The sequence below is a fragment of the Saccharopolyspora sp. NPDC049357 genome, assembly GCF_040677225.1.
Classification (GTDB): Bacteria; Actinomycetota; Actinomycetes; order Mycobacteriales; family Pseudonocardiaceae; genus Saccharopolyspora.
Genome location: NZ_JBFAQJ010000008.1, coordinates 1 through 114,017, shown reverse-complemented (window position 1 = coordinate 114,017; position 114,017 = coordinate 1). Strand labels below are relative to the sequence as shown.

The window sequence follows — 114,017 nt, the reverse complement described above, 5'->3', positions numbered from 1 at the left end:
GTTCATCCCCGGGAATGCGCATCCGGTGGATGTGCTTGATTCCGAAAAGGATGTTGTCGGTCGTAGCGGTGATCGTGCGTGGGGCGTAGTGTTCGCGAAGTGGCGGGGCGGGCCCCGGACCCTGGTATGTCGCTGTTAGGCGCCGCAAAGACGTTGTGCTGCCTGGAAGGATGACATGCCATGGCTGTTCCCGGCTCGGACACGGTTCCGGCGCCGTTGTCCGACATGATCTTGTCGACGGACACTCTGGAAGATTTCCTCGACGAGGTCCTCTCGCGCGTCGCCGGTGTGGGTTCCGGGGCCTTGTCCTGCGGGCTGACCGTTCCCGGTGCTGAGGGGCGGGCGCCGTTCACGTCCCGAGCCAGTGATGCTTTCGCCGCAGGTCTCGACGAGGTGCAGCAGGTCGTGGGTGACGGGCCGTGCCTGCAGGCGTTGCGCACCGGCGAGATCGTCACGAGCGACAGCCTGGGACACGAGTCACGCTGGTGGGAGTTCGTCCAGCACGCCGCCGACGTCGGCGCTCGCTCGGTGATGTCGGTGCCGCTGCTGGTCAGGGGCTCGGTGATCGCATCGCTGACCGTGTACGACCGCAGCGAAGGCGGTACCGCGTCGGTCCTCCCGCGGGTGGCCATGTTCGCCGAGGAAGCGGCGGGCGCGGTGGCGATCGCCGCGAAGCTCGATCAGCATCTGCGGACCAGCGCCGACCTTCGCGTCGCTCGAACTCGCGAAGTCAACGAGTGGCACCAGCAGGCCACGCACGACGAGTTGACCGGGTTGCCGAACCGGCGCGGTATCCGAGAACTCCTCGATGGCCTGCTCGCCAACGGGATTCGCGCGCAGGTAGCGGTGCTGTACTGCGACCTCGACAACTTCAAGCGCGTCAACGACGGGCTCGGCCACGAGGCGGGTGACGAACTGCTGCTCGCGTTGGCGCATCGGTTGAGCACCGGCTTGCCTGCCGGATGCACACCTGCGCACATCTCGGGGGACGAGTTCGTCATCGTCTGCTCCGATGTGGACGCCGTCGGCGGACTCGACGCGCTCACCGAGGAGGTCTCGGATCTCCTGCGCGCCGCGATCCCGCTCCGCGGCCACGTGGTGCTGGTGTCCGCCGCGGTCGGCGCGGCAGTGGTCAACGAACCGGGCACCACTGGCGACGACCTGCTGCGGTTCGCCGACGCGGCGATGTTCGAGGCGAAGGACGCGGGGCCGGGGCAGGTGTCGCACGCCCATCCAGCCCTGATGACGACCATCAACCGGCAGCTGCACCTCGAAACCGACCTCCGGGACGCGATCGCTCATTCCGACGTCGAACTGCACTACCAGCCCATCGTTGACGGCGCCGGCACCATCGTCATGGCCGAGGCGTTGCTGCGCTGGCGCCATCTTGAACACGGCGTGCTGGCTCCGGACCTGGTCCTCGAAGTCGCGGAAGGAGGCGACCTCGTGCGCGACCTGGACCGCTACGTGCTGCGCCGCGCACTGAGTGAAGCCGCGACCTGGCCGTCACCGCGTCCTGCCGGAATCGCGATCAACCTCAGCGGTCTGCTCCCGGACACCGAACACTTCGCCGACGAACTCACCGACGTGATCAACGACAGCGGCCTGGCCTGGCCACGCGTCGTCCTGGAGATCACGGAAACGCCCCTCGCGGGCCTGACCGATCGCGCCTGCGACTCGATGGGACAGCTCGCCGAGAAGGGGCTGCGGTTCGCCGTGGACGACTTCGGCACGGGCTATTCGTCCCTGAGCCGCCTGAAGGACATACCGACCCAGCTCATCAAGATCGACCGCCACTTCATCGCCGGAATGGCCACCGATCACACCGATCGGGCGCTCGTCGAGGCGGTGATCGGCATGGCTCGGGCCACGGGCCACACCTGCATCGCGGAGGGGGTCGAGACCGCGGCCCAGTTCGACCAACTCGATCGGCTGGGTTGCCAGGCGTACCAGGGCTGGTACTTCTCCCCGCCGCTGCCCGCCGCCGATTTCCGCACCCTGCTGTCGCGGGGCACCCTGGCCACCCTGCCGCAGTAGGCGCGGAAGTTCAGGGCACTTCTCGTCGGGGCACCGGGATTACCGGGGGTGGGTCCCACTTCGTGGTCGTCGGTCGGTAGAGCCTGAGCATCAGCCTGAACGGGCCCGCCGGCACCGGGAGCCAGTTCGCCGCCGCATCAGGTCGCGCGGCGCTGATCTGGATCGTCAGCGATCCGTCCGGGTCGTAGGTGAGCCGGGGAGTGCGATCACCGATGGCGTACCGACCGATCTCGTTGGCCACGAGCAGACCCTTCGCGTGGTAGGCGGTCAGGGACCAGAACGCGCCGACCGGGGGCAGCGATCCGCTCTCGAACGTCAGCCGGTAGTCGTGCGCGCCCCCGTCGAGGAGGTCTCCGCTGGAGTCGACCTCGCAGAGCGGGTACAGCGCTTCGGAGACGGGGTTGATGAAGATCTGCGAGTGGGCCACGGCCGCCCGCAGCAGGTGGTCGGCGCCGAAATCGGTTCCGATGTCGTTGATCGCCCACCCGTTGATCTGCCTCCCGAGTCCGCGCACGTGGTCGGCGATGTCTTGCAGCCCGCGCCGCAGGCCGTCGGCGGCCGCCGGTTGAGCGGGGTTGTCCAGCAGCCGGGTCAACGCCAGTCGGAGCGAGTCGTCGACGAGTGCGGGGTCGGCGTCGGCCACGACCTGTCGGAGCGCGAGGGCGAAGGTGTCCGGATCGGTGGTTTCGGCCTCGCGGGACACGTGGGCGAGGTCCAGGTCGTAGGTGGGTGGCGGCGGAGCAGCGACGGGAAGGCGCTGCAGGTCGATCGAGTCCTGCAGCCGATGGACGTCGGCGAGAGCCTCGTCTGATGCCTCCGGCTCGACCAAGATCCGCCCGACGACCATGACGTAGCGCCACGGGGTGTGCAGCCGGACCTCGCCGTCGGTGACTTCGAGCTGTTCCGGTCCGGCTGCGATCGAGACCGCGGGCAGGCGTTCGCCCGGGGCCGGTGCGCTGATCGTGATCGGGGTGCTGGTGTCGGGCAGGGCGAGTTGGAAGCTCGCGTATCGGGTGCCGAAGTCCGGGAACTTCAGGGTGAAGTCGTTGTGCCGGACGTCCAGCCAGGCGACCGAGTAGAGGGTGTCGACGTTGGGGGCGACGCCAACGGTCAGCGTCGGATCGGAGAGCCGGCGCTGGTGTCCGAAGGTGTTCAGCGGGGCACCCGCGGAGTTGAGCGGTCGCTCCGCGGTCGGGTCCAGCGGCTGGGTGAAGTTGAGGCGCACCCGCTGGGCGAAGACGAGGGGGTAGGCCCACACCTGGACCGCCCGCGCGGCCTCGTCCAGGTCCATCGTTCGATCGTCGGCCACGCCGCCTCCCTACTGATCTGAACTCGGTTCAATTAGCATAGCCGAACCGCGCGCCCTCGGGGCGCGATATCCACAACATGACGCGCACGTGAGGATGGGTGGGAGACATGGGTCCGCTCGGCTACGACACGAACGATCTGCCCCAGGTCGGGAAATCCGCGAGTGACGACGTATTCCCGGCCGAGCAGGGGAGCCGCGCGTCCTGGATCGAGGCGCTGGGCGTGCAGGCCACGATCTACGCCACGCCCGCCGTGCTGCAGTACGCGCAGATGTCGGAGCAGGTGCTGCGCCCCGGCGCGCCGGGACCGATGGCCTCGTTCCTCCACGAGCGCAGCCCGGCCGGCCCCGAGTTCCGAGCCTTCCGGGCGCCCAATGTGGACACCCTCTACTCCAACGCCTGGGTGCACGTGGGTGCGGAACCGGTCGAGCTTCGGCTCCCGGACTTCGGAACGCGCTACTTCACCGTCCAGGTGGTCGACGCCTACAGCAACTCCATCAACATCAGCGCCCGGACCTTCGGCGCGGCCGCGGCCCGCTACTGGCTGGTCCCGCCCGACTGGACGGGAGAAGCGCCCGATGACGTCACCGTCGTGCGGGTGGCGACCGCCATCATCTGGCTGCTGCTGCGAATCCAGGTGCTGGACGGTGACCTCGACGTGGTCCACGAGCTCCAGGACCAGGTCACCTTGGCGGGTGGGGCACCCGGCGGCGACCTCGGTCCCGTCGTGGGCGCCGATGAGGTCGAGGAGGACTGGCGCGCGTTCTACCGGGCGTTCGACGCGGTGCTGCGCCTCAACGCCTTCCCCCGTGACGAATGGGTCCACGTGCGGCAGTTCCGGGCCCTGGGGTTGCTCGGGCCGACGCCCTGGGATCCGGCGGCGCTCGACCCGGCAACGGCGGGCGCGCTGGAGCGCTCCTTCGCCACCGCGCAGACCCTGCTGCGCTCCTCGCGCCCCCAGCTGGGCGTTGCCACCGGGACCGGCTGGACGCGCGTCCTCGACAAGGGGGCGCACGGGCACAACTTCCTCGCTCGGGCGGTGATGAACCACGTCGGTCTCGGCGCGAACGTCGCAGAGGAGAACACGTCGTTCAACACGCACGTGGACTCCACCGGGCAGAGGCTGGCCGGGCGCGATGGTCCGTACGTCCTCGAATTCGCCGCGCAGCCACCGCACACCGCGTTCTGGAGCGTGACCCTCTACCACGTCGAGACGGGTCGGCTCCACGCCAACCCCGTGCACCGCCACGCCCTGGGCAGTGCCGCGCTCGTCGGTGACGGGGGACCGGCGCGGTTGGTGCTCAGCCACGCCGATCCCGGTGCCGCGAACTGGCTTCCGTGCCCGGAGGGCGAGTTCTACCTGATCCTGCGCATCTACTCGCCCGGGCAGGAAGTCGTCGCGGGGTCCTGGCTGCCCGCTCCGGTGCGTCGCGGAGCGGGCGCCGCGGACGACCTATGACCGAACCGGCGGGGAGTCCGGCTCGTCGGCAGCCGGGCTCTCCTCCTCGGACATGTCCTCCCGCGAGGTCTCGCGCATCGTCGCGACGACGATGAGACCGGTCAGCGCGGCGAACACCGCGTAGAAAGCCGGAGCGATCGTGAGGCCGGTGACCTGGACCAGCCCGGTGGCGATCAGGGACACGAGTCCCGTCCCGATGACGCCGCCCACGTTGAAGCCGAGCGAGATCCCGGTGTAGCGAACCCTGGTCGGGAACAACTCGCTGTACTGGGTGTAGACCACGCCCTGCTGGATGCTGAAGGGGATGTTGAGCACCAGCGCGGCAACGATGGCCAGGACGAGCGAACCCTGCTGCATCACCCAGAAGCACGGGACCGCGAGCAGGACGAACCCCAGCATCGCGCCTGCGAGGACGCGGCGTCGACCGAGACGGTCGCTCAGGGCGCCTGCCCACGGGATGACCGCCAGCGGCATGAGCACGATCAGCACGATCAGCCACAGCGACCCGGTCAGCGGGTAGTCCAGCACCGCCGAGAGGTGGACGAGCAGGTAGACCGAGGCGATCCCGCCGGTGGTCATGGTCGAGTAGGCGATGCCGATGACCCGCAGGACGGAGGCCTTGTGCGTCCGAAGCACCTCGGTCACGGGCGCCTTGGGCGGCGCCGATCTCTTTGCCATCTGCACGAACAGCGGGGAGTCCTCGACCCGCATCCGGTAAGCGACCGCCCCCACCAGCAGGGGCGCGGCGATGAGGAACGGCACACGCCAGCCCCAGCTGCTCATCTGCTGCGTGGACGTGAGGGCGCTCAGGACCGCGACGGTCCCGGCGGCGCCGGCGATGCCGAGCGAAATCCCGATCGAGGTCGCGGACCCGAACAGGCCGCGCCGCCGGGACGGGGCCGATTCGGTGGACAGCGAGGCTGCCCCGCCGATCTCCCCTCCCGCCGCAAGGCCCTGAACGATGCGCAGGAGGGTCAGGAGGATGGGTGCCCCGATGCCGATGGAGGCGTAGGTGGGCAGCAGCCCGGTCAGCATCGTGGCCGTCCCCATCACCGCGACGGTGGCCATGAGCACGGCCTTGCGGCCGCGCCGGTCGCCGATGCGACCGAAGATCAAGCCGCCGAGGGGTCTCGCCAGAGATCCGGTGGCGACCACCCCCAGCGTCCCGAGCAGACCGACGAGACTGTCGCCCGCGGGGAAGAAGAGCGGTGCCAGAACGACGGCGAGGTAACCGTAGATGGCGAAGTCGTAGTACTCGATGGCGGTTCCGGCTGATGCTGCCACGCTGGCACGGCGGGCCAAGCGTTCGCGATCACGCATTGCTTGTGTCGACATCGGCGCTCCTTTGCGCTCGGCAACGACCGTCGCAGTCCTTCGGCCGCAGTGTCGACACCGTAGATATGAATTGACATCAGTTCAACTACTTCTTCGGGCGGAGGGTGGTGCCGAAAGTCGAAGGGGGCGCGCGTGCGAGCTCTCACGCACTCAGATCCGGACGAGGGTCTTGCCCGTTGTGCGCCCGGCCATCATGTCGGCCAGCGCGGTGGGTGCGGACTCGAGTCCTTCGTAGACGGTCTCCCGGTGGACGAGGCGCCCCTCGGCGAGCCAGCCGCCGAGCCGTCGCTGCATCTCGTCGAGCAGCGGAACGTGGGCGCTGCCGCGGAATCCGCACAGCGTGAGGTTCTTCGAGGTGGCGAGGAACAGGTTGCGCGGCCCGGCTGCCGCACCGTCGTACTCGGAGATCGACCCGCACAGCGCGATCCGGCCGCGGTCGTTCAACGCGTCGAGCGCGGCTTCGAGGTGAGCGCCGCCGACGGAGTCGAAGCAGAGGTCCAGACCCTCGGGCGCGGCCTGCTGCAGCGACTCCGTCAACGGTCGCGACCGCCAGTTGAAGGCGGTGTCCACGCCGATCTCGTCGAGCAGCCAGGCCACCTTCTCGTCGCTTCCGGCGCTGGCCACGACCCGGAGGCCGCTGAGCTTCGCGATCTGGCAGACCAGGTTCCCGACGGCGCCGGCAGCGGCCGACACCCAGATCGTGCCGGTGTCGGCCAGCGCGTCGATCACGTGCAGGCCCGCGTAGGCGGTCAGGCCCATCGCGCCGAGCGGGCCCAGGTACGCCTGGGCCGGAATCCCGTCGACGTCGAGCCGGCGCAGGTTCGCGATGCCGTTCATCGCGACCTCGCCGGAATCGACCACCGCACGGCTGCGCCAGCCGTAGGAGTGCCACACCGTGCTGCCGACGGGGAAGCCTTCGGCCTGCGACTCCTCGACGACGCCGACGGCGAAGACGCCGTCCATCGCCTCGCCGGGAGGGAAGGCGGGGAAGTAGCCCTGCGGTGCGTCGGCGCGCAGCCGCAGCCGCAGCCCGGGATCCACCGATGTCCACGTGTTGCGCACCAGCACCTGCCCCGGGCCGGGGTCAGGCAGGTCGACGGTCGTGAGCTCGAAGTGGTGCCGGCCGACCTCGCCGGCCGGCAGCTCGAGCACCTGCACTTGAACGCTTTCCACGAGGTCTCCTGGAGGTTGTGGGTTTTCAGGGCTTCGGGCTGCGCTGGGGGAGGACCACGGCGCGGCCGAGGACCCGGCCGTGCCGGAGGTCGTCGAGCGCCCGGTCCGCGTCGTCGAGCGGGTAGGTCGTGGTCTCGGCGCGGAGGCCGTGCTCGCGCGCGAGCGCGACGACCTCGACGAGTTCGTCGAGGGCTCCCCAGAACGGGAGGTGCACCCGCGCTCCCGGGGGCAGCGCGGCGCCCTTCGCGACGGGCAGCGTGCCGCCTGCGCTGCCGATGACGACGATCTCGCCGCTCCGCCGCAGCGATCGCGCGGCCAGCGCCATCGTCGCGTCGCTGCCGACGAAGTCCAGCACGACGTCCGCGCGCCGCCCGTGCAGCGCGCCGTGCACCTCGTCCGGTGCGCAGGCGGTGGCTGCGCCGCAGGTGAGCGCGAGTTCGCGGGCGTCGGCGCGGACGTCCACGGCGATGACGTGGGCGTTCGAGGTGGCGGTGAGAACGCTGATCGCGAGGTGGCCCAGGCCGCCGACGCCGATCACGAGCGCGATCGCGTCCGGTTCGGCGAGCGCGTCCCGGCAGCCGCTGATCGCGTGGTACGACGTGAGCCCCGCGTCGGCCAGCGTCGCCGCGAGGGCCGGATCGAGACCGTCGGCGGGAACGAGGCGCCCGGCCTCGACGACCACCTCATCGGCGAGCCCGCCGTTGACGCCCAGACCGATGCCCGCCGCGTTCGGATCGGGGCGGTCGCAGTAGTTCGGCCTTCCCGCCGCGCACCGCGGGCACTGCCCGCACCCCCACGGGCTGTGGACGATCACCTGGTCGCCGACGTGGACACCGGTCGTGCCCGGCCCGAGTTCGGCGACCCGCCCGCAGATCTCGTGGCCGAGCGTGTACGGCGTCGGCCAGGCCGTGGCAGGTCCGGTGCCGGCCGCGTCGATGACGTGCAGGTCCGACTGGCAGATGCCGGCGGCCAGGACCTCCAGCCGAACCTGGCCGGCCGTCGGCACGGGCGAGGCGATCTCGGTCAGCCCGCTGCTGCCGTCGGCGAACATCCGGTACGCGCGCATGCTGCTCCTCATCGGTTCAGGCCTGGACTCTGAATTGAAGTGAGTTCAGTATGGTGAATCCAAGTCTCTGTCACAACGTGTGAATTGGGGATGTTGTGAACAGCTCCGTGAACCACCCCGCCAACAGGCCCTTCCGGATCGGCTCGCTCGAACTCCGCAACCGGCTGGTCGTTTCCGCCCACGGACTCGCGACCGTCACCGAAGGCGTTCCCGACGAGCAGGACGCGCGCTACTGGTCCCGTCTGTCCCGCGGTGGGGCCGGGTTGATCATCACCGGCGGCACCCAGGTGTCGCCCGACTCCATCCTGCGCAACCGGATCCTCACCGAGGCCTACGCCGGGCGGGCCCTGCCGGGCCTGAGACTGCGCGCCGAGAGCATCCGCTCCGGTGGTGCGGTGGCCGGGATCCAGCTCGGTCACCTCGGCAGGGAGACGCTGGGTGCGGGGACGTTCCTGCCGTTCGTCGCCCCGAGCCCGATCCGGGGCCCGCGCGAACCCGCCGCCGCTCGCGCGCTCGGCACCGAGGAGTTCGCTCGGATCGCCGACGATTTCCGGCTCAGCGCACGGCACTGCGCCGAGGCGGGGTTCCAGGTCATCGAGATCCACGCGGCGCACGGCTACCTGCTCGCGCAGTTCCTGTCGCCGGCCGCGAACACCCGCTCTGACCGGTACGGCGGCGGTGCGGCCGGGCGGGCGCGTGCGCTCGCCGAGGTCGTGCAGGCGGTGCGCGAAGGGGCGGGTGACGATGCGGTCATCGGAGTCCGGGTGTCCACGGAAGGCAGCGGCCCCGCGCACCTGACCACTGATCACCTCGTCGAGTCGTTGCCGTGCGTCGCGGCCGAGGCGCCGTTCGACTACCTCAACTTCACCTGGGGTGATCGCGGGCGGTACGTGCCGGACATGGCCACGGACCGGCCTCCGCTGCTGGGCCGGTCGGCCGAGCTGCGCGCGGCCCTGGACGTCCCGCTCGTGCTGTGCTCGGCGTTCCGCGATGCGGAGGGCATCGCTGAGGCGCTGACCAGTGGCGCCGCCGACCTGGTGGGGTCAGCGCGGGCGCACATCGCCGACCCGGACTTCGCCCGCAAGGTGCTCGGGGGCCGCGCCGAGGAGATCCGGCCGTGCACGGCCTGCCTGCAGGACTGCCGCACCTACGAACCCACGGGCCTGTGCGTCGTCAATCCCGACCTCGCACCCGCGGGCGAGGCGCGCAGGCCGGCGCGGCCACTGGTGCTGGCCCCACCGCGAAGGCGGCGGGAGGGCGGCCTGCTCGTCGTCGGTGCCGGACCCGCGGGGCTGGAGTGCGCTGTCACCGCCGCCGAGCGCGGCGTGCGCGTGACGCTGGTGGAGGAGGAACGCGACATCGGTGGTCAGCTGCGTCTGGCTGCGGCGGTGCCGAACCGGTCCGGCTGGGCCGATCTGATCACCTACTTCCGGCGGCGGATCGACGCGCTGGACATCGACCTGCGCCTGGGAGCTCCGGTGTCCGACGCGGACGTCGCGGCGGCCGGTGAGGTCGTGTGGGCGATCGGTGCGAACGAGGCCGCATCTCCGATTCCGGGTGCGGTGCGTTCCTGGGACGTCACGCGCGAGCTGTTCGACGGCGCGGAAACGGTGGTCATCGCCGATGACGGGTTCGGTTGGTGGCAGGGGATCGGTGCCATCGAGACCGCGCTGGCATCCGATGTGGCTCGGGTGGTCTACGTGACTCCGGGGGCGGGGTTCGCCGCGACGATCCCCGCGGAGTCGCGCACCCAGTTCCTCGAACGCCATCAGGGGGCGCCGTTGCGGGTTCGCGTCCTGCATCGGCTGGTGGCTGCGAAACCGGTGGCGCAGCTGGAGAACGTCTTCGACGGGAGCCGGGAGGCCGTGGACGCCGATGTCGTGGTGCAGGTCGGTGAACGTCTGGCCCGGCCGTTGACGGGGGCGAACGGCGCGTGCGCGAGCGCGATCGGGGACTGCGTCGCGCCCCGCCAGGTCGGCCATGCCATCGCCGAGGGACGGGCCGCAGGCCTCGCTGTCGAGCTCGACGTGTCCTCCTGAGCGACACCGGGAGCGCTCGAAGTATTGACAGGGGCCAGTCCGCGACCCAGTATTGAATTGAAGTCAGTTCAAGGAGGAAAACATGGCAGTCGAGGACGACATCCAGTTCGAGAAGGACGGCAACGTCGCGCGCGTCTGGCTGAACCGCCCGCACAAGCGCAACTGCATCACGGTGCCGATGCTCAACCGGCTCGACGAGATCATCACCGAGATCGACAACGACCCCGAGCTGCGCGTCCTGGTCTTCCGCGGGCGTGAGAACACCTTCTCGTCCGGCTTCGACCTGGACAGCCTGCAGTCCGACTTCATCGGTTCGAGCACCGCGATGGACGTCGCCGTGGTGTCGGCCAAGGTCTGCGACCGGCTCTACAACATGTCGACTCCGTCGGTGGCCGTCATCGAGGGCTACGCCACCGCCGGCGGGTTCGAGGTCATGATCTCCTGCGACTTCGCGATCGCCGACGAGGACGCGAAGATCGGCGACTTCCACATCCGCCGAGCCCTGTTCGGCGGCGCCGGTCCGATCTACCGCCTGCCGCGCATGCTGGGCATCCGCAAGACCAAGGAACTCATGCTCACCGGCAAGCTGCTCAGCGGCAAGGAGGCCGACGACTTCGACCTCGTCAACACCAGCGCCCCGGCCGACGAGCTCGACGAGACCGTCGAGGAGTTCATCAGCCACCTCACGGACAAGAGCCCGTTCCAGATGAAGCTCACCAAGATGGCGGTGGACCGGGGTCTGGACGCCGACATCGCCTCGCTGATGGTGCTGGAGCACCTCGCGGTGGGCGTCACGCTCAACTCCCAGGACGCGGCCGAAGGTGTCTCCGCGTTCCTGGAGAAGCGCGATCCGAAGTGGACCGGTCGCTGAGCCGGTGGTCCGTTGCGTGGTGATCGAGCAGTGGTGGCCTTGCTGGCGAAGGAGCTTGCGATGACGAAGTCGGCCGTCGTGGACGCCGATCCCGAGCTCGGTGCGCGGGTGCGTGCCAAGCTCGGCGGGTCAGGCCCGTTGCGGACGCTGGACGGTGGCCGCAGCGGACTGACCTACGTGGTCACCGACCCCGTCGGGAACGACCACGTCGTCAAGGCGGTGCCGCCGGGGCGGCGCGCGGTGGGACGCAACGACGTCCTGCGGCAGTCGCACGTGCTGTCGGCGCTGGCCGGGGCCGGCATCGGGTCCGGGCTGCCGCTGCCGGCCGTCACCGCCCGGAGCGAGGTGGAACCGGCTTGGTTCGCCATGGAGCGCGCTCGGGGAACGGCGGAGGAACCGGTGCTCGAAGACCATCCGCTCCCACCGGGGATCGCCCGGGAGCGGATGGTCGCGGCGGCACGCATCCTCGGCGAGCTCCACGCCGTTCCTCTCGCGGAGATCGAAGCCGGCTTGCGCTCGGCGGGCGGCGATGTCCCGGAACCGCTCCGCCCCGCGGACGAGCTCGCGCGCTGGACCAGGACGATGCACGCCGTTCCCGAGGAGCTCCGCTCCGGTTCGGACGCGCTGCTGTCCGCGCTGGAGGCCGCGGTGCCCGAGGCGGTGGCCCCGGTGCTGGTGCACGGCGACTTCCGGCTCGGAAACCTGCTCTGCGCGGGTGCCGAGCCGACCGCGCTGGTCGACTGGGAGATCTGGAGCATCGGTGATCCGCGGGTCGACCTCGGCTGGTTCGGCGTGTTCACCGACGGCGCGTTGTTCCCCGGTGTCGGCCGCGTCGTGCCGGAGCTGCCGTCCGAAGCGGAGCTGCTCGCGGCCTGCGGGAACCCGGAGCCACCGGACTACGCGTGGTTCCGCGCGCTCGGGCGGATGAAGATGGCCGCGATCATGGGGCACAACCTGAAGCGGCATCGCGAGGGCGTGCACCACGACCCCGTTCAGGAGCAGCTGCCGGCCACCATCGACGCGCTGATCGTTTCCGGGCGTTCGATCCTCGAGGAGTGGTCGCGATGACGGTGCCGACTCCCGGGGAGCTGTTCGGGATGCAGGGCAGGACCGCGCTGGTCACCGGCGCGTCGTCGGGCCTGGGTGCGCGGTTCGCGACCGTGCTGGCCGCAGCGGGCGCGACCGTGTGGATCACGGCCCGGCGCAAGGAGAAGCTCGACGCGCTGGCGGCGACGAATCCGGCGCTGCGCGTCCTGCCGGCCGACCTCTCGGACGAGGAGGCCAGGGAGGCGCTGATCGCCGCGATCACCGCCGAGAGCGGAGCGGTCGATGTGCTGGTGAACAACGCCGGCACGGAAAGCGGCGCGAAGCCGTCGGACGAGACGCCGTCCGGATTCGCGGGCGTGCTCGGCACCAACCTGGTCGCGCCTTTCCACCTGGCGCAGCTCGCGGCTCGCGCGGCCGACGCCGGGTCGCTGTCGGTGATCAACGTCAGCTCGATCCTCGGGCTGGTCTCCGCGGCACCGCTGGGCGGCGCGAGCTACGCCTCGGCCAAAGCCGGGCTGATCGGCCTCACCCGGGAACTCGCCGGGCACTGGGGTGAGCGCGGCGTGCGCGTCAACGCGCTGGCGCCGGGGTGGTTCCACACGGAGATGAACGACGAACTGTTCGCCGACGACCGGTCGGTGCGCTGGATCGAGCGCAACACCATGCTCCGCCGGGCCGGAGAGGGCTCCGAGCTGGACGGCGCGCTGCTCTTCCTCGCATCAGCGGCGTCGAGCTACTGCACCGGTCAGGTGCTGGCGGTCGATGGAGGGTGGACGGCCCGATGACGAGCATCGATGATTTCGTCGCCGAGGCGCGGAAATGGCTTGCGCAGAACGCGACTCCGCGGCAGGACACCGATGCGTCCCGCGCGTCGGTGTCGGTGTTCCACAACCTGCCGGCTGATGAGGAACGCGCGCTGCTCGACCGCGTCTGCGCATGGCAGCGCCGCAAGTTCGACTCCGGATACGGCGCGCTGACCTGGCCCGAATCCGACGGAGGCGGCGGGCTGACACCCGCGCACGAGGAGGCGTTCGCGGAGCTGGAGCGTGCGTTCGACACGCCGGGCCAGCACGAGCTGGCGTCGGTCAGCGCGCATCTGATCGCACCGACGATCGACCTGTTCGGCACCCCCGAGCAGCGCCGGCGCCTCGTCCGGCCGCTGCTGCGCGGCGACGAGCTCGCCTGCCAGCTGTTCTCCGAACCGTCCGCGGGATCCGACCTCGCCGGGCTGGCCACCCGGGCCGAGCGGCGAGGAGCGGAGTGGGTGGTCAACGGGCAGAAGGTCTGGAGCTCCGGTGCCCAGTTCGCCGGGTGGGGCGAGCTCATCGCTCGCACCGACCCGGACGTCCCGAAGCACCGCGGCCTCACGGCGTTCCTGCTGCCGATGGACACCCCCGGCGTCGAGGTGCGGCCGCTGCGTCAGATGTCGGGAGGATCGTCGTTCTGCGAGGTCTTCCTCGACGACGTCCGCATCCCGGACGAGTGGCGTCTCGGTGAGGTCGGTGCGGGCTGGAAGGTCACCCTCGCCACCCTGGGGTTCGAGCGCAGCCACTCCGGTGCGAACACCGAACTCGGCGGCGGTTATCGGCACCTGGTGGCGACCGCGCGCAGGCTGGGCAGGCTCGGCGACCCCGACGTGCGGCGCGGCCTGGCCGACGTGTGGGTGCAGGAGAAGCTCGGTGAACTGGCGGCCACCCGGGACCGCGAGGCGCGGCTGGACGGTGGCGAACCGTCGGCCATCGGCTCGCTGCGCAAGCTCGCGTGGGCGCAGAAGCTCAAGCAGGTCAGCGAAGTCGCGGCCACCGTGCTCGGAAACCGGCTGATCGCCGACACCGGTGACGACGCGTACCAGTGGACCGAGCACGTGCTCGGCGCACCCGGGTACCGGATCGCGGGCGGGTCGGACGAGATCCAGCGCAACATCATCGCCGAACGCATTCTCGGCCTGCCCACCGAACCGCGCGGGGACAAGAACGTCCCGTGGCGCGACATCCCGCGGTAGCGGCAGGACGGACACGAGACGGGAGTGGCCATGCAGCCAGACAGCTCAGGATCGGCGCGCACCGTGGCGGAGGCGGTCGCCGCGGCGCGGCCGCAGCAGAACCCGCTCCGAGGGCGCACCGCGCTGGTGACCGGTGGTTCGCGCGGGCTCGGCCGGGAGATCTCGATCGCCTTCGCCGCCGCCGGTGCGGATGTGGCGGTGGTGTCCCGGAAGAAGGACGCCTGCGAGCAGCTCGCGGGCGAACTCGCCGAGGCCACGGGACGCCGGGTGACCGCGCACGGAGCTCACGTCGGTGATTGGGAACGACTCCCCGCCTTGCTCGACGAGGTGGAGGAGTCCCTCGGGCCGGTCGACATCGTCGTGAACAACGCGGGCATCGCTCCGGTCTACCCGAGCCTGGCCGAGGTGTCGGAGCAGCTGTTCGACAAGGTGATCGGAGTCAACCTCAAGGGGCCGTTCCGCCTGATGGCCCTCGCGGGCGAGCGGATGGCCTCCCGCGACGGCGGCGCCATCCTCAACATCTCCTCGATGGCCTCGGTTCGACCGACTCGCGGCGATCTGCCGTACGCGGCGGCGAAGTCGGCGTTGAACACGCTCACCGCGGGCTTCGCGCAGGAGTACGGGCCGCTGGTGCGGGTGAACACGATCCTCGCGGGGCCGTTCTTCACCGACATCAGTTCGGCGTGGGACATGGACGCGTTCGAGGAGATGGCCGAGACCTGGCCCTCGAAGCGCGGAGGTGATCCCGCGGAGATCGTCGGAGCGGCGCTGCACCTGTGCGGACCGACGTCCAGCTACACGACCGGGTCGCTGCTGGCCGTAGACGGGGGGAGGCTGGCCGCGCCATGACAGGAGTCGCCATGAGGTTGGTGGACGACGCGCTCGTCACCGACACGCCTGACGGACCCGCGTTGCTGGGCAGCCGGTGCGCCGACTGCGCCGCGTGCACGTTCCCCCGGCAGGCGGGCTGCCCGCGCTGCACCGGAGATTCCATGGTGGACACTCCGCTGGCGCGCAACGGCACGCTCTGGACGTTCACGGTCCAGGGCTTCCGCCCGAAGGAGCCGTACGCGGGACCGGAGGAGTTCGAGCCGTTCGGGTTGGGCTACGTCGAGCTGCCGGGACAGCTCCTGGTGGAAACCCGGTTGACGGAATCGGATCCGGAGGCGCTGGAAATCGGGATGCCGATGCACCTGGAGCTGGTGCCGTTCCGGACCGCCGACGACGGCGCGACGGTGCACACCTTCGCGTTCGCCCCGGACCGGGAGGTGCGGACATGACGGACGGAGTGGCGATCGTCGGGATCGGGATTCACCGGTTCGGACGGACCGAGGGCGTCTCCGGCCGCGCTCAGGCGGTGCACGCCGCGCGGGAGGCGTTGCGGGACGCGGGCTTGTCCTTCTCGGACATGCAGTTCGGGTTCGGCGGCTCGCACTCGGCCGGGGACGCCGACACGCTGGTCTCGGAGTTGGGGCTGACCGGGTTGCCGTTCATCAACGTGGCCAACGGTTGTGCCACCGGTGGTTCGGCGCTGATCTCGGCCGACGCCGCGATCCGCTCCGGGCAGCACGACCTCGGCATCGTGATCGGCTTCGACAAGCATCCCAGGGGCGCGTTCAACGTCGACCCGGCCGAGCACGGCATCGGCTCGTGGTACGGCGAGACCGGGATGATGGTCACCACCCAGTTCTTCGGCATGAAGATCCAGCGGTACCTGCACGACCACGACATCAGCCCCGACGTCCTCGCGTTGATCGCGGAGAAGTCGTTCCGCAACGGAGCGCTGAACCCGAACGCGTGGCGGCGAGCCGAGCTCACCGCGGCGGACATCGCCGCAGCGCCGATGATCTCGCATCCGCTGACCCAGTACATGTACTGCTCACCGGGTGAGGGCGCGGCCGCCCTGGTGCTGTGCCGCGCGGAGGAGGCGAGCCGGTACACCGACAAGCCGATCTTCCTGCGGGGTGCGGCGTTCCGCAGCCGGCGCTACGGATCGTTCGAGGTGTACGCGCCCTGGATCGCCGTGGAGCGCGCGGAGTCGCCGACGGTGGAGGCGTCGCAGGCGGCGTTCGAGGCCGCCGGGATCGGTCCGTCCGAAGTGGACGTTGCGCAGATCCAGGACACCGAGTCCGGTGCGGAGCTGATGCACATGGCCGAGACCGGGCTGTGCGAGCACGGTGAGCAGGAGCGGCTGATCAAGGCCGGGGACAACGCGATCCACGGGCGGCTGCCGATCAACACCGACGGCGGGTGCATCGCCAACGGTGAGCCGGTCGGCGCCTCCGGGCTGCGCCAGATCTACGAGAACGCGCTCCAGCTGCGCGGTGACGCCGGCGCCCACCAGGTGCCGTCTCGACCGCGGGTGGGGTTCACGCATGTCTACGGTGCGCCGGGGATCAGCGCGTGCACGGTTCTGACCCGTTGAGAGGACGATGGGCATGGCTTGGGATTTCGAGACCGACCCCGATGTGCAGCGGGAGCTGGACTGGGTCGAGGAGTTCGTCCGCGACGAGGTCGAACCGGTGGACCAGGTGGTCGAGCACGCCTGGAACACCCGCGACCCGCGGCGCAACGCGCTGATCAGGCCGCTGCAGGAGCGGGTGCGGGAGCGCGAGCTGTGGGCCTGCCACCTGGGGCCGGAGCTGGGTGGTAAGGGGTACGGGCAGCTGCGGTTGGCGCTGCTGAACGAGAAGCTGGGTCGCACGCACTCCGGGCCGGTCGTGTTCGGTTGCCAGGCACCGGATTCGGGGAACGCGGAGATCCTCGCCCATTACGGCAGCGACTTCCTGAAGAAGACCTACCTGGATCCCTTGATCGAGGGTTCCATCGTGTCCTCGTTCTCGATGACGGAGCCGCACGGTGGGTCCGACCCGACGGGCTTCCGCACCACCGCGGTGCTCGACGGTGACAGCTGGGTCATCAACGGGGAGAAGTGGTTCTCCTCGCACGCGTTGTTCGCCGAGTTCCTGATCGTTCTGGCGGTGACCGAGCCGGACGCCCCGCCGCACGATCGGATGTCGATGTTCGTGGTGCCCGCGGACGCACCGGGGGTCGAGCGGGTGCGTGACGTGTCGGTGTGGGGTCACGAGGAGGCCGTGGGGACCCACCAGTACCTGCGCTACACCGATGTTCGGGTGCCGGCGGAGAACCTGCTGGGGCGGCGCGGCGAAGGTTTCACCGTCGCGCAGACCCGGCTCGGGGGTGGCCGCATCCACCACGCGATGCGCACCGTCGGGTTGGTCCAGCGCGCGTTCGAGCTGATGAAGCGCCGCGCGGTGTCGCGCACCACGAAGGGCGCGCGGTTGGCGGACAAGCAACTGGTGCAGGAGATGATCGCCGACTCCTGGATCCAGATCGAGCAGTTCCGCCTGCTGGTGCTGCGGACGGCGTGGAAGATCGACAAGCACAACGACTACCGCGCGGTGCGCGCCGACATCGCCGCGGTGAAGGCGGCGATGCCGAAGGTGCTGATGGACGTCTCGTCTCGAGCCATCCAGATCCACGGCTCGCTGGGCATCTCCAAGGAGCTGCCGTTCGGCAAGTGGGTGATGGAGTCGTTCCACATGGGGCTCGCCGACGGTGCCACCGAGGTCCACAAGACCAACCTCGCCAAGGCGCTGCTGCGCAGCACGACGCCGGATGACGGGCTCTTCCCGCCCTACACCGGGCCCGAACTCACCCGGGAGGCGCTCGGTCGGTACGCGGAGCTGCTCGCGGACGCGGACGAGGCCGAACCGGCGGCGGGTGGTGCGGCGTGACCACCCGAAGGCTGACTCACGACGCGGACGTCGAGGAGTTCCGCGGTGCCGTCCGGGACTTCCTGCGCGAGCACGCGGACTTCACGGCGGTGTTCGGCGCGATGCGCGAGGAACGTGCCTGGGATCCCGCGGTGTGGAGCCGGCTCGCCGGCGAGCTCGGCGTGGTCGGGCTGGACGTGCCCGAGACCTGCGGCGGCGCGGGCGCCGGGTTCCGCCCGGTCGCGGTCGTGGCCGAGGAGCTGGGCCGATCCCTGGTCCGGCTGCCGTGGTTCGCCACCGCCGTGCTCGGCGTCGGCGTGCTCCTGCGCGCCGAGGGGGCGGAGGCGGAGGACCGCAGGAAGCAGCTGCTGCCTGCGCTGGCCGGTGGTGAGCGCACTGCCACGCTGGCCTGGGCCGAAACCCCGGACCGCTGGGACGAGAACAGCATCCAGGCGCGCGCCGCGCACGACGGCGACACCTGGCGCCTCACCGGCCGCAAGCTCCTGGTCGTCGAAGGCGCCACGACGGATCTGCTGTTCGTCGCGGCCCGGGCGGAAGACGGGCTGGCGCTGTTCGTCGTCGAAGGGGACGCGCCGGGTGTGGTCCGCACCGCCGACCGCGCGATGGACCCGAACCGCCAACTGGCCACCGTCAGCTTCGACGGAGCACCGGCACGGCTGGTCAGCGATCCGGGCACGGGCGAGCGGGTGCTCGCGCGGGTGCGCGACCGCGCGGTGACGGCGCTGGCCTGCGAGCAGACCGGCGGCGCGGCGGCGTCGCTCGACATGGCCGTCGAGCACGTCAGAAACCGCGTCCAGTTCGGACGTCCGATCGGGATGCTGCAGGCGATCAAGCACCGCTGCGCCGACATGGCCGTGGAGCTGGAGTCCGCGCGGTCGGCGTCGCTGTGGGCCGCCTGCGCGATCGCGGAGGACTCGTCGGAGGCCGGCATCGCCGCCGCCACCGCCGCGCTGGCCTGCAGCCGGTCCTACGAGTACGTCGCCGCCGAGACCATCCAGGTGCACGGCGGCATCGGGTTCACCTGGGAGCACCCGGCGCACCTGCACTTCCGCCGGGCGGCCACGAGCGCGGTGCTCTTCGGTGACCGTCACACCCACCAGGAGAGCCTGCTGACCGGTCTGCGCGTCGACGCCGAGTGACCGGTGACCGGTGGAACCCGGTGACCGGCGGAATGCGGGAGGACCGCGTGCCTGCCGCCGATATGGAGGATCAACGGTGACCTCAACCATCAGCGAAACCACATCCCGGGAACAGCTGCTCGTCGGCAAGCGCGCCAGCATCGCGGCCGCTGCAGGCACGGCGGTGGAGTACTACGACTTCGCGATCTACGGCTACCTCGCGGTGGTCATCGCGCCGGTCTTCTTCCCGTCCACCAGCGGGGCCGCGAGCCTGCTGTCCACGTTGGCGCTCATCGGAGGCGGGTTCTTCGCCCGCCCGATCGGCGGTTTCGTCTTCAGCCGCCTCGGTGACCGGCTCGGCCGAAGACGCGTCCTCCTCATCACCGTGACGATCATGGGAGTGGCGACCTTCGGCGCGGGTCTGCTTCCCCCGTTCGCGAGCATCGGTGTCGCCGCGCCGCTGCTGCTGGCCGTGCTGCGCGTGGCGCAGGGCATCTCGGCCGGTGGTGAGGTCGGCGGGGCGACCGCGCTGGCCAACGAATCGGCACCGCCGAAGCGGCGCGGGTTCTTCGGGTCGGCGACGTCGATCGGTTGCGCGGTCGGGATGTCGACGGCGTCGATCGTCGTCGGTGTCCTGAGCGTGCTGCTGACCGATGCGCAGATGTCGGCGTGGGGCTGGCGGGTCCCGTTCCTGCTCGCCGGGCCGCTGCTGATCGGGTGCCTGCTCTACCGGATCCGGGTGGAGGATTCCCCGCTGTTCAAGGAGATGCTGGCGACCTCCGAGCCCGTGAAGGCACCGGTCATGGAGGTCATGAAGAACCACCGCCGCGCCCTGCTGCTGACGATCGGCATCGGCTTCGCCCAGCTGACGGCCGGCAGCCTCGCCTCGATCTACATCGTGGTGCACCTGACGAAGGTGCTCGATTACGAGCTCTCCGGGTCGATGTGGGTCACCGCGATCGTGTCGCTGATGCCGCTGCTGCTCATCCCGCTGGCCGGACGTCTCAGCGACCGGTACGGCAGGCGCGCGGTGCTGCTGTCCGGTTTCGGCGGGTTCGTCGTCCTCGCCGTGCCGTGCTTCGCGCTGATGGAGCTGGGCAGCTACCCGCTCGCGCTCGCCGCGGGCCTGGTCCTCAACATCCCGTTCGCGGCCGTGCAGGGGGTCGTGTACACGCAGTTCTCCGAGTGGTTCCCGACCCGGGTTCGGCACAGCGGTGTGTCGCTCGGGTTCAACATCGCGGGCGTGATCGGTTCGGGCCCGGTGTCGTTCGTCGCGACGTGGCTGGTGGTCTCCACCCACATGACGATGAGCCCGGCGTTCTACATGGTCGGCAGTGCTGCGGTGGGTCTGGTGATCGCCTGGTTCATCCGGGAGACCTCGCATGACGATCTTCGCGGAGGTGTGGTGAGCGATGTTTGATCTGCTGGTGCTCGGCGGTGGTATCGCCGGGATGACGGCCGCGGCCGCGACGGTCCGCGGCGGCGGTTCGGCGATGGTGGTGGAGAAGGGGCCCTCGCTCGGCGGATCGGGCCAGTACGCGGGATACATCTGGACCGCGCCCGACCACGAGGTGATGGACCGGGTGAACCCCGGTGGTGACCTCGGGCTGAAACGGGCGCTGGTGGACGATTTCGCCGACGCCGTGGAGTGGATCGGTTCGCTGGGCGTCCGCTGCGGCGAGCGGGTGCCGGTGATCGGTTACGGGCGCGGGCACCGGTTCGACACGGCGCAGTACGTCGACGGTTGCAGGCACGTGGTGGCGGAGAACGGCGAGATCGTCACCGGGGCGTCGGCCCGGCGGTTGCTCCTCGACGACGGCGCGGTGCGCGGCGCGGAGATAGGTCTGGCCGATGGCGCGGTGCGAACGGTGGAGGCGAAGGCGACGCTGCTGGCCACCGGCGGATTCCAAGCGGACCCCGAGCTGCGCGCACGCTACCTGCACGAGCAGGCGCGAGACGTCGAGCTGCGGTCGAACCCGTTCAGCGGTGGGGACGGACTGCGGCTGGCCGCCGAGGCCGGTGCGGCCATCGGACCGGAGGGCGCCGGGTTCTACGGGCACCTGATCCCGTCCGGTGTCTCGTTGGAACCGGAGCTGTTCGTGGACATCACGCTCTACTACAGCGAGCACGCCGCCCTGTTCAACCTGGCGGGGGAGCGGTTCGTGGACGAGACGGCGGCTGACCACCTCACGGCGATGGCGCTGCTCGAACAACCCGAGGCGCGGGGCCTGCTGGTCACCGACGCCCGCGGCTACCGGGAGCGGATCACCGGTGCGTACGTCGAGGGAGCCGACAGCCTCGACAGGTTCGCGCTCGCGCGGTCCCGGGGCGCGCGGTGCGTGGTCGCCGACAGCGTCTCCGACTTCGCCGAGATGCCCGCCGAGTGGGGCTACGACGGCCCCAAGATCGCCGAGGAGCTGGGTCGCCTCGCCAAGGGTGACTCAGCGCTGCCCGCGCGGGAGTCCGACCCGCGGCCGCTGGACGAACCGCCGTACTACGTCGTGGAGGCGCGGCCGGCGGTGACGTTCCCGTTCACCGGTGTCCGGATCGACCCGCAGGCGCGGGTGCTGGCGGAGGACGGTGCGCCGATCCCGGGCCTGCTCGCGGCGGGAGCCGACGTCGGCGGCCTGTACGAGCGCGCCTACGCCGGGGGCCTGGCGCCGGCGATCGTGTTCGGGCGGCGCGCCGCGGCCGGAGCCCTCGTGAACTGATATCGGTTGGCATCTATGCTGGGTCCCCACCGACGGAGGGAAAGGTGTGGGCGTCGATACGTTGCGGGAGGCCGACGACGGCCCCAGGTCGAAGCGGGCGGCGATTCTGGGCGCTGCCGTGGAACATTTCGGTGAGGTCGGTTTCGAGGCCACCAAGTGGTCGGAGATCGCCAAGCACGTCGGCATCGGCCAGACCGCCCTGTACCACTACTTCGAGTCGAAGGCGCATTGCCTGCTGACGGTGATGCGCATCGGTCTGCACAACTCGGACGAGGCGTTCCGCACGGCGACTGCCGACGCGCCGAGCGCGCACGAGGCGCTGCGCCGGGCGGTGCGCAGCGCCTACGACATCTCGGATCTGGAAGTGCGGCAGAACCGGATCCTGCAGGCCAACATCGCGTTGCTGGTCAGCGAGCGCAGCTCGGAGCGGGAGGAGGCCGAACGGCTGGCCTGCCGGGAACTGGTCGCCACGATCGAGCGGAACTGGACGGAGCTGCTCCGCCGGGGGATGGACTCCGGTGAGTTCGCCCGCCGTGATCCGCAGCTGCTGGCGCGCACGCTGCTGGGCACGATCGTCGCCGTGTGGCGCTGGTACCGACCGGGCGGTGAGACCAGCCTCGACGAGATCTGCGAGCTGGTGACCCACTGCTGCGTGCGCATCGTGACGCCGTGACCACGTGCCGCGTGCCGCGTGCGCGGCGCGGTCGGGTGCGCCCGGGTGGCGAGCGAGCCCGCGGCGTTCCCCGCTGATTCCTGATCGCTCGTCCCGGCAACCCTGAACGGTCGCTGCGCCGATTTCCTTTGATCCGATACCGCTGCGAGCAGCGGCCATCCGTTGCGCTCCCCGCGCGTCGACTCCGACGTCCGCGCGGGGAGCGTCGTCCTGCTTCCGCATCTTCTGCGCGGCTGGGCGATTTTGAGTCTTGCGGCGAGTTTTGGGGCGCGCTAGCGTCAGTTTTAGCAAACTGAATTCAGCTTAGTTGTCGGACGGGCTGGGTGCCCCACCCAGCGGCCGATCTCGTTCCGGCTGGTGTACCACCTCGTCAACGGCGACAGGGAGGAGCCGCACGTGCTCATCGCAGACTACTTCGCACGGCTGGACGGCCCGGATCCGTTGACCGGGCTGGAGCTGGTGGAGCCCGATATCGAGTTCCTCCTCGCGCTGCCGGGCAGCGAGATCTCCGGCCGCGGTCTGGACGATCTCGGCTCCTACATCTCGGGCCGCCCGGCGGTCGGGCGCAAGCACCGCGTTCTCAGGTCCTGCCGCGACCACGAGCTGGAGATGGTCTACGGCGTGGTCGTCGAAGGACCGGAGGAGAAGCCCACCGGTTCGTTCGCCTCTGTCGGTGTGGTCTCGCCCCACGACAGGCTGGCGCGCTACCAGGCGTTCTTCCACCCGACGTTCTCCATGTTCCCCGAGGAGGCGGCATGACGACCACGGCAGGTGCACCCACGCTGAGCCGGTGGTTCGCGCTCATCGACTCCGACCGCCCCGAAGACATCCTCGACCTGATCGCGCCGGATTTCAGGTTCTCGATCGTGTTCGGCACGGGTGCGGGTCAGGCGACGGACTTCGCGGGCGGACGTGAGGCGCTCGAGGGGTATCTGCGGCAGCGTGAGAAGGGTGTGCTCACGCACCACGTGCTGTCGGCGAGCGTCGACGGCCACGACGAATTCGTGCTCGGTGAGACCAGGCGCGGCGACGCGTTCGAGTCGACCTTCGTCGCGGCCGCCCGGCTCGGAACCGACGGCGACGTGAGGAATTTGATGATCGGTCGCTCGCCCGTGCTGGAGCTGCACGAGCCCAGCTGAGCGAGCGCCGGACGTGGAAGGACGAACGCTGACATGTTCAATCTGGCTTTGCTGGCCTCCCGCCCCCCGGAGTGGACCCACGAGCAGTTCATCGAGTGGTGGCGCGGCGAACACGCTGAGGTGACGTATCCGCTGCCGGGCCTGCGGGCGTGGCGGCACACCGCGATCACCAGCGCGATGGAGCCGCGCTCCGAGGGCTGGGACGGGTTGTCGGTGCTGAGCTTCGATTCCGAAGAAGCGGCGCGCGCGGCGCTGGCCAGCGCTGAGTGGGACGCGGCGGTCCGCCACGTCGGGCGCATGCGGGGCAAGCGCCTCGCAGTGCTCGGCGAAGAGCGGGAAATGTTCTTGGGCTGAGTCCCTGAGCCAACGGAGGCGAAATCCAATGCGGGAACTGGTGGCCGAACTCGAGTCCAGAGCAGCCACATCGGCCGCCGACGGCGACGCGGTCATCGCCGCCGACGCCGACGGCGAGCATTCGCTGCGCGAGTTGCTGCGCGCCGCCGACGAACTGTCGACCGCGGTGCGCGACGTCGCCGGACCGCAGGCGACGATCTTGGTGCAGGCGGACAACTCCTGGCGAACCGTGGTCGCCGCCCTCGCCGCGGGCAAGCTGGACGGCACGCTCGGTCTGCTCAGCCACCACGCGACTCGCGCCGAGTACGACGCGGCGTGCGAGGACATCGACCCGGCCGTGGTGATCGCCTCGCCGGAATGCTTCGGCGAGTGGTCACCGGATTCCGATGGCCCGCAGGTGCTCGACGGGTGGGCCAGCCGAACGCGGACGGCGAGGCCGGGCCCGCGTTGGAACGGCGGCGTGGTGATCGGCCTGACCTCCGGATCGACCGGCCGCCCCAAGGGCGTGGTGCAATCCGAAGCGGCGCTGCGCTACGCCGGGCGGAGCACCATCGACGTGGTCGGCCTCGCTCCCGGTGACTCCGTCGCGGCGCTGGTCCCGCTGTCGTCGGCAGCGGCGTTCTGCTTCGGCCTGTACCTGCCGCTCATGCTCGGCGGCCGCATCGTGTTCCTGGACCGGTGGCACCCGCCGACCGCGTTGCGGCTGATGGCCGAGCACGACGTCCGCTGGACGATGTGCGTGCCGACGATGGTCCTGCAGCTGGCGAGCGCCGTGGAGGGCGACCGGCCGCTGCGCGAGGTCCGGGCGATGACGATCGGCGGCGGCCCGATGGAGGAGGCGGCGCTGGCGCGCGCGGAGGAGCGCCTCGGGACGCGGATCCTGCGCGTGTTCGGCATGTCCGAGTGCCTGGGACACACCTCGCCGCGACTGGACGACCCCGACGAGACGCGGCTGGGCACCGATGGCCGACCGTTCCCCGGTACGGACCTGCGCGTGGTCGACCTGGACGGCGTGCGGGTTCCAGCGGGCGAGATCGGGCGGGCGCAGGTGCGCGGGCCATCGCTGTTCCTCGGGTACGCGCGCAGCGGCACCGTCGACTCGCCCGAGGTGACCGCGGACGGCTACTTCCCGACCGGGGACCTGATGTCGGTGCGGGCTGACGGTGCGGTGTCGGTGCGGGGCAGGGAGAAGGACGTGATCATCCGCGGCGGCCGCAACATCGACATCGTCGAGGTCGAGACCGCCCTGGCCTCGCACCCGTCCGTCGAGCAGCTGTGCATCGTGCCGGTGCCGGACGAGCTCCTGGGCGAACGGGTCGCGGTGCTGGTCGTGACACCGGACGCCGGCTTCGATCTCGACGCCGCGACGGCGCATCTGGACCAGCGCGGGCTGATGAAGGGCAAGTGGCCCGAGTACCTGTTCCGAGTGGACGAGCTGCCGCTGAACCGGGTCGGCAAGCTGTCGCGGGCGGATGCCGCCCGCGTGGCCCGCGAGCTCAGCGAGCGCAGCGCCGTCTGACGGCTCGACGGGAAGAGGTGAACGGGGCCGTCCTTCGAGGTGGAGGACGGCCCCGTTGATTCGCCGGGGCTACCTGGCGGTCCAGCCGCCGTCGACGTGGAGCTCCGAACCGGTCGTGTACCCGGCGTCGTCGCTGGCCAGGTGGGCGACTGCGGCGGCGACCTCCTCGGGACGTCCCAACCTGCCCATCGGGGTGTTGGCGAGCATGGCCCGGTGCCGTTCGCTGCCGTCGAAGCGCTCGTGCAGCTGGGCGGTGCCGATGAACCCGGGCACCACCGCGTTGACGCGGACACCGCGCTGGGCCCAGTGCAGAGCGGCGTTCGCGGTCATCGCGCGCACAGCGCCCTTCGCGGCCGCGTAGCCGAAGCTGTTGGCCAGGCCGCCACCGGTGCCGAGGATCGACGCGATGTTGACGATCGCCCCTCCGCCACTGCGCTCGATCAGCGGTCCGCAGTGCTTCATGCCGAGCCAGGTGCCGCGCTGATCGATGTCGATCACGCGTTCCCAGTGCTGCGCCGTCTCGTCCTCGACGGTGGCCAGGCTGCCGATGCCGGCGTTGTTGACCAGCACGTCGAGACCTCCGCGCTCGGCCTCCACCGCCGCCGTCACCTCCTGCCACCGCTGCTCATCGGCGACGTCGAGCGCGTGGACCGCCCCGTCGGCACCGAGGTCGGCGGCCAGTCGTCCGCACGCGTCGGCGTCGACGTCCGTGATGATCACCCGCGCACCTTCCTCGATGAGTCTGCGCACGATGGGGACGCCGAGCCCACCGGTGGCACCGGTGACGAGCGCTGTGCTGCCGTCGAGTCGCCTGGTCACATGGCCTCCTCAGAAACTGAACTGGAGTCAGTTTAGACAGTCGACGACGCGAGTCCCAGTCCTCGACAGCTATGCAACTGAATTCAGTTCTGTTAATGTCGACTTGCTCGAGCGGCCGTGGAGTTCGCAAGCCCGGCGCGCCGGAAGTCCTCAGAGCGGCCCCATCCGGTTCGGCCGTCCCGCGTTGTTCAACTTCGTCGTACCTGGAGAAACCATGCCCGAGGCCTACATCGTCGAGGCACTTCGCACGCCGGTCGGTCGCCGCGGTGGCGGGCTCAGCGCCCTCCACCCGAACGATCTCGGCGCGCGCGTTCTGGCCGCGTTGATGGCCAAGACCGGCGTCGATCCGGCGGCGGTCGATGACGTGATCCTGGGGTGCGTCGACCAGATGGGAGCGCAGGCCGGGAACGTCGCCCGCAACGCGTGGCTGAGCGCCGGGCTGCCGGAGACGGTCCCGGCGACCACGATCGACCGTCAGTGCGGGTCTTCCCAGCAGGCGATCCACTTCGCGGCGCAGGCGGTGATGTCCGGGACCCAGGACCTCGTCGTCGCCGGTGGCGTCGAGGTGATGTCGCTGGTGCCGCTCGCGAGTCCGGCCGTTGTCGGCCGGCGCGAGGGGATGGGGTTCCCCTACGGCGGTGACGGTTGGGCGGACCGCTACGGGGACCAGGAGATCTCGCAGTTCCGCGGCGCCGAGCTCATCGCCGAGAAGTGGGGCATCGCGCGCGAGGACATGGAGCGGCTGGCCTTCGACAGCCACCAGCGCGCCACCGCGGCCACCACCGGTGGTCTGTTCGCCGACGAAGTCGTGAAGGTCGGTGATGTCGCCGCTGACGAAGGTCCGCGGCCCCACAGCTCGCTGGAGAAGATGGCGGGCCTGAAGCCACTCCGCGAGGGAGGCCGGATCACCGCCGCCGTGTCGAGCCAGATCTCCGATGGCGCGTCCGCGGTGCTGATCGCATCGGAGGAGGCGGTGCGGGTGCACGGACTCGCACCGCTGGCCAGGATTCACACCACGGCGGTCGTGGGGTCCGACCCGGTGTTCATGCTCACGGGCCCGATCCCCGCGACGGAAGCGGTCCTGGCCAAGGCCGGCCTCACGATCGACGAGATCGACTTGTTCGAGGTGAACGAGGCGTTCGCCTCGGTCGTCCTCGCCTGGCTGAAGGAATCCGGCGCCCCTTGGGCGAAGACGAACGTGCTCGGCGGGGCCATCTCGCTGGGCCACCCGCTCGGCGCGACCGGGGCCAGGCTCATGACCACCCTGGTCCACCACCTGGGCCGGACCGGCGGCCGGTACGGCCTCCAGACCATGTGCGAAGGCGGCGGCATGGCCAACGCGACAGTGATCGAGCGCATCTGACGACACGAGAGCGAGGTCCGAGATGACCGAGGAGCCGTTCGTCGATCGTCGACGGAGGCCGGAGGCGTCCACCAGTGGTAACAGCTCGGAAGGATCACCTGTCGCGGTCGAGATTCGGGATTCGATCGCCCATGTGGTCATGCGACGCGGAGACCGGGGCAACCCCATCGATCTCGTGATGGCGTGCGCACTTCTGGACGCCGCGCGGATCTGCCGCCGCGCGAACGCCCGGGTCGTGCTGCTGCGCGGCGAGGGGCACTCGTTCTGCGTCGGAGGCGACCTCCGCGACTTCTCGGCGGTGGACGCCGAGGACCGGCGGGATCACCTGATCTCCGTCACCGACGCCCTGCACGACGCGCTGCGCATCTTCGCGTCGATGGAGGCACCGCTCATCGCCGCCGTCCACGGCGCGGTGGCCGGCGCCGGGGTGGGGCTGGCGGCTGCCGCGGACCTGACGATCGCCGCCGCGGACGCGGTTTTCCTGCTCGCCTACACCGGGATCGGCTATTCGCCGGACGCCGGAGTGACCTGGTGGCTACCGCGGCTGGTCGGCCCGAAGCGCGCCGTGGAACTGCTGGTGACCAACCCGCGGATCTCCGCTGACGAGGCGGCTGCCATGGGGCTGATCACCCGCGTCACCGATGGCGACGCGCTGATCGACGAGGCGCAGCAGCTCGCCGATCAACTGGCGCACGGCGCGACCGGGGCGTTCGGTGCCACGAAACACCTCGTCGCCCAGGGGCTCTCCAGCGGACTGGACGCCCAACTGGACCGCGAGTCCCGGTCGCTGGCCGCAGCGGCGGCATCACCCGAGGGAATCGAGGGCTTGGCCGCGTTCCTCGCCAAGCGCCCACCGCGCTTTCCCCCTCCGCCCGAGGAGTGAGTCGCAGCCCGGATCCCTTTTCCTCCTTAGGGATACGGCCCGGACTGGAAGGAATCTGCCGCTCTCGCAACTGAACTGAAGCAAGCTCCACCGAGCGAAGGGACGCGCGTGAAGGCGAAACTGGACAGGGGGCCGTGGGCCAGCAGCGGAGTCGAGGCGATCCGACCGGACGTGCACCGGATACCGCTGCCGCTGCCCGATGACGGTCTCCGGGCCGTCAACGTCTACGTGCTCGAAGACGGCGACGACGTCATCCTGATCGATGGCGGCTGGGCCATTCCGGAGTCGCGCCAGGCCCTCGAGACCGGACTGGCCGCGCTCGGCCACGACCTCGGCGACGTCAGCCACATCCTGGTCACGCACGTCCACCGGGACCACTACACCCAGGCCGTCGAGCTGCGCAGGCTGGTCGGCTCCCGGGTGTACCTGGGGGCCGGCGAACGTCCGGGACTGGAAATGCTGGACGAGGTCCGCACCGACGTCCCGGTCACCTCTCTGGACACCCTGCGGCGTGCGGGTGCCGACGAGCTCGCCGAGCGCGTTCGGCGCGACATGGGCTGCGACGAGTTCGACGCGAGCATCTGGGAGGCGCCGGATCACTGGTTGGCGCCCGGCGTGATCCAGTTCGAGCGCCACGCGCTGCGCGTCGTCCCGACACCCGGTCACACCAGAGGGCATGTCGTGTACCTCGACGAGAGCCGTGGCCTGCTGTACTCCGGTGATCACGTGCTTCCGCACATCACCCCGTCGATCGGCTTCGAACTGACCACATCCGGTCGGCCGCTCGCGGAGTACCTGGACTCGCTGCACCTCGTCACCACGTTCGCCGACGCGGAGCTGCTGCCCGCGCACGGGCCCGCTGGGGGCAGTGCGCACGCGAGAGCCGCCGAGTTGCTCGCGCATCACGACACGCGGCTCGACGACACCATCGACGCGCTCGGCCGTCGCACGAGCGATGCGTTCGCGGTGGCGCGGGATCTGCTGTGGACCAGGCGCGAGGTCCCGTTCGCAGAGCTCAACGCTTTCAACCAGATGCTCGCGGTGAACGAAACAGCCGCACACCTCGACGTGCTCGTCGAACGCGGACGACTCGCGTTCGAGCTCGTGGCGGGGGTGAAGCGGTACGTGCGGGCGGACGGCGATGGCTCCCGTGACGCGCGGTGAATGAGTCCGCCTTCGGATCGTTCTCGAAGTCGGTTCACGCTCCTATCAGTGGACGAGGTGCAAGATGCAGCTGCTCGCGGGGAAATCCGTGCTGGTGACCGGAGCGGCCCGTGGACTCGGTGCCGCCATCGCAGATGCGTGCGTGCGGCACGGCGCGCGGGTCCTGCTCACCGACGTGCTGACCGAGGAATTGGAGCAGACCGCGGGCGCGCTGGGGGAGTCCGCGGCTCGTCACCCGCTCGACGTGACTGATCCCGCCGCCTGGGCGGAAGTGGCCGACGTCGTGCGCCGCGATCTCGGACGCCTCGACGTCCTCGTCAACAACGCCGGCCTCATCGTCGGGAAGACCCTCGCCGAGTCCAACCACGCCGATCTCGAACGCAGTTTCCGGGTCAACGTCACGGGCACGTTCCTCGGCTTGCAGACGTTCGCCGAGCTCCACCGGGACAGTGGTGCCCGGAGCGGGTCGGTGATCAACGTCGCTTCGGTGCGCGGCTTGATCGGTGGCGCCGCCGCCACGACGTACTCGGCGACGAAGTTCGGCGTCCGCGGGCTCACCAAGTCGGCTGCGGTGGAGCTCGGGCCGCTGGGAATCCGGGTCAACGCCCTCTGCCCCGGACCGATCGAGAGCGACATGAGCGTCGGCAACCCGCAGTTCGGGCAGGCGGATTGGGGCGCGTACGCGGCGAAGCTGCCGTTGGGGCGGCTCGGTCGTCCCTCGGACATCGGTGAGGCGGCGGCGTGGCTGGGTTCGGACCTGAGCGCGTTCGTCACCGGCGTGGACCTCCCCGTCGACGGGGGCCTGACGGCGACCTCGTACGGCATCGAGATGAAGGAGAGCGGCGCATGACCACCCAGCGGGTACTGGTCACCGGTGCGGGTAGCGGTATCGGACGCGCGACGGCGGAGTGCTTCGCCCGGGACGGCGCGTCCGTCGTGGTCTGCGACGTGCGGGGCGATGCCGCATCGGAGGTCGCCGAGTCGCTCGGCGAGGCATGCGTCGCCGTGGAGTGCGACGTGAGCGACGAGGACAGCGTCGCCCACGCGATGACGGTCGGCGAAAAGCGCTTCGGCGGGCTCGATTCCGTCGTCGCCGCGGCAGGCATCGTGATCGGCGGCCCCGCTCATGAGATGTCGTCGGAGTCCTGGCACGCCCTCGTCGGCGTCAACCTCACCGGAGTGTTCTTCACGGCCAAACATGGCGTGCGGCAACTGCTCGCGGCCGGTGGTGGTTCCCTGGTCACCGTCGGCTCGGTCGGATCGCTCGTCGCCGCGGGACGCAGCGCCGCCTACGACGCCACGAAGGGCGGCGTCGTGCAGCTGACGCGTGGGATCGCGGCGGAGTACGCCGATCGCGGCGTCCGGGCCAATTGCGTGTGCCCCGGCCACGTCTCGACGAACCTGGCGGCCAACAGCGAGGGCGTCTACGGCGCTTCCGTGGCGGCAGCAGGCCCCCAGCGGCGGACGACGCCGCCCGTGCACCGCGCAGGTTCACCGGAGGAAATCGCGCAGGTCATCGCGTTCCTGTGCTCCCCAGGCGCGTCGTTCATGACCGGCGCCGCCGTCCCCGTCGACGGCGGCTACACAGCCGTCTGATCAGGCTCACCACGGCACGCCCGAGGCTCTCGTCTCGTCACGAGCCCGCCAGGGCTTCGGTCGTGACGATGCTGACCACGCCGAGCCCCTCACCGGGCTGGGGAGCAGCTCGCTCTCGGCCTGATGTCCCGACGTCGGCGGGCAGGTGTTGTTGTCAGGCGCCGAGTTCCTCGCTGATCTCGTCCGCTATGCGGACGAGGACCGGGATGAGGTCGCGTTCGACGCGGTCGGGGCTCATGCGTCCCGTGGACGTGGACGACGACAGCGCGGCGATCACCTGACCCGTGTGGTTGCGGATCGGAGCGGAGGCGGCGATCAGGCCGATCTCGCGTTCCTCGGAGACCAGTGACCAGCCTTGTTCGCGCACCCGTGCCAGCGTGTTGCGGAACTGGTCCGGGTTGGTGATGGTGTGCCGGGTGAGCGGTCGAAGTCCATGATCGGCCAGGTACTGCTCGACGAACTCGGTCGGCTGCGCGGCCAGCAGCACGCGCCCCATCGACGTCGCGTGGGCCGATACGCGGGTGCCTGCTGTGGCGTTGATGTTGAGCACGCGCTTGGCGGGCACGCGGGCGAGGTACACGACGTCGCTGCCGTCCATCGCGGACAGTGAGGCGGATTCCTGGGTTTCCTCCACCAAGCGGCCCATGTACGGCTCGGAAACCGCTACGACCGCGCTCGATGCGGTGAAGTGCTGGCCGATGGTCAGCACTCGCGGTGTGAGCTCCCAATGACTCCCGCCGGTCGGCCGGACGTAGCCGAGGTGCTGCAGCGTCAACAGGATTCGACGTACGGCGGGCCGGGACAGCTGGGTCGCCTTCGCGATCTCGATCAGGCTCGGGTTCCGCCGCTCGGCGTCGAACGCCAGCAGAACCGCGAATCCGCGCTCGATGCTCTGGATGCGGTCCTGGGCTCCGTTCTGCACGTCGTTCACCTGCGCATCGTCCCACAGCACCGCTCCCGCACGTGGTTCGCCCGAGGGGAGGGGCCGCATCGCACTGTTGACGACCTGGTCACGCTGTGCCAGTCTCACTGCACGCTTTACGTACAAGTTGCACGCACAGCGTGCATAGTCGAGGAGAGGTCAATGGCGATCGATCCGAGCGAACTGCGCCGGTGCCTCGGGCACTTCACGACCGGGGTCACCGTCATCACCTGCAACGGCGAGGACGGAACACCACACGGGGCGACCGTGAACGCCTTCACCGCCGTGTCGTTGGATCCGCCGCTCGTGCTGGTGTCCCTGGATCGGCGTTCCCGCCTGTGCGGGCTGATCGATTCGCGGCCGTTCACCGTCAACGTGCTCGAGTCGAACCAGAAGGACCTCGCCCTGCACTTCGCGGGCAAGCCGTGTCAAGAGGTGCGGTGGGCGCCGGACAGCGCCTGCGGGACCCCGCGGCTCGACGGCACCCTCGCGCACGTCGCTTGCGTGCCCTGGCGGTCCTACGGCGGCGGCGACCACGTCCTGTACCTGGGCGAAGTGCAGGAGTTCCTCATCCACGACGGACGACCCCTGTTGTTCCACACCGGCAAGTTCCACCACCTCGGAGACGGCCACGCACCTCTGCTCTGGGACGACTCCGTCGACGGGCCGGGCGGAGTCACCTTCGTCGCCGGATCGATCACCGGCGCCGGCTGAGCCGATCCACCCATCCACCCGAAGCCCCTTTTCAGGTCCAGTTCACGACAGGCGAGGAGGCAGCAATGACGCTGCAGCAGGATGCCGCGAACATGTCGGCAGCGACCAACGGTCGCGTCAACAAGCCCATGACCGGCGACGAGTACATCGAGAGTCTCCGGGACGGTCGCGAGGTCCACCTCTACGGCGAGAAGGTCAAGGACGTCACCACGCACCCGGCTTTCCGGAACGCGGTGCGGATGACCGCTCGGCTCTACGACGGCTTGCACGACCCGGCCAAGCAGGACGTGCTGACCGTGCCCACCGACACCGGAAACGGCGGCTTCACCCACCCGTTCTTCCGCGCCCCGCACTCGGCCGAGGACATGAAGAAGGACCAGGCGGCCATCGCGGAGTGGGCCCGGATGACCTACGGCTTCATGGGTCGTTCGCCCGACTACAAGGCCAGCTTCCTCGGCACGCTCGGCGCCAACCCGGACTTCTGGGACCCCTACGCGGACAACGCCCGGCGCTGGTACACCGAGTCCCAGGAGAAGGTCCTCTACTGGAACCACGCCATCGTGAACCCGCCGGTCGATCGCCACCGCGGCCCGGACGAGGTGGCGGACGTGTTCATGCACGTCGAGGAGGAGAACGACAACGGCCTCGTGGTCTCCGGGGCGAAGGTCGTGGCCACCGGCTCGGCGATCACCCACTTCAACTTCCTGGCCCACTACGGCCTGCCGATCAAGAAGCGCGAGTACTCGCTGGTCTGCACCGTGCCGATGGGCGCCCCGGGCATGAAGCTGATCTGCCGGCCGTCCTACTCGGCGCAGGCCGGTATCACGGGCAGCCCGTTCGACTACCCGCTCTCCAGCCGCCTGGACGAGAACGACACCATCTTCGTCCTCGACAAGACGCTGATCCCCTGGGAGAACGTCTTCGTCTACGGCGACCCGGAGAAGGCGTCGAGCTTCGTTCCCGCATCGGGGTTCCTGCACCGCTTCACCTTCCAGGGCGTGACGCGCCTCGCGGTGAAGCTGGACTTCCTGGCCGGCCTGCTGATGAAGGGCCTCGAAGCCACCGGTACCAAGGACTTCCGCGGCGTGCAGACGCGCGTCGGCGAGGTCCTCGCGTGGCGCAACCTGTTCTGGGGCCTCTCGGACGCCATGGCGGCCAACCCCGAGGACTGGCTCGGCGGAACCGTCCTGCCCAAGCACGAGTACGGCATGGCCTACCGCTGGTTCATGACCGTCGGATACCCGCGGGTGCGCGAAATCATCATGCAGGACCTCGGTTCCTCGCTGATCTACCTGCCCAGCCACGCCACCGACTTCATGGACCCGAGCGTGCGGCCGTACCTGGACAAGTACGTGCGCGGCTCGAACGACTACTCGGCCGTGGACCGCGTCAAGCTGATGAAGCTGATCTGGGACTCCATCGGTTCCGAGTTCGGTTCCCGCCACGAGCTCTACGAGCGCAACTACGCGGGCAACCACGAGGGCGTGCGAGCCGAGATGGTCGCCGACGCCGAGATGTCGGGCACCAGCGACTACCTCAAGGACTTCGCGCAGCAGTGCATGTCCGAGTACGACCTCGACGGCTGGCAGGTGCCCGACCTGATCAACCCCGACGACGTGTCCGTCATCGGCAAGCGCTGACGCGCCGGCCGTCTGCGAGGAGCGCATCATGACAGCTACGCACGACTCACCGACCGCCGCCGGCTCAGGCGACTCGGCCACCAAGGCGTTCCGCGCCAGTCGGTCCACCGCGTCGACGACCGTTCCCGCCGTCTCCCAGGAGAGGGTCTCGGAGGTCGTGACCGAACTGCTGGCCGGGATCCACGCCACGATCCGGTTGAAGAAGGTCACCTACGACGAGTTCCAGGCCGCCAAGCAGTACCTGATCGACGTGGGGGAGGGCGGCGAATGGCCGCTGATCCTCGACGTTTTCGTCGAGCACGTCGTCGAGGACGTCGCCGCTGAGGAGCAGGAGGGCACCAAGGGGTCGATCCTCGGCCCGTACTACCTGCCCGGTCAGGTTCGGCTCGACACCCCGGCGACGTTGCCCCGCCGGCCCGACGAGAAGGGCACCGAGCTGCTGTTCGCCGGGCAGGTCCGGGGCACCGACGGCAACCCGGTGCCCGGCGCGGAGCTCGACATCTGGCACGCGGACGACGAGGGCTACTACTCCGGATTCGCCCCCCACCTGCCCGACGGGAACCTGCGCGGTGTCGTCATCGCCGACCACCAGGGCAAGTTCGACGTCCACACGATCGAACCCTCCGCGTACCAGATCCCGACCGACGGGCCGACCGGTGCGTTGATCGAGGCCGCGGGCTGGCACCCGTGGCGTCCGGCGCACCTGCACCTGATGGTTCGCGCGCCGGGGTACCGGACGATCACCACGCAGCTCTACTTCCGCGGTGGGGAGTGGCTCGACAGCGATGTCGCGTCCGCGACCAAGCCGGAGTTGATCCTCGACCCCGTGGACTGCGGGGACGGGAGACACGCGGTGACCTACGACTTCACGCTCGAGCCCGCTTGAGACCGGCGCCGAGCCGGGGTGCGATGTCACCCGGCTCGGCGTTCCCCCTCGTTGGAAGGAGAGGCCCCGATGACCGACCTGCGGATCGACAGCGTTGAGACGGTGATCGTCGACGTCCCCATGCGCCGGGCGCACCGCTTCGCCAGGGCGGGCATGAGCACCCAGCCCGTGCTCTACGTCTTCGTCCGGACCGCCGGTGGTGTCACGGGAGTCGGTGAAGGGGTCGTCCCCGGGGGCCCGTGGTGGGGCGGCGAGTCCGTGGAGACCATGCAGGTCATCGTCGAGAAGTACCTCGCGCCGGTGCTGCTCGGCCGTCGCGTCGGCGACGTGCCCGCGATCCTGCGCGACTGCGCGGACGTCGTCGCGGCGAACCTGTTCGCCAAGAACGCCGTCGAGGTCGCCCTGCACGACGCCTGGGCGCGGCACCTCGGCGTTCCGGTGCACACCCTGCTCGGCGGGGCCGTCCGCGACAGCGTCGCGGTGACCTGGGCGCTGGGCACCGAGACGGCGGACGTCGTCGCCGATGAAGCGCTGGAGAAGCTGGACTCCGGGCTGCACACGTCGTTCAAGCTGAAGATGGGCGCGCTGGATCCGGCGGACGACGTCGCCCGGGTCGTCGCCGTCGCGGAGAAGCTCGCCAGCGTCGCGGGCGTGCGGGTCGACATCAACGCCCGCTGGGACCGGCTGACGTCGCTGACCCACCTCCCCGCGCTGGTCGAGGCCGGCGTGGAGATGGTCGAGCAGCCGGTCCCGGGGCACGACGTCGACGCGATGGCCGCGATCGCCGCCGCGCTGCCGATCCCGGTGATGGCCGACGAGAGCCTGCGCACCCCCGCCGACGCGCTGCGGCTGGCCCATTCCCGGGCGGCCGGGATCTTCGCCGTCAAGACCACCAAATCCGGCGGATTGCGCGCCAGCTTGGCCATCGGTGAGATCGCCGCCGCGGCCGGGATCCCCTGCTACGCGGCCACATCGATCGAGAGCCCGATCGGCACGGCGGCCTCGCTGCACGCTGCGTGCGCCAATCCGGCGAGCGCGTGGGGGAGCGAACTGTTCGGTCCGCTGCTGCTGGCCGAGGAGATGCTCGTGGACCCGCTCGTCTACGACGCCGACGGGCTGCACCTGCCCGCCGGCCCAGGGCTGGGCGTCGAGCTGGACCCGGCCAAGGTCCGAGCCTTCCGAAGGAGCTGATTCTCGATGCTTTTCCACGTCCACATGGAGGTCGCGATCCCGCACGACCTCGATCCGGATCGCCGTGCGGCGCTCGTCGCCGAGGAGAAGGCGCGCGCCCTGGAACTGCAGCGTTCCGGGGTCTGGCCGCACCTCTGGCGGGTCGTCGGGGAGTACGCGAACATCAGCGTCTTCGACGTCGACTCGGGCGACACCCTGCACGCTCTGCTGTCGTCGTTGCCGCTGTTCCCGTACATGAAGATCAACGTCACGCCGCTGGCGATCCACCCGTCGGATCTGAAGGCCCAGTCATGAACGCGGCGCAGCGATCCCTGCCGAAGCGGGCGGCGCTCTGGCACGGCCTCGGCGAAGTACCGACCGACCTCGGCCCGACCGTGCTGACGATAGGGGTGTTCGACGGTCTGCACCGCGGTCACCGCAGCCTGATCGGTCGTGCCCGCCGCACCGCGGACGAGCGAGGTCTGCCGCTGGTCATGGTGACCTTCGACCCGCATCCGGCCAGGGTGCTGGGCCTGCCCAAGGACACCGCGACGCTGTCCACGATCGCCCATCGCGCCGAGCTCGCCGCGGCTGCGGGGGTGGACGCGGTGTGCGTGCTGCACTTCACCCGCGAGCTGGCCCGGCTGAGCCCGGAGGCCTTCGCCGCGCACTGCCTCGCCGGTCGGCTCAGGGCGAAAGCCGTCGTCGTCGGCGCCAACTTCACCTTCGGGGCCAAGGCGGCGGGCGACGTCGGCACCTTGCGCGCGCTCGGGGCGGACCTCGGGTTCTCCGTCGAGGGCGTGCCGCTGCTGCCGGCGAAGAACAGCGCGTGCTCGTCTACCTACACCCGGAACCGCCTGCGCTCGGGCGACCTGCCGGGGGTGACCCACGCGCTGGGCCGCCCGCACCGGGTCGACGGGTTCCGGATGGGTGATCGGATCATCCTCGACGCGAACACCGCCCTGCCTCCGCCCGGGCGCTACCGCGCGAGGCTGAACGACCGACCCGCGGTCGTCGACGTCCTCGACGACGATTCGCTGCGCGTGGCAGACGGCACGCCCGGAGACGGCGTTGCCGCGGTCACCTTCTTCGAACGAGCGGAGAGCGGGTCGTGAACGCCGACGTGCTGCGCAGGATCGACCGGCTGGAGGCGCTGGAAGCCATCCGCGATCTGGACGCGCGCTATTGCCGCGCGCTCGACGACGGCGACTGGGACGCGCTGGTATCGCTGTTCACCGAGGACGGCGAGTTCGTCGGCCTGTCCCGCGCGACCGGCCGCGCCGAACTGCGGTCGTTCTTCGCGGGCCTCGCCGACGCCGGGCTCACCGCGTTCTGGCACCACGTGACCAACCTCGAGATCACCCTCGACGGCGAGGACACCGCGCGGGCCCGGTCGTTCCTGTGGCAGCCCTGCGTGCAGGACGGAGTCCCGCACATCGCCGCCGGTCGATACACCGACTCGCTGCGCCGAGTCGACGGCAACTGGCGCTACGTCACCAAGCAGGTGTCCTTCGACTACTTCGTCCCGCTCACCGAGGGCTGGGACCACGGCCGGTTCACCGTCGCGTCCGCCGCCGCGACCTACCCAGGGAGGCCCTTCGAGTGACCACCGAAACCGCGCTGCACCACCGGGTCGACGGACCGGACTCCGCGCCCGTCCTGGTCCTCGGACCATCGCTGGGCACCGACCTGCACCTGTTCGACGCACAGGTGGACGCGCTCGCCGGCCGCTACCGGGTCCTGCGCTTCGACCTGCCGGGACATGGTGAAACCCCGGCACCCGACGGTCCTCTCACGATGGCGAGCATGGCCGAGGACGTCATCGCACTGCTCGACCGGCTGGGCATCGACCGCTTCCACTACGCCGGGGTGTCCATCGGGGGTGCCATCGGCCAGCAACTCGCCCTGGACCACCTGGACAGGGTGCTGAGCCTGGCGGTGCTGGCGTCGGCCGCCCGGTTCGCCGATCCCGAGAGCTGGCCGAAGCGCGCCGCCACCGTCCGGGAGAACGGCACCGAGGCGATGGTCGCCAGCCGCCCCGGAACCTGGTTCGTCCAGTCCTTCGCGGAGACCGACGAGGCACGGCGGCTGCTGGACATGCTCCGCGCCACCACGGCCGAGGGGTACGCCGGTTGCTGCGAGGCGATCTCGACGTTCGACGTCCGCGAGCGGCTGGCAGAGGTGACGGTGCCCGTGCTCGCCATCGCAGGCGCTGAGGACCCCGCGACCCCGCCCGAGATGGTCCGGCTCATCGCCGACACCGCCGCGAACGGCCGGTTCGAGGTCGTCGACGACTCCGCGCACCTGCTCAACGCCGAGAAGCCCGAGCGGGTCAACGAGTTGCTCGCCGCGCACCTCGCCGCCACCGAGTAGGAGCAGACGTGGACAAGACAGTGCAGACCGCGGCCGAAGCGGTCGCCGACATCGCCGACGGTTCGTCGATCGCGGTCGGCGGGTTCGGGATGTGCGGGGTGCCCACCGCTCTGATCGCCGCCCTGCTGGAGCAGGGAGCGTCGGACCTGGAGACGATCTCGAACAACCTGGGCGTCGACGGATTCGGCCTGGGGACCCTGCTCCCGGCCGGCAGGATCCGGCGGACGATCGGGTCCTACATCGGCAACAACAAGGAGATGGCCCGGCAGTACCTCGCAGGAGAGCTCGAGGTCGAGCTGACTCCGCAGGGCACCCTCGCCGAACGGCTGCGCGCGGGCGGAGCGGGCATCCCGGCCTTCTACACGCCCGCCGGAGTCGGGACGCTCGTGGCCGAGGGCGGCCTGCCGTGGCGGTACGCGCCGGACGGCTCGGTCGCGGTGATGTCGCCCGCCAAGGAGGTCCGCGCGTTCGACGGCGTCGACCACGTTCTGGAACGCGCGCTGGTGCCCGACTTCGCTCTGGTGCACGCCTGGAAGGGCGATCGGCACGGCAACCTCGTCTACCGGCGGTCCGCGCGCAACTTCAACCCCGATTGCGCCGCTGCGGGACGGGTCACCCTCGCTGAGGTCGAGCACCTCGTCGAGCCGGGCGAGATCGACCCCGACTCCGTGCACACGCCCGGCATCCACGTCGACCGGGTCCTGCACGTGTCCGATATGGACAAACCGATCGAGTTCAGGACGGTGCGCTGATGGCACTCACGCGGAACGAGATGGCGGCCAAGGTCGCCCAGGACCTGCCGGACGGCGCCTACGTCAACCTCGGCATCGGCATGCCGACGCTGGTACCCGGGCACATCCCGGCAGGCCGGACGGTGATCCTGCACGCGGAGAACGGAATCCTCGGCGTCGGACCGTACCCGGACGAGGACGAGGTCGACGCGGACCTGATCAACGCGGGCAAGGAGACCGTCACCGTCAACTCGGGAGCGGCCTTCTTCGAGTCCTCCTCGTCCTTCGGCCAGATCCGCGCGGGCAAGCTCGACGTCGCCGTGCTCGGTGCGCTGCAGGTGGCCGCGAACGGCGACCTGGCGAACTGGGCCGTCCCCGGCAAGATGATCAGGGGCATGGGCGGGGCGATGGATCTCGTGCACGGCGCGAAGAAGGTCGTCGTGATGATGGACCACCTCGCCAAGGACGGTTCGCCGAAGATCGTCGAGAAGTGCGATCTGCCGATCACCGGGCTGGGCTGCGTCACCCGCATCGTCACCGATCTCGCCGTCCTCGACGTCATGGCGAACGGGCTCGAACTGGTCGAGACCGCTCCAGGAGTCAGCGCGGACGAGGTCCGCGACAAGACCGCAGCCCCGCTGCGCGGGCGCGAGGAAGAGGAGACCGATCGTGCGTGACGCCGTCATCTGCGAACCACTGCGCACCCCCGTCGGAGCGTTCGGCGGTGGGCTGCGCGACGTTCCCGCGCACACCCTCGCCACCGCGGTGATCCGCGCGGTCGTCGAACGGACCGGACTGGACCCCGCCGCCGTCGACGACGTGCTGCTGGGCAACTGCTACCCGACGATGGACGCCCCTGCGATCGGCCGGGTCGCCGCCCTCGACGCGGGACTGCCGGTCAGCGTGACGGGGATGCAGATCGATCGGCGTTGCGGATCCGGCCTGCAAGCCGTGCTCTACGCCGCGCTGCAGGTGCAGTCAGGAGCAGCCGAGGTCGTGCTGGCCGGTGGCGCGGAATCCATGTCCAACGCGCCCTTCTACTCCACCGGGATGCGCTGGGGCGTGAAGGGCGGGCCCGGCGTGATGCTGCACGACTCGCTGGCCCGCGGCCGGGTGACGGCGGGCGGGAAGAACCACCCCGTGCCGGGCGGCATGATCGAGACCGCGGAGAACCTGCGCCGGGAGTACTCGATCCCGCGCGCCGAGCAGGACGAGTTCGCGGTGCGCTCCCACCAGCGGGCCGCCGCCGCGCAGGCCGAGGGCCGCTTCGACGACGAGCTCGTGCCCGTCGTGGTCCCGGGGCGCAAGGGCGAGACCGTCGTCGACGCCGACGAGCACATCCGGCCCGATTCGAGCACGGAGAAGTTGGCACGGCTGCGGCCGATGCTGGGGCGCAGCGACGGCGAGGCGACGGTGACCGCGGGCAACGCCTCCGGGCAGAACGACGGCGCCGCGATCTGCGTCGTCACCAGCCCGGAGAAGGCCGCCGAGCTGGGCCTGCGCCCCTTGGTGCGGCTCGTGTCCTGGGGGCTGGGCGGGGTGGCGCCCGCGACGATGGGCATCGGGCCGGTTCCCGCGACGGCGAAGGCGCTCGCGGCCGCGGACCTGACGTTGGCCGACATCGACCTGATCGAGCTCAACGAGGCGTTCGCCGCGCAAGTTCTGGCCTGCACCCGCGAGTGGAAGTTCACCGAAACCGACTTCGACCGCCTCAACGTCAGCGGCTCCGGGATCTCCCTCGGCCACCCGGTCGGCGCCACGGGAGGCCGCATCCTGGCCACCCTCGCCAGGGAGATGCGCAGGCGCGATGCCCGGTACGGCCTGGAGACCATGTGCATCGGCGGCGGCCAGGGGCTCGCCGCGATCGTGGAGCGGATCTGATGGGCGGGCCGCTGGAAGACCTGCGGGTGGTCGAGTGCGCCAGCTTCGTCGCCGGCCCCACCGCGGGGATGACGTTGGCGCAGCTCGGCGCCTCGGTGATCCGGATCGACCCGATCGGCGGCGGCCCGGACCACGCGCGCTGGCCCGTGGCCAACGGCGGCACCGGTGACTCGTACTACTGGGCCTCGTTGAACAAGGGCAAGCAGTCGATCACCGTTGACATGCGCAGCGAGCGCGGGCGGGAACTGGTCCTGGCGCTGGCGACGGCGCCGGGCGAGGACCGCGGTGTGCTGGTCGACAACGTCGTCGGCAGGCGGTGGATGGCCAACGACGTCCTCACCGCCCGTCGGCCCGACCTGATCCACGTCAGGGTGCAGGGCTATCCCGACGGCCGGCCCGCCGTCGACTACACGGTGAACGCGGAGGTCGGCATCCCGGCGATCACCGGCGGCGAGGAGGGCGCCGCGCCGGTCAACCACGTCCTGCCCGCCTGGGACCTGCTCACCGGGCTGAGCGTGTCGACCGCCGTGCTCGCCGCTGTGCACCAGCGCCGACGCACGGGCGAGGGCGTCTACAGCGAGATCGCGCTCTCCGACGTCGCGCTGGCCGGGGTGGCGAACCTCGGGTGGCTGTCCGAAGCCGCGGAGAACGGGAGAGACCGGCCCCGGCACGGCAACCACGTCTACGGCAGCTTCGGCGTGGACTTCGCCTGCTCCGACGGGAAGCGGGTGATGGTCGTCGCCCTCACCCCGGGGCAGTGGAAGGCGCTGGTCACCGTCACCGGGACCGAAGCCGTGTTCACCGCGCTGGAGACGGCCTTCGGCACGGACCTGACCGATGAGACCGAGCGCTACCGGCTGCGCGACACCATCGCCGCCGTGCTCAAACCCTGGTTCCTGGAGCGGGATTCCGAGACCGTCGCCGACGAGCTCAACCGGGCCAGGGCGCTGTGGGGTCGCTACCAGGGCATGGCTGACCTGGTCACCGCGCACCGCGGCGGCGAGCACCCGCTGCTCGCCGACCTGCCTCTGCCCGGCGGACCCGCGGGGATCACCGCGCGGTCCCCGCTGCGCTGGAACGGCGAACGCGGCGAACCCGGCTCGGCACCGGAGCTCGGCGCCGACACCGACCAGGTGCTCGCCGAGGTCCTCGGGCTCAGCGACGCCGAGATCGGCGAGCTGCACGACCAACAGGTGATCGGCGAACGCCGCGACCCGCAGCAGTGACTCCACTGAGGACCGCATTCCGGGAGTTCCGCTCGGCTCCCGCTGAACGAGGAGTAGTTCGATGTCAGACGAACTGGAACCGCCACCCCCTCCCGCCGCGTCCGGCGTGCCGGACCGGGCGGTGCTCCGCCGCGTCGCCGGCGTCGCGCTGCTCGGTTCCGCGCTGGAGTGGTACGACTACTTCCTCTTCGGCGCGGCGGCCGCGCTGGTGTTCGGCGAGGTATTCTTCCCCTCGCAGGACCCGGCCGTCGCGGTGCTGCTGTCGCTGGCGACGTTCGGCGCCGGGTTCGTCGCACGACCCGTCGGCGCGGTCGTCTTCGGCCGCATCGGGGACAAGTACGGACGTCGTCCGGCCCTCGTGGCCACCGTGCTGGTGATGGGCCTGGCGACCACGGCGATGGCCCTCATCCCGTCGCACGCCACCATCGGCGTCGGGGCCCCGATCCTGCTCGTCGTCACGAGGTTGTTGCAGGGCATGGGATCGGGTGCGGAGTACAGCGGCGCGTCGGTCTTCGCCGTCGAGTACGCGCCGCCGAACCGGCGTGGCCTCTACGGTTCCCTGTCGGCGGCGGGCGTGTACCTCGGCATGGTCCTGTCCTCCGCCGCGGTCCTGCTCGTCACCGCGCTGACCACGGACGAGCAGTTCGCGTCCTGGGGCTGGCGCATCCCGTTCCTGGCCAGCCTGGTGCTGGTCGCGCTGGGGCTGTGGATCCGCGCGCGGCTGGACGAGACCCCGGAGTTCGAACGCGAGATCGCCGGGGACGGCAACCCAGGGCCGTTGCGGACGGTGCTGCGCACGCAGTGGCGCAGCATGGTCCTCGTCGCCGCGCTGGTCGCCGCCCCGCTCGCGCTGAGCCACCTCTACCAGGTGTTCGCGCTGTCCTACTTGGACGAGAAGGGGTACTCGCCGGGCCTCGGCACGCTGGGGCTGGTGATCGCCGGTGTCACGGTGATGATCACGGCACCGCTGGCCGGTCTGGCCTCCGACCGCTTCGGCCGCCGACCGGTGCTGATGACCGGGGCCGGGTTCGCGATCGCGTTCGCGTTCCCGTTCTTCTGGCTCGTCGACACCGGCCAGCCCGTGCTCGCCGTGCTCGCTATGGCGATGGCGCAGGGCGGCAGCGTCGGCATCGCCTTCGGCGTCCAGGGCGTGCTGCTCTCCGAGCTGTTCAGCACCGGGGCCCGCTACAGCGGCGCCGCGATCAGCCGCGAGGCGGCGGCCGTGGTCTTCGGCGGATTCGCACCGTTCCTCGCCGTCGCGCTTTCCACCGCCACCGGCGGAGCACCGTGGCCGGTAGCGCTGTACGTGATCGGCCTCGGCCTCATCACGTTGGTCGGTGGCTGGTTCGCGCCGGAGACGGCGCGGCGTGGATTGGGCTCGCGTCCCCCGACTTCGAAACCGGTCGAGGATGCGTCGCCCGCGACCTGATGCGTTCGGACCGCCGCGACGACCCAGAACTGACGAACCTCGCCAGGAGGAAGAATGGCCAAGCTGGCTCAGACGTCCGGACTCACGGACGTGCAGTCGGAGATCCTGTCCACGGTCCGGTCCTTCGTGGACAAGGAGATCATCCCGCACGCGCAGCAGTTGGAGAGATCGGACGAGTACCCGGCGGAGATCGTCGAGGGCATGAAGGAGATGGGGCTCTTCGGGATCACCATTCCCGAGGAGTTCGGGGGACTGGGCGAATCGCTGCTGACCTACGCGCTGGTCGTGGAGGAGATCGCACGCGGTTGGATGAGCGTCTCGGGCGTGATCAACACGCACTTCATCGTGGCGCACATGATCTCCCGGCACGGGACGCCGGAGCAGAAGCAGCACCACCTTCCCAGGATGGCCACCGGCGAGGTGCGGGGCTCGTTCTCGATGTCGGAGCCCGACACGGGGTCGGACGTGGCGGCGATCAAGACCAGGGCCAAGCGCTCCGCCGGCTCCTACACCATCGACGGGTCGAAGATGTGGCTGACGAACGGTGGCTCCTCGAACCTGATCGCGCTGCTGGCGAAGACCGATGAGGGCGCGGCGAAGGCGCACCAGAACTTGACGACGTTCCTGGTGGAGAAGCCCGAGGGGTTCGGCGAGGTGGCGCCGGGACTGACCATCCCGGGCAAGATCGACAAGATGGGCTACAAGGGAGTCGACACGACCGAGGCCGTGTTCGACGGGTTCGAGATCGGCGCGGACCAGGTCCTGGGTGGCGAGCCGGGCAAGGGCTTCTCGCACATGATGGACGGCATCGAGGTCGGTCGGGTGAACGTCTCGGCGCGGGCGTGCGGAATCGCGATCCGGGCGTTCGAGCTCGCCGTCGACTACGCCCAGCAGCGGCAAACCTTCGGGAAGCCGATCGCGCAGCACCAGGCGATCTCGTTCAAGCTCGCGGAGATGGCCACGAAGGTCGAGGCCGCCCACCTGATGATGGTCAACGCCGCGCGGCTGAAGGACTCGGGCGAGCGCAACGACGTCGAGGCGGGCATGGCGAAGTTGCTCGCCAGCGAGTACTGCGCGGAGGTCACGCAGGAGGCGTTCCGCATCCACGGCGGTTACGGCTACTCCAAGGAGTACGAGATCGAGCGGTTGATGCGGGAGGCGCCGTTCCTGCTCATCGGTGAGGGGACCAGCGAGATCCAGAAGACGATCATCAGCCGTGGACTGCTGCGCGAGTACAAGACCCATGGCTGAGAACGCGTTTCCGGTGCGAGGCGGCCACTGCTCGCGAGCCGCTCGGCCATTTCGGGAGCGGTGACGACCTGGAGGAGCGAGGACATGGACAACACGACGGGTTTCCGGCCGCGGCGCTGCTGCCTCTCCGTGCCGGGAACCGATCCTGGAAAGATCGACAAGGCCGTTCGCGCCGGCGCTGACGAGGTGGTGCTGGACCTGGAGGATTCCGTTCCGCCACAGGGGAAAGCGGCCGCGAGGGAGCGGGTGGTGGAGTGGCTCGCCACAGCCGACGACCCCGGCGTCGCGCTCGCGGTTCGGGTCAACCCGCCCGGTTCACCGTGGTGCCACGCCGATGTCGAGGCCTGCGCACGCGTACGCAATGTTCCGTTCTCCCTCGTTCTGCCCAAGGTCGAGACGGTCGGAGACCTCGCGTTCGCCGATCGGTTGCTGACCGGTGTCGAAGCGGCGGCGGGGAGACCCGAACCGCTGGAACTGCAGGCGTTGATCGAGACCGCGACCGGGCTGACCCGCGTCACCGAGATCGCAGCGGGTTCGGACCGCTTGCGCGCGGTGGTCCTCGGCTACGCCGACCTCGCCGCGTCGCTGGGCCGCAGCGGCGACCCGGTCCCGGGCGCCTGGCTGCCCTCGCAGCACGCCGTGCTGGCCGCCGCCCGCGCCGCCGGGATCGTCGCGGTCGACGGCCCGCACCTCGGCGTCGGAACCGGCGAGGACTTCTCCGCAGAGGTCGAGTGCGCGGCGAGCCTCGGCTTCGACGGCAAGTGGGTCATCCACCCCCGGCAGGTCCCACCGGTCATCAACGCGTTCACCCCGGACGACGGGGAGATCCAGAACGCCCGCCGAGTGCTCGACGCGCTCGCGACCGCGCACCGCGACGCGAGCGGCGCCGTGGAACTGGATGGGCAGATGATCGACGAGGCCGTCGCCGTCGCTGCTCGCCGCACGCTGGCCAAGGCGGGCGCGGCATGATCGCCGAAGGACCGCACTTCGACGAGCTGAGCGTCGGACAGGTCTTCGACTCCGCTCCCGGACTGACGCTCACCTCGGGGCTGGCGCACGCGCACCGCTCCATCACCGGCGAACGCCTGGCGTTGCCGCTGGACGACGGGCTTTCGGCCTCGGTGACGGGCGCGCCCGCTCTCGCCTCTCCCGCGCTGGTGTGGGACGTGGCGATCGGCCAGTCCACCGCGGCAACGCACCACGTGAAGGCCAACCTGTTCTACCGCGGCCTGGTGTTCCGCCGCGCGCCGCACCTGGGTGACACGCTGCGCAGCCGCGCAGAAGTCGTTGCTCTGCGCCAGAACCGGGCGCGCGAAGGCCGCTGGCCCACCGGGCTCGCGGCGCTGCGCATCACCACCGCCGACCAGAACGGTCGACCCGTGCTGGACTTCTGGCGCTGCGCCATGCTGCCGCTGCGCGACCCGGAAGCGCGCACCGGCCACGCGGACGACCTCGACGCCGTCGGTGCGGCGGCGTCGGACGAGTCGCTGACGGCCGTGGCGGACGGGTGGGACCTCGAACCGCTTCGCGGACGTGGCCCCGGTTCGGCCGAGCTGACCGAAGGTCAGGTGATCGAGGTCGGTGGCGGCGACGTCGTCTCCAGCGCGCCCGAACTGGCGCGGCTCACGCTCAACGTCGCCAAGGTGCACCACGACGCAGCGGCCGGAGGCGGTCGTCGGCTGGTCTACGGCGGCCACACCATCGGCCTCGCGCTGGCCCAGGCGACGCGGGCCCTCACCGGCATCGCCACCGTGACCGGTTGGCACAGCTGCGACCACCTCGGCCCGGTGTTCGAGGGCGACACGCTGCGCAGCACGATCACCGTCAAGCGGCTGGAACCGTTGCGCGCGGGCCGATTGGCGCACCTGCGATCGCGCGTCACCGCCGACGCCCCGGAGCCTCGCGAGGTGCTCGACTGGCGGTTCGTCGCACTCATGCCCTGACGGTCCTCGTCGCGCCGCGGCCGAGGAGCTCTGTGTTGCAGGAACATGCGAACCGCTGACGACAGGCGCCCTGCGGGGCTGGTTGGTTACCCGGCCCCGCAGGGCACCTGCTCATGCCCGCGAAACCGACGGGACCACGCACATCGCGCACGTCTCAGGAGCGCGGTGCCGCATCAGTTGATCGCGTCCCTCGTGAGCGGGGACGTGTCGATCCCGAGTCGATGGCCCCAGGCCTTCAGGTCCGCGATGGTCTGCCGGGCGAGTTCCAGGCTCTGCCGCGGGGGCACGTCGTCTGGAAGGACCCGGCCCGCACCGGGAAGGCGCCCACCCGCTTCTCCCACCGAGCGGGCGAGAGCGGCGAGCCGGTCCACGGCCTGATCCCCGCCGAAGCGCCGCGGGTCCAGGCAGATGAGCACGTGTCCGATCTGCTGAGGCTTGGGGGCGTCGGCCTCGGCGAACATGTCCGGGACATCGGCGGAGAGGTTCGGTCCGGCGAGGCCACCGGCGATCGCTTCGACCATGAAGGCGAGCGCGAATCCCTTCGCTCCCCCGAGAGGGGACAGCATGCCGTGCAGCGCCGCCTGCGGGTCCGTGGTCGGGACGCCGTCGGCGTCGAGGGCCCAGCCCTCGGGCACGGGCTTGTCTGCCTTGGCCAGCGCGGCGATCTTGCCGCGGGCGACGGCGCTGGTGGCCAGGTCGACGATGGCCGGCTTCGGGAGGGTGGGGATGCCTGCCGCGATCGGTGAGGTGGACAGCACCGGAGTGCTCCCGCCCCACGGGGGCATCACCGCGGGTCCGTTGGAGAACGCGAGGGTGAGGTAGCCGGCCTGGATCCCGGGCACGGTGTACAGGCCCAGTGCGCCGCAGTGCCCGGAGTCGGCGACGGACACCGCGGCGACTCCGAACGGCTCGCAGCGCTTCACGGCTTCGTGGGCTGCTTCCCACAGCTGCCAGTGGCCGATCCCGCCGCCGCCGTCGTAGGCGACGAGCGGGCCGGTTTCGCTGACCGTCCGCAGCTGGGCGCGGGCCGGGTAGCCGCCGGCCTGGATGCGGTCGAGGTAGTACGGCAGCCGCATGAGGCCGTGCGAGGCGATGCCCCAGACGTCGGCCTGCACGATGCACCTCGCGGTGACTTCGGCGCGGTGCACCGGCACACCGACTGCGGTCAGCAGCGCGGCGGCGACCTGCTGGGCGTCGTGGACGGTCGTCATGGCGTGCGTCCCTTCCGGACCGCGCCGACCTTGGCGCAAGCCTCGTCGCCGCGGAGCACGGCGTCGATGTCGGCCGCGAGGACCTGCAGGATCAATCGCTGGCTCTCGTGGGTGATGCCGGCGATGTGCGGTGTCAGGACCGTGGTGGGCAGGTTTTCCAATCGGCCTCGGCGAGTGGGGGGTTCGACGGCGCGGACATCGAGTGCCGCGCCGGCGATCGTGCCTGCCTCCAGCGCGTCGGCCAGCGCCTCTTCGTCGACGACCTCGCCGCGCCCGACGTTGACGAACAGCGCGTGGGGACGCATCCGGGCGAGCAGGTCCTCGCCGACCAGACCCTGAGTCTCCGGGGTCGAAGGCAGGTGGCAGGAAACCACGTCGGAGGTCGCGACGACCTCGGTCAGCGGGGCGAGCCGGATTCCGGCCTCGACCAGGGCGGGCGAGGTGGGCTCGACGTACGGGTCGTAGGCCACCACCTCCATTCCGATCGCGTTCGCCAGGCGGGCGCATTCGCGTGCGGTGGCGCCTGCGCCGAGCAATCCCCACGTCCCGCCGCGGAGCTCGCGGCCGGGAGTCCGGTTCCACCCGCAGGCGCGGGTCTCCCGGTCGCGCTCGACGGTGTTGCGGGCCAGGGTCAGCGCGAGGCCGAGCGCGTGCTCGGCGACGCTGCGCGCGTTGGCTCCCAGGGGTGCGACCACGACCACCTCCGCGGCATCCGCCGCGGCGAGGTCGATGTTGTCGAGTCCGACACCGGCGCGCGCGATGATGCGCAGGTTCGGCGCGGCGGCGATCAGCTCGGCGTCGACGCGCGTGCGGTTGCGCACGACGAGCGCCTGAACGTCCCGCGCTGCGGAGAGCAGATCTGCGCGCTTCTCCCACAAGTCGGGCGAGCGGTCGACGGGCCAGAGCTCGCCGAGCGCGCGCAGCGGCTCCCCCCAGATGTCCTCGGTGATCAGGACGCTCACGGCCGCTCCTCGGTCTCGGCGGCGGGTGCCACGAGCTTGTGCACCGCCACGACGTCCTCGCTGCCGTAGCCGTGGGCCACGGCCGAGACGAGCTGCGCCAGCCCCTGGGACGCGACCGGCGTCGGGATGCCCCAGCGGGCCGCGGAATCCACGGCGAGGCGGACGTCCTTCGCGGCCAGCGCCGCACCGAAACGGGGTGCGTAATCCTCGGCGACGATCCAGGGCAGCCGCACGTCGGACTGGAAGGAGAAGGCGCCGGTGTCCCGCAAGGCCTCGGAGAACATGTCGGGTTCGATGCCCGCGCGCCTGGCGAGAGCGTAGCCCTCGGCGAGCACCGCGACATTGGTCATCCCGATCATGTTCGAGACGAGCTTGAACATGGCGGCCGCGGCCGGAGTGCCGAAGTCGTAGGTCTTGTCACCCATGCGGTCGAGCAGCGGCCGGAGAGCTTTAACGGCCTTCGCCGGGCCGCCGACGAACAGCGGGATGGCTCCTTCCTCGGCCGCGGCCGGGGTCTTCCCGAGCGCGCAGTGGACGAACGCGTGCCCGGTTTCGTCGAGCGGTTCGGTCAACGCGTCCGCGGTGGCGGGGTCGATGGTCGACACGTCGACCGCGATGGCGCCGTCGGTCAGCCGGGGAGCGAGGTCGGCCCACACCGAACGGACGTGGTCGGGGAGCGGGAGGCTGGTGATGACCACGGCGGCGTCCTTGACCGCTGCTTCGGCGCTCGCCGCCGCGGTCGCTCCGGCTCGGACGCAGCGTTCCACCGCGCTCGGGTCCAGGTCGAAGACGTGGACGTCGTGGTCGCCGGTGGCGAGGCGGCGCGCGACGGCGCCGCCCATGTTGCCCGCGCCGACGAAAGCGATCTTCGTCATGTGGTGCTCCGTTCGTTCGAGTCGGCTTGGCCGGTGAGGGAGGACGTGGTGCCTGCTGCGGCATCAGCCTCCGCGTCGACGTCGACGTCAGTCGGGTCCCAGCGGATGATGGCGAGCACGAGCATGCCGAGCAGTGGTGCGAGGGCGACCACGTAGAACACCCCGGTGCCCAACGCCGCGCTCAGGATCGGGAAGAAGAACAGGGAGATGATCGAGCCGATCCGCAGCATCGCCTGGCCGAAGCCGCTGCCGACGCCGCGCAGCGAGGTCGGGTAGCTCAGGGTGGAGATCGTCATGCCCTGCGCGCCGGGACCGTAGGAGTGGAAGAAGACGAACAGCCCGAGCAGCCCGCCGATGCCCAGCAGGGCGAGCCCGGAACCCCGGCCGAGGCTCCCGAGTCCGACGAGGGCCGCGAAGCACACCGCGAAGCCGCTCATCGCGAGCTTCCACGAGCCCAGCCGATCGCTGAGCCGGACTCCGACGAAACCGCCGACGACGCCGAACAGCAGGTTGAAGATCAGCGGTCCGATGATCGAAGTGAGTCGTCCTTGCTGCAGCAACCCCGCGATGATCACGGGCAGGGCGAAGCCGACGGCGTAGTACTGCGCGGACTGCAACGCGTTCACGGCGGAGGCCTGGATGGTGCGGACCCGGTAGCGGCCTTGGAACAGGCGCCGGAACTCGGTGAGGGCCGCGGGCTTCGCGGACGCCGCGGGGGCGGCGCCCGGATCGGGTTCGCCGACTTGGACTTCGAGGCCGTAGGAGTTCTTCAGGATTGCCGCGGCCCGGTCCAGATCGCCCTGGCCCGCTGCCCATGCCGGTGACTCGTCCATGTACCTGTGCCGGACGAGCATCACGATGAGCGCGGGCACGGCACCGAAACCGACTGCCCAGCGCCACATCTCGGAGTGCAGCTCGTCGGGCATCAAGAAGTACAGCGGCAGCAGGACGACGAAGCTCGCGCCGGTCGCCAAGTACCACATGGGTTGCCAGAGCGACACCTTGCCACCGCGGCCGCGGAGGGCGTTGAACTCGGCGATGAAGGCGAGGGCGACGGGGAAGTCGATGCCGATGCCGATTCCCATGATGAACCGGGCCGCCGTGAGCAGTTCGTAGTTCGGGGCCACGGCGCACGCGATGGCGGCCACCACGAAGAAGACCATGTCCGCCATGAACATCTTGTAGCGGCCGAGCCGGTCGATGAGGTAACCACCGACCAGGGCGCCGAGCAGGGCGCCGACCATGATCGACGCAGCGACGATGCCCTCTTGGATCGGGTTGAGCTCGAAGGACTTCGCGATGTCGGGCAGGCCGAAGGCGATGGAGGAGAAGTCGTAGGCGTCGATGAAGATGCCGCCGAGCGCGATGATGGTGATGGCCCGGGACTTGCCGCCCTTCGCGCGGCCGGAGTTGATCAGATGGTTGACGTCGGCCGCCGAGCGGATGATCGGCGGCGCAGAGGATCCGTGCATAGGTGACTTCCTTGTCTACCTGCGGGATTCGTCGATGGGCAGTGGGCTCACACGCCGAGGGACAGGTATCGGACCTCCTCGAACTCCTCCAGGCCGGTGGCAGCGCCCTCCCGGCCGAGACCGGACTGCTTGGTCCCGCCCATCGGGGCGAACGCGACGCTGGGCAGAGCGTTGTTGATGCCGACGATGCCGTTGTCGAGGTGCTCGGCGACGCGCCACACCCGGGCCTGGTCGCGGGTGTAGAAGTACGCGGCCAGGCCCATCTCGGTGGCGTTGGCCAGATCGAGGGCCTCCTGCTCGGTGCGGAACGGGAAGATCCCGGCCACCGGCCCGAAAACCTCCTCGCGGGCGAGTCCCACGTGATCGGGCACATCGGTCAGGATCGCCGGAGCGGCGAATGCGGACCCTGGCAGGTCGAAGTCGCGGGTGACCTTCTTGGCGCCGGCGGCGAGGGCCTCGTCCACCAGGGCCCGCATGGCAGAGACGCGGGCCTCGTCGATGCACGGACCGAGATCGGGCACCGGGTCGGCGGTTCCATCGCCGATGCTCATGGCGTCGATCGCCGCGGCGAGCCGGGTGGTGAACTCGTGCTCGACATCGGTGTGGACCAGGAAGCGGTTGGCGCCGATGCAGGACTGGCCGGTGTTGCGGAACTTGGCCAGCATCGCGCCCTCGACCGCGGCGTCGAGGTCGGCGTCCTCGAAGACGATGAACGGGGCGTTGCCGCCGAGCTCGAGCAGCGGCCGGACGATCCGTTCTCCCGCCTTCTGCATGATCGAGCGTCCGACGCTGGTGGACCCGGTGAAGGACACGACGCGCACGGCCGGATGCGCGAGGTACGCGTCGGTGATCTCGGAGGCCGGGCCGTGCACCAGGTTGATCACCCCGGCGGGCAAGCCCGCGTCCTGCAAGCAGCGGATCATCTCGGTCGCGGCGAGGGGCGCCTTCTCCGACACCCGCGCGACCACTGTGCAACCGGCAGCGAGGGCTGGTGCGAGCTTGCGGGCTTGGATCGAGCAGGGGAAGTTCCAGGGCGTCAGGCTCGCGACCACGCCGGCCGGCCGGTGGATGCTCAGGTGCCGCCGGTTGGCGGCCTCGTGCGGGTGCACGACGCCCGCTGGGCGGCGGACCTCCTCGGCGAACCAGCGGAAGTACTCCGCGGAGAAGCCGATCTCACCCACCGCCTCGGGCAGCCGCTTGCCGGCTTCCCGGGCGAGCAGCGCGCCGATCTCGGGTGCGCGTTCGCGGATCAGCTCCGCAGCGCGCAGCAGGATGTCCGCTCGGGCGCGCCCCGGGGTGTCGGCCCAGTCCGGGAACGCCGCGGCCGCGGCGTCGGCGGCGGCGGTCGCCTCGGCTGCGCCGCCGTAGCCGACGTGGCCGACGACCGACCCGTCGACCGGGTTGGTGACTGCGCGGCGGTTGGTCGGATCGCTCCACCGGCCGTCGATCAGGGTGGTGCCCATCGGTTCCTCTCGGGTTCTGGCACGAAGGCGAACTCCCGGTGTTCATGCCCCTCGTCGCAGGTCACCCAGCTGTTGCCGGAGCGATCGATGATCTCCATCCGGTGGTCGCCCGCCTGGTGATCCGGGGGAGCAGGAGTTCTGCGTGCGTTGACCATCCTCCACCATTTTGGTGAGAGGTCTTACCTCTCGGACGGTAGCGTGCCGCGTCCCGCAGGGACAAGGGCTTCAAGTAAACTGGTCTGACCTCTTTTTGGGCAAGTACGTCAGAGCGAGAGCATGGGAGTGCCTCATGGGGGCTGAGAGCGGAATGTGGGTTCCGCTGCAGCAGGGGCGGGTCGCCGACCTGATCGCGGACCGGATCCTGCAGCTCATCTCCACCGAGAAGATTCGCCCGGGTGCCCGCCTGCCTCCCGAGCGCGAGCTGGCGACCTTGCTCGGCGCCAGCCGACCGTCGATCCGCGAGGCGCTGCGCTCGCTGCAGACGAAGGGGTACGTGGAGATCCGGCATGGCGCCGGGGTCTTCGTGACGGAGCCGCCGACGGCGCGCTCGTTGCGCGCCGCGGTGTTCGCCGAGGAGATGAGCCTCGCCGAGCTCTTCGACATGCGCGAGGTCCTGGAGCTCCCGGCCGTGGTCTGGGCGGCGACCAACCAGGACGCCGAGCGCCTCGCCAAGGTGCAGGCCGCCTACGACGCCCTCGACGAGGCTTCCGCGCAGGAGAACGTCGACTGGCCGCGCCTGCAGAGCCTCGACGCCGCCTTCCACCTGAACATCGTCGAGGCCGCCGGTAACCGCTTCCTCAGCCAGACCCTCACCGTGCTGCAGGACATCTTGGCCCGAGGCATGGAGACGACTCTCCAGCTCCCCGGTCGCCTTGAGAAGTCCCGCGCAGACCACCGCCACATCCTCGACGCCGTGCTGGCGGGAGACCCGGAAGCGGCACGTCGTGCCGCCGCTGCGCACATCCAGGGCGCCCGCGAGGCCGCCTTCGACCGCCTCCGCGAGGACAGCCAGGCGGAAGAGGGCCCTTCGGTCGGCTGAGCGAGATTTCCGCGCGGTCAACGCTCCCGACGCTCACCAGTGCCACCGGCGGCGCAGTAGGTCGACCGATCGCACCGTCCGTCCCCGAGGTCTGGCCCGGCATCGTCATGCCCGGAAGGAGCTCCGAGCGCCACTGCGGACTCATCCGTCAGTGATCCAAACTGACTGCGCCTGAACGATTCACGAGACCGCCGGTGGTCGAAGCGCCGGAGCGCGCACATTCCGGTTGGTTATGAGGACGCCGCCGATCAAGGGGTACCGCGGTCTGCTGGCCTGCAGCAATGGTCAGTGGTATGACCACTCTCGCCACGCCATCGACCATCGCCACTCGCCTCCGCGCCCTCCTCCCGGGGCTGGCGGCCGCCGCGCTCGGAACGGCCATCGCCTTCGGGGTGAACACGATCCTCGTCGCGGTCAGCGCGTTGACGGTGGCGGTCGTGCTCGGAGTCCTAGTAGGACAGTTCCTCCCCGAAATCACCCGAGAAGGCCTGATGTGGACGACCAAGAAGTCCCTCCGGGCCGGAGTGGTCGTCCTCGGGCTGCAACTCTCCCTGGCCGAGATCGCCGGACTCGGAGCCGGAACCGTCATTGCGGTCGTCGCGACCGTGCTCCTCGCCTTCTTCGGGACGATGGGGCTCGGCAGGCTCCTCGGCGTCTCACGCGGGCTGGCCCTCATGGTCGCGACGGGGTTCTCGATCTGCGGAGCCTCGGCGATCGCTGCGATGGACAGCGTCACCGAGACCGAGAAGGAGGACGTCGCCACGGGCGTCACGCTCGTGACCCTCTACGGCAGCGCCGCCATCGCGCTCGTCCCGCTCATCGGCACCGCACTCGGCATGAGCCCCGAACACCTCGGAGCCTGGGCCGGGCTGAGCGTCCACGAGGTCGCCCAGGTGGTCGCGGCCGCCTCTCCCGCCGGAGCCGCAGCGGTCGCCGTGGCGGTGGTCGTCAAGCTCACCCGGGTTGTGCTGCTGGCCCCGATGGTCGCGGGCGTGAGCATCGTCGGGCGGCGCCGGCGCGGGATCACGACCGGCAAGCGCCCGCCGATCGTTCCGCTCTTCGTGGTCGGGTTCCTCGCGATGATGGCGCTGCGCACCACCGGCACCGTGCCGGTGGTCGTGCTGTCCGCTGCACAGATCCTCGCCACCCTGCTCTTCGCCGCCGCCCTCTTCGGGCTGGGCAGCGCGGTCCGGCTCGGTTCGCTGCTGCGCACAGGACGGCGTGGCCTGGCCCTCGGCGCGCTGTCCACGGTCCTCGTCGCGCTCGTGGCCCTCGGCGCGCTGACCGTCACCGGCACGGTCTGATCGGGGAGCTCGCTGAGATAGCGATCCACTCGTTCACACTCGACAGCAACGGACAGCGAAGGCGCTGCGGGGCAAGGGGCACTCGGCCCTTGCCCCGCAACGCCTTCGCCCGGTGCGCGCCGGATTTCGGCGTCCGCAGGCGGCCATCGTTCGACACTCCGCACAGGGCAGGCATTTCCGCAGGTGCTTCCCCGTGATCGCAACGGCAGTGACACGACGACCGGGAAACGAGAAAGGCCGTCCGGGGGCGCATCACGCGCTCCCGGACGGCCTTTCTCGCTCAATCAGGCGCTGCGGTACAGCTTCGTGAACGAGTACTCGCGGTGGCCCATCACCTCCGCGCAGGTGAGACGACCGTTGACGGAGCGGTCGATGACCTCCATCAACTGGTCGCCCGCCGAGCTGAGGTCGTACTCCCGCCGGAGCAGACCGGAGCAGTCCAGGTCGATGTGCTCGGACATCGTCTCGGTGGTGATCGGGTTCGCCGAGAGCTTGACCACCGGTTCGATCGGGTTGCCGATCACGTTGCCCTGCCCGGTCGGGAACAGGTGGATCGCCGCCCCGGCAGCTGCCATGAGCGTGACGCACTCCGCGGCGGCGGACGACGTGTCCATGAAGTACAGCCCTGGAGCCGACCCAGGGGCCTCGGCCGGTTCCAACACGCCGACGACCTGCTTGCTGCCGGTCTTGGCCAGGTTGCCCATGGCCTTCTCCTCGATGGTCGACAGACCACCGCGGATGTTGCCCTGAGTCGGCTGGGAGCCCAGGAGGTTGGCACCGGTCTGCTCGATCATCTCGATGTACGAGTCGTAGGTCTGCTGGAACTTCGCGCGCACGGTGTCGTCGATGCAGCGCTCGGCGATGAGGTGCTCGCCGCCGGTGAGCTCGCTCGTCTCCCCGAACAGCACGGTGCCCCCGGCGTCGATCCACCGGTCGACGGCCTCCGAGGTCGTCGGGCAAGACCCGAGGCCGCTGGTCGTGTCGGACTCGCCGCACTTGATCGACATCATGATCTCGGGTCGGTCGACGGGCTGACGCTGCAGCTCCGAGTCGTCCTGGAGGAACTTGGCGGCGACGCGCGCGGCGGCCTCGACTGTCCGGAGGTCGCCGTGCCGCTCGATCGAGAAGCCCTGAACCTTCTTCCCGGTCTTGGCGATTCCCTCGACCACGCGGTCGGTCCAGGTCGGCTCGATGCCGATCACGACGACGGAGGCGACGTTGGGGTTGGCGCCGGTCCCGATGAGGGTGCGGAAGGTCAAATCGAGGTCAGGGCCGAATTGGAGCCGTCCGTAGGCGTGCGGCAGGGCGAGGGTTCCGGGAACGACCTTGGCAACGGCCTCGGCGGCCGCGTTCGACAGGTCGTCGACCGGAAGGATGATCGTGTGATTCCGAATGCCGACCGCGCCGTTCTCCCGGCGGAATCCGGTCAGGCCACGCTGGTCTGCCACCGTGCGCTCCTCACGTTGTGGGTGTGGACGTAGTCGCCCTTGCTGATGGGTGCTGTCGCATGAGCGACGCGCTGCCCGTACTCGATGACGTCAGCGCCTTCGCGGATGTCGGTCAGGGCCAGCTTGTGGCCGAGCGGAACCGAGTGGTTCAGCTCGATGACCACCGTTTCCTCTCCGCTGAGGTAGCACCCTTCGACTTGTCCCGGCTCCAAGTCCCGCGCGGCGACACCGACCATGTCGCCGCGCTTGTGCAGGAGGAAACCTGGCTCTGAGTTCGGCTTGTTCATATCAACTCCAATGGAAAGAGGTCTGACCACGAAGCTAGATGTCGGTCGCGGTCCGCACAAGGGGTCAGTCGGTTCGAACCGGTCGCCTGCTCGCCATCAACTGGAGACTCCGCACGTCAGGACGCTGCGCGAAACTCCAGACGCTGCTGCGAGTCAGGGCCGCCAGCGGCGGTGGTCAGACCAGGGGATCGAATTGAGTGCCGACAAGCCTTGCCATCGACGTTGGCTACTGCCACAGTGGCCAGACCTCAATCCTCTTGCCGCATTTGAGAGAAACGTCTCGTGCCGGAACCGTCCGGCGCGGTGGAAGGACGGTGATGACACGCGAGGCGCCCGCGTGAGATCGGGTGGACTCGGCGGCTGCCCCAGAGCGGGCCGCCCGAACTGCGATCGCTCCCTCGAGGAGAGCGGACGCTCCGATGAGATGAAGCCGGTGCGCTCCACCGAACTTCGAGCCGACGAGCGCGCACGCCGTCGAAAGGGCGGCGACGGCCGGCCGGGCGGGCGAGCCGACGCCCGGCATCGCAATGGCCCGATGTCCGGCCGACTTCCATGGCCGACGGCGACGCGGAGGTCCCTTGCCGAGTCGTCCCGGACGCCCCTGAACCCCGTGCGGCGATGGTGCGCGTCTCCGCGAGCCCGTTGGCTTCCCCCGCATTCGAACCCTGACCGACGCCTGCCATGACGGCGACCCATCAAAGGAGATGAGCCGGTATGCATGCCCCCGCGCAGGAAGACGCGACGTCACGACGACCCAGAGGCAGGGTCCGCGCGCTGTTTTCGGCGATCTACTTCCAGGTGCTCCTGGCGATCATCGCCGGCATCGTTCTCGGGCACTTCGCCCCCGAGGTCGGAACTGTGCTGAAGCCGCTCGGCGAGATCTTCATCAGCATGATCAAGATGCTGGTGGCTCCGATCGTGTTCATCACGGTCGTGCTCGGCATCTGCAGTGCGAACAACCTCCGGAAGGTCGGGCGCGTCGGGCTGAAGGCGATCCTCTGGTTCCAGTGCGCGACGGGGATCGCGTTGACCCTGGGGCTCGTGATCGCCAACGTCGTGAAGCCCGGCCAGGGCATCAACGCGGATCCCGCGAGCCTGAACGGAGACTCCGTGGCGAAGTACAGCGCCAAGGAGGACATCGGAACCGTGAGCGGGTTCATCAGCCATGTCGTCCCGGATTCGGCGGTAGGAGCCTTCGCCGACGGCGAGATCTTGCAGGTTCTGTTCTTCGCCATCCTCTTCGGCATCGGGATGACGCTCCTGGGCGAGAAGGTGGAGCCGGTCAAGGCCTTGTTCGACAAGATCGGGCAGGTCTTCTTCCGCATGCTGAACATCGTCATGCGCTTCGCGCCCGTGGGGGCTTTCGGCGCGATGGCGTTCACGATCGCCACGTACGGCATCGGTTCGGTCGCGCAGCTGGGCGTGTTGATCGCGTGCATGTACGTCACGGCGCTCGTGTTCGTCTTCGTCGTTCTCGGCGGCGTGACGCGGATCAGCGGGCTCTCGATCTTCAAGCTGATCCGCTACATCCGCCAGGAGCTCCTCATCGGCTTCGGCACCGCTTCCAGCGAGAGCGTTCTCCCCCAGCTGATGCGGAAGCTCGAACACCTCGGAGTCAGTCGGTCGACCGTCGGGCTCACGGTCCCCGCGGGGTACTCGTTCAACCTGGACGGCACCGCGATCTACCTGACGCTGGCGAGCCTGTTCATCGCGCAGGCGACCAACACCGACCTGACCGTCGCCTCGCAGCTGGGTCTCCTGCTGCTGCTCGTGCTCACGTCGAAGGGGGGAGCGGGGGTCGCCGGGGCGGTCCTGTTCACGCTCGCTGCAACCCTCGAGGCGCACGCCGTCATTCCCGTCGCCGGTCTCGCGCTCATCCTCGGCATCGACCGGTTCATGAACGAGGCGCGCACGCTGACCAACATCGTGGGGAACACGGTCGCCAGCATCGTCGTCGCCCGGTGGGACAAGGACCTTGATCTGGACCGGGCCCGGCGCGTGCTGCGAGACGACGACCAGCCGTCCATGGAGGCGCTCGACCTCGTGGGCGATTCGCCGACGGCCGGGGGTGCGCCGACGGCGGGGACGGTCGCGACGACGACCAGCTGAACTCGCCGGAGGGATCGAGGTGGATGTTCTCGTGGGAGTTCCCGGCCGACCGCCCACCGGTGGGTCGGTTCTCCGCGGACGGGGTCGGGCAGGAAGGCGACCGTTGGGTAACCTTTGGAGAAGACAGAGGTCATACCAGATGAGGGGACCCAGCCATGACCGAACTCCACCACGGGGAGGGTCCGGGTGCCGCTTTGTGGTCGCCGATTCGGGACCCGGGCTCTCTCTCCGAGAGGATCGCGAGCCAAGTCGAAGCTCTCATCCAGTCCGAACAGCTGCAACCGGGCGACAAACTCCCGCCCGAGCGCCAGCTCGCCGAGCTGCTGGGAGTGAGCAGGCCTTCGCTGCGGGAGGCGATCCGTTCCCTGTCGACCAGCGGGCGGGTGACCGTGCGGCACGGGCAAGGCGTCTTCGTCGAGCCGCCCGCGACGACCAGGCTCCTCAGCCAGGGCCTCATGTCGGACGACCACGACACCGACGAGCTCTACGCGATGCGCGAGATCCTCGAGGTGCCTGCGGCCGGGCTGGCGGCGGAGAACGCCGATGCGGGCAAGCTCGACCTGCTGCAGCGAGCATTCGACGAGCTGCTCGCCGCCACGCAGCGGGACGATCTCAACAAGGACGAGTTGCAGAAGCTCGACGCGCAGTTCCACCTGACCGTCGTGCGCCTGGCGGGCAACCGCTTCCTGCTCCGCACGTTGGGAGTGCTGAACGACGTGATGGCTGCCGGCATGGAGACCACTCTGGTCGTCCCCGGGCGGATCACGCAGTCGACCAGGGAGCACGCGCGCATCATCGAGGCGATCAAGGCCGGCAACGCGAACGCGGCTCGTCGCGCCGCCCGTCAGCACATCCGCAACGCGCACGCGACGTCGCGCAAGCAGACGGCAACGAGCCTTCCCGAGCAGTAGCGGGCGGGCGTCGTCGCTGCGGAACCGACCGCCGGCCGCACGAAGGGCGACGACCGTGACACTGATCCTGCTCGGACTGCTCTCCACCGCGGCGGCGGCGCTGCTCGGCGGCTTGACCGGTTTCGGCTACGCCCTGCTCGCTTCGCCGCTCCTGCTGCTGATCGGCCTGCCGCCTGCCCAGGTGGTGGCCGTGAACCTCTTGCTGGCGCTGTTCACCCGGATCACCGTGGTCGCTCGCTGGTGGAGCCACATCATCTGGTCGAGGGCACTCGTCCTCACCCTGTCGAGCGTCCCCGGCCTGGCGATCGGCCTTCTCATCGTCGAGCGCGTCGATCAATCCGTGCTCCGGTGGACCACCGGAGTGCTGGCGCTCGTCGCGGCCCCGCTGCTCATGATCTCCCGGCCCCGCCAAGGTCAGCTCCATCGCGGGTTCTACGCGCTCGCGGGGCTGCTCGGAGGGGCTTTTGCCACCACCACTTCGTTGAACGGGGTGCCGCCCGCGCTCACGCTCGCGTCGGACGGCGGCGCCCGGCGCTCCCTCGTGGTCGACATGGCGTTCTACTTCGTCGTGTCGAACGTGGTCGGAATCGTCCTGATGGTGCTGAGCGGTGGCATCAGCGATGGAGCTCTCGAGCTCGTCGGCCTCTGGCTCCCGGGGTGCCTGATCGGGAACTGGGCCGGGACCAGGCTCGCGCCGCACGTGCCCGCGACGGCGTTCCGGTACCTGGTCTGCGTGCTCGTCGTGGCGGCCGGGATCTCCACGCTGGCGTCCGGCTGACGCCACTTCGGACGACTGTGTGATTGAACACTAGCGATTGACTTCACCGCCGGGACGAGATCAAGGTCTCTGGCAAGAGGTCTGACCACGTGCCGCAATCGGCGCGGGATTCGCGTTCCCAACGACGGGAGAGTGCAGTGACCGAAGAGCAGACCATTTCTCGCGAGCGGCTGACCGAAGCGCCCGGCGAGGTCTACACCTCGACGATCCTCGAGCCGAGTTTCCGGTTCATGATGCGGGAGTACTTCGGAAGCCTCCTCGAGGCCAACAAGGCCTGGGCGATCATGCTGGGCGACACCGGGATCATCACGCCCGAGAACACCCGCTCGCTCCTGCTCGCGTTGAACCAGATGATCGACGAGGGCGCGGACGCCTTCGCCGAGTTCAACCCGCACCACGAGTACTTCTACTCGCACCTCGAGCACCGGCTCGCCGAGCTCGCCGGGCCTGCCGCGGCCGGCGAGATCAACCTGGGACGCACCCGCCCGGAGCCGCTCACCCGCATGGCGCTTCGGCCGCGGATCCTGCAGATCGCCGATGACCTCGGAGCGCTGATCCGGCTCCTGCTGGAGATCGCCGAGCGCGAGCGCGACACCGTCATGCCGCAGTGGACCCACATGCAACCGGCGCAGCCCACCACGATGGGCCACTACCTGATGGGCATCATCGGCGGGTTGCTGCGCGACGCGGACCGCGTGCAGCACGCCTACCGGACCACCAACGCCTGCACCCTCGGGTGCGGAGCGCTCGCCGGGACCTCCTACCCGATCGACCGCGACGTGGTGGCCGATCTCCTCGGCTTCGACGAGGTGCGGGAGAACACCATCGACTGCGTGGCGTCGGGGGACTACGCGCTCGAGACCAGCGCGGCGGTCGCGAACCTGGCGATCACGCTCAGTCGGCTGTGCCAGGACATGTACACGTGGAGCACCGACGAGTTCCGGCTCGTGGAGATCGGCGACTCGTTCTCCGGCTCCAGCAGCATGATGCCGCAGAAGAAGAACGCCTACCCGTTCGAGTACGTCCGCGCCCGTGCCGCTCGGGCGGTCGGCGAGATGAGCTCGGCGTTCGGTTCTCTGCACAACACCAACTTCGGCGACATCAAGGACGTCGAGGAGGAGATGGTCCCGCCGGTCTACCGGGTCTGCGACGAGATGGTGGTCTCGCTGCGGCTGCTCCGCGGAACCCTGGAGACGCTGAAGGTCCACGAGGTGCGATGCGGGCTCCGCGCTGGGTCCGGCTTCTCCACGGCGACGGAGCTGGCCGCCATGATCCACCGCAACACCGAGCACGACTACCGCGCGGCCCACCGCGTCGTCGGGCACCTGGTGCTCCTGGCGACCCAGCGAGGCATCGAGCCTGATGGCGTGGAGCTCGAACTGGTCGACGAGGCCGCCAAGGCCACCCTCGGCACCTCCTCGGGGCTCACGGAGCAGCAGGTGCGCGAAGCGCTCGACCCGGACAGCTTCGTCGCCCGCCACACGGTCAGCGGGGGACCGGCACCCGCTCCCATGACCGCGGCGATCGGCGGCGCTCGTACTCGTGCGCGCGGGCACGACCAGTGGGTGGCTGACCGGCGCCGCGCGCTCACCGACGCCCACGACCGGCTCACCGCCATCGCCGACGAGCGCACCGGGCGGTAATTCATGTCCCGAAGATCAGAGACCGGTGGCGCCACCATCGCCGTCCGGATCAAGCGCTCGGACGACGCCGCCCAGTCGACGTTCGCGGTGCGCCGGATCGAGCCGATGTCGGTGCTCGACGTGCTGCTCGCCGTCCAACACAACGACGACCGCACCATCGGGTTCCGCTACTCCTGCCGAGTCGGCATGTGCGGCACGTGCACCGTTCGCGTGAACGGCCGCTCGGTTCTGGCGTGCCAGACCGAGATCACCCCGGACACCCGCGAACTGCGGATCGATCCACTCGCCGGGCTGCCGGTGGTGCGCGACCTGGTCGTCGACATGACACCGTTCTGGGAGGCGTGGGCCTCGATCACCCCGTACCTGGTGCCCCACGACGATGCCGAGGTCGGCATGGACGCCCAACCGGCGGTCATCCCCCCGGACTCCGCGGAACGCCGGAACATCGATCCGTCTCTGGACTGCATCGGCTGCGGCGCCTGCTTCTCCAGCTGCGGGATCGCCGGACTGCACCGCGACTTCATCGGGCCGGCCGCGCTCAACCGGGCCCTGGTCCTCATCGACGACAGCCGGGACAGCGCGAGCGAGGCGCGACTCGACGCAGTCGGTGGCGACGGCACCGGTGTCGACCGATGCCACTACATCTACGGTTGCTCGGCCGCGTGCCCCAAGGGGCTTGATCCAGCGCGGGCCATTCGGCGCATCCGGAAGAGGAGGCTCGGCTGATGAGCCAGGATATACCGGTCCCGGACCGGCTCACCACCGATGTCGCCGTCATCGGAAGCGGTGGGGCGGGCCTGATGTGCGTGCTCCACGCGCTCGAATCGGATCCGTCCCTCGACGTGACGATCATCAGCAAGGGCGCTGTGGGCCGATCCGGGTGCACGCGAATGGTCCAGGGCGGTTACAACGCCGTTCTCGACCCCGGAGACTCGATCGACGCGCACTTCAGCGACACGCTCGCCGGCGGCAAGTACCTCAACGACCAGCTCCTCGCGTGGACGCTGGTCAACGACGCCCCGCGGATCATCCAGGAACTCGAGACCCGGGTCGGCTGCTTCTTCGACCGGCGTGCCGATGGCCGGATCCATCAGAAGGCGTTCGCCGGCCAGACCTTCGACCGCACGGTCCACCGCGGTGACCTGACCGGTATCGAGATCATGGGCCGGCTGCGGGATCAGATGTTCCGGCTGGGTCCACGGGAACTCGAGGACTACCGGGCGCTGGACATCATCCACGACGAGCACAGCCGGCTGGCAGGGGTGACCGCGCTGCACATGCGGACCGGCAAACCCATCGTGGTCCGCGCCCGTGTCGTCGTCGTGGCCACCGGTGGTTCAGCGACGATGTACCGGGTGGCCGCACCGGCGCGGGAGAAAACGGGTGACGGCGTCGCGATGTGCTGGCGCGCAGGACTCGCCATGCGCGACATGGAGATGCTCCAGTTCCACCCCACCGGCTTGCTGGCGGGCGAGGCGCGGATGACAGGCGCGGTCCTCGAGGAAGGACTCCGCGGTGCGGGCGCGATCCTGCGCAACGCCGAAGGCGAACGCTACATGGAGCGCTACGATCCGGAACGCCTCGAGCGATCCACCCGAGACGTGGTGGCCAGGTCGGGATACCTCGAGATCAGCGCGGGACGGGGAACTCCTGAAGGCGGCGTGCTCATCGACATCTCGCACCTCGGCAAGGAGGAGGTCGAGCGCCGCTTCCCGGGCATGGTCGCCCGCACCCGGCAGATCGGCCAAGACCTGGCGACGGGACCGGTGACGGTCTCACCTACCGCGCACTTCCACATGGGCGGCGTCGTCATCGACGAGGACTGCCGCACCTCGCTCGATGGTCTGCTCGTCGCCGGTGAGGACGCCGGTGGCGTTCACGGTGCGAATCGGTTGGGCGGCAACGGAGTCGCCGAATCGACCGTGTACGGCGCGCGCGCCGGCGACACGGCGGCCGCACTCGCGCCGACCCTGAGCCACGCCGAGCCGGACCCGGCTCAGGTGGAGGAGTCGTTGGGCCGTGCCTTCGCGCCGCTGTTCCGCTCGGAGGGCGCATCGCCGTTCGAGGTCACCGGCCGGCTCAAGGAACTCATGTGGACCGACGTCGGTGTGGTCCGCGACGGCGCCGGTCTCGCGCGCGCTGCGAAGGAGCTCGATCTGCTGGCCGAGGAGGTCGGGACCCTGGCGGCCGCGGGCCCGCCCGCCGTCAACTTCGCCTGGCAGGAGTCGATGGACCTCGCCAACCAGATCACGGTCGCCAGGGCGATGGCGCATGCGGCGGCGTGGCGAACGGAAAGCCGTGGGGCACATGCGCGGTCGGATCACGCGGGCATGAGCGGCTCGCTGGATTACATCGTCCAGTGGGCCGACACCGGCGATGGGTTGCACTGCGACATCCGCTCGGAGATCAGACCCGTGGAGTTCACCCACGCACCGCCGCCCGACGGTTTCCTCGGTGGTGAGAACGGATGAGCCTCCCGCAGTTCCTCTTCACACTCGGATTCGCAGCGGTCTTCCTGGCGATCGTCGCGTTCACCGCGGTCGTCGTCCGAAGCGCCCGGTTCTACGACGGCGGTGACTTCCCGACGGGCTCGATGCTGTTGCGGCTCGCCCGCCCGGGCCGGGAACGTGCCGAACTTCAGCGTTGGGCGTTCTACCTCCACCGCATCACCGGAGTCGGCGTCCTCGGATTCCTCTGCCTGCACGTCATCGACGTCAGCTTGTTCGTCTGGGATCCGATCGTCTACGACGACGTCCACGGCCTCTACGGCACGGCGATGATGCGCGTGATCGAGGTCGGTCTGCTGTTCGGTCTGCTGTTCCACACGTTCAACGGACTGCGCCTCGTGGTGGTGGACGTTCGCGACCTCGGGTTGACGGCATCGACACGTCTTCTCCACGGAGTGCTGACCGCGACCGTCGTGCTCGGCGTCGTGGGTTCCTACTACATCATGAAGCCGGTGTTCGCATGACCACTTCTCATGGGATGAGTGACGCAGGAGTCGTACCGGCCCGCTCCCGAATCCGTCGGCGCCGGACCGCGTACATCCTGCTCCGGCTGTCCGGCGTGATGCTCTCGGTGCTCGTCCTCGGGCATTTCGCCGCGACCCACGTGACCACGGACGTCGCCGACACGAACTCGCAGTTCATCGACGGCCGGTGGGCCACCGCCTTCTGGATCGCCTGGGACGGGATCATGCTGGTCGCCGTGCTGGCGCACGTCGCGCTCGGCATGTGGTCGGTCACGGCCGACTACAGCACCGGGGCCGCCCGCAGGCGATATCGGACGGCCATGTCGGCTCTGGTGGCCTTCTTGCTCGTGTACGGGCTGTGGGTGCTCGCAGCCGGGGCGCACATCATCTGAACACGTCGACGGCGGGCGTGTGTGGAAGTCAGGCGTCGACGACCGATTCGGCCGGCTGGGGTGCGCGGCGGCCGAACGGCGTCATGATGGCGACGTTGAACCACCCGAGGAAGGCGCCGAGCATCCCGCCCAGCACCGCGGGCACCGAGGTGATCAGCGGGAGCAGCACGCTGTCGGCGGGCAGCGACAGGCCCCCGAAGTTCGTGTAGATCCCGATGAAGTACGTGGCCAGGCCCATGGACAGGCCGTTGAAGAAGGGGAGGGTTCCGGTGTCCTGGGCGAACGGCAGGTACTGCATCACGTAGATGAGCGGGATGAGGGCCACCGGTAGGCCGATCAACCACGCCACGTCGCCGCTCGCGACGATCGCGGCGTCGCCCACGACCGTTCCGACGAGCAGCGAGAAGATCAGCGCGATCGCCGCGCTGACGACGCCGCTCAGGAATGACGGGACCACGGTGCGGAGCACCGTCGGTTTCCCGCCCAGGGCGAAGTACTCGGCCCACACGATGAACGCCAGCCACAACGGCAGCGACCACGTGCCCAGCCACAGGCCGAAGGGCAGGGCGACGGCGACGGTCACCGGAACGGCCAGCCACAGGGGAATGGACTTCATCGTTGCTCCTCTTGAGGATCGGCTTCTCCGACCAACCTCGTGGTGCGCACTCGGCCCCGCACATCACTGTTCGGGGGTACCGGGTGAGCAGCATCGGACTGGGAGGGCCCCGTTCAGCGGGCCCTTCGTGGCCGGTCGAGAAACCGTCGAGCAGGTCATGGCCAGACTTCCACTCATGGGCCCGGTGCGCATGTCCGCTACGACGAAAGTGGCGCCGTTGTCGAAGATCTCGTACCACGAGTGCCGAAATGTGAATGCTGCTCGAACGTGTTTCACACGAGCTCGAGCAGCCTGGCTCCGCCGTCCGGGTTCATCGTGGCGGGTCGCCGGGTGCGCCGGATACGCTCGGCGACGTCCGGATGCTCGTAGTCGATGATGCTGCGACGGCAGCACGAACCTTTGCTCGTCTCTGTCGGTCATTTGCTGACTTCGCTGCCGCAGAGATCCTCAAGGTTCCCGAATCCGGATACCCGGCCTACAACAAGAACAACGACGCCTGGACGTATCGAGCGCCAGTCCAGATTCGTGATTCCCGCCGCTCCGCGGTCGGGTGCGGTACCAACACCGCACCCGATCCGTCACGATCGTTCGGCGATCACAGCCACCCCGGGAGGACCACCACCAGCCAGGCGAGCAACGGACCGAGTGCGACCACGATTCCGCTGTAGGCCAGCATCTGGCGGTAGAACCGTTCCCGGTTCTCGACCTCGGCGTTGGCCAGCACCAGTGCGCCGTTCGTCGAAAAGGGGCTGACATCAACGACGGTGGCTGCGACGGCAAGCGCGGCGACCATTCCCGTGGGGCTGATCATCCCTTGTTGCAGGAAAGGAACCGAAAGCGGGATGAGTGCTCCGAGAATCCCCACCGACGACGCGAAAGCCGAACTGATGCCACCGACGTAGCAGAGCAGCAGACCGGCGAGCAGCGGCATTCCCAGTCCCGTCACGGCAGAGCTGGCGTAGTCGATCGCACCGGCCTCCTGCATGACGCTCACGTAGGTGAGCACCCCGCCGATCAACAGCACCGTCGACCAGCTGATCTTGTCCACCGCTCCGCGCTGCGCCTTGGGCGAGGCGATCGCGAGGACCGCGGCGATGGCCATGGACAGGAATCCGACGTCGAGCTGGAAGATCACGGTTCCGGCCGCGAGCACGAGAATTCCGACGATGGTCAGCGATTGCCCAGTGGTGATCCGCGGGGTGGGGGCTGTCTCGGCGGCAGGCGCGAGAGTCTGCACGTTTCCGGAGCTGCGCGGTTCCACCTCGCTGTCGGAACCTGGTTGATCCGCGGTCGTCGGGCCGAATGGACTCGTGGGTCCGACGCCTGTACCCGGGTCGTTCTGCCATGCCTCATCAGCTGCGGTTGGCTGATCGGGTGCGGCTCGCTTCCCGAAGAGGACGAACCAGATGAGACCGATGGCGAGGTTGAAGACCAGGGGAACGAGGAACACGGTCATCGGGCTGCTGGGCAGGCCGCGGTCGGCCATGACACCGTTCACGAATCCGCCGTACACGCTCGTCGGTGCGAATGCGCCGCCAAGGGCACCATGTACGACGAACATCCCCATCAGCAGCCGATTGACCGAGTGGCGTGCTGCGCAGCGCATCGCCAATGGCGCGACGATGGCGACGGCGAACAGGGCGCCGATCGACGTCAGCAGCGCCGATACGACGAAGAAGACCCAGGGAATCAGCCTGACCCGGCCGCCTACGAGCCGCACGGCCCACTGCACGAGCAGATCAATCGTTCCGTTGATCTGAGCGATTCCGAAGAGGTAGGTGATACCGACCAAGGTCAGAAAGAGATCACTCGGAAATCCTGCGATGATCTGGTCCGTGGTCATCCCCAAGGACAAGGTTCCGAGGATGAATGCGGCGACGAATGCCAGTACTCCCATGTTGATCGGCAGCGCCGTACCAACCGCGAACATCAGTACCAGCACGATGATGGACAGGACCTGCGGCTCCATTTGCCTCCTTTGGCCAGGAACCCTGGGGGTTGGACGAGAGCCACATCCACGATGTGACGCGCAGCTCATGATGTGGGTCGCCCTCAGGAGAGTCAACCTCTTCCCGGCCTGAAATGATTCAGTGCGGGCTATGTCCTTGGTGCGCAGCGATTTTGACGTCGGAAGCGTTTTGCGCAGACCGCACAACAACTGCGAACATGGCCCGCCGAGACCGAGCAGATTGCGCAGAAGACCAGGTCGTGTCGCCGTCTCGGACAACTTGATCGCGGTCACGTACGAGCCGGCGTGTCCACCCGGCCGGTCGTCCAGTCCTGGCGCATTCGACCCGCCGAGGTCGTGACCGAGCTGAGTCCTTGATGACCGCTGCGGCGGGCCGAGCGATTCCAGGAGGAGTGCCCGAACGGAGGGTGATGAAGATGCCGCAGACGATGCTGTGACCAGCCAGCTGTGGGCGTTCATCCAGTCGCGAACTGCGGGCATGGCTCCGAGTTCTTGAGGGCGAGCGGTGTCAGCAGGCCAATGAGTCCTATTAGGATTTCTAGGCTGAGGCTGGACGTGGCGCTCAACCCGAAGGCTGATTCGTAGCGGCCCAGAGGGTGGCCATCGAACCTGCTTCATCGTGCCTGGAAAAGCCCGGGTTCATCGGCCACGTCCTCGTTCCCCGGGCCTCCCATACGGATTGCCTATGGTCGGAGTAGGGCATCGCTCATTGTCGGCACCCCGCACGAGGACTTTGACTCAGTGGAGGACAGGGCGTCCGCGAGGCACCAGCGCCTGGCGGGCCCGGACGGATGGATAGGGGTGCGGCAATGGGTGCTGACCTGGCCGGAAAGGTCGTGCTGCTCACGGGTGCGACCGGGGATATCGGTGTTGCTTACACCATGGCGTTGACCGGGCGGGGCGCGAACGTGGTCGCCACCGACTTGGACGGCTTCTCCGAAGCCGGTCGGGAGATCGCGGACAAGGCCACGGCGCAAGGTGCGGGTCGAGCGGTCTTCGCCGGTTGCGACATCACCTCGGACGAAGACCTGCAGCGCGTCGTGGACCTGGCCGGTGACCGGTTCGGCGGCCTGGACTGCCTGGTCAACAACGCGGCGATCTACCGGACGCTGGGGCCGAAGAGGACGCTCACCGAGCTGACCAACGACGAGTGGGACCTCGTGCTGCGGGTCAACGTTCGCGGCTGCTGGCAGTCGATCCGCGCGGCTGTCCCCGCCATGCGGGAGCGCGGTGGCGGGCGGATCGTCAACATCGCCTCCGTCGTGTCCCGGACCGGGGCGGCCGGTTTCGCGCACTACGTGGCCTCCAAGGCGGCGGTCGAGGGCTTGACCAGGGCCGCGGCGCGCGAGCTGGGACCGGAGGGCATCGCGGTGAACGCCGTCTCGCCCGGCTTGGTCGACGACGCGGCCACTCGCGACATCAACGATGCGAACTACTTGGAGCGCATGAAGTCCACGCGTTCCGTGCCGCGTTCCATGGATCCCGAGGACCTGGTCGGCGCGGTGGTGTGGTTGTGCGGGGACGGCAGCGGTTTCGTGACCGGGCAGACGATCGTGGTGGACGGCGGAGGGGTGTTCGTGTGATGCGCCCCGACGAGTTCCCACCTCGCATCATCGTCGGCATCACCGGTGCTTCCGGTGTCATCTACGGGGTCCGCGCGCTGGAGCTGCTGGCACAACTGGGCGTCGAGACGCACCTGGTGGTCACCCGCGCCGCACGGGCGACTCTGGCGCAGGAGACCTCCTGGACGGCCGCGGACGTGCGGGAGCGGGCGTCGGTGACGCACTCGGAGCACGACCTGGGTGCGGCGATCGCGAGCGGCTCGTTCCCGGCCGACGGCATGCTCGTCGCACCGTGCAGCATCAAGACGCTGTCGGCGATCGCCAACAGCTTCGACGACAACCTGCTGGTGCGCGCCGCTGATGTGACGTTGAAGGAGCGCAGGCCCCTCGTGCTGATGTTGCGCGAGACACCGTTGCACGCCGGGCACATCCGGCTGATGGCCCAGGCCGCGGAGGCGGGCGCGGTGCTGATGCCGCCGGTGCCGGCGTTCTACGCCCAGCCGTCGTCGATCGACGAGATGGTCACCCACACGGTCGCTCGCGCGCTGGACGCCCTGTCGTTGCCGCACCCGCACGCGACCCGGTGGTCCGGAGAGCGGAGCGCGCCGTCGGCTACCGATCGGCGGTCCGTTCGCGCATGATGTCGGCATGGAGCTCCACCAACTGCGCTACGTGCTCGCGGTCGCGCGCGCCGGGAGCTTCAGCCGAGCGGCCGAGGACCTCTTCCTGGCCCAGCCGTCGTTGTCGGTGCAGATCCGCAAGCTCGAGAAGGAGCTCGGCGTCGCCCTCTTCGACCGGCTGGGCCGCAGGGTGGTGCTCACCGCGGCCGGTGAGGAGTTCGTCGCCCACGTCCAGCAGGCGTTGGCGCACCTCGACCGGGCGCGGGCGGGCGCCGCCGCCGTGCGCAGCCTGCAAGGCGGGCGGGTGTCGATCGGCGTGTTGCCCAGCGTCGGCGCCGGGCTGCTGCCGGGAGTGCTCGCGGACTTCCGCCGCGAGTACCCGGAGGTCGAGGTCCGGCTCACCGAGCACAACGTCTCCGCCGAGTTCGAGCGGATGGTGGAGGACGGGCGATTGGACCTCGCGGTGATCCGGGCGCCCTGGGCGCGGCCCGGACTCGTGGGCCGGTCGATCGTGCGCGAACCGATCGTCGCTCTGGTCCCGCCGGAGCATCCGCTGGCCGACCGGAGTGAAATAGCGCTGGTCGAGTTGAAGTCCGAGAAGTTCGTCGCCATGCAACGGGACTACGGGCTGCGGGAGCTGCTGGAGCAGATCTGCAACCGAGCCGGGTTCGAGCCGACGGTGACGGTGGAGACCACCCAGCTGTCGGTGCTGCAGGGCATGGTGGCCAGCGGTCTGGGCGTCTCGTTGCTGCCGGAACTCGCCGGCGCGGGCTATCCCGTCACGATCCCGATCGACGACGAGGGCGCTGCCCGGGAACTGGGCATCGTTCACCGCGCCAGGACCCCGCTGTCACCGCCTGCCGCTCTGTTCCTGGAACTGCTCGCGGACGCAGCGGCCGATCGGCCCGCTCGGAGCTAAGCCTCGAACTCGCCTCGCTCGGCGCGTTCTGCCAGCGAGGTCCAGAACCGCAGGGCCGCGTGCTCCATCTCCAGGCCGAGACCGAGCGTGACCATGCGTCGGGAGATGGCCGACTCGTGGCCGAAGCGCTCCTGCATCTGCTCGTACTCGGCGATGCGGTCCTGGTGCTGCTTGATCTGGTCCTGCGCCAGCCGCTTGATGTCGTCGGGCTCGGCGAGCTCGTTGAAGAAGAGCTTGATCTCGGCGATGTCGCGCAGCTCGTAGTGCTGGTCGGTGGGCTCGGCCAGCCATGAGCGGAGAGCCGAGAGACCGGTGTCGGTGATCGTGTAGGTGCGGCGGCGACGGCCGTCGTCCTCCTCCTCGACTTCGAGCAGTCCCAGCTGTTCGAGCCGCTTGGGCTCGGAGTAGAGCTGGGCGTGCGGGAAGTGCCAGAAGTAGCCCACCGAGTGGCCGATGGCCCGTTTGAGGTCGTACGAGGTCGAAGGCCCGCGCATGGCGATCATCCCCAGCACGACGTACGAGGTCGTGGAAAGCCGAACCGTTGACACGCTCCAAACCCTACCGTACGTTCCCAATCATCTGTTTCAGACGATGTGAAACGGATGATCGGCTTCGGACTTGTTTCGCATCGCTGATGCTGCGAGAGGACTGAGAATGGATCTCGGGACAGTGCTGAGCTGGACCGCCGAGCGGTACCCCGCCAGACGTGCGGTTGGCGGCGAGCTCTCGATGACCTACGCGGAGTGGGACGCCCGCACCAACCAGCTGGCTCGGGCCTTGGCCGAGCTCGGGGTCGGGCACGGCGACAGGGTCGTGTTCCTGCTCGCCGGTGGCGAACCGATGGCCTCGCTGCACCTGGCCGCGCAGAAGCTCGGAGCCGTCTCGGTTCCGCTGTCGTTCCGCTTCGGTGCTGACGAGCTCGCCTACTGCTTGTCCGATGCGGCACCGAAGTTGCTGGTCACCGATGAGTCCACGGTCGAGACCGCGAGCGCGGCGCTGCGACTCACCGAGCCCGTGCCGCACGCGCACGTCGGTGAAGGCGCTCCGGCCGGTGTCGCAGCGCTGCTGGAACTCGCCGCCGATCAGACCGAGAGCGCGATCGACGTGCAGGTCCGCGATTCCGACACGAGCGTCATGCTCTACACCTCCGGCACCACCGGGAGGCCGAAGGGCGTTCCGCGCACGCACCGGGCGGAGTTCCACGCCGCCGTCGCGCACCTGCACCAGAGCCGGTCGGCTCCCTTCGAGACGACCCTCGGTGTGATGCCCATGTTCCACACGATGGGCCTGCGCACCCTGCTCTCCAGCGTGGTCAGCGCCGGGACCTGGGTCCCGCAGGTCCGCTTCGACGCCGAGGAATCGCTGGAGCTGATCACCCGCGAGCGGGTCTCCGCGCTGTACCTGGTGCCCACGATCTACTGGAGCCTGCTGGGCACGGGCCGGCTGGGGGAGACCGGGGTCCGCAAGCTCGCCTACGCCGGGGCCGCGATGACGCCCGCGCTGGCGGAGTCGCTCGTCGACGCGCTCGAACCCGAGGTGTTCGTCAACCACTTCGGAAGCACCGAGATCTACACCTTCACCATCGGGCCGGACGTCGCGGCCAAACCGGGATGCGCCGGACGCCCCGGCGTGTTCACGCGGGTTCGCCTCGTCGACCCGCACCCGCAGGCCACGCCGGACGCGCTGGTCGGTGCCGGCGAGCAGGGGCAGATCGCGATCTCGATGGAGTCGCCGGAAGCGTTCGCCGGGTACTGGAACCGGCCCGACGCCGACGCGAAGTCCATCCGCGGCGGCTGGTACTTCCCCGGCGATCTCGCCGTCGCGGACGAGGACGGCGACCTGTGGGTGTCCGGACGGGTCGACGACATGATCAATTCGGGTGGAGAGAACATCTACCCCGACGAGATCGAGGACGCGCTGATCCGCTGCCCGGAGGTCGCCGACGTCGTGGTCGTCGGGATGCCGGACGACCGTTGGGGGCAGGCCGTCACCGCGTTCTTCGTCCCCGCCGCGGGACTGACCCCGCAGGACGCCGCCGCCTCGCTGAGCGCCTACATCCGTTCCGGCTCCGGGCTGCCGCCGCTCAAGCGGCCCAAGAAGGTGGTCGCGGTCGCCGAGGTCCCCAAGTCGGCGGTGGGCAAGATCCTGCGCCGCGAACTCGCCGGTGGCCGGTTCAACCCGCTGGCAGAGCTGTCCGCTGCTTCGATCGGATCGCGAAAGTGAGCACCTCGATGACCCCTGCACGCACCACGGCACGCATCGAGGACCCGGCCCTGCTGACCGGGCGCGGCCGGTTCCTCGACGACCTCGATCCGCTGCCCGGCACGTTGACCGCGGCGATCGTGCGCAGCCCGCACCCGCACGCCCGCATCCGCGGCGTCGACCTCACCCGAGCTCGCGCGCACCCCGGCGTGGCGGCGGTCATCGGACCCGGCGAGGTCCTCGAAGCGCTGAACCCGTTCCCGCTGTCGCTGAAGACGCCCATGCCGTACTACCCGACGGCGACCGATCGGGCGCGCTTCGTCGGCGAACCCGTGGCGGTCGTGGTCGCGGCCGACCGCTACGCAGCCGAGGACGCCGCCGAGCTGGTCGCGGTGGACTACGAACCGCTGCCGCCGGTGGTCGACGTCGAGGCCGCGTTGCGCCCCGAGGCGCCGCGGCTTCACGAGGACGCCGATGGCAACGTCGCCACCGACCGCACGTTCCACTTCGGTCCCGTGGACGAGCTCTTCGCCGCAGCCGATCACGTCGTCAGCGGCGAGTACCGGTTCCCGCGCTATTCGTCGACACCGATGGAGTGCTACTCGGTGATCGCCGAATGGCAGGACGAGGTGGACGGTCCGGCGATCGCGGCCTGGGCGAACTTCCACGGCCCGTTCTCGATGGTCCCGGTGATCGCGGGAGCGCTGGGCGTCCCGACCTCGCGGGTGCGGCTGATGATCCCCGCCGACAACGGCGGCAGCTTCGGCATCAAGGCCGGGATCTACCCCTACGTGGTGCTGATGGCGCTGGCCAGCAAGCACGCCGGACGGCCCGTGCGCTGGACCGAGGACCGCAGCGAACACCTGCTGGCCAGCTCGGCGGGTTCGGACCGGGCGATGCGCTTCGAAGCGGCGGTCAGCGCCGAGGGCAAGGTCCAGGCGCTGCGGGCGGATCTCGTCGACAACGTCGGCGCCTACCTGCGCCCGCCGGAACCGAGCACGCTCTACCGCTGCTTCGGCAACCTCACCGGCGCCTACGACGTCGAAGCCGTGCAGATCCGCTCGCGCGCGGTGGTGACCAACAAGACGCCGACCGGGCTCAACCGCGGTTTCGGCGGCCAGCAGCTCTACTTCGGGCTGGAGCGGCTGATGGACAAGATCGCCGCGACCTGCGGGGTCGACGCCGCCGAGATCCGCCAGCGCAACCTGGTGCAAGCCGACGCGTTCCCGTACCAGACGGCGACCGGCGGCATCTACGACTCGGGTGACTACCCGCAGGCCTTGGACATGGCGTTGAAGAACGCCGACTACCCGGCTCTTCGGCAGCGCCAGCGGGAGGCGCGGGAGCGCGGTGAGTACTTCGGCATCGGGCTGGCCACCATCGTCGACCCGTCGGCGACCAACATCGGGTACGTGGGACTGGCCACTCCGGCCGAAGAACGCCCACCGGGGCGCGGGAAGTCGGGTTCCACCGAGCACGTTCGGGTCAGCGTCGACGTCAACGGGGTCGTCTCGGTCCTGCTGGGCACCGTCCCGCAAGGCCAGGGGCACGCCACGGTCGCGCAGCAGGTCGTGGCCGACAGGCTCGGACTGCCGCTCGAGAAGGTCCGGCCAGTGGTGGAGATGGACACGGCCACCACTCCGTGGACGATCAGCTCCGGCAGCTACTCGTCGAGGTTCGCGCCGCTGCTGACCAGCGCGCTGGTCGAGGCCTGCGACCGGCTCGCCCGCACGATGCGGACGGCGGCCGGGTCGATGCTGGCACTGGATCCGGAGGAACTCGAACTCGCCGATGGGCGGATCCGGCACCGCGAGGACCACTCCAGAGCGGTGGAGTTCCGCCACGCCGCGGGCGTGGTGCACTGGGATCCCGGTTCATTGCCGGACGGCACCTCGGCTCGGTTGTACGAGGAGGCGGCCTTCACGCCGCCGCAGGCCAAGGCCGCCAGCCGGGACGACCAGATCAACTCCAGCCTGTGCTACGGCTTCGTCGCCGAGCTCGTGGTCTGCCGGATCGACCCGCAGACCTACGAGCTCACCCTGGAGCTGGTGTCCACAGTGCACGACGCGGGCACCATCCTGAACCCGGTGCTGCTGGAGGGACAGGTCCACGGCGCCCTGGCGCACGCCATCGGCGGCGCGATGTACGAGGAGATGCGCTACTCCGACAACGGCCAGCCCACCTCCGCGACGTTCATGGACTACCTGTGCCCGACCACAGCGGAGGTCGGCTACGAGCTGCGCAGCGACCACCTGGAAACGCCCTCGCCGCTGACCCGCCTCGGCGCCAAGGGCTGCGGCGAAGGCAGCTGCATGAGCCTGCCCGTGGCCATCGCCAACGCGGTCGCCGACGCGCTCGCGCCGTCCGGCGCCGACATCACCACGTTGCCGATCCACGGCGACGTGATCCACCGCCTGCTCACCGCGGCGACAACGGATGCCGCGGTGCTCGAAGGAACAGAAGGGGAGAACTGACGACATGGCCCTCACCGGAGGCGAGATCAAGCTGACCCGCGGCCACGACGGCCGGGTCGCGTACCTGACGCTTGACCACGGCAAGTTCAACATCATCACCTGGGAGACCCGGCAGGTCATGGCCGACCGGTTCGCCGAGATCGACGCCGACGACGACATCCAGGTCGTGGTCATCCGAGGCGAGGGCGAGCACTTCTCCTCGGGCGGCGACATCGCCGGCTTCATGGAGGTCGACCCGATCGACTTCACCGACCTCGGCCACAACGTGACCGCGCCCTCCCGCAGCTCCAAGGTCGTCATCACCGCCGTCGACGGCTACTGCTTCGGCGTCGGGTTCGAACTCGCGCTGTCCTCGGACATCCGCGTGGCGACCGAGCGCAGCCAGTTCGCGCTGCCCGAGATGAACCTCGGCATGATCCCGGGCTCCGGCGGAACGCAACGCCTCGCCCGGCTGATCGGGCTCTCCCGCGCCAAGTACCACGTGCTGACCGCGTCCCGGATCAACGCCGCCGACGCCAAGGACTGGGGACTGGTCGCTGACCTGGCCGCCGATCGAGCGGAGCTCGACGACAAGGTGGAGAAGCTCGTGACCAAGCTGGTCGGGTTCTCCCCGCTCGCCGCGCGCACCGCCAAGGAGGTCCTCGACCGCGGCGTCGACGCCCCGCTGTACAGCGGGATCGAGCTGGAGCGCAAGGCCTACGCGATGCTGCGCTCCAGCAAGGACTTCGCCGAAGGCGTGGCCGCGTTCAACGAGAAGCGCGCCCCGAAGTTCCAGGGGCGGTGAGGATCTAGATGAAGGCCGCACCTTTCGCGTACGCACGCCCCGCGGCGTTGTCAGACGCCGTTGCCGAACTCGTCGACGCCGACGGAGGCGGCAAGGTCATCGCCGGCGGGCAATCCCTGGTGCCGGTGCTGGCCATGCGGCTGGCGCGGCCGACCACCCTGGTGGACATCAACGCGGTCACCGGGCTCGACGCGCTGCGGACGGTCGGCGACCGGCTGGAGGTCGGCGCCACCGTCCGGCAGCGTCGCGTGGAGCACGCGCCCGAGTCCGCTCGGGTGCCGCTGCTGCGGCTCGCGCTGCCCTGGGTCGGGCACCGCGAACTGCGCAGCCGCGGCACGGTCTGCGGAAGCCTGGCGCACGCCGATCCGGCTGCCGAGCTCCCGGCGGTCGCCAGCTGCCTGGACGCGGAGCTGACGCTGACGGGTCCCGAAGGCGAACGCGCCGTTCGAGCCCGTGAGTTCTTCGACGGGGCGATGACGACCGCACTGCGCCCGGAGGACGTCCTGTCCGCGGTCTCCTTCCCCGTGGCCGGGCCGCGCGAGGGCTTCGGATTCGCGGAGATCGCGCGCAGGCACGGCGACTTCGCGTTGGCCGGAGTGGCAGCGCACGTCCGCGTCGACTACGCCGGCGGCGTGTCCGCCGCGACGATGACGGCCTTCGGCGTCTCCGACCGGCCCGTCACCCGTGACCTGACCAGCCTGGTCCGCACGACAGGTGGAGACCAAACCGAGCTGGCCGGTGCGCTCGACGACGTGGTGCGCGAGGTCGTCGACACCGACGGCGACGTGCACGCGTCGAACGGCTACCGGCGGCGCCTCCTGCGCGCGCTGGCGGCCCGGGAATTGGCCAAGGCGCACCGCCGCGCGGTGCGCGGCACAGCGGAGGTGGAATCATGACGAGCACTGAAGAACCCGTGCAGGAGGGCCTTCGACCGGTCTGCGCAGAAGCCGGCGAGACCGTCGAGGTGAGGTTCACCGTCAACGGCACACCCGCGGTGCTGAACCTCCCCGCCCGCGTCACGCTGGCGGACGCGCTGCGCGACCACCTGGGACTGACCGGGACCCACGTCGGATGCGAGCACGGGGTCTGCGGGATGTGCACCGTGCTGGTCGACGGCGAAGCCGCCCGCGCGTGCCTGCTGTTCGCCTGCCAGCTCGACGGCGCTGAGGTCGTCACCGTCGAGGGGCTCGGGCGCCCGGACGACCTGCACCCGCTGCAGGAGTCCTTCGGCCGGAACCACGCCCTGCAATGCGGTTTCTGCACCCCGGGCTTCCTGCTCAGCTCCTACGACCTGCTCAGCAACAAGCCCGAGGTCACCGACGAGGAGCTCCCCGCGGAGCTGTCCGGCGTGATCTGCCGCTGCACCGGATACCGGAACATCCTGACCGCCGTCTCCCAAACGCGCGCCGCGCACCCGGAGGGAATCCCCGAACCGGGCAACTGCGCCCGGCGGGCGTTGGTCGGCCGCTCCGGCGGACAGTCGGCGACGGTCGTCGAGGAACGCGCGGAACCTTCGGGCGAAGCCGACAGGAACGTGGAGATCGTGCTCCCCGAGGGAGACCCGACGATCGCGGTGCAGGTGGACACCGCCTTGGACGTGCCGTTCGACGAGGTGTGGCGCGTGCTCGACGACGTGCGCGTGCTGGCGGGATGCCTCCCCGGCGCGGAGCTCACCGAGGAACTCGGCGAGCAGCTCTACGCCGGACGGGCACGGGTCGCGGTCGGTCCCATCAAGCTCTCGTTCCACGGGATCGCCCGGGTGCTCGAACAGGACCGGGAAACCGGGACGATTCGCGTGCTCGCGCAGGGGCAGGACACCGGAGGGGCGCAAACCCAGGCCGACATCACGCTGCGGGCGCACGCCACCGCAGCGGGAACGGAGCTTCGCGCCGACGCAGCCGTGTACCTGACCGGCCGAATCGCCCAGTTCGGCCGAGCTCTCGCCGGTGACATCAGCCGACGCATGTTCGAGCAGTTCGCCGACTCGGTCCGGCAGGCCGCCACCACCGGAGAAGCACCGCAGCAGTCCAACGCCGCGCCGAGCGCGTTCCGCATGATGTTCGGCACCTTGCTGGACCGGATCAAGCGAATCGGCCGTCCCCGAGGTGGGAAGTGATGAAAACACCCCTCCAGCCGGTCAACCCGGCGACGCTCGAACCTCTGGAAATCGCAGAACAGGCCACGGACGCCGAGATCGGCGAAGCGGTGTCGGAAGCGACGCGCGCGATGCGCACCGGGTGGCCGCGAGATCACAGGCTCCGGGCGCAGTCCCTGAACGCCTGGGCGGACCTGCTCAGCGACCACAGCTCGGAACTCGCCGACGACCTGGTGCGAGAAACCGGGAAACCCATCGGTGAAGCGCGCAAGGAGGTCGCGGGCGCGATCGATTCCCTGCGGTTCAACGCCGGTCTCGCCAGGCTTCCGCTGGGCCGTGCCGCCGGTCTTCCCGACGGGAGCGAGGCGCACCTGGTGCGCGAACCGGTCGGCCCGACGGTGTTCATCACCCCGTGGAACTGGCCCGTGCTGCTGTTGCTGCGCGATCTGGCTCCGGCGTTCGCCGCCGGAGTGACGGCGCTCGTCAAGCCCGCCCCGCAGACCACGCACATCACCCGACGCGTGATCGCGCTCGGCCACCGGGCCGGAGTACCACCGGAGGTGCTCCACGTGCTCCCCGGTGACGCCGAGGTGGGCGCTGAACTCGTGGCCCACCCCGACACCAGAGCCGTCGCGATCACCGGCTCGACCGAGGCCGGGCAAGCGGTCATGCGCGCCGCTGCCGCCACCATGACCAGGCCGCTGCTGGAACTGGGCGGCAAGGCCTCGATGCTCGTGCTGGCGGACGCCGACCTGGAAGCCGCGGTGGAGGCGGCCGCCCGTGCCGCCGTGATCACGAGCGGCCAGATGTGCATGGCGTGCACCAGGATCCTCGTGCACGCGCGCCACGCGAAGGACGCCGAGGAACTGCTGCGCGAACGACTGGCCGCCTTGACGCCGGGAGATCCGAGGGACGAGAGCACCGATCTCGGTCCGCTGATATCCGAAGCCGCGGTGACCAAGGTCCTCAACGCCCTCGACCGCGCGCGTGAGGACGGTCGCGTCCTCGTCGGCGGGCAGCAGGTGCACCCCGACGGCCTGCCAGGTCATTTCCTCGCGCCCGCGCTCGTGTCCGAACTGGATCCGCGATCACCCGTGGTGCAGGAGGACATCTTCGGTCCGCTGCTGTCGCTGGAGGTCTTCGACTCCGACGAGGACGCGATCGAGTTGGCCAACTCCACGCCCTTCGGACTCGCCGCAGCGGTGTGGACGCGTGATCTCACGCGCGGCTTCGCCGTGGCGCGCGAGCTGCAGTCCGGAACCGTGTGGCTGAACGGGTACAACCACTCCTACGCCGAGATGCCCTCCGGCGGCGTGCGGATGTCCGGGATGGGCCGCACCCGCGGGGTCGAGGGCGTCGAGCAGTTCACCGAGCTCAAGCACGTGCACTTCCCGGTCGGGCTATAACCCGGGCCAATAGGAGCTATGCGCAACAGGTTCTGGCTGGGCCTCTCGCACCGGTCTAACTTCGCTCGTAGTTTCTCTGGCCGCAACGGAGCGGCGTTGGAGGGTTCCCTTGCAATCAGGTTGGTTAGTAGTTCTCATCGTCGCGGGCTACATCGCGTTGCTCGCCCTGATCAGCTTCCTGGCCGGGCGGTCGACACGCACCGCGTCAGGATTCACCAGCGGCGGCAAGAGCTTTCCCGCCGTCCTCATCGGATTCCTGCTCGCGTCCGAGTTCATCGGCACGAGCGCGAGCATCGGAACCGCGCAGGAGGCTTACGAATCCGGCATCTCGGCCGCGTGGAACATCGTCTCGCTGGGAATCGGTTTCGTGCTCTTCGCGTTCCTGCTGGCGCGCAAGTTCAGCGCGCTGGGGGAGAACACGATCTCCGGTGCCCTCGACCGCTACTACGGGAGGAGGGTGCGCACCGCGACGTCGCTGATCATGGTCTGCTCCTTGCTGATCGTCGCCGTCTCGGTCTACGCCAGCGGTGGTGCGATCCTGAGCGGACTCCTCGGCGTCGACCAGGACCTGGCCGTCGTCCTGGTCGGTGTGCTCGCCACGTTCTACGTGGTGGTGGGCGGCATGCGATCGGTCGTCTACACCAACGTCGTGCACGCGATCGTGAAGATGGCCGGGGTGGTCATCCTCGCGATCATCGGCGCTCAGCGCGCAGGCGGTGTGGACGGGCTGCGAGCGGCGCTGCCGCCGACGATGTTCTCCTGGCACGGAGTGGGTTTCGGGCAGATCTTCGCGTGGCTGATCGCCGGTGTCGGTGCCATCTTCGCGACCCAGTACGTCGTGCAGGCGATCACCACCGCAGGCAACGCCCACCGCGCGCAGCGAGCCGGGTTCTACTCGGCGCTGATCCTGGTTCCCTACGGTCTGCTCGCCGCGTTCATCGGCATGTGCAGCGCGGTGGTCTACCCGCACATCAAGAGCATCCAGGCCATGCCCGCGTTCGCCATGGACATCGACCCGGTCTTGGCCGGGATCGTCGTCGCCGGGCTCGCCGGCGCGATGTTCGGAACCATCGCGGCACTGGTCATCGGCGCTTCCACGCTGCTGCTCAAGGACTTCTACCAGCCGCACTTCAACGTCGCCGGGGACGACCGCCGCGACGTGCTGTTCCTCCGGGTGGCGACGGTGGTGACCGGCTTGGTGCCGATCGCGCTCGCGCTGTTCGCCACCGATGTGCTCACCGTGACCTTCCTGGCCAAATCGCTGCGCGCGGCACTGGCAGTGCTGGTGCTGCTGATGTTCTACGCGCCCCGGTACGGCACGAGGACCGGTGCGTTCTGGGCCATCGTGCTCGCGCTGCCGACCACCATCGGCTGGTTCCTGCTCGGTGACCCCTTCGGCATCGACAACGCCTACATCGCGGTCGCAACGCCCTTGCTGGTGATGACCTGCACCCACCTCACATCGGGCCGGTCGAAGACCGTCCCGGCGGTCACCGGGGAGAAGATATGACGAACAACGCCCTGCCCGTCGGCGCTGATCTGCGCGGCTGGCTGGACCACCTGCAGGCGACCGGACGCCTGTCCGCGGCCAGGCCGGGAGCGGACCTGCGGTTCGAGCTGTCCGGAATCGCCAGCCGGCTCGACGGCGACCGCGCGGTGCTCTTCGGGAAGCCCGGCGGGAAGGACGTCACCGTCGTGTCCGGGCTGCTGTCGCGCCGCGAATGGATGGCAGAAGCGCTCGGGGTCGACGAGACCGAACTCATCGACCGCTTCCAGCAGGCGTGCCAGGACCCCGTTCCGTGGACCGAGGTCGAGCACGCCCCGTGCCAGGAGGAGGTGATCCGAGAGGTCGACCTCGGCTCGTTGCCCGTTCCCACGCACAACGAGCACGACCACGGCCCGTACATCACCGCGGGCCTGCTCATCGCCCGCAACCCGACGACCGGGTCCCAGAACGTGTCCATCCACCGCCTGCAGGTCAGCGGGCCGGACCGGCTCGGGGCCCTCCTGCTGCCCAGGCACACGGCCGCGTTCTTCGGACAGGCCGAAGCAGCGGGAACCGACCTGGAGGTGGCGATCGCCATCGGCGTCGACCCGCTCACCTTGATGTCCTCGCAGGCGGCGGTACCGATCGACCACGACGAACTGGAGATCGCCGGGGCGCTGCGCGGCAGCCCGCTGCCGGTGACCAAGGCGGTCACCAACGAGGTCCGGGTTCCCGCCGACGCGGAGATCGTGCTGGAAGGCAGGCTGCTCGCCGATGTCCGGGAGCCGGAGGGGCCGTTCGGCGAATTCCCCCAGTACTACGGCCCTCGCGCCGACCGCCACGTGGTGCGCATCGACGCGATGACGCATCGCCGAGACCCGATCTACCACACCGTCGTCGGCGGCGGGTTGGAACACCTGCTGCTGGGGTGCATTCCGCGTGAAGGCTCGTTCCTGGCGCACCTGAGGCAGAACTTCCAGTGCGTGCGGGCGGCGCACCTGCCGCGCGGCGGTGTGTGCCGCTACCACCTCTACGTGCAGGTCCGCGATCCCGAACCCGGCGAGGTGAAGAACCTGATCCTCGCGGCGCTGGGCGCGCACTACGACATCAAGCACGTGACGGTGGTCGACTCCGATGTGGACGTGTTCGACCCCGACGAGGTCGAGTGGGCCGTCGCCACCCGCTTCCAGGCCGATCGCGATCTGGTGCTCGTCGGTGGCGCGCAGGGATCACGACTCGATCCGTCCACAACGGACGGCGTTGGGGCGAAGATGGGTCTCGACGCGACGATTCCGCCTGTCGACGACGAAGACCGGTTCACCAGGATCCGCGTTCCGGGGGCGGAGGAGATCGACCTGGAACGCGCAGTGACCCCCGCGCCGGCGAACTGGCGCTCCGCACCCTGACCCGACCGAGGTCGCCCGAACCTCTTTCCGCACCACCACACCAACAGACCTCGATGAGGAGGTGGACATGTCCACTGCGAACACCGGACTGTCCAGAAGAGCCACGCTGTACGCGAGTTTCGCCTCGGTAGCGGGGTGGGCGTTCGACCTGTTCGATCTGTTCATCCTGCTCTACGTCGCCAGCACCGTCGGCGATCTGATCTTCCCGGTGGCGAGCCCGACCTTGAGCCTCGCCGCGGTCTACGCCTCGTTCGCGGTGAGCGTGCTGCTCCGCCCGGCCGGAGCGGCGATCTTCGGAGCTGTCGCCGACCGCAACGGACGCAAGCAGACGATGGTCATCGTGCTGGCGGGCGTGGGGTTGTCCACCGCGGCGATGGGTGCCGTGCCGACCTACGCGGCGGCCGGTATCGCCGCACCGCTGCTGTTCCTGGCGCTGCGCCTGGTGCAGGGCGTGTTCGTCGGCGGTGTCGTGGCAGCGACGCACACCCTGGGCACCGAGAGCGTCGGGCAGCGCTGGCGAGGCCTGATGTCCGGGCTGATCGGTGGCGGCGGCGCGGGCATCGGTGCGGCTCTGGCCAGCGGTGTCTTCATCCTGGTCAGCGCGATCTTCCCAGGCGAGCAGTTCAACGTCTGGGGGTGGCGCGTCATGTTCTTCGCCGGGCTGATGGCGGCGTTGATCAGCTTCTTCGTGCTCCGCGGGGTCGAGGAATCGCCGCTGTGGAAGGCGCAGCAGCAGGCTCCCGGTCCGAAGACGCGCTTCACCGACCTGGCCCGTGGTGGCAGGGGAGGTCTGCTCGTGCTGAACCTGGTGCTGGTCTCCGGCGCCGGTTCGCAGTACTACCTGACCTCCGGTTTCCTCCCGACCCTGCTGGGCAAGGTCAGCGGGGTCGCCCAGAGCGCCCAGGGCACGATCCTGCTGGTCTCGAGTCTGGGAGTGATCGTTGCCGCGGTCGCCGCGGGAGAGCTCAGCGAGCACTTCGGCCGGCGGCGCACGATGCTGGTGATCGGCTCGTTCAACCTCGTGGCTCTGCCCTTGCTGGTGTGGCTGATCACGAGCACCGATCCGACGAGCACCGGCCTGATCATGTTCTACGCATCGGCCCTGGCCTTCTTCGCCAACGCCGCCTACGCCCCGGTCCTGGTGTTCCTCAACGAGCGCTATCCGACGGCGCTGCGAGGGCGGGGGACCGCGATCTGCTGGAACCTCGGCTTCATGATCGGTGGTCTGATGCCGAGCTTCGTCAACCTCGCCAGCCCGGAGCTGGCGGACGTGCCCGGTCGGCTCATGGTGTTCCTGTTCGTGATGGTCCTGGTCTTCATCGTCGCGGGGGTGCTGAGCCCGGAGACCCGCGGCGCCATGAACGCTGAGGAGACCGAGCGACGAGCGGTGCAGCCCGCGGTGGAATGAGAGTTCCGTCGTCGCACGAAAGACGGGCGGTCCCGGCGATGCTGGGACCGCCCGCGCTTCCTAGGACGTCGTGGGCTCGCGCGGTCGTCCGCGCGAGCTCAGGCGGTGGTGTCGGCCAGAGCCGGGCTGCCGTGCGGCGTGGTGGCGTCGAGCCATTGGGCGAGGCGGGCCGGAGGCCGTCGAGCTCGTCCGCGCAGAAGCCTCGACGAACATCGATACTGCGGGTGTGGAGTATTTGCCTGTGTAATAATACCGGCTTGTGGAGTTGCGTTGGCTGGAATCGTTCGTGGCCGTGGTCGACCACGGTGGCTTTCAGCAGGCCGGGGTTGAGCTCGGGCTTTCTCAACCGACCGTCAGCAGCCACATCAAGGATCTGGAGGGTTCGCTCGGGGTTCTTCTGGTCGATCGCCGTACGCGCCCGGTGCGTCTCACGCCTGCGGGATCCGGATTCATCCGGCACGCTCGTCTCATACTCGGAGAAGTTGACTCCGGCCTGCAGCATCTGCGCAGGGTCGCCAAGCCACAGACGCGGGGAGTCGTCACCATCGCCACGTATCCGAGCGCATCTGCCGGTTATCTTCCTCGTCTTCTCAGCCTTGCTCGCGAGACGTACCCGGAAATTGAGATCGTGCTCGAGGAGATGGCGGGCGGCGAGATGGAGAGCGCCGCGGACTCCGGCCGATTCGACGTCTTCCTCCGGCAGGCCGAACCGCCGCTGTCGCCGCGCAGGTTCGGTATGGAATTTCTCTGGAAGGAGAAGTTCCTGATCGTCGTTCCCCGAGATCACCCTTGGGCGGAGGAGCCTGAGAAGCCGCTCGATCCGCAGAAGATCGTGCATGCGCGGGTGATCATGACGGGCCGCTTCCAGCCGGAGACGCTTCTCGGACATCCGCTTTGGCGTGACCTCGGTGGGTATCCCGAGGTGGCGCACTCGGTGCGGCATCCGCAGTCGCTTCTCGCCCTGGTGGAAAGCGGTGCGGGTATCGGGCTGACCACTGAGCTGCCCGTTGCGGTGTCTCGAAACCATGATGTGGTGCTGCGAACAATCGACCACGTCTCCGCCGTGCGCGAGGTCTACGTGAATTGGTCGCTGGCACGGGCCTTGACGGATCAAGCGAATGCGATCGTTGCCCTGATGCGCGCGAACCCCACGCCTGTGCCGATAGCGGCGGAGGAACGGTAGCGGACGAGTCGCCGCATCGGTGATCCCACGTGACCGGCCCCGGTCTCAGGTGCGAGACGGGGCCGGTCACGTCTTGGTAATGCGCGATCAGGCATCGCCGGTGCGGGCGTCCTGACTCTCCGCTTCGGCCTTGCCTGCTCGCGTGTAGGTCCGGAGGTAGGCGAAGATCCCCGCAAATCCCGCGATGACGCAGACGGGATCGAGAAGTGCCGTGCCCGCGAACATCACGACCTCCGGATCGCCGAGGGCGATGCCGGCGACCTGGGTGAATGTGACGGCTGCTCCGCCGAGAACCAGAACGATGATGCAGATGCGGGATGCCGTGGATAGGAGCGTGCTCATGGCCTTTCCTCCTGCGCTGTCTCAGGGCACCCAGACGGCGCCGACCGCGATGAGCACGCCGAGTGCGAAAGTGGGGACCAGGTAGTAGAGGACTACGGGTTTGAACGTCTTCACGGGGTTGCACTCGGCGATGCCGGAAGCGACGTAGAGCGGTGCCGCGCCCGGAGGGGATGCGCTTTCTGACGCGGCCCACACGATGATCGCTGCGTAAGCCGGTGCCGGAGCGACCCCGACAGCGGTCAGTGCCGCGTAACCGACGCCGCCCACCGCGGCGACCGTTCCGGTTGAGTTGAGCGGTCCGGCCACGATGATGATGAGAAAACCGACGATGATCGCGGCCAGAACTGCGGGGACGCCCCCAGCTGCTCGAGGAGCGGTGCGAGCTGCTCGCCGAGCCCGAGGTTGGAGATGACCTCCGAAGCCGAGAACGCGGAGATCATGGTGACAGCGACCAAGCCGAGGTTCGGACTGACCTCTCCGAGGAACTTCCACCACGCCACACCGGTCTTGGGGAGGAGCTTGCGACCAACGATGAGCCCCGGGATCAACATGGCGACGGGTAGCCAGAAGAGCACCGGGATCGTGTCGGCGGCTTCTGAGCCGATGCGCTCGGTCACCGCTTCACCGCTCGCTCCACTGGTCGCCAGGATGGGAACAGCGATCGCGAGAAGGACGACGAAGGATGACCAGCCGACCGCGAGCGTTTTCGAGAGCGGTTTGATATCCGTCGCGGACATGGCCCCGACACCACGATTGCGGATCAGGAAGTAGGCAGCGATGAGCCGCGAGAGCAGGAACCAGATCGCGGCGATGAATGCGGTGAGGATGACGTCGTCGGCCGCGAGCTGTCCGACGACGGTGGGTGCCGCGAGCAGCAAGAAGAACGATCCGCTGAAGGGGAAGACAGCTCCGATGCCGGCGTTGCCGCCGAGGACGGTTGCTGCGGTTTCTCCTGAGGCGCGGGACCGTTTCATCCAGGGGATGGTGATGGACCCGACGGTCGCGGCAGTGGCGGCGCCGTTGTGAGCCACCGCGCCGAAGAGCGCGGAGCCCAGTGTCGCCGCGTAGACCGATCCGCCTCGGATTCGGCCGATCATCGAGCTGAGCACGTCCACGATTCGTTGAACGATGCCGGTGCGAACCAGGAGCTCACCGAGCACCACGAAGGCGAGCGCAGCGTAAGTGACTTCATTGGTGAGACCGTCGGTGAGCCCGGCCCAGAGGGCGGAGAAGAAGTCGGTCCCCGCGAACAGGGCGGTCACCACGAACCCGATGAACATCGACTCGCCGATGTTGCGCTTGAAGGCAACGTTCCAGATCACGATCGCGCAGATGAAAGCCGCGAGTGCGAGTACGCCGGTGTATTCGCTCATCCGTCAGCCCAGACGCTCGTTGTACGAACTGATCGCTTCCTCGTCGAACTCGATCCCGATGCCGGGACGGTCGCTGAGGACGACGTTCCCGTCCGCGTACCGGAGGCGGGTCTCCTCGGTGAGGAGCCGCTCGAAGTTGTAGATGTCCTTGTCGAGCAGAAAGTGCTCGACGACCATGGTGTTGGTCGATGCTGCCGCGAGCTGCGCGTGCACGTTGGCGTGCCAGTGCGGTGCTAATGGCAGTCCGAACGTCTCGGCGGTGAAGGCGACCTTGAGGTACTCGGTGATGCCACCGACGACCCCCACGTCCACCTGGAGGATGTCCGCGGCGCGCTGCTCGATGATCTGGCGGAAGTCCCAGCGAGTCTGATGGATCTCGCCGGTGGCGATGGGTGTGTCCACTCGGCGGACCAGGTCGGCGTGGCCCGCCACGTCGTCCGGGGAAAGCGCCTCTTCGTACCACCAGATCTGGTGATCGCCTGCCGCCCGTTCGAAGGCGCGGATGGCCGCGAGCGCCTCCGGGACCGTGCGGTAAGCGTTGTTGGCGTCGATCGAGAGGCGTCCGCTGTTGCCGATGACGTCGAACGCTGCGGTGATCCGAGCCGCGTCCTCGGCGACCGGCAGTCCGCCGACCTTGATCTTGTGGTCGGTGAAGCCGTGCTCGCGGTTGAGCTCGATCTCCCGGATCACCGATGTGACCGGGTTGTCGTCGCCCGCGAGGTAGTAGCCGCCCGACGCGTAGGCGGGGACTGGGCGGTGGACGTCGCCACCGAGGTAGGTGGCCAGCGGCAGCCCAACTTCCTTGGCCTTCGCGTCCCACAGCGCGACGTCCACTGCGGACAGCGCGCGAATCAGGAGACCTCGACGACCGGCGAGAAGTCCTTCTTGATAAACCCGTGCCCAAATCCCGGAAGTGTCGTGGGCGTCCTCGCCGATGATGAGCGGAGCGATGATGTCGTCGACGCTTTTGACCAGAGTGTCGCCTCCGACCGTTCCTGAGTACGCGTACCCGACGCCCTCGATGCCACTTTCAGTGCGTACTGAGACGAGGAGGTAGTGGCGGGCCCGAATTTCTCGGGTGGCGATACGAGTGGGAACCGCGAGCGGCACGCCGACATTGCGCGCGGACACGGAGACGATCTTCATGGAATTCCTTTGGTGGTTGGTTTCTCTTCCGGGGTCGTAGCGCGCAGCAATCGGCCACGAATTCTTGTCGCGCTCAGAATGGATCGCTGAAGCTTGCGGCGAGTTCGTGGCGGGACGCCCAAAATGCAGATCAACCTTCCGGTAATCGGCATTGACCGACTGCGTCCCTATACGGCCATTCTGCGTTGCTCCATTCGCTGTACCCGCTGCGAATGCAGTTTGGCAGAGGCCAAACCATGGCACAAGATGATAATATCAATGATATTTATCAGGAATCAGAATACTAGCCGCCGCTACCTTTGGATGACACGACCTCGCAGAAGGGGATTGCTATCGGCCTCAGGGGTTGAGCGGGTGCACGCGGCTTCGCGTGCTCGCCTGTGTTCGGATGCCCCGGCCCAGGCCTTTTCGGCAGGTGCGGAGGATTTGGCGGTTTGCTGGTGCGTTTCGGGCCGTGGTGGCAGCGGGTGCAGGTCACGGTCACGGTGCCCGTGAGTTCGTCGCCTCGCCTGATCCGTTCTGCGGGGACCTGTTCGAGGTCTTTCGGCCTGGGTCTGGTTCACAGCCGTGCGATTACGCAGGTCGGGTCGTGGCAGCCGGTTGCGAGGACGGCCGGAGGCTCCCGGGGCAAACTGCACAGGTCCGTTGGTAATTATCCCCTGTTCGGGGCTGGTGCGGTGGAGGACGTTGGGGGTGTCCGCTTCGCGCATTGCGCCACCCAGAACGGTCCGATCATGCACTCGTCCCAGATCACGCAGCAGTCTTCGCACCGACTGGCGCCGCACGTGTACCGCAACCCGTGCACCGGCACCTGGATATGCGACGCCGTCGGCACTCGCGCCAGCCCTGGGCCTGATAGCGCTCGGACGGTGTGCCGGAGCCATCTCGAGGCGGTGCTCGTGGCCCTGAGCATGGGCCCGAGGTGGTGACCCGGGGGCAGCGAACGTTGCGGACGACCACCCGGGTGCGGGCTACCGCCTTTCCTACGTCGGGTCCGATTCGCTCACGGTCTGATCGATGACCTTTCGGCCGAGTCCCGGGGCCACGGTCTGGGCCGTGCTGCGCAGCTGGGCGGCGATGTCGTCGAGGCGGTCCTCGGTGAGGCGGATCGTGGGGCCTTGGACCGCGATCGCGGCGACGGCGGTCCCGTCGCGCAGCACCGGCACGGCGATCGCGCGGACTCCGGGGTTGCGCTCTTCGTCGTTGAGGGCCCAGCCGCGTTGCCGCACCAGTTCGAGCTCGGCCTTGAGCTTGTTGCGCTGGGTGATCGAGCGGTCGGTGACGCGCGTGAGGTTGCCCAGACCGTCGACCTGGTCGTCGATCTCGCCGACGTGGGCGAGCAGGCACTTTCCCATCGCCGACACGTGCAGCGGCACCGCGGTGCCGGCGGGCTGGTCGAACCGGAGCGGTTGCGGTGAGGGCACGTGCAGTGCGACGTGGACGTCGTTTCCGGTGCGGATGCCCAGGTTGATGGATTCGCCGGTGGCCGCGGACAGCTCGCGGAGCAACGGCAGGACCCGGTCGTACCCGAGGCGTTGAGCGGCCTTCTCGCCGAGGGCGACCAGGGTCGGACCGAGCTGGTAGCGCTCGGTGATCGGGTCCTGGGCCAGGAGTCCGCTCTCGGTCAGGGTCTTCGCCAGCCGGTGGGCCGTGCTGAGGGTCAGCTCGGTCTGCCGGGCCAGTTCGGTGACGCCGAGGGGATCTTCGCTGTCCTCGAGGGCACGCAGCACGGTGAGCGCGCGCTCGACGGCCTGCGCGCCGGTTCTGCTCGGGCTCGACATCGACTCTGTCACGTCAAGAATGGTCGCACACGCGCCAGCCCGAGACCTCGTAGCGCCGCCCGCACCGTTCGTTCCCGCAGCAGGCCAACCCTCGCTGGGGCCTTGCCCGGCGAGATCAGGTGCCCGTGGCGACGAGGGTGATGAAGATGCCGCAGACGATGATGTTGACCAGCCAGCTGTGGGTGTTCATCCAGTCGCGGACCGCGGGCATGGCTGTGATCGCCTTCTTGTGGAACGCGAGGTAGAGCAGCAGCGGGAGGGCCGCCACCAGGAGCGTGGCCGCGATGAAGGGGAGTGCGGCGCCGAGTCCCGCTTTGTGGTGTTCGAGGTTCGCGCCGACGGTCAGCATGATGAGGATGTCCGAGGGCATCGCGAGGATGACCAGCAGACCGGTCTTCAACGCGGTGGCCGGTGAGGCGGACATCAGCGTGCCCAGCCACTTCGGTGGTCGTGCGGTCTTGCGACCGAGGTAGTTCTTGAGGGCGAGCAGCGCCAGCAGGCCGATCAGTCCTATTTGGATTCCTTTTCCGAGGCTGGAGGACTGCAGACCCCCGGCGGGAAGCGCGCTGCCGAGCAGGGCGGCGAGTTCGCGGGTGATCGAGACCCCTGCGACGGTGGCGATGAGGACACCGGAGAGGAAGGCGAGCGAGACCCGAACCGCGCGCCCTGTGGTGACGAAGACGATGGCGGACATGATCTGCGGTCCGGCCATCATCGTGATCGCCAGCGGCAGCACTTGCAGGCCCACATCTGCTCCCTTCCTCTCCGGTACTCCTCGGTCAGCTGCGCCGCAGCTCCCGGCCGTGCGCCGCCAGCGCGTAGATCACCAGGACGTCGAGCACGATGATGATCGCCGACCAGAGGGGGTAGGCGGTGAAGAACGCGACGTTGCCCAGCACGCTGAGCACGGCCAGCGTGATCGCGGCTGCTCGGGCCCACGTCTTGCCGCTCATCACGCCGATCCCGGCGGCCGCGAGCACGACGCCCATGACCAGGAAGCTGACGCCCACGCTGGCGAAGCTGACCTGCACCGCCATCCCGGACGGCAGCAGGTACGTCGTCCCCGATTCCGCCAGCGCGATCAACCCGTTGATCACCTGCACGATTCCGGCCGCCACCATCACGATCGCGCTGAAGTAGATCCAGCCGACCCAGCCGGTGCGCGCGGGATGGGCTCCATGCGTAGCCATGACGAACTCCTCCGGGGTGGGGCGTGAGTGCCGGGGCGATCTGCCGTCGGCCCCATCCACCGTGTGATCTGCCCCCGATGCGTCGCCAGGGTAAAAAGACCTGACGAGGCGGCCCGCGGTGAGTAATTCGTTCACAGGCGCTCGTGCAGGTGCTGTGCCCACCTGCGCGCGGTGATGGTTGAAACCGAACTCGAGCGGATGTTGGGTCGGACAACCACATCGAGCCGTGCGGCCAGTGGGGTATGCTGCTCGGTCATGTTGCGGACCGAGGTGACGATCGGCATCGAGACCTGGGTGTTCTCCACAGCTCGGATCGGGGTCGACCCGGTGACCGGCAAGGAGGAGTACGAGACGACGATCGCGGAACCTGGAGCGAGGTCCGCCAAGCCGGTCCGCCGCTGCCTGACCCTGCAGCGAGCGCATCAGGTTCACCGGACCTTCGTGGCGGAATTCGCCGAGACCGGGCGCGACGCGTCAGTCGTGAACGAGCAGCACCCCCAGCTCGAGAACTAGCCGCCAGTCCTGCACGTGCTGGGCTGAGCCGTTGGTGCTGGTGGGGTGCGAGGTCGGTGCCGACGCCCGCTCAGGGAGGTGGCCGCCCTCCGCAGCGGGCGTCGGCCGGGTGATTCGGAAGGCGATCTTCCCGGCTTCGAGCCGTCGGCCGATCGGATGCCGTGGCTGTTCCCAGGTGCCGCGACCGCGCGCGATCAGCCGATGCCGAGCTGGACGAAGACCAGCCACGCGAGACCGGGGACGATGGCGATCATCGCGACGGCCCAGATCAGGAGCATGCGGAAGAACGGCTTCTCGTTCTTGGGTTCCGCGCTCGCGAGCAGCAGGGCACCGCTCGTCGACATAGGACTGACGTCCACCACCGACGAGGCGATCGCGATCGTGGTGATGACGCTGATGGGTCCCAGCACCGGATCCGCGGCCAGCGGCGCCACGACCGGGCTGATCGCTCCGAGAGTGCCGGTCGTGGAGGCGAAAGCGGACAGGACGCCGACGACGTAGCTGGTGGCCAGGGTCGCCGTCGAGCTGGCACCCGCACCCTCGATGGCGTTGCCCAGCGCGTCGATCGCGCCGATCTCCTTCAGCAGACCGACGTACATGACGATGCCCGTGACGAGCAGCACCGCCGACCACGGAAGTCCCTCGATGGCCGGCTTCTGGATGCCGGGCCGCAACGCGATGAGGGCCAGCGAGATCACCAGTGCGGAGACCCCGACGTCCAGGTTGAACACCAACGTCAGCAGCAGCAGCGCTGCGACACCACCGAGGACCGTCAACCGCATGGGGGTGACCTCGGCGGCCGTCACCGGCTCGACCCGGGTCGCGACTGCGGTGCCGCCGCCACCGGCGAGTTCGGGGTCGTCGACGACTGGGTGGTCGTCAGCGTCCGGACCTCCGTGCTTCGCACGTCGCCGGACGGTCCACGCCTGGACGGCGGCGTAGCCGCCCACCGCGAGGAACGCGTTGAAGACGAAGCAGTAGAGGTAGAGCCGCAGGGAGCCGTCCGCAGCACCGGCCGCGTCGAGCATCTCGTTCGCCACCACGCCGAACGGGTTGACCGGTGAGAAGGCCCCCGCGTTGGCGCCTTGGACGATGACCAGGCCCATCGCGAGGGTGCTGATCCCGAAGCGCCGCCCGAGAGCGAGAGCGACCGGAGCGACGATCGCGACCGCCGCGGGCGTGAACGCTCCGGCGGTCGCCAGCAGCGCGGTCAGCGCGAACATGATGACCGGCACGAGGGAGCGCCGCCCGGCCGTGAGCCGTTCAGCCCACGCGGCGAGCATGTCGATCGTCCCGGTGACGCGGACGATCGAGAACAGCAGGGTGGCGCCGACCAGGATGAAGAACAGGTCGGCGGGGAAGAAGCCCATGATGGTGTCGGTGTCGAGGTCGGTCAGCAGCAGCCCGACCCCGAAGGTCGCGACGATGGCGATGAGACCGGCGTTGATGTTGGTGACCGCGCCCACGAGGAACGCGGCCACCAAGATCAGGAAGGAAGCAGCCACAAGGGACATCGTTGTCCTTTCGGAGTGGACGAGTTCAGAGAGCGGAGTTCGGGCCGGCGAGCAGACTCCCGGCACCTGAAATGGCCGGTTGGTGCCCCAGCGCCTTCAGGATTTCGTGGGTCGTGGCCGTTGCCGCGGTGATCACCGGCAGTTCGAGCTCGTCCTCCGCGCGCTGGACGGCGGCGAGCGAGGGCATCTGCACGCAGGCGGACAAGATCACCGCGTCAGCGCCTTCGCGCCGCAGGTCCCCGGCGATGGCGGGCAGCTTCTCCGGATCCAGCCTGCCGACCGCCACGTTGTTCTCCACTTCGAGGCTGATGTCGTCGAGGATCTCGATGCCCTCGCTCTCGATGTACTGGCGCACCGTCGCGGTGAGCGGACGCATGTACGGGGTGACCATGACGGCCTTCTTCGCGCCGATCTCGGTCAGCGAGCGGACCAGTGCGCCGGCGCTGCTGACGACCTGGGCGGGGTTTCCGTTGTTCCTGGCCGCGTCGGCGATGATCTGCTCGGACTCTCGGTGCGCCCCTGGTCCCTGGGCCATGACCGCGACCAGGCAGGCGTAGGCGATGACGTCCGGCTGGGCGTCGGAGACCGCGGTCGCGCAGTCGGCGGCCTTCCCGACCATGGCCGCCAGCTCTTCCTTGTTGACCGTCCGCATCCCGGCGCGCGCGGAGTGGAAGGTGTAGGCGTGGCCCGTCGCGGCCGCTTGCCTGCGGAACAGCTCGGGGAGTTCGGTCTCCATCGTGGTGTTCGAGCTCGGCACGATCAGCCCGATCCGGGAGACCCCGGGCAGCTTCGCCGGGGAGTCGCTGTCGCAGGCGCGGTGCTGAGTGGTCATGGTTCTCCTCATTCGTCGCGGGCCAGGTGGCTCCGACCTCTCACGATCATTACATCGTGAGTCACGGACTCATAATGTGAATTGCTATAGTCCATGTCAAGACCGCGGCGCGAGCGCGCCGGTTCCAGACTTTCCGAGAGGGGCGCGCAGAGGTGACCGAGCGAGGTCCAGGCACTCCGCCGCTGCTGGTGCTCGAGAAGATCAAGCGGATCCTCGACTGCTTCTCCGTATCGGCCCCTGAACCGAACCTGCGGGAGATCATGCAGCTCAGCGGGTTGAATCAGAGCACGTGCCAGCGCTTGGTCCACAACCTCGTGCGCGAGGGCTTCCTAGACCGCTCCGGGGACCGCTACCGGATCGGGCTGACGCTGGTGCAGCTCGCGGCGCCCGGCACGTTCGGGCTCGACGTCGTGCAGCGAACGAAGCCGGTGCTGCAGCGGTTGTGCGACGAGACCGGCGAGACCGCGTGCCTCTACGTGCGCGACGGAGCGTTCAGAACGGTGATCGCCGTGGCGGAAACACGTCACATCGTGATGCGCCTGTTCAAAGTCGGCATGGTGATGCCGCTGCACGCCGGTGCCCCGGGCAAGGTCTTCCTGGCCCATGACCCCGCAGCGCGTGCGGACGTGGTCAGGGAAGGGCTGTCGAGGTACACGGCGCACACGCCGATCGACATCGACGTGTTGGACGCGCAGGTCGAGCTCGCCAGGGCCCAGGGCTACGCGGCGTCCTTCGAGGAGCGGCACGAAGGCGTCGGCTCGATCAGCGCGCCGGTGTTCGACCACGCGGGAGAGTTGGCGGCGGTGCTCGGAATCGGAGCGCCGACGCAGCGGGTCACCGAGAACGATGTCGACGAGATCGCGCCCCTGGTCGTCGCCGCCGGGCACGACGCCAGCACCGCACTCGGGTATCACCCGAGCAAGATCCATCCCGCCTGACCGCGTCCGAGATGGGATGCGCCAGAGGCGTTTCCCTCTCGCGGCCGCATCAGGTGGTCATGAAGACCGTGCGACCGCGCCCGTGCCGGGGTGGCCGCGGATGCGGCACTCCCGGGCGGAGGCTCGGGAGTGCCGCGTGACCGCGGTGTGCTCAGGCGAGAGCCGGGGTGTGCTCGGCGACGGGGCCGAAGAGGGCCTCCGAGCGCAGAGCCGCGTAGCCGGGCTTGATGACCTCGTTGATCAGCGCCAGGCGCTGGTCGAACGGGATGAACGCCGACTTCATCGCGTTGACCGTGAACCACTGCAGGTCGTCGAGCGAGTAGCCGAAGTTGTCCACGAGCTCGCCGAACTCCTCCGACATCGAGGTCTGGCTCATCAGCCGGTTGTCGGTGTTCACCGTGACCCGGAAGTTCAGCCGCCGCAGCAGCGCGATCGGGTGCTCGGCCACCGACGGGACCGTGCCGGTGTGCACGTTCGAGCGCGGGCACATCTCCAGCGGGATGCGCCGGTCCCGGACGAACGAGGCCAGCCGGCCCAGCTGCGCGCTGCCGTCCTCGGCGAACTCGATGTCGTCCACGATGCGCACGCCGTGGCCCAGCCGGGCCGCGCCGCACCACTGGATGGACTCCCAGATCGACGGCAGCCCGAACCCTTCACCGGCGTGGATGGTGAAGTGGCAGTTCTCCCTGCGCAGGTACTCGAACGCCTCGAGCGATCGGGTGGGAGGGAATCCCGCTTCCGGGCCCGCGATGTCGAATCCCACGACGCCCGCGTCCCGGTACTTCACGGTGAGCTCGGCGATCTCCCTGGCCCTGAGCTCCTGGCGCATCGCGCACAGCAGGACGCCGATGCGGATGCGGTTGCCGGCCGCGCGCGCCTGGGCCGCGCCGCGGCGGAAGCCGTCGAGGATCGCTTCGACGACCTCCTCCAGCGAAAGCCCCTGCTGGGTGCTCAGTTCCGGGGCGTAGCGGACCTCGGCGTACACGACGCCGTCCGCGGCCAGGTCCTCGGCGCACTCGGCGGCGACCCTGCTGATGGCGTGCGCGGTCTGCATGACGCCAACGGTGTGGGTGAAGCGCTCCAGGTACTCCTCCAGCGAACCGGCTTCGGTCGCCGCGGCGAACCACTTGCGGATGTCATCCGCACCGGTGGCCGGCAGCGCGTCGTAGCCCTGCTGCTCGGCCAGTTCCGCGACCGTCTCTGGCCGCAACCCGCCATCGAGGTGGTCGTGCAGCAGCACCTTCGGGGTGCGGCGAATCTGGTCGGCGGTCGGTACGTCGGTCACGTGCTCCTCCTACTTCTTCTCTGATTTCGGGGTCTTGATCAGCAGCGCCGTGACCAGCGCGAGGGCGACGAAGCCGCCCGCGGTCCACAGCGCGGCGTGGAAGGCGTCGAAGGTGGGCGCGCCGTCGCCGCTGGTCGAGGTGACGGCGCTGGCGGCGACGGCGATGCCCAGCGAGGCGCCGACGCCGAAGCAGGCGCCGTTCAGCCCGGGCAGCGATCCGGGCTTGTCCTCCGGCGCGAGCGCGACGGCGAGACCGTTGAGCGCGGTCAGCATGTATCCGGTGTAGGTGATGCCGAGCGTCGCGAGCGCGGCGAAGGTGACCACCGGTGACTGCGGCACGAGCACCAGCGGCACCAGCGCGGCCGCGGTGCCGACGGCCCCGATCAGCACCGAGCGCCGCCATCCGATGCGGGGGCCGAAGTGCCCGACCAGCGGGGCCGCGACGACGCCGAGCGCCGAAGCGGGGGTGAGGTACAGCAGGGCCGACATCGTCGCCGAAAGCCCGTAGCCCTCGCCCGCGGTCTGGGTCAGCAGCGGGATGGTGAAGTTCAGCATCCCGAACACCCCGGCCAGGGTGAAGATCGTGGTCAGCAGCAGGGGCCAGCCACTTCGCGAGGCCAGCACCGAGGTGTCGATGATCGCGTTCCGGTTGCCGCGTTCCACGACCGTGAACAGCGCCAGGGCCAGCACGCCTCCGACGAGCAGCGCCAGCGTGGGCACCGACGACCAGCCCCAGCTGCTGCCTTCGTTCAGCGCGAGCAGGATGCCGGTGAGCCCGAGGCCGAGCAGGGCCGCGCCGGTCCAGTCCATCCGTCCCGTTGCGGTTCCGCTGGCGGGAACCCAGAAGTGCACCGCGACCAGGGCGATCACCGTGATCAGGCCGGTGATCAGGAAGATCCCGCGGAATCCGACGGAGTCGGCGACGGAACCGCCGATGACGGTGTCGACGCCGGCGATGCCGCCGTTGACGGCGGTGATGATGCCCAGGGACCGGCCGAACTTCCGCGGCGGGAGGGACTCGTGCAGCGTCAGGTAGGCCAGCGTGAACGTCGCCGCGGAGACGCCTTGCAGGCTCCGGCCGATGATGAACAGCTCGATGTTCGGCGCGAGAACGCAGATCAGCTCTCCGACGAGTGCCACCAGCAGCGTCACCAGGAGCATCCGGCGGCGGCCGACGTAGTCGCTGAGCCGCGCCAGCGTCACCTGGCCGACCGCCGAGAACAGGAAGAACAGCGTCTGGGAGAGGCCACCGGCACCGCTGGTGGTGTCCAAGCTGTCGATCACGTTCGGCAGCGCGGGCGCGAGCATGGTCGCGTTGATCTGGTACCCGGCGACCGCGAGGACCAGCGCGGTCAGCAGGGCTGTGGTGCGCATCGGTGATGCGCTGGTGGTGGGCGATGAGGCGCCAACCGTGGTCATGGGAACCTCCGCGTTGAGGTGATTCGAGGGTGGGCAGCGGACGTCCTGGTGCTGCGGCCCCGGAATGTCGATCGACTTGTCTGACATGTTCCGGGTGTTGGCGGACAGGTTTAGCCGCTCTGCCTCGCCTCGTCAAGAGTCGGTTCGGCGGATTTTTGATCGAAAAGGCCCGAATTCGGGGTTTGACGAGCGGGCCTCACTCTTCTAACTTGTCTGACATCAACCCAACAGGGGGTGCGACGTGGCGGCCAGACGACCGCAACGGCGACCGGTCGTGGAGCTCTACGAGCGGATCGTCGAGGCAATCCGGCAGGAGACCTACCCGCCGGGCTCGACGCTGCCGTCCGAGCCCGACCTCGCGGCTGATCTCGGCGTGAGCCGACCGGCTCTGCGCGAGGCGCTCCTGCTGCTGCAGGAGGACGGTGTGATCACCGTGCGGCGCGGGGTGGGGCGGACCGTCAACGACCGCCCGGCCAGGCGCGGTTTCGAGCGGCTGCAACCGATCGAGAGCTTGTTCGGCGCCGACGCGGCCAAGATCCGGCCGCTGGCGCGGGTGCTGGAAGAGCCGACCGATCTGGTCATGCAGCACCTGCCGGTCCCGGCCAGCTGCGAGATCTGGTTCTGGGAGAGCGTCGTCGACATCGACGGCGTGCCCAGCGGTCTGGTGGAGGAGTGGAGCGCGCACGACGAGGGGCTGGCCGCCGTCGACCCGGGTCTTCCCGCGGCGTTGGCGGAAGCCGAGGCGCAGCCGAGCACGATGCTGCAGGTGGTCTCGGCGCTCGACCCCTACCTGCCGTTGAGCGGGTCGAGCGCGGTCAGCGCGACGGTGCTCGGACGGCGACGGGGCGAGGTCCTGGGTCGCTCCCCGGACACCCCGGTCGTGTTGATCACCCAGGTCGTCTCCGTCGAACGCACGCCGCTGCTCGCGGCGAAGTACGTGTTGCCCAGCGGTGCACCGAGCATTCCGGTGCGCCAATCCCGATGAGGAAGTCCCGGTTCCGCGGTGGAACCGGTCGCGGTTCCGGACGACACCACCGCGATCGCGCGCGGAACGCGACGCATGACCCCGAAAGCAGAAAGGCACGCAACCGATGGCGCCCAAGAGAACCCTGATCGTCGACTGCGACACCGGTATCGACGACGCCCTCGCGCTGCTCTACCTGCTCGGGGATCCGGGAGTGGAGATCAGCGCGGTCACCACGGTCTTCGGCAACACCGACACCGAAACGGCGGCGCTCAACACGCTGCGGGTGCTCGAACTGGCGGGCCGATCGGACATCCCGGTCGCCATGGGCGCGCGCAGCAACTGGTGCGGGGAAGTGCATCTCGCGCCGTACGTGCACGGCTCCGACGGTCTGGGCAACACGAACCTGCCCGCCCCGACGACGGCGCCCAGCGACGAACCCGCCGCGGAGCTGATCGTGCGGCTCGCCCGGCAGAACCCCGGAGCCACGCACCTGCTCGCCATCGGTCCGCTGACGAACCTCGCCACCGCTCTGCTGCTAGAACCGGAACTGCCCGACCTGGTCGAGCACGTGACGATCATGGGCGGAGCGGTGCGGCACCCGGGCAACGCCACCCCGGCCTCGGAGGCCAACATCCACAACGACCCCGAAGCGGCCCGGATCGTGTTGCGGGCGGGTTGGCCGGTCACCATGGTCCCGCTGGACGCCACCATGGGCGAGGTCCTCACCGAGAAGCACCAGCAGCGGCTCGCCGAATGCGGTTCGCCGGTGGCCGCTTTCACCTCGTCCATCCTGGACCAGTACTTCGACTTCTACGAGCGCGACATCTTCGGCGAGCGGCGAGCGGCCTGCCACGACCCGCTGGCGGCGGCGATCGCGGCCGGTGACGTCGTGCCGGTGCTCGCGCCGGTCGTGCCCACCGACGTGGACACCGGTGACGGTCCCGGGCGCGGCGCGACCGTCGCCGACGTCCGCGGCCAGTACCGGAACTTCCCGACGCAGGAGGGCGCGAACGTGCGCGTGGTCCTCGAGACCGACCGCACGTTCCCGGAACTGCTGGTCGACCGGCTCTGCGGTGCGCCCGAACCCACGCAGCGGGTCGCGTGACCCCCGCACGTCCGGAGCTGCGGGCGCGAAGCGCGCGCAGGGGAGAAGTGGAGGGAAGAACGATGTCGCGCGAACTGGACGTCGTCGTGGTCGGGTCGTTGAACATCGACCTCACCGCGGGAGTGCGGCGTCACCCGCAGCCAGGGGAAACGGTGCGGGCGACCGCGTTGACCACCAGCGCCGGCGGCAAGGGGGCGAACCAGGCCGTCGCCGCCGCGCGGTTGGGCGCCCGGACGGCCCTGGTGGGCCGGGTCGGCGCCGACGCGCACGGGGAGGACCTGCTGACCGCCCTGCGCGCCGACGGAGTCGACACGGCCCACACCCTCCGCGACGAGTCAGCGGCCACCGGCACCGCATTGATCACCGTGGCCGCCACCGGCGAGAACAGCATCGTCGTGGACGCGGCGGCCAACGCCCGGTTGTCCCCGGACGACATCGCCGCCGCCCGGTCGTCGATCGCCTCCGCACGCGTCGTCTCGGTGGTTCTGGAGGTCCCGGTGGACACCGTGTGCGCGGCGGCGCGCGCGGCCCGCGAAACCGGGGCGCGCTTGTCGCTGAACCTGTCGCCGGTGGTCGACCTGCCCCGGGACGTGCTCGCCGCCGCCGACCCGCTGATCGTCAACGAGCACGAGGCGCGAGAAGTCCTGCGGAGCAACGGATCGCAGATCCCCGACGACGAAACCGCCTACGCGGAGGCGCTCCGGCAGGTCGGTGCGCGCTCGGCCGTGGTCACCTTGGGCGCGCGCGGCGCGGCGGTCGCCGAACCCGGTCACGCCGAACACGTCCCGGGAGTACCGGCCAGCGCGGTCGACACCACCGGGGCCGGCGACGCCTTCGCCGCAACCCTGGCCTGGCGCATCGGCCGAGGCGACTCGCTGCCCGCTGCGGCCCGGTGGGCCACCCGCGTCGGCGCTCGCAGCGTGCAGCACCCGGGCGCGCAGCCGTCCTACCCCAAGCTCGAGCAGGTGGTCGGCTGCCCGCGCTCAGGGCTCGGAACGCTCGTGGGGGAGTAGTTCGCCTGCCGTGACCTCGAACGGCAGGTGATTGCCCTCCGGTGGTAGCGGGCAGGTGGCGAAGTCGGTGAAGGCGCAGGGGAGGTTGACCGCGCGGTTGAAGTCGAGCGTGACGGTCCCGTCGGCGGCCGGTTCGTCGGTGAGCACGGAGCGGTTCGCCGGGTAGGTGGTCACTCCGCTGGTGGCGTCGGTGAACAGGATGTTGAGGCCGTTGCCGGTCTTCCCGTTGAACGCGGTCAGCGCGTGCTCGGTGCCGTCGCGCTCGAAGCGCACGAGACCGGGAGCCTGGTACACGTGGTTCAGGCCGGGCGTGACGGCGCCGACCGTCGTCGGTCGGGGCTCGGCGAATGGTTCGAAAGTGCCCGTGATGACCCAGTTCGGGTCCGGCTGGTAGGTCGGCACACCTCGGAAGTCGCGGAGCGCCGGCGCTTTCGGTGAGTGCACCCTGATCAGGTAGCCGGAGCGGCGTGCCACCTCGACCTCCACGTCACCGGCTGAGACCCGGGTGCCCGCTCCGCTGTTGACCAGCTCGAAGCGCTGCACTCCGGTGATCGGCTCGCCCTGGTAGGACAGTTCGGCGCCCTGCGGGTCGACGTAGGCGGCCTCGGCGTCCTGCCACCACACGCCCGGCGCCGCCGGGTACGTGGCGGGAACGTCGGTCAGCCAGTCCAGGGAGACCAGGCCAGCCAGCCGTAGGGGTCGGCGAGGTCGCGCTCGCGGTTGGCGTGCCAGTCCTGCCACTGCTCGATGAACGTACTCACGGCTCCTCCATCAAGTCGCATCCGGACGCCGGGTCGACACCGTCGCCGCCGGAGAGAAGGTGACTCCCGATGGTCGACGTCCTCGACGATACGGCGCAAGCCGCAGGCCGGCGGCGCCGTCCACAGCGTGGAACCGCGACGATCCAGCGCAGGCGCGATCTTGCTCCCGACCGCGGAGTCGCGTCCGTTGTTCATCCGTCCTCGACCTGCTGGAACGCCGCTTGAGGGGGAGCTCATCCGACCGGGACGCCGATCGGATGGGCTCCAGGACGTCACTCGACGAGCGCCGGCTCCCGCGTTCCCGCTGCCTCGCTGCTCGTCGCCGCGCGCCGGGCGCGGACTTCGACGACGAGCAGCACCAGGACCGCGGAGGCCAGTGCGGCACCGATCCACGGGATGGCGGGGTAGCCGTATCCGGCGGTGAGCGCGAGGCCACCGAGCCAGGGGCCGACGGTGATGCCGACGTTGAACGCGGCGGTGCTCCCGGCCGCGGCCAGGGTCGGCGCGCCCGGGGCGATCCCGAAGACCCGGGAGTTCAGCGCCGGGTTCACGCCGAAGCCCGTGAACCCGAGCACCACGGCCAGGACCACGACCGGCACCATCTGATCGGCGAGCACGGCGATGAGTACCGAGACCAGCAGGAGCCCGGTGAATCCGGTCGCGAGGACGCCGATCGGGCGGGTGTCGGCGGCGCGTCCGCCGAGGGCCATCCCCGCGAGTGCGCCGATTCCGTAGCCGAGGAGCACCAGGGGCACCCAGCGGGCGTCCATGCCGGTGTTCTCGACGAGCATCGCGGCGAGGTAGGTGAACGTCACCAGCAGTGCGGCGGTGGACACCGACGTCATGGCGTAGGAAAACCACAACCTCGGCACCCGGAGACCGCGCAGCTCGTCGCGGACCCGAGGTGCGTTCTGCGGCGTGATGTCGGGGACCTTCGCCAGCACCCCGATCATCGCGACCGCGGACAACGCGGTGACGACCCAGAACGTGCCGCGCCAGCCGAGGTTCTGGCCGATCCAGGTGCCCGCGGGCAGCCCGATCACGGTCGCGACGGTGAGGCCGCCGGCCACGATGCTCATCGCTCGTCCTCGGCGCGCCATCGGCACCAGTGCCATGGCGGTGCTCGCCGCCACCGCCCAGAACCCGGCGTAGACGACGGCGCCGACGAACCTCGACACCAGCAGCGCGTGATATCCGGGCGCGAGGGCGCCGGCGATGTGCGCGAGCACGAAAAGCCCCAGGAAGAGCAGCAGCGCGATGCGCCTGCGCCACCGCAAGGTCACGACCGCGAGCACCGGTGCCCCGATCAGCATTCCGAGCGCGAAGCCCGAGACCAGGAGCCCCGCCTGCGAGATCGTGACGTCGAGATCCGATGCGATCTCGGGCAACAGCCCTGCGATCATCAATTCGCTGGTCCCCTGGGCGAAGATCGCGAACCCGAGGACGACGATGGCGACCGGCATCAGAGCGCCACCTCGCCAGCCGCGCCGACCCGCGCTCCCGTCCGGGCACCTCGGCGATCGAACCGCCGGGTGGTCGCCCGACCTGCGCCGAACTCCGCCGCCCTCACAGCCAGCCTTCTCACAGCATCCTCAATTCACTAGCGGTCGCTACAGAAATAAGACCCTAGCAGGTTCTATAGCGGCCGCTCTAGAATGTGGGAATGGCGACGACACGCGGACGGCCGCGCTCCTTCGACCGGAGCGCGGCCCTGGACAAGGCGGTCCAGATGTTCTGGCGGCGGGGCTACGAAGGCACCTCGGTGCGCGACCTCGCCGAGGAGCTGCACATCGGTATGCCGAGCCTCTACAGCGCGTTCGGCGGCAAGCAGCAGCTGTTCATCGAGGCGGTCGACGCCTACGACAAGAAGTACGGCGGGTTCCTCGACCGCGCCCTCGCCGAAGAGCCCACCGCAGAACGAGCTGTGGCACGCGTGCTCCGCGAGGCCCCCGAGCGCTACACCCGGCGCGGCCTGCCGTCCGGTTGCCTCGTCGTCAGCGGGGACAGCGGCACCGACGACCCCACCGTGACGCGAGAACTCCGGCGGATGCGCGCCGAGAAAGCCGACGCCTTCGCGGCCAAGATCCGCAGCGACGTCGCCGCGGGCATCCTCCCCGCGGACACCGATGCCGCGGCACTCGGCCGCTACGTCATGGCGGTGCTCAGCGGGATCGCCCAGGCCGCCCGCGACGGCGCCAGTCGGGAGAGCCTGCGCGGCACTGCCGAGGTGGCCACCCGGGCGTGGCCGTGACGTGGAACCTCGGCGCCCGCCGACACGCGTGCGGGTAGAACGATCCCGCACTCGAACTCGTTCCGAGCCGTGATCGAACGCCGAAGCGGCTCAGGAGCGGGCGCAGGCACCTCGTCGATACGAGAAGCCCTTGCACGGCTCGGCGAACAGGCCGTTGTGGACGATGTGCACGTCAGATCCCCTTGTGCGGGAACGTTTCGCAGCCCTGGTCCGATGGATTCGGGACTGTGGAGCGGAAGGGTCGAGCAGGCGGGGAAACCCGCGTGCGGAGTTCGTCGAGTTCGCCCCTGAGCGCGACCAGCTGTCGTAGCCTGCGGCCATGACACGCTCGCCTTCCCGCCTACGTCGGTTCACCAAGCTCGCCATCGCGCTGATCGTGTTCGGATTGGTCGTCGCCGGAGCTTTGGGTGGTTTCGATGACGATCGAGGGAAGCAGGTGGCCTTCGGAGAGACCATCACGCTGGACGGCGGCTACGAGATCGCGATGGCGGCGCCGCACTCGGCCCCCGACGTACCCGGCATCGCATTCGGCCCCAAGACCGGGGTCCCGGTTGTTCCCGGATGCACGTGGGCGGCGGAGATCACCATCACCAACGCCACGGATCGACCTATGCCCGTATCCGAACTGGAGATCCGGTTCGCCAGCCGCGGTGACCAACCCTCCGAACCGTCCGGGCCCGAATACGATCGTTGGCGCAGTGCGGTCATCGCTCCCGGCGAGTCCTTTCGCGACCACGTGAGGTTCGTCGGCAACCGGAGCGGTGAGCCCATGGACGCCAGCATCGGCGTGGCCGCCCAGGCGCACGAGCTCTACGCCTTGTGGGATTCGGGCCGAGAGCCCGAGCAGTGGTACGAGCTGTGATCCGCAAAGCGGTCGCTGGGGCAGGAGTCGAGCCTGCCCGCGGACAGCTCGCCGGTTTTCGGGCAGATCCTTTTTACAGCTCGCTGCCCGGGGTCAATACTGCCGAGGGGGGAGTACTTCCGCGGGTACTGCTGGTCAGCACGGACATCTTCGGTGTCCCCGGCAGGCCGCTCGGACAGTAGGGCGAAGGAGACCCCGAACCGCTACGTGCTGTTCGGGAGTGGTCATGCCCAGTTCTGTGATCGCGGCAGCTGAGCCGTCGGTGGGTTCCGCGTGGATGTGGGCGATCAGCATCGCCGTCCTGCTGGGTCTGCTGGCCCTCGATTTCGCCATCACGCGCAAACCCCACGAGGTCCGACTCCGGGAGGCTCTCGGCTGGTCGGCGTTCTACGTCGCCTTACCGCTGCTGTTCGCTCTGATGCTGTGGGCCTGGTACGGCGGGATTCCGGCACTGGAGTTCTTCACCGGGTACGTGGTCGAGAAATCCCTGTCGGTCGACAACCTGTTCGTGTTCATGATGCTGTTGGCCGGATTCGCCGTGCCGCCCGCGCTGCAGCAGCGCGTGCTGTTGTACGGCATCGTCGGGGCGCTCGTGCTGCGTGGCATCTTCATCGCCTTGGGCGCCGCTCTGCTGCAGGCGGGCACCTGGGCTTTCCTGGTGTTCGGCGCGATCTTGTTCGTCACCGCCGCCAAGATCCTGCGCGACGCCCTGGCAGGCACCGCGTTCGACCGCGACGTTTCCCAGCTGAGATCCGTGCGCTTCCTGCGCCGGCTGATGCCCGTCACCGACGACTACCACGGGCCGCGGATCACGGTGCGCGAGGCCGGGCGGCGGGCGTTGACGCCGTTCGCCGTCGTGGTCGTGGCGGTGTTCGCCACCGACGTGGTGTTCGCCGTCGACTCGGTACCCGCCGTCTACGGGATCACCGAGGACCCGTACCTGGTGTTCGCCACCAACGCCTTCGCCCTGCTCGGGCTGCGCGCCCTGTACTTCGTCCTGCACACCGCGCTGGCCAAGCTCACCCACCTCAACCACGGCCTGGCGATCATCCTCGGGCTCATCGGTCTCAAGCTGGTGCTGCACTGGGCCCACGGGATCTGGCCCGCAGTCCCGGAGATCCCCACGCCGATCTCGCTGGTGGTCATCGTGCTCGTCCTCGCGACCGTCACCCTGACCAGCCTCTACGCCCGCCGCTCCAAACACGTCGAACCCAGGAGCTGATCATGCTCACCATCTCTGCGATCGAGGCGATCGCCACCGTGATGGTGCTGACCGCGCTCGTGATCACCTGCGCGGTCCTGTCCTCCGCCCGCCCGCCCCGCGGACCGCACCACCACGGCCGGCGCTGACAGTGGGATGCGCATCGGGAACCGAGAGGAGGGATGCGGTCAACATCCGTTGCCCCGACGAACGCTGAACTCCGCAACCGGGGCGGGAAGTCATGTTCGCCCCGGTTGCCAGGACGAGCTCAGTTCGGCGCGGGTCCGGTGAACGGCCGGGTGTTGGGGGTGATCACCGCGCTTGCGGGCGGGGAGGTCTCGCGGAGGTGAACGTCCTCGGCCGTGCTGGAGCCCTGCGGTGTGTGCGGGCGCAAAAACACTTCGAACACCTCTTAACAAATTCTAACAAGATGTGTCACAGTGTCTCGCAGCGTGACAACGCTCGACTTCGTACCTCCAGAAGGAGCACCTGCATGACACCGACACCGCCGTCGGCCTCCCGCTCGTTCCTCGGCATGTCCCCAGCACTGCTGTGGGGCTATGTCGCCATCGCCTTCTTCATGACCGGGGACGGCCTCGAACAGGCCTTCCTCTCCGATTACCTGGTCACCCAGGCCGGCTTCAGCACGTCCCAAGCCGGCACCTTGCTCACGGTGTACGGCCTGGTCGTCGCGATCGCCGCGTTCGTCTCCGGCATCTTGGCCGAGTACATCGGCCCGCGACGGGTGATGGCCGTCGCCACGATCGGCTGGATCGTGTTCCACGCGGGTTTCCTCGCCTTCGGCGTGATGCAGCACAACTACCCGCTGATGCTGGTGATGTACTCGATCCGGGCCGTGGCCTACCCGATGTTCGTCTTCGGGTTCGTGGTGTGGATCTCCTACGCGGCACCGCAGAACCGGATGTCCTCGGCGATGGGCTGGTTCTGGTGCTCGTACTCGCTGGGCGTCGGAGTCTTCGGTTCCTACCTGCCCAGCCTGACGATCCCGTGGATCGGGACGGTGACCACCCTGTGGAGCGCGATCGCGTTCATCGCCGTCGGCGGTGCGATGGCGACCTTCCTCGTGCGAGGCCGCGGGCCGTCGAACTCCGGTGAGCGCACCATGCGCGGCCTCGGCGTCACGATCGTCGACACCATCAAGATGCCCTTCGAGAACGTCCAGCTCGCCCACGGCATGATCCAGCGGACCATCAATCAGCTCGCGCTCTACGGGTTCATCGTCATGCTGCCGATCGTGTTCACCCGCGACATCGGCTTCAGCCAGGAGCGCTGGTTGCAGCTGTGGAGCCTGGTCTACCTGGTCACCGTGTTCACCAACCTCATGTGGGGCGTGATCGGCGACCGGATCGGATGGGTGCGGACGATTCGGTGGTTCGGCAGCCTGGGCATGTTCGCCGCCACGCTGCTGCTGTACTTCACGCCGGTGCTCGCCGGGCCGAACGCACTGCTGACGGCCGGAGCCGTGGTCGTGTTCGGCGTCGCCATCGCCGCCTACGTGCCGCTGTCCGCGCTGATGCCGGCGCTGGAACCGTCTCGCCGCGGCCAGGCGGTGGCGTTGTTGAACCTCTCCGCCGGTGCTTCGCAGTTCGTCGGGTCGTTGCTGGTCACAGTGCTGTGGGACCGCATCGGCACGACCGGCACCGTGCTGGCGCTGGCCGCGACCTACCTGGTGGGCTTCGGGCTCAGCTTCCTGTTGAAGGTCGACCAGAACGCGTTGGCGGACACCGAAGTCCGGCAGACCGCGAACGCGACATGAGCACCGCTGCTCACAAGAGCTGGCCGACCCGCTTCCGGTACTCCGCCAGCTGCGGATCGTCCGGCTCGAGCTCGGTGCACAGCGCGGTCACGTCCTCCAAGGCGACCGAGGCGGCGCGGTCGCGCGCGTCGAGCTTGGCGGAGTCGGCCCCGAGAACGGTCCGGTGCGACACCCGGGCGCAGACCTTCTTCAGCGCGGCTTCTTCCACCGTCGACTCGAAGCAGGTCCCGCCGTCGATTCCTCCGGTGGAGGTGAAGAACACGTCGGGGGTGAGCTGCTCGACCGTGGCCTCGGCCAGCGGACCGATCAGGGAATCGCTGCGCTCGTCGAACCGCCCGCCGGTGAGCTCGGCCGTCACCCCCGGCCGGCCCTGGAGCACCTGGAAGGTCTGGATGTTGTTGGTCAACGCGGTCAGCTCCACCGCCGAGGGGATCAGCGCCGCGAGCCGGTACATCGTGGTCGACGAGTCCAGCACGATCAGGCCCTGCGCGGGGACCAGCGGCAGCAGCTTCTCCGCGATCAGCCGCTTCTCGGCGGCACGGGCGCTCTCGCGACGCTGGAAGCTCGCCGGCTCGGTGTGGCGGGCCCCGCCGCGCACCCGGCGAGCGACACCCTCGTTCTCCAGCTGCCGCAGGTCCCGACGGACGGTCATCTCGCTGACCCCGAGGGCCTCGGCGGCGTCAGCGAGGGAGACCGAGCCGGTCGATCGCAACTCGGCGCGCAGCCACTCGACGCGTTCCTCCATGGCCAGACTGTTCACGCTCTGCATCGTATGACCCACTCGACGCCGTTCACGGCACCACCACTCGGAGCCCGCTCCGAAGGAAGGACCACCATGTCTGCCCGCTCGCCCTTCTCCGTCCTCGCGGCGGGAGATCGGTTCATCAAGCCCGGGATCTTCCGCGAGGAGATCACCGACCGGCTCGGCTCCCGCGCCGAGGTAGCCGAGCTGGAGCTGCCGTGGCCGGATGAACCGTTCGGCGGCATCGCTGAGGTCGGCGAGGCTTCGGGCACCGAGGACGAGCTCATCGCGGCCCTGCGCGGGCACCGCGGGCTGGTGACCCAGCTGGCGCCCGTCACGGAGCGGGTCCTCGACGCGGTGCCCGAGCTGGAGTTCGTCGGCGTGGGGCGCGGTGGTCCGGTCAACATCAACCTCGACGCGGCCGCAGCACGAGGCGTGCGGGTGGTCAACGTGCCGGGCCGCAACAGCGTCGCGACCGCCGAGATGACGCTGGCGCTGCTGCTGGCCGCGTTGCGGCGCTTGCCGATCCTGCACGGGAGCCTGCTGCGCCGCGAGTGGCGCGGCGAGTTCTACCGCCACGACGAGGTGGGACGCGAGATCGCGGGATCGACCGTCGGTCTGCTCGGCGCCGGGGCCGTCGGCCGGCACCTGGCCCGGTGCGTGGCCGCGATGGGCGCCGAGGTCGTCGTCTACGACCCGTACCTGCCCGACGGGGCCGTGCCGGAGGCCCGCCGCTGCACCGATCTCGAAGAGCTGTTCTCGATCAGCGACGTACTCTCGGTGCACGCCCGGTTGACCCCGGAGACCGAGCAGGTGGTCAACGCCAAGCGCATCGCGCTGATGCGTCCCGGCGCCATCGTCGTCAACGCCGCGCGCGGCGGGCTCGTGGACTACCCCGCTCTCGCCGAGGCCCTCGCCGCCGGTCATCTGGGCGGAGTGGCGGTCGACGTGTTCCCGACCGAACCTGTCGACATGTCCCTGCGCCTGCTGGAGCTGGCCGATGGCGGGGCGAACGTCGTGCTCGCACCGCACGTCGCGGGCGCCAGCCGGGAGACGGCGCGGCGGGCCGCCGCCGGGGTGGCCGAAGAGCTGCGCCGCCACCTCGACGCCGAAGCGGCGCTGCACCCGGTCGGGCCGAAGGCGGGGGCGTGATGGCATCGGACGACGCCGAGGTCCTGCTCGGCATCGACGTCGGCACCAGCGGCGTGAAGGTCGTGGCCACCGATCTCGAGGGCCGCCTGGTGCGCTCCTCGACGGCGCGCTACGACACCCAGGTCGACTCCGACGGGCGCGGTTCCGACCAGGACGCGGGCAGCTGGTGGAGCGCGATCACCTCCGTCGCCGGGGGAGTCGTCGCCGGCGCCCGGGTGCTGGCCGTGGCCGTGACCAGCCAAGCTCCGACCCTCGTACCGGTGGACGACCGGGGACGCGAGGTGGGTGCCGGGCTGACCTGGCTGGACCGGCAGGCCGTCGCCGAGGCCGCCGAGATCGAGCGGATCGCACCCGGCCACCGCAACGGCCCGGACCCGTTCTTCGGCACCGCGAAGCTGCCGTGGTTGCTGCGCAACCGACCGGAGGTCGCCGCGCGAGCCGTGCACGTCCTCTCGGCCAACGGCTACGTCGCCGGCCGCCTGACCGGCCGAGCCACCCTCGACGACTCGTCGGCGTCGCTGATGCAGGGTTTCGACGAGCAGGCGAACGCGTTCGACGAGCGGTTGTTCGGTCGCGGGCTGGGCATCGAGCTGCTGCCCCCGATCGTGGCCACCACCGACGTGATCGGTGTCGTGACGGACGACGCCGCGGCGGAGACAGGGATTCCGGCCGGTGCTCCGGTCGTCGCCGGCGGGGTCGACTCCGTCGGGTCCGCTCTGGAAGCGGGGATCCTCGACGTGGGTGGCCCGCTGGTGGAGATGACCGGGTTCTCCAGCGCCACCATGCTGGCCGTTCCCGCGGGCACCCACGTGCCCGGCTTCATCCACGAGAGGCACTGCGTTCCCGGCGTGGACCTGCTCATCACGGCCCAGGTGACGGCAGGCGCGACGGTGGACTGGGTGAATCGCCTGGCGGGACAGGACCTGCGGGACTCGGACGCGCTGCTCGCCCGCTCCCGCCCCTCGCGGCTGACCACGGTGCCCAGCTTCGCCGGCGAGCGCACACCGACCTGGAACCCTCGGGCCCGCGGGATCATCGACGGCATCGACCTGGCCGCCGACGGCGTCGAGCTCATGCTCAGCGTGCTGGAGGGCAACGCCCTGGCGCTGGCCGATGACGTCGCGGAACTGCGGGCGCGCGGATTCGCCGTGGACCGCCTGCTGAGCACCGGTGGGGGTTCGGCGTCCACGGCTTGGTTGCAGATCAAGGCCGACGCCCTGGGCGTGCCCGTGCTCCGCCCGCGGGGCGGGCACGGCGCCGCGCAAGGCGCCTCCTACCTCGCCGGTCTCGCGATCGGCGTTCACGACGTCGGCGGGCTCCAGCGGTTCGCCGCCGACATCGAGCACGAGTTCACCCCCGACGCCGAGCTGCACGATCGGTACGAACACCGGCGAGCGCACTTCAGCCGGGTTCGCGAGCTCAACCGGGCGCGGGGGCCCGAAGCTCCGTGACCCCGCGCATTTCCCACTACTTCGAGGAGTTCCTGAGTGTCTGAGCAATCCGCTGTCGAAGACCTGCTGGCGCGGTCGCACCGGCTGGGTGCCGATCCCACGACCACCAACTACGCGGGCGGCAACACTTCCGCCAAGGGCGCTGCGCTCGATCCCGTCACCGGCGGGGAGGTCGAGCTGCTGTGGGTGAAGGGGTCCGGAGGTGATCTCGGCACCTTGACCGAGAGCGGCCTCGCGGTGCTGCGGCTGGACCGGATGCGCGCGCTGGTCGACGTCTACCCCGGGGTCGAGCGCGAGGACGAGATGGTCGCCGCGTTCGACTACTGCCTGCACGGCAAGGGCGGCGCGGCCCCGTCGATCGACACCGCCATGCACGGTCTCGTCGATGCTCCCCACGTCGACCACCTGCACCCCGACAGCGGTATCGCGATCGCAACCGCCGCCGACGGCGAACGGCTCACCGAAACCGTCTTCGGCGACCAGGTCGTGTGGGTGCCGTGGCGTCGGCCCGGTTTCCAGCTGGGCCTGGACATCGCCGCGATCAAGGCGGCGAACCCGCAGGCCAAGGGCTGCATCCTGGGCGGCCACGGGATCACCGCGTGGGGCGAGACCTCCGAGGAGGCCGAGAAGAACTCCCGCTGGATCATCGACACCGCAGCCGCCCACATCGCCGAGCACGGCGACCCGGAACCCTTCGGCCCGGTCGTGGCTGGTTTCGCACCGCTGCCGGAATCCGAGCGGCACGCCCGGGCCGCCGCGCTCGCCCCGGTCATCCGCGGCCTGGCGTCGACCGACCAGCACCAGATCGGCCACTACAACGACGGCGAGGCCGTGCTGGAGTTCCTCTCCCGCGAGAAGCTCGGCGAGCTCGCCGCTCTCGGCACCTCGTGCCCGGATCACTTCCTGCGCACCAAGGTTCGACCGCTCGTGGTGGACCTGCCCGCCACGGCACCGCTGGCGGACGTCGTGGCGAGGCTGAAGGAACTGCACGCCGAGTACCGGGAGGAGTACCGGGCCTACTACGAACGGCACGCCACCCCGGACAGCCCGCCGATGCGCGGAGCGGACCCCGCGATCGTGCTCGTTCCGGGTGTCGGCATGTTCTCCTTCGGCAAGGACAAGCAGACGGCCCGCGTGGCCGGCGAGTTCTACGTCAACGCGATCAACGTGATGCGCGGTGCCGAAGCGCTGTCCACCTACGCTCCGATCCCCGAGAGCGAGAAGTTCCGCATCGAGTACTGGGCGCTGGAAGAGGCGAAGCTGCGACGCCTGCCCGCGCCCAAGCCGCTGGCCGGACGCATCGCGCTGGTGACCGGCGCGGGCTCGGGCATCGGCAAGGCCATCGCCGAACGTCTCGCCGCCGAGGGCGCCTGCGTGGCGGTGGCCGACCTCAACGCCGACGCCGCAGCCGACGTCGCGACCGGAATCGGGGGCAGCGACAAGGCGATCGCGGTGACCGCGAACGTCACCGACCGGGACGCGGTTCAGTCCGCTGTGGACACGACCGCGCTGGCCTTCGGCGGGATCGACCTGGTGGTCAACAACGCGGGCCTGTCGATTTCCAAGCCGCTGCTGGACACCACCGAGCAGGACTGGGACCTGCAGCACGACGTCATGGCCAAGGGCTCGTTCCTGGTCTCGCAGGCGGCCGTGCGGGCGATGATCGACCAGGGGATGGGCGGCGACATCGTCTACATCTCGTCGAAGAACTCAGTGTTCGCGGGCCCGAACAACGTCGCCTACGGTGCGACGAAGGCCGATCAGGCGCACCAGGTGCGGCTGCTGGCCGCGGAGCTGGGCGAGCACGG

The 114,017-nt window shown here is 69.5% G+C and carries 106 protein-coding genes and 1 pseudogene; 76 read left to right on the top strand and 31 right to left on the bottom strand.

Features of this window, described 5'->3' with window-relative positions:
• Positions 1-180 precede the first annotated feature (180 nt).
• Positions 181-2,037 carry an EAL domain-containing protein gene (locus AB0J91_RS09520; protein ID WP_363865907.1) on the top strand — a complete coding sequence of 619 codons (1,857 nt, stop codon included), beginning with the start codon at positions 181-183 and terminating at the stop codon, positions 2,035-2,037.
• 10 nt (positions 2,038-2,047) lie between these two features.
• On the opposite strand, the gene AB0J91_RS09515 is transcribed toward AB0J91_RS09520, so the two are convergent.
• Positions 2,048-3,346, bottom strand: a complete 1,299-nt coding sequence (locus tag AB0J91_RS09515) for a DUF1214 domain-containing protein (RefSeq protein ID WP_363865904.1) — start codon at positions 3,344-3,346, stop codon at positions 2,048-2,050.
• A 107-nt stretch (positions 3,347-3,453) separates the two neighbouring features.
• Here AB0J91_RS09515 and AB0J91_RS09510 point away from each other — a divergent pair, with 107 nt between their 5' ends.
• On the top strand, positions 3,454-4,803 hold the full coding sequence (locus AB0J91_RS09510; RefSeq protein WP_363865901.1) for a DUF1254 domain-containing protein: 1,350 nt from the start codon (positions 3,454-3,456) through the stop codon (positions 4,801-4,803).
• Here the strand turns inward: AB0J91_RS09510 and AB0J91_RS09505 are convergent.
• From AB0J91_RS09505 to AB0J91_RS09495, 3 genes are all read right to left on the bottom strand, one after another.
• Entirely contained in the window at positions 4,798-6,138 is a 1,341-nt protein-coding gene (locus AB0J91_RS09505) for an MFS transporter (protein ID WP_363865898.1), read from the bottom strand. The two genes, AB0J91_RS09510 and AB0J91_RS09505, sit on opposite strands and share 6 nt — an antisense overlap.
• 150 nt (positions 6,139-6,288) lie before the next feature.
• On the bottom strand, positions 6,289-7,311 hold the full coding sequence (locus tag AB0J91_RS09500) for an NADP-dependent oxidoreductase (RefSeq protein ID WP_363865895.1): 1,023 nt from the start codon (positions 7,309-7,311) through the stop codon (positions 6,289-6,291).
• Between the two features lie 25 nt (positions 7,312-7,336).
• The gene (locus AB0J91_RS09495; RefSeq protein WP_363865892.1) at positions 7,337-8,377 is read right to left on the bottom strand and encodes an alcohol dehydrogenase catalytic domain-containing protein; all 1,041 of its coding nucleotides are present in this window, start codon (positions 8,375-8,377) and stop codon (positions 7,337-7,339) included.
• Between the two features lie 95 nt (positions 8,378-8,472).
• Here AB0J91_RS09495 and AB0J91_RS09490 point away from each other — a divergent pair, with 95 nt between their 5' ends.
• The 17 genes from AB0J91_RS09490 to AB0J91_RS09410 all read left to right on the top strand — a co-directional run bounded on the left by AB0J91_RS09490 (position 8,473) and on the right by AB0J91_RS09410 (position 25,608).
• Positions 8,473-10,416 (top strand): FAD-dependent oxidoreductase, encoded by a 1,944-nt coding sequence (locus tag AB0J91_RS09490; protein ID WP_363865889.1) that lies wholly within the window; start codon positions 8,473-8,475, stop codon positions 10,414-10,416.
• 82 nt (positions 10,417-10,498) lie between these two features.
• Positions 10,499-11,287: an enoyl-CoA hydratase/isomerase family protein gene (locus AB0J91_RS09485; RefSeq protein ID WP_363865886.1), complete on the top strand. Its 789-nt coding sequence runs from the start codon at positions 10,499-10,501 to the stop codon at positions 11,285-11,287.
• A 60-nt stretch (positions 11,288-11,347) separates the two neighbouring features.
• Positions 11,348-12,355: a phosphotransferase family protein gene (locus AB0J91_RS09480; RefSeq protein ID WP_363865884.1), complete on the top strand. Its 1,008-nt coding sequence runs from the start codon at positions 11,348-11,350 to the stop codon at positions 12,353-12,355.
• Positions 12,352-13,119: an SDR family oxidoreductase gene (locus tag AB0J91_RS09475; RefSeq protein ID WP_363865881.1), complete on the top strand. Its 768-nt coding sequence runs from the start codon at positions 12,352-12,354 to the stop codon at positions 13,117-13,119. Before AB0J91_RS09480 ends, AB0J91_RS09475 begins: the two co-directional genes overlap by 4 nt.
• Positions 13,116-14,336 carry an acyl-CoA dehydrogenase family protein gene (locus AB0J91_RS09470; protein ID WP_363865878.1) on the top strand — a complete coding sequence of 407 codons (1,221 nt, stop codon included), beginning with the start codon at positions 13,116-13,118 and terminating at the stop codon, positions 14,334-14,336. The genes AB0J91_RS09475 and AB0J91_RS09470 overlap by 4 nt, the downstream gene beginning before the upstream one ends.
• Before the next feature lie 30 nt (positions 14,337-14,366).
• Entirely contained in the window at positions 14,367-15,185 is an 819-nt protein-coding gene (locus tag AB0J91_RS09465; RefSeq protein WP_363865875.1) for an SDR family oxidoreductase, read from the top strand.
• Positions 15,186-15,196: 11 nt separating this feature from the next.
• Positions 15,197-15,616, top strand: a complete 420-nt coding sequence (locus tag AB0J91_RS09460; RefSeq protein ID WP_363865872.1) for an OB-fold domain-containing protein — start codon at positions 15,197-15,199, stop codon at positions 15,614-15,616.
• Positions 15,613-16,761, top strand: a complete 1,149-nt coding sequence (locus tag AB0J91_RS09455) for a thiolase family protein (RefSeq protein ID WP_363865869.1) — start codon at positions 15,613-15,615, stop codon at positions 16,759-16,761. The genes AB0J91_RS09460 and AB0J91_RS09455 overlap by 4 nt, the downstream gene beginning before the upstream one ends.
• 13 nt (positions 16,762-16,774) lie before the next feature.
• Positions 16,775-18,094 (top strand): acyl-CoA dehydrogenase family protein, encoded by a 1,320-nt coding sequence (locus AB0J91_RS09450; RefSeq protein WP_363865866.1) that lies wholly within the window; start codon positions 16,775-16,777, stop codon positions 18,092-18,094.
• A complete protein-coding gene (locus AB0J91_RS09445) occupies positions 18,091-19,233 on the top strand; it encodes an acyl-CoA dehydrogenase family protein (RefSeq protein ID WP_363865863.1) in 1,143 nt (380 codons plus the stop codon). The genes AB0J91_RS09450 and AB0J91_RS09445 overlap by 4 nt, the downstream gene beginning before the upstream one ends.
• Positions 19,234-19,309: 76 nt before the next feature.
• A complete protein-coding gene (locus AB0J91_RS09440; RefSeq protein ID WP_363865860.1) occupies positions 19,310-20,632 on the top strand; it encodes an MFS transporter in 1,323 nt (440 codons plus the stop codon).
• A complete protein-coding gene (locus AB0J91_RS09435; RefSeq protein WP_363865857.1) occupies positions 20,625-21,923 on the top strand; it encodes an FAD-binding protein in 1,299 nt (432 codons plus the stop codon). Before AB0J91_RS09440 ends, AB0J91_RS09435 begins: the two co-directional genes overlap by 8 nt.
• A gap of 46 nt (positions 21,924-21,969) precedes the next feature.
• Complete coding sequence (locus AB0J91_RS09430) at positions 21,970-22,596, top strand: TetR family transcriptional regulator (protein ID WP_363791517.1); 627 nt, start codon at positions 21,970-21,972, stop codon at positions 22,594-22,596.
• Positions 22,597-22,992: 396 nt separating this feature from the next.
• Positions 22,993-23,355 carry a nuclear transport factor 2 family protein gene (locus AB0J91_RS09425; RefSeq protein WP_363865854.1) on the top strand — a complete coding sequence of 121 codons (363 nt, stop codon included), beginning with the start codon at positions 22,993-22,995 and terminating at the stop codon, positions 23,353-23,355.
• Positions 23,352-23,735 carry a nuclear transport factor 2 family protein gene (locus AB0J91_RS09420; protein ID WP_363865851.1) on the top strand — a complete coding sequence of 128 codons (384 nt, stop codon included), beginning with the start codon at positions 23,352-23,354 and terminating at the stop codon, positions 23,733-23,735. Before AB0J91_RS09425 ends, AB0J91_RS09420 begins: the two co-directional genes overlap by 4 nt.
• A gap of 33 nt (positions 23,736-23,768) precedes the next feature.
• Positions 23,769-24,089, top strand: a complete 321-nt coding sequence (locus AB0J91_RS09415) for an EthD family reductase (protein ID WP_363791511.1) — start codon at positions 23,769-23,771, stop codon at positions 24,087-24,089.
• A gap of 28 nt (positions 24,090-24,117) precedes the next feature.
• On the top strand, positions 24,118-25,608 hold the full coding sequence (locus AB0J91_RS09410) for an AMP-binding protein (protein WP_363865849.1): 1,491 nt from the start codon (positions 24,118-24,120) through the stop codon (positions 25,606-25,608).
• Positions 25,609-25,677: 69 nt separating this feature from the next.
• On the opposite strand, the gene AB0J91_RS09405 is transcribed toward AB0J91_RS09410, so the two are convergent.
• A complete protein-coding gene (locus tag AB0J91_RS09405) occupies positions 25,678-26,427 on the bottom strand; it encodes an SDR family oxidoreductase (protein ID WP_363865846.1) in 750 nt (249 codons plus the stop codon).
• Positions 26,428-26,641: 214 nt separating this feature from the next.
• On the opposite strand from AB0J91_RS09405, the gene AB0J91_RS09400 reads away from it, so the two are divergent.
• From AB0J91_RS09400 to AB0J91_RS09380, 5 genes are all read left to right on the top strand, one after another.
• Entirely contained in the window at positions 26,642-27,790 is a 1,149-nt protein-coding gene (locus tag AB0J91_RS09400) for an acetyl-CoA C-acetyltransferase (RefSeq protein ID WP_363865843.1), read from the top strand.
• Positions 27,791-27,902: 112 nt separating this feature from the next.
• Positions 27,903-28,673, top strand: coding sequence for an enoyl-CoA hydratase-related protein (locus tag AB0J91_RS09395; protein WP_363866123.1), 771 nt, complete (start codon positions 27,903-27,905; stop codon positions 28,671-28,673).
• 108 nt (positions 28,674-28,781) lie between these two features.
• Positions 28,782-29,837, top strand: a complete 1,056-nt coding sequence (locus AB0J91_RS09390; RefSeq protein ID WP_363865840.1) for an MBL fold metallo-hydrolase — start codon at positions 28,782-28,784, stop codon at positions 29,835-29,837.
• Positions 29,838-29,901: 64 nt separating this feature from the next.
• Entirely contained in the window at positions 29,902-30,687 is a 786-nt protein-coding gene (locus AB0J91_RS09385) for an SDR family NAD(P)-dependent oxidoreductase (protein ID WP_363865837.1), read from the top strand.
• Entirely contained in the window at positions 30,684-31,433 is a 750-nt protein-coding gene (locus AB0J91_RS09380; protein ID WP_363865834.1) for an SDR family oxidoreductase, read from the top strand. Before AB0J91_RS09385 ends, AB0J91_RS09380 begins: the two co-directional genes overlap by 4 nt.
• Positions 31,434-31,587: 154 nt before the next feature.
• Here the strand turns inward: AB0J91_RS09380 and AB0J91_RS09375 are convergent, their stop codons facing one another.
• On the bottom strand, positions 31,588-32,364 hold the full coding sequence (locus tag AB0J91_RS09375; protein ID WP_363865831.1) for an IclR family transcriptional regulator C-terminal domain-containing protein: 777 nt from the start codon (positions 32,362-32,364) through the stop codon (positions 31,588-31,590).
• A 153-nt stretch (positions 32,365-32,517) separates the two neighbouring features.
• Here AB0J91_RS09375 and AB0J91_RS09370 point away from each other — a divergent pair, with 153 nt between their 5' ends.
• The 16 genes from AB0J91_RS09370 (at position 32,518) to AB0J91_RS09295 (ending at position 47,599) form a co-directional block, all read left to right on the top strand.
• Positions 32,518-33,069, top strand: coding sequence for a flavin reductase family protein (locus tag AB0J91_RS09370; protein WP_363865828.1), 552 nt, complete (start codon positions 32,518-32,520; stop codon positions 33,067-33,069).
• A 65-nt stretch (positions 33,070-33,134) separates the two neighbouring features.
• Positions 33,135-34,709 carry a 4-hydroxyphenylacetate 3-hydroxylase N-terminal domain-containing protein gene (locus AB0J91_RS09365; protein WP_363865825.1) on the top strand — a complete coding sequence of 525 codons (1,575 nt, stop codon included), beginning with the start codon at positions 33,135-33,137 and terminating at the stop codon, positions 34,707-34,709.
• A 28-nt stretch (positions 34,710-34,737) separates the two neighbouring features.
• Positions 34,738-35,595, top strand: coding sequence for a catechol 1,2-dioxygenase (catA, locus tag AB0J91_RS09360; RefSeq protein WP_363865822.1), 858 nt, complete (start codon positions 34,738-34,740; stop codon positions 35,593-35,595).
• Positions 35,596-35,664: 69 nt separating this feature from the next.
• On the top strand, positions 35,665-36,786 hold the full coding sequence (locus AB0J91_RS09355) for a muconate/chloromuconate family cycloisomerase (protein ID WP_363791489.1): 1,122 nt from the start codon (positions 35,665-35,667) through the stop codon (positions 36,784-36,786).
• Between the two features lie 6 nt (positions 36,787-36,792).
• The gene (catC, locus tag AB0J91_RS09350) at positions 36,793-37,080 is read left to right on the top strand and encodes a muconolactone Delta-isomerase (RefSeq protein WP_363865819.1); all 288 of its coding nucleotides are present in this window, start codon (positions 36,793-36,795) and stop codon (positions 37,078-37,080) included.
• Complete coding sequence (locus AB0J91_RS09345) at positions 37,077-37,880, top strand: adenylyltransferase/cytidyltransferase family protein (RefSeq protein WP_363865816.1); 804 nt, start codon at positions 37,077-37,079, stop codon at positions 37,878-37,880. Before catC ends, AB0J91_RS09345 begins: the two co-directional genes overlap by 4 nt.
• Positions 37,877-38,371 carry a nuclear transport factor 2 family protein gene (locus AB0J91_RS09340; protein WP_363865813.1) on the top strand — a complete coding sequence of 165 codons (495 nt, stop codon included), beginning with the start codon at positions 37,877-37,879 and terminating at the stop codon, positions 38,369-38,371. Before AB0J91_RS09345 ends, AB0J91_RS09340 begins: the two co-directional genes overlap by 4 nt.
• Positions 38,368-39,138, top strand: coding sequence for a 3-oxoadipate enol-lactonase (gene pcaD / locus AB0J91_RS09335; protein ID WP_363865810.1), 771 nt, complete (start codon positions 38,368-38,370; stop codon positions 39,136-39,138). Before AB0J91_RS09340 ends, pcaD begins: the two co-directional genes overlap by 4 nt.
• Before the next feature lie 8 nt (positions 39,139-39,146).
• A complete protein-coding gene (locus AB0J91_RS09330; protein ID WP_363865807.1) occupies positions 39,147-39,890 on the top strand; it encodes a CoA transferase subunit A in 744 nt (247 codons plus the stop codon).
• Complete coding sequence (locus AB0J91_RS09325) at positions 39,890-40,546, top strand: 3-oxoacid CoA-transferase subunit B (protein WP_363865804.1); 657 nt, start codon at positions 39,890-39,892, stop codon at positions 40,544-40,546. Before AB0J91_RS09330 ends, AB0J91_RS09325 begins: the two co-directional genes overlap by 1 nt.
• Positions 40,539-41,750: an acetyl-CoA C-acetyltransferase gene (locus AB0J91_RS09320; protein WP_363865801.1), complete on the top strand. Its 1,212-nt coding sequence runs from the start codon at positions 40,539-40,541 to the stop codon at positions 41,748-41,750. Before AB0J91_RS09325 ends, AB0J91_RS09320 begins: the two co-directional genes overlap by 8 nt.
• Positions 41,750-42,976, top strand: coding sequence for a CoA transferase (locus AB0J91_RS09315; protein WP_363865799.1), 1,227 nt, complete (start codon positions 41,750-41,752; stop codon positions 42,974-42,976). The genes AB0J91_RS09320 and AB0J91_RS09315 overlap by 1 nt, the downstream gene beginning before the upstream one ends.
• 61 nt (positions 42,977-43,037) lie before the next feature.
• Positions 43,038-44,405: an MFS transporter gene (locus AB0J91_RS09310; RefSeq protein WP_363865796.1), complete on the top strand. Its 1,368-nt coding sequence runs from the start codon at positions 43,038-43,040 to the stop codon at positions 44,403-44,405.
• Positions 44,406-44,459: 54 nt separating this feature from the next.
• Positions 44,460-45,656: an acyl-CoA dehydrogenase family protein gene (locus AB0J91_RS09305; RefSeq protein ID WP_363865793.1), complete on the top strand. Its 1,197-nt coding sequence runs from the start codon at positions 44,460-44,462 to the stop codon at positions 45,654-45,656.
• A gap of 84 nt (positions 45,657-45,740) precedes the next feature.
• Entirely contained in the window at positions 45,741-46,625 is an 885-nt protein-coding gene (locus tag AB0J91_RS09300) for a CoA ester lyase (protein WP_363865790.1), read from the top strand.
• A complete protein-coding gene (locus AB0J91_RS09295; RefSeq protein WP_363865787.1) occupies positions 46,622-47,599 on the top strand; it encodes a MaoC family dehydratase in 978 nt (325 codons plus the stop codon). The genes AB0J91_RS09300 and AB0J91_RS09295 overlap by 4 nt, the downstream gene beginning before the upstream one ends.
• A gap of 173 nt (positions 47,600-47,772) precedes the next feature.
• Here the strand turns inward: AB0J91_RS09295 and AB0J91_RS09290 are convergent, their stop codons facing one another.
• The 5 genes from AB0J91_RS09290 to AB0J91_RS09270 are packed head-to-tail and all read right to left on the bottom strand — an operon-like array spanning position 47,773 to position 53,582.
• On the bottom strand, positions 47,773-48,810 hold the full coding sequence (locus AB0J91_RS09290) for an Ldh family oxidoreductase (protein WP_363865784.1): 1,038 nt from the start codon (positions 48,808-48,810) through the stop codon (positions 47,773-47,775).
• Positions 48,807-49,772 carry an NAD(P)-dependent oxidoreductase gene (locus tag AB0J91_RS09285; RefSeq protein WP_363865781.1) on the bottom strand — a complete coding sequence of 322 codons (966 nt, stop codon included), beginning with the start codon at positions 49,770-49,772 and terminating at the stop codon, positions 48,807-48,809. Before AB0J91_RS09285 ends, AB0J91_RS09290 begins: the two co-directional genes overlap by 4 nt.
• Positions 49,769-50,647, bottom strand: a complete 879-nt coding sequence (locus tag AB0J91_RS09280) for an NAD(P)-dependent oxidoreductase (RefSeq protein WP_363865778.1) — start codon at positions 50,645-50,647, stop codon at positions 49,769-49,771. The genes AB0J91_RS09285 and AB0J91_RS09280 overlap by 4 nt, the downstream gene beginning before the upstream one ends.
• Positions 50,644-52,119 carry an MFS transporter gene (locus AB0J91_RS09275; RefSeq protein ID WP_363865775.1) on the bottom strand — a complete coding sequence of 492 codons (1,476 nt, stop codon included), beginning with the start codon at positions 52,117-52,119 and terminating at the stop codon, positions 50,644-50,646. The genes AB0J91_RS09280 and AB0J91_RS09275 overlap by 4 nt, the downstream gene beginning before the upstream one ends.
• A 47-nt stretch (positions 52,120-52,166) precedes the next feature.
• Entirely contained in the window at positions 52,167-53,582 is a 1,416-nt protein-coding gene (locus AB0J91_RS09270; RefSeq protein ID WP_363865772.1) for an NAD-dependent succinate-semialdehyde dehydrogenase, read from the bottom strand.
• Positions 53,583-53,871: 289 nt separating this feature from the next.
• Here AB0J91_RS09270 and AB0J91_RS09265 point away from each other — a divergent pair, with 289 nt between their 5' ends.
• Both AB0J91_RS09265 and AB0J91_RS09260 read left to right on the top strand, forming a co-directional pair.
• Complete coding sequence (locus tag AB0J91_RS09265; RefSeq protein WP_363865769.1) at positions 53,872-54,621, top strand: FadR/GntR family transcriptional regulator; 750 nt, start codon at positions 53,872-53,874, stop codon at positions 54,619-54,621.
• 293 nt (positions 54,622-54,914) lie between these two features.
• Positions 54,915-55,925, top strand: coding sequence for a putative sulfate exporter family transporter (locus AB0J91_RS09260; RefSeq protein ID WP_363865766.1), 1,011 nt, complete (start codon positions 54,915-54,917; stop codon positions 55,923-55,925).
• Positions 55,926-56,209: 284 nt separating this feature from the next.
• Here AB0J91_RS09260 and AB0J91_RS09255 read toward each other — a convergent pair whose 3' ends face one another.
• Positions 56,210-57,373 (bottom strand): UxaA family hydrolase, encoded by a 1,164-nt coding sequence (locus AB0J91_RS09255; protein WP_363865763.1) that lies wholly within the window; start codon positions 57,371-57,373, stop codon positions 56,210-56,212.
• Entirely contained in the window at positions 57,352-57,660 is a 309-nt protein-coding gene (locus tag AB0J91_RS09250; RefSeq protein WP_363865760.1) for a UxaA family hydrolase, read from the bottom strand. Before AB0J91_RS09250 ends, AB0J91_RS09255 begins: the two co-directional genes overlap by 22 nt.
• A 714-nt stretch (positions 57,661-58,374) precedes the next feature.
• Here AB0J91_RS09250 and dctA point away from each other — a divergent pair.
• From dctA to AB0J91_RS09210, 8 genes are all read left to right on the top strand, one after another.
• On the top strand, positions 58,375-59,769 hold the full coding sequence (dctA, locus tag AB0J91_RS09245; RefSeq protein ID WP_363865757.1) for a C4-dicarboxylate transporter DctA: 1,395 nt from the start codon (positions 58,375-58,377) through the stop codon (positions 59,767-59,769).
• A gap of 155 nt (positions 59,770-59,924) precedes the next feature.
• Positions 59,925-60,680, top strand: coding sequence for a FadR/GntR family transcriptional regulator (locus tag AB0J91_RS09240; protein WP_363865754.1), 756 nt, complete (start codon positions 59,925-59,927; stop codon positions 60,678-60,680).
• 55 nt (positions 60,681-60,735) lie between these two features.
• The gene (locus AB0J91_RS09235; protein ID WP_363865751.1) at positions 60,736-61,458 is read left to right on the top strand and encodes a sulfite exporter TauE/SafE family protein; all 723 of its coding nucleotides are present in this window, start codon (positions 60,736-60,738) and stop codon (positions 61,456-61,458) included.
• 137 nt (positions 61,459-61,595) lie between these two features.
• Entirely contained in the window at positions 61,596-63,101 is a 1,506-nt protein-coding gene (gene argH / locus AB0J91_RS09230; protein WP_363865748.1) for an argininosuccinate lyase, read from the top strand.
• Between the two features lie 3 nt (positions 63,102-63,104).
• Complete coding sequence (locus AB0J91_RS09225; protein ID WP_363865745.1) at positions 63,105-63,827, top strand: 2Fe-2S iron-sulfur cluster-binding protein; 723 nt, start codon at positions 63,105-63,107, stop codon at positions 63,825-63,827.
• Positions 63,827-65,572 carry an FAD-binding protein gene (locus AB0J91_RS09220; protein WP_363865743.1) on the top strand — a complete coding sequence of 582 codons (1,746 nt, stop codon included), beginning with the start codon at positions 63,827-63,829 and terminating at the stop codon, positions 65,570-65,572. The genes AB0J91_RS09225 and AB0J91_RS09220 overlap by 1 nt, the downstream gene beginning before the upstream one ends.
• The gene (gene sdhC, locus AB0J91_RS09215) at positions 65,569-66,072 is read left to right on the top strand and encodes a succinate dehydrogenase, cytochrome b556 subunit (RefSeq protein WP_363865740.1); all 504 of its coding nucleotides are present in this window, start codon (positions 65,569-65,571) and stop codon (positions 66,070-66,072) included. Before AB0J91_RS09220 ends, sdhC begins: the two co-directional genes overlap by 4 nt.
• Positions 66,073-66,086: 14 nt before the next feature.
• The gene (locus AB0J91_RS09210; RefSeq protein ID WP_363865737.1) at positions 66,087-66,464 is read left to right on the top strand and encodes a hypothetical protein; all 378 of its coding nucleotides are present in this window, start codon (positions 66,087-66,089) and stop codon (positions 66,462-66,464) included.
• Between the two features lie 28 nt (positions 66,465-66,492).
• Here the strand turns inward: AB0J91_RS09210 and AB0J91_RS09205 are convergent, their stop codons facing one another.
• Together AB0J91_RS09205 and AB0J91_RS09200 are read right to left on the bottom strand one after the other, a co-directional pair.
• The gene (locus AB0J91_RS09205; protein WP_363865735.1) at positions 66,493-67,080 is read right to left on the bottom strand and encodes a DUF1097 domain-containing protein; all 588 of its coding nucleotides are present in this window, start codon (positions 67,078-67,080) and stop codon (positions 66,493-66,495) included.
• 595 nt (positions 67,081-67,675) lie between these two features.
• Positions 67,676-69,049 carry an SLC13 family permease gene (locus AB0J91_RS09200; protein ID WP_363865733.1) on the bottom strand — a complete coding sequence of 458 codons (1,374 nt, stop codon included), beginning with the start codon at positions 69,047-69,049 and terminating at the stop codon, positions 67,676-67,678.
• An 809-nt stretch (positions 69,050-69,858) separates the two neighbouring features.
• Between AB0J91_RS09200 and AB0J91_RS09195 the strand changes: the two genes are divergently transcribed.
• The 3 genes from AB0J91_RS09195 to AB0J91_RS09185 are packed head-to-tail and all read left to right on the top strand — an operon-like array spanning position 69,859 to position 72,150.
• Positions 69,859-70,632, top strand: a complete 774-nt coding sequence (locus AB0J91_RS09195; RefSeq protein WP_363865731.1) for an SDR family oxidoreductase — start codon at positions 69,859-69,861, stop codon at positions 70,630-70,632.
• Positions 70,632-71,252, top strand: a complete 621-nt coding sequence (locus tag AB0J91_RS09190; RefSeq protein WP_363865729.1) for a UbiX family flavin prenyltransferase — start codon at positions 70,632-70,634, stop codon at positions 71,250-71,252. Before AB0J91_RS09195 ends, AB0J91_RS09190 begins: the two co-directional genes overlap by 1 nt.
• 7 nt (positions 71,253-71,259) lie before the next feature.
• Positions 71,260-72,150, top strand: coding sequence for a LysR family transcriptional regulator (locus AB0J91_RS09185; protein ID WP_363865727.1), 891 nt, complete (start codon positions 71,260-71,262; stop codon positions 72,148-72,150).
• Here AB0J91_RS09185 and AB0J91_RS09180 read toward each other — a convergent pair.
• Positions 72,147-72,698: a PadR family transcriptional regulator gene (locus AB0J91_RS09180; protein WP_233576050.1), complete on the bottom strand. Its 552-nt coding sequence runs from the start codon at positions 72,696-72,698 to the stop codon at positions 72,147-72,149. The genes AB0J91_RS09185 and AB0J91_RS09180 overlap by 4 nt on opposite strands.
• A gap of 106 nt (positions 72,699-72,804) precedes the next feature.
• On the opposite strand from AB0J91_RS09180, the gene AB0J91_RS09175 reads away from it, so the two are divergent.
• The 10 genes from AB0J91_RS09175 (at position 72,805) to AB0J91_RS09130 (ending at position 86,594) form a co-directional block, all read left to right on the top strand.
• Positions 72,805-74,373 (top strand): class I adenylate-forming enzyme family protein, encoded by a 1,569-nt coding sequence (locus AB0J91_RS09175; protein ID WP_363865725.1) that lies wholly within the window; start codon positions 72,805-72,807, stop codon positions 74,371-74,373.
• A gap of 8 nt (positions 74,374-74,381) precedes the next feature.
• Positions 74,382-76,826, top strand: a complete 2,445-nt coding sequence (locus AB0J91_RS09170; protein WP_363865723.1) for a xanthine dehydrogenase family protein molybdopterin-binding subunit — start codon at positions 74,382-74,384, stop codon at positions 76,824-76,826.
• 4 nt (positions 76,827-76,830) lie between these two features.
• A complete protein-coding gene (locus tag AB0J91_RS09165) occupies positions 76,831-77,610 on the top strand; it encodes an enoyl-CoA hydratase/isomerase family protein (protein WP_125089099.1) in 780 nt (259 codons plus the stop codon).
• 8 nt (positions 77,611-77,618) lie between these two features.
• Complete coding sequence (locus tag AB0J91_RS09160; protein WP_363865721.1) at positions 77,619-78,506, top strand: FAD binding domain-containing protein; 888 nt, start codon at positions 77,619-77,621, stop codon at positions 78,504-78,506.
• On the top strand, positions 78,503-79,726 hold the full coding sequence (locus AB0J91_RS09155; protein ID WP_363865719.1) for a 2Fe-2S iron-sulfur cluster-binding protein: 1,224 nt from the start codon (positions 78,503-78,505) through the stop codon (positions 79,724-79,726). Before AB0J91_RS09160 ends, AB0J91_RS09155 begins: the two co-directional genes overlap by 4 nt.
• The gene (locus tag AB0J91_RS09150) at positions 79,726-81,111 is read left to right on the top strand and encodes an aldehyde dehydrogenase family protein (RefSeq protein ID WP_363865717.1); all 1,386 of its coding nucleotides are present in this window, start codon (positions 79,726-79,728) and stop codon (positions 81,109-81,111) included. The genes AB0J91_RS09155 and AB0J91_RS09150 overlap by 1 nt, the downstream gene beginning before the upstream one ends.
• 109 nt (positions 81,112-81,220) lie before the next feature.
• Entirely contained in the window at positions 81,221-82,621 is a 1,401-nt protein-coding gene (locus AB0J91_RS09145) for a sodium:solute symporter family protein (RefSeq protein ID WP_363865715.1), read from the top strand.
• Positions 82,618-84,003 (top strand): UbiD family decarboxylase, encoded by a 1,386-nt coding sequence (locus AB0J91_RS09140; RefSeq protein ID WP_363865713.1) that lies wholly within the window; start codon positions 82,618-82,620, stop codon positions 84,001-84,003. Before AB0J91_RS09145 ends, AB0J91_RS09140 begins: the two co-directional genes overlap by 4 nt.
• Before the next feature lie 67 nt (positions 84,004-84,070).
• On the top strand, positions 84,071-85,411 hold the full coding sequence (locus AB0J91_RS09135) for an MFS transporter (RefSeq protein WP_363865711.1): 1,341 nt from the start codon (positions 84,071-84,073) through the stop codon (positions 85,409-85,411).
• 259 nt (positions 85,412-85,670) lie between these two features.
• Positions 85,671-86,594 carry a LysR family transcriptional regulator gene (locus AB0J91_RS09130; RefSeq protein ID WP_363865709.1) on the top strand — a complete coding sequence of 308 codons (924 nt, stop codon included), beginning with the start codon at positions 85,671-85,673 and terminating at the stop codon, positions 86,592-86,594.
• A gap of 87 nt (positions 86,595-86,681) precedes the next feature.
• Here the strand turns inward: AB0J91_RS09130 and AB0J91_RS09125 are convergent, their stop codons facing one another.
• From AB0J91_RS09125 to AB0J91_RS09095, 7 genes are all read right to left on the bottom strand, one after another.
• The gene (locus tag AB0J91_RS09125; RefSeq protein WP_363865707.1) at positions 86,682-86,936 is read right to left on the bottom strand and encodes a hypothetical protein; all 255 of its coding nucleotides are present in this window, start codon (positions 86,934-86,936) and stop codon (positions 86,682-86,684) included.
• A 21-nt stretch (positions 86,937-86,957) separates the two neighbouring features.
• Complete coding sequence (locus AB0J91_RS09120) at positions 86,958-87,242, bottom strand: TRAP transporter large permease subunit (protein WP_363865705.1); 285 nt, start codon at positions 87,240-87,242, stop codon at positions 86,958-86,960.
• A complete protein-coding gene (locus AB0J91_RS09115) occupies positions 87,176-88,309 on the bottom strand; it encodes a TRAP transporter large permease subunit (RefSeq protein WP_363865703.1) in 1,134 nt (377 codons plus the stop codon). The genes AB0J91_RS09120 and AB0J91_RS09115 overlap by 67 nt, the downstream gene beginning before the upstream one ends.
• Positions 88,310-88,312: 3 nt before the next feature.
• Positions 88,313-89,698: a mandelate racemase/muconate lactonizing enzyme family protein gene (locus AB0J91_RS09110; RefSeq protein ID WP_363865701.1), complete on the bottom strand. Its 1,386-nt coding sequence runs from the start codon at positions 89,696-89,698 to the stop codon at positions 88,313-88,315.
• 740 nt (positions 89,699-90,438) lie between these two features.
• On the bottom strand, positions 90,439-91,248 hold the full coding sequence (locus tag AB0J91_RS09105; protein ID WP_363865699.1) for an IclR family transcriptional regulator: 810 nt from the start codon (positions 91,246-91,248) through the stop codon (positions 90,439-90,441).
• 103 nt (positions 91,249-91,351) lie between these two features.
• The gene (locus AB0J91_RS09100; RefSeq protein WP_363865697.1) at positions 91,352-91,984 is read right to left on the bottom strand and encodes a GAP family protein; all 633 of its coding nucleotides are present in this window, start codon (positions 91,982-91,984) and stop codon (positions 91,352-91,354) included.
• A gap of 31 nt (positions 91,985-92,015) precedes the next feature.
• Positions 92,016-92,426, bottom strand: a complete 411-nt coding sequence (locus AB0J91_RS09095; RefSeq protein WP_363865695.1) for a hypothetical protein — start codon at positions 92,424-92,426, stop codon at positions 92,016-92,018.
• A 255-nt stretch (positions 92,427-92,681) separates the two neighbouring features.
• On the opposite strand from AB0J91_RS09095, the gene AB0J91_RS09090 reads away from it, so the two are divergent.
• Positions 92,682-92,939: a hypothetical protein gene (locus tag AB0J91_RS09090; protein WP_363791426.1), complete on the top strand. Its 258-nt coding sequence runs from the start codon at positions 92,682-92,684 to the stop codon at positions 92,937-92,939.
• Between the two features lie 194 nt (positions 92,940-93,133).
• Here the strand turns inward: AB0J91_RS09090 and AB0J91_RS09085 are convergent, their stop codons facing one another.
• Positions 93,134-94,453, bottom strand: a complete 1,320-nt coding sequence (locus AB0J91_RS09085) for an SLC13 family permease (protein WP_363865693.1) — start codon at positions 94,451-94,453, stop codon at positions 93,134-93,136.
• Between the two features lie 25 nt (positions 94,454-94,478).
• Positions 94,479-95,285 (bottom strand): Asp/Glu racemase, encoded by an 807-nt coding sequence (locus AB0J91_RS09080; protein WP_363865692.1) that lies wholly within the window; start codon positions 95,283-95,285, stop codon positions 94,479-94,481.
• Positions 95,286-95,437: 152 nt separating this feature from the next.
• Between AB0J91_RS09080 and AB0J91_RS09075 the strand changes: the two genes are divergently transcribed.
• On the top strand, positions 95,438-96,223 hold the full coding sequence (locus AB0J91_RS09075; protein ID WP_363865690.1) for an IclR family transcriptional regulator: 786 nt from the start codon (positions 95,438-95,440) through the stop codon (positions 96,221-96,223).
• A gap of 151 nt (positions 96,224-96,374) precedes the next feature.
• On the opposite strand, the gene AB0J91_RS09070 is transcribed toward AB0J91_RS09075, so the two are convergent.
• On the bottom strand, positions 96,375-97,508 hold the full coding sequence (locus AB0J91_RS09070; RefSeq protein WP_363791424.1) for an adenosine deaminase: 1,134 nt from the start codon (positions 97,506-97,508) through the stop codon (positions 96,375-96,377).
• A gap of 9 nt (positions 97,509-97,517) precedes the next feature.
• Complete coding sequence (locus AB0J91_RS09065; protein WP_363865688.1) at positions 97,518-99,014, bottom strand: MFS transporter; 1,497 nt, start codon at positions 99,012-99,014, stop codon at positions 97,518-97,520.
• A 154-nt stretch (positions 99,015-99,168) separates the two neighbouring features.
• On the opposite strand from AB0J91_RS09065, the gene AB0J91_RS09060 reads away from it, so the two are divergent.
• The 3 genes from AB0J91_RS09060 to AB0J91_RS09050 all read left to right on the top strand — a co-directional run bounded on the left by AB0J91_RS09060 (position 99,169) and on the right by AB0J91_RS09050 (position 102,012).
• Positions 99,169-99,912 (top strand): GntR family transcriptional regulator, encoded by a 744-nt coding sequence (locus AB0J91_RS09060; RefSeq protein WP_363791420.1) that lies wholly within the window; start codon positions 99,169-99,171, stop codon positions 99,910-99,912.
• Positions 99,913-100,018: 106 nt separating this feature from the next.
• Positions 100,019-100,999, top strand: coding sequence for a nucleoside hydrolase (locus tag AB0J91_RS09055; protein WP_363791418.1), 981 nt, complete (start codon positions 100,019-100,021; stop codon positions 100,997-100,999).
• A 62-nt stretch (positions 101,000-101,061) separates the two neighbouring features.
• Positions 101,062-102,012: a ribokinase gene (locus AB0J91_RS09050; protein WP_363865686.1), complete on the top strand. Its 951-nt coding sequence runs from the start codon at positions 101,062-101,064 to the stop codon at positions 102,010-102,012.
• Here the strand turns inward: AB0J91_RS09050 and AB0J91_RS09045 are convergent.
• Positions 101,983-102,773: pseudogene (locus AB0J91_RS09045) on the bottom strand (DUF1684 domain-containing protein). The gene AB0J91_RS09050 and the pseudogene AB0J91_RS09045 overlap by 30 nt on opposite strands.
• 272 nt (positions 102,774-103,045) lie before the next feature.
• Positions 103,046-104,236 carry a Cmx/CmrA family chloramphenicol efflux MFS transporter gene (locus AB0J91_RS09040; protein ID WP_363865684.1) on the bottom strand — a complete coding sequence of 397 codons (1,191 nt, stop codon included), beginning with the start codon at positions 104,234-104,236 and terminating at the stop codon, positions 103,046-103,048.
• A 200-nt stretch (positions 104,237-104,436) separates the two neighbouring features.
• Between AB0J91_RS09040 and AB0J91_RS09035 the strand changes: the two genes are divergently transcribed.
• From AB0J91_RS09035 to AB0J91_RS09020, 4 genes are all read left to right on the top strand, one after another.
• Complete coding sequence (locus AB0J91_RS09035) at positions 104,437-105,024, top strand: TetR/AcrR family transcriptional regulator (protein WP_363865682.1); 588 nt, start codon at positions 104,437-104,439, stop codon at positions 105,022-105,024.
• A 319-nt stretch (positions 105,025-105,343) separates the two neighbouring features.
• On the top strand, positions 105,344-105,886 hold the full coding sequence (locus tag AB0J91_RS09030; RefSeq protein ID WP_363865680.1) for a hypothetical protein: 543 nt from the start codon (positions 105,344-105,346) through the stop codon (positions 105,884-105,886).
• A 226-nt stretch (positions 105,887-106,112) separates the two neighbouring features.
• Positions 106,113-107,108 (top strand): TerC/Alx family metal homeostasis membrane protein, encoded by a 996-nt coding sequence (locus AB0J91_RS09025; protein ID WP_363865678.1) that lies wholly within the window; start codon positions 106,113-106,115, stop codon positions 107,106-107,108.
• Between the two features lie 2 nt (positions 107,109-107,110).
• Positions 107,111-107,236, top strand: coding sequence for a hypothetical protein (locus tag AB0J91_RS09020; protein WP_363865676.1), 126 nt, complete (start codon positions 107,111-107,113; stop codon positions 107,234-107,236).
• A 119-nt stretch (positions 107,237-107,355) separates the two neighbouring features.
• Here AB0J91_RS09020 and AB0J91_RS09015 read toward each other — a convergent pair whose 3' ends face one another.
• Complete coding sequence (locus AB0J91_RS09015) at positions 107,356-107,487, bottom strand: hypothetical protein (RefSeq protein WP_363865674.1); 132 nt, start codon at positions 107,485-107,487, stop codon at positions 107,356-107,358.
• Positions 107,488-107,580: 93 nt separating this feature from the next.
• On the opposite strand from AB0J91_RS09015, the gene AB0J91_RS09010 reads away from it, so the two are divergent.
• On the top strand, positions 107,581-108,864 hold the full coding sequence (locus AB0J91_RS09010) for an MFS transporter (RefSeq protein WP_363865672.1): 1,284 nt from the start codon (positions 107,581-107,583) through the stop codon (positions 108,862-108,864).
• Positions 108,865-108,874: 10 nt separating this feature from the next.
• Here the strand turns inward: AB0J91_RS09010 and AB0J91_RS09005 are convergent, their stop codons facing one another.
• Positions 108,875-109,624, bottom strand: a complete 750-nt coding sequence (locus tag AB0J91_RS09005; protein ID WP_363865670.1) for a DeoR/GlpR family DNA-binding transcription regulator — start codon at positions 109,622-109,624, stop codon at positions 108,875-108,877.
• 75 nt (positions 109,625-109,699) lie between these two features.
• Between AB0J91_RS09005 and AB0J91_RS09000 the strand changes: the two genes are divergently transcribed.
• The 3 genes from AB0J91_RS09000 to AB0J91_RS08990 all read left to right on the top strand — a co-directional run.
• Positions 109,700-110,758 carry an NAD(P)-dependent oxidoreductase gene (locus AB0J91_RS09000; RefSeq protein ID WP_363865668.1) on the top strand — a complete coding sequence of 353 codons (1,059 nt, stop codon included), beginning with the start codon at positions 109,700-109,702 and terminating at the stop codon, positions 110,756-110,758.
• Positions 110,758-112,209, top strand: a complete 1,452-nt coding sequence (locus tag AB0J91_RS08995; protein WP_363865666.1) for an FGGY family carbohydrate kinase — start codon at positions 110,758-110,760, stop codon at positions 112,207-112,209. Before AB0J91_RS09000 ends, AB0J91_RS08995 begins: the two co-directional genes overlap by 1 nt.
• Positions 112,210-112,245: 36 nt before the next feature.
• Positions 112,246-114,017, top strand: a 1,772-nt coding sequence (locus AB0J91_RS08990) for a bifunctional aldolase/short-chain dehydrogenase (protein ID WP_363865664.1), incomplete at its 3' end; no start/stop codon positions are given.

What these genes read in the sequence shown, in the direction of transcription:
- AB0J91_RS09520 (WP_363865907.1), top strand. Translation starts at nt 181, where the DNA reads ATGGCTGTTCCCGGCTCGGACACGGTTCCGGCGCCGTTGTCCGACATG.
- AB0J91_RS09510 (WP_363865901.1), top strand. Translation starts at nt 3,454, where the DNA reads ATGGGTCCGCTCGGCTACGACACGAACGATCTGCCCCAGGTCGGGAAA.
- AB0J91_RS09505 (WP_363865898.1), bottom strand. Translation starts at nt 6,138, where the DNA reads ATGTCGACACAAGCAATGCGTGATCGCGAACGCTTGGCCCGCCGTGCC.
- AB0J91_RS09495 (WP_363865892.1), bottom strand. Translation starts at nt 8,377, where the DNA reads ATGCGCGCGTACCGGATGTTCGCCGACGGCAGCAGCGGGCTGACCGAG.
- AB0J91_RS09485 (WP_363865886.1), top strand. Translation starts at nt 10,499, where the DNA reads ATGGCAGTCGAGGACGACATCCAGTTCGAGAAGGACGGCAACGTCGCG.
- AB0J91_RS09480 (WP_363865884.1), top strand. Translation starts at nt 11,348, where the DNA reads ATGACGAAGTCGGCCGTCGTGGACGCCGATCCCGAGCTCGGTGCGCGG.
- AB0J91_RS09475 (WP_363865881.1), top strand. Translation starts at nt 12,352, where the DNA reads ATGACGGTGCCGACTCCCGGGGAGCTGTTCGGGATGCAGGGCAGGACC.
- AB0J91_RS09470 (WP_363865878.1), top strand. Translation starts at nt 13,116, where the DNA reads ATGACGAGCATCGATGATTTCGTCGCCGAGGCGCGGAAATGGCTTGCG.
- AB0J91_RS09465 (WP_363865875.1), top strand. Translation starts at nt 14,367, where the DNA reads ATGCAGCCAGACAGCTCAGGATCGGCGCGCACCGTGGCGGAGGCGGTC.
- AB0J91_RS09460 (WP_363865872.1), top strand. Translation starts at nt 15,197, where the DNA reads ATGAGGTTGGTGGACGACGCGCTCGTCACCGACACGCCTGACGGACCC.
- AB0J91_RS09455 (WP_363865869.1), top strand. Translation starts at nt 15,613, where the DNA reads ATGACGGACGGAGTGGCGATCGTCGGGATCGGGATTCACCGGTTCGGA.
- AB0J91_RS09450 (WP_363865866.1), top strand. Translation starts at nt 16,775, where the DNA reads ATGGCTTGGGATTTCGAGACCGACCCCGATGTGCAGCGGGAGCTGGAC.
- AB0J91_RS09435 (WP_363865857.1), top strand. Translation starts at nt 20,625, where the DNA reads ATGTTTGATCTGCTGGTGCTCGGCGGTGGTATCGCCGGGATGACGGCC.
- AB0J91_RS09420 (WP_363865851.1), top strand. Translation starts at nt 23,352, where the DNA reads ATGACGACCACGGCAGGTGCACCCACGCTGAGCCGGTGGTTCGCGCTC.
- AB0J91_RS09415 (WP_363791511.1), top strand. Translation starts at nt 23,769, where the DNA reads ATGTTCAATCTGGCTTTGCTGGCCTCCCGCCCCCCGGAGTGGACCCAC.
- AB0J91_RS09410 (WP_363865849.1), top strand. Translation starts at nt 24,118, where the DNA reads ATGCGGGAACTGGTGGCCGAACTCGAGTCCAGAGCAGCCACATCGGCC.
- AB0J91_RS09400 (WP_363865843.1), top strand. Translation starts at nt 26,642, where the DNA reads ATGCCCGAGGCCTACATCGTCGAGGCACTTCGCACGCCGGTCGGTCGC.
- AB0J91_RS09385 (WP_363865837.1), top strand. Translation starts at nt 29,902, where the DNA reads ATGCAGCTGCTCGCGGGGAAATCCGTGCTGGTGACCGGAGCGGCCCGT.
- AB0J91_RS09380 (WP_363865834.1), top strand. Translation starts at nt 30,684, where the DNA reads ATGACCACCCAGCGGGTACTGGTCACCGGTGCGGGTAGCGGTATCGGA.
- AB0J91_RS09370 (WP_363865828.1), top strand. Translation starts at nt 32,518, where the DNA reads ATGGCGATCGATCCGAGCGAACTGCGCCGGTGCCTCGGGCACTTCACG.
- AB0J91_RS09365 (WP_363865825.1), top strand. Translation starts at nt 33,135, where the DNA reads ATGACGCTGCAGCAGGATGCCGCGAACATGTCGGCAGCGACCAACGGT.
- catA (WP_363865822.1), top strand. Translation starts at nt 34,738, where the DNA reads ATGACAGCTACGCACGACTCACCGACCGCCGCCGGCTCAGGCGACTCG.
- AB0J91_RS09355 (WP_363791489.1), top strand. Translation starts at nt 35,665, where the DNA reads ATGACCGACCTGCGGATCGACAGCGTTGAGACGGTGATCGTCGACGTC.
- catC (WP_363865819.1), top strand. Translation starts at nt 36,793, where the DNA reads ATGCTTTTCCACGTCCACATGGAGGTCGCGATCCCGCACGACCTCGAT.
- AB0J91_RS09345 (WP_363865816.1), top strand. Translation starts at nt 37,077, where the DNA reads ATGAACGCGGCGCAGCGATCCCTGCCGAAGCGGGCGGCGCTCTGGCAC.
- AB0J91_RS09325 (WP_363865804.1), top strand. Translation starts at nt 39,890, where the DNA reads ATGGCACTCACGCGGAACGAGATGGCGGCCAAGGTCGCCCAGGACCTG.
- AB0J91_RS09315 (WP_363865799.1), top strand. Translation starts at nt 41,750, where the DNA reads ATGGGCGGGCCGCTGGAAGACCTGCGGGTGGTCGAGTGCGCCAGCTTC.
- AB0J91_RS09310 (WP_363865796.1), top strand. Translation starts at nt 43,038, where the DNA reads ATGTCAGACGAACTGGAACCGCCACCCCCTCCCGCCGCGTCCGGCGTG.
- AB0J91_RS09305 (WP_363865793.1), top strand. Translation starts at nt 44,460, where the DNA reads ATGGCCAAGCTGGCTCAGACGTCCGGACTCACGGACGTGCAGTCGGAG.
- AB0J91_RS09300 (WP_363865790.1), top strand. Translation starts at nt 45,741, where the DNA reads ATGGACAACACGACGGGTTTCCGGCCGCGGCGCTGCTGCCTCTCCGTG.
- AB0J91_RS09295 (WP_363865787.1), top strand. Translation starts at nt 46,622, where the DNA reads ATGATCGCCGAAGGACCGCACTTCGACGAGCTGAGCGTCGGACAGGTC.
- AB0J91_RS09290 (WP_363865784.1), bottom strand. Translation starts at nt 48,810, where the DNA reads ATGACGACCGTCCACGACGCCCAGCAGGTCGCCGCCGCGCTGCTGACC.
- AB0J91_RS09280 (WP_363865778.1), bottom strand. Translation starts at nt 50,647, where the DNA reads ATGACGAAGATCGCTTTCGTCGGCGCGGGCAACATGGGCGGCGCCGTC.
- AB0J91_RS09275 (WP_363865775.1), bottom strand. Translation starts at nt 52,119, where the DNA reads ATGCACGGATCCTCTGCGCCGCCGATCATCCGCTCGGCGGCCGACGTC.
- AB0J91_RS09270 (WP_363865772.1), bottom strand. Translation starts at nt 53,582, where the DNA reads ATGGGCACCACCCTGATCGACGGCCGGTGGAGCGATCCGACCAACCGC.
- AB0J91_RS09265 (WP_363865769.1), top strand. Translation starts at nt 53,872, where the DNA reads ATGGGGGCTGAGAGCGGAATGTGGGTTCCGCTGCAGCAGGGGCGGGTC.
- AB0J91_RS09260 (WP_363865766.1), top strand. Translation starts at nt 54,915, where the DNA reads ATGACCACTCTCGCCACGCCATCGACCATCGCCACTCGCCTCCGCGCC.
- AB0J91_RS09250 (WP_363865760.1), bottom strand. Translation starts at nt 57,660, where the DNA reads ATGAACAAGCCGAACTCAGAGCCAGGTTTCCTCCTGCACAAGCGCGGC.
- dctA (WP_363865757.1), top strand. Translation starts at nt 58,375, where the DNA reads ATGCATGCCCCCGCGCAGGAAGACGCGACGTCACGACGACCCAGAGGC.
- AB0J91_RS09240 (WP_363865754.1), top strand. Translation starts at nt 59,925, where the DNA reads ATGACCGAACTCCACCACGGGGAGGGTCCGGGTGCCGCTTTGTGGTCG.
- AB0J91_RS09225 (WP_363865745.1), top strand. Translation starts at nt 63,105, where the DNA reads ATGTCCCGAAGATCAGAGACCGGTGGCGCCACCATCGCCGTCCGGATC.
- AB0J91_RS09220 (WP_363865743.1), top strand. Translation starts at nt 63,827, where the DNA reads ATGAGCCAGGATATACCGGTCCCGGACCGGCTCACCACCGATGTCGCC.
- sdhC (WP_363865740.1), top strand. Translation starts at nt 65,569, where the DNA reads ATGAGCCTCCCGCAGTTCCTCTTCACACTCGGATTCGCAGCGGTCTTC.
- AB0J91_RS09210 (WP_363865737.1), top strand. Translation starts at nt 66,087, where the DNA reads ATGAGTGACGCAGGAGTCGTACCGGCCCGCTCCCGAATCCGTCGGCGC.
- AB0J91_RS09205 (WP_363865735.1), bottom strand. Translation starts at nt 67,080, where the DNA reads ATGAAGTCCATTCCCCTGTGGCTGGCCGTTCCGGTGACCGTCGCCGTC.
- AB0J91_RS09200 (WP_363865733.1), bottom strand. Translation starts at nt 69,049, where the DNA reads ATGGAGCCGCAGGTCCTGTCCATCATCGTGCTGGTACTGATGTTCGCG.
- AB0J91_RS09195 (WP_363865731.1), top strand. Translation starts at nt 69,859, where the DNA reads ATGGGTGCTGACCTGGCCGGAAAGGTCGTGCTGCTCACGGGTGCGACC.
- AB0J91_RS09190 (WP_363865729.1), top strand. Translation starts at nt 70,632, where the DNA reads ATGCGCCCCGACGAGTTCCCACCTCGCATCATCGTCGGCATCACCGGT.
- AB0J91_RS09185 (WP_363865727.1), top strand. Translation starts at nt 71,260, where the DNA reads ATGGAGCTCCACCAACTGCGCTACGTGCTCGCGGTCGCGCGCGCCGGG.
- AB0J91_RS09175 (WP_363865725.1), top strand. Translation starts at nt 72,805, where the DNA reads ATGGATCTCGGGACAGTGCTGAGCTGGACCGCCGAGCGGTACCCCGCC.
- AB0J91_RS09170 (WP_363865723.1), top strand. Translation starts at nt 74,382, where the DNA reads ATGACCCCTGCACGCACCACGGCACGCATCGAGGACCCGGCCCTGCTG.
- AB0J91_RS09165 (WP_125089099.1), top strand. Translation starts at nt 76,831, where the DNA reads ATGGCCCTCACCGGAGGCGAGATCAAGCTGACCCGCGGCCACGACGGC.
- AB0J91_RS09160 (WP_363865721.1), top strand. Translation starts at nt 77,619, where the DNA reads ATGAAGGCCGCACCTTTCGCGTACGCACGCCCCGCGGCGTTGTCAGAC.
- AB0J91_RS09155 (WP_363865719.1), top strand. Translation starts at nt 78,503, where the DNA reads ATGACGAGCACTGAAGAACCCGTGCAGGAGGGCCTTCGACCGGTCTGC.
- AB0J91_RS09150 (WP_363865717.1), top strand. Translation starts at nt 79,726, where the DNA reads ATGAAAACACCCCTCCAGCCGGTCAACCCGGCGACGCTCGAACCTCTG.
- AB0J91_RS09140 (WP_363865713.1), top strand. Translation starts at nt 82,618, where the DNA reads ATGACGAACAACGCCCTGCCCGTCGGCGCTGATCTGCGCGGCTGGCTG.
- AB0J91_RS09135 (WP_363865711.1), top strand. Translation starts at nt 84,071, where the DNA reads ATGTCCACTGCGAACACCGGACTGTCCAGAAGAGCCACGCTGTACGCG.
- AB0J91_RS09125 (WP_363865707.1), bottom strand. Translation starts at nt 86,936, where the DNA reads ATGAGCACGCTCCTATCCACGGCATCCCGCATCTGCATCATCGTTCTG.
- AB0J91_RS09115 (WP_363865703.1), bottom strand. Translation starts at nt 88,309, where the DNA reads ATGAGCGAATACACCGGCGTACTCGCACTCGCGGCTTTCATCTGCGCG.
- AB0J91_RS09095 (WP_363865695.1), bottom strand. Translation starts at nt 92,426, where the DNA reads ATGGCTACGCATGGAGCCCATCCCGCGCGCACCGGCTGGGTCGGCTGG.
- AB0J91_RS09090 (WP_363791426.1), top strand. Translation starts at nt 92,682, where the DNA reads ATGTTGCGGACCGAGGTGACGATCGGCATCGAGACCTGGGTGTTCTCC.
- AB0J91_RS09085 (WP_363865693.1), bottom strand. Translation starts at nt 94,453, where the DNA reads ATGTCCCTTGTGGCTGCTTCCTTCCTGATCTTGGTGGCCGCGTTCCTC.
- AB0J91_RS09080 (WP_363865692.1), bottom strand. Translation starts at nt 95,285, where the DNA reads ATGACCACTCAGCACCGCGCCTGCGACAGCGACTCCCCGGCGAAGCTG.
- AB0J91_RS09065 (WP_363865688.1), bottom strand. Translation starts at nt 99,014, where the DNA reads ATGTCAGACAAGTCGATCGACATTCCGGGGCCGCAGCACCAGGACGTC.
- AB0J91_RS09055 (WP_363791418.1), top strand. Translation starts at nt 100,019, where the DNA reads ATGGCGCCCAAGAGAACCCTGATCGTCGACTGCGACACCGGTATCGAC.
- AB0J91_RS09050 (WP_363865686.1), top strand. Translation starts at nt 101,062, where the DNA reads ATGTCGCGCGAACTGGACGTCGTCGTGGTCGGGTCGTTGAACATCGAC.
- AB0J91_RS09040 (WP_363865684.1), bottom strand. Translation starts at nt 104,236, where the DNA reads ATGCCGGTCGCCATCGTCGTCCTCGGGTTCGCGATCTTCGCCCAGGGG.
- AB0J91_RS09035 (WP_363865682.1), top strand. Translation starts at nt 104,437, where the DNA reads ATGGCGACGACACGCGGACGGCCGCGCTCCTTCGACCGGAGCGCGGCC.
- AB0J91_RS09030 (WP_363865680.1), top strand. Translation starts at nt 105,344, where the DNA reads ATGACACGCTCGCCTTCCCGCCTACGTCGGTTCACCAAGCTCGCCATC.
- AB0J91_RS09025 (WP_363865678.1), top strand. Translation starts at nt 106,113, where the DNA reads ATGCCCAGTTCTGTGATCGCGGCAGCTGAGCCGTCGGTGGGTTCCGCG.
- AB0J91_RS09020 (WP_363865676.1), top strand. Translation starts at nt 107,111, where the DNA reads ATGCTCACCATCTCTGCGATCGAGGCGATCGCCACCGTGATGGTGCTG.
- AB0J91_RS09010 (WP_363865672.1), top strand. Translation starts at nt 107,581, where the DNA reads ATGACACCGACACCGCCGTCGGCCTCCCGCTCGTTCCTCGGCATGTCC.
- AB0J91_RS09000 (WP_363865668.1), top strand. Translation starts at nt 109,700, where the DNA reads ATGTCTGCCCGCTCGCCCTTCTCCGTCCTCGCGGCGGGAGATCGGTTC.
- AB0J91_RS08995 (WP_363865666.1), top strand. Translation starts at nt 110,758, where the DNA reads ATGGCATCGGACGACGCCGAGGTCCTGCTCGGCATCGACGTCGGCACC.